Origin of the sequence: Lelliottia nimipressuralis (genome assembly GCF_041464075.1) — a bacterium.
Classification (GTDB): Bacteria; Pseudomonadota; Gammaproteobacteria; order Enterobacterales; family Enterobacteriaceae; genus Enterobacter; species Enterobacter nimipressuralis.
Window position 1 is genome coordinate 1 of sequence record NZ_CP167172.1, and the last position, 113722, is coordinate 113722.

Below are 113722 nucleotides of genomic sequence, written 5' to 3' on the forward strand. Positions count from 1 at the left end.
GTGTCACTTTCGCTTTGGCAGCAGTGTCTTGCCCGATTGCAGGATGAGTTACCAGCCACAGAATTCAGTATGTGGATCCGCCCGTTGCAGGTGGAACTGAGCGATAACACGCTGGCTTTGTATGCGCCAAACCGTTTCGTGCTCGATTGGGTAAGGGATAAATACCTAAATAATATCAATGGATTGCTCAATGATTTCTGCGGCACTGATGCCCCGCAGCTGCGTTTTGAAGTCGGTACTAAACCGGTCACGCAAACCGTCAGAGAGACGGTAAACGTGGCGGCTCCGGCCCAGATTCACGTCCCGACACCGCGCATTATTCAGCCCGCGCGTTCTGGCTGGGACAACGTTCCGGCTCCGGCTGAACCGACCTACCGCTCCAACGTTAACGTGAAGCACACCTTCGATAACTTCGTTGAGGGTAAATCGAACCAGCTGGCCCGTGCGGCGGCTCGTCAGGTTGCGGACAACCCAGGCGGCGCCTACAACCCGCTGTTCCTGTATGGCGGCACGGGTCTCGGTAAAACTCACCTGTTACACGCGGTGGGCAACGGCATTGTGGCGCGTAAGCCCAATGCGAAAGTGGTGTATATGCACTCCGAGCGCTTCGTTCAGGACATGGTAAAAGCCCTGCAAAACAACGCGATCGAAGAGTTTAAACGCTACTACCGTTCTGTTGATGCGCTGCTGATCGATGACATCCAGTTCTTTGCGAATAAAGAACGATCCCAGGAAGAGTTTTTCCACACTTTCAATGCCCTGCTGGAAGGTAACCAACAGATCATTTTGACCTCGGATCGTTACCCGAAAGAGATCAATGGAGTTGAGGATCGTCTGAAATCCCGCTTCGGCTGGGGCCTGACCGTGGCGATCGAGCCACCGGAGCTGGAAACCCGCGTCGCGATCCTGATGAAAAAAGCCGATGAAAACGACATTCGCCTGCCGGGTGAAGTGGCGTTCTTTATTGCGAAGCGTCTGCGCTCAAACGTGCGTGAACTCGAAGGCGCACTGAACCGCGTGATTGCCAACGCCAACTTTACTGGCCGGGCGATTACCATCGATTTTGTGCGTGAAGCGCTGCGCGATCTGCTGGCGTTACAGGAAAAACTCGTCACTATCGACAATATTCAGAAGACCGTGGCTGAGTACTACAAAATCAAAGTGGCAGATTTGTTGTCTAAACGTCGTTCCCGCTCGGTGGCGAGACCGCGTCAGATGGCGATGGCGCTGGCGAAGGAATTAACCAACCACAGTCTGCCGGAAATCGGCGATGCGTTTGGTGGCCGTGACCATACGACCGTGCTGCACGCTTGTCGCAAGATCGAGCAGTTACGCGAAGAAAGCCACGACATAAAAGAAGATTTCTCCAATTTAATCAGAACATTATCATCGTGATGCTATGAAATTTACCGTTGAACGTGAACATTTATTAAAACCGCTGCAACAGGTGAGTGGCCCATTAGGTGGCCGCCCGACGCTGCCTATTCTTGGAAACCTGCTGCTTCAGGTCGCTGACGGTACGCTGTCGCTGACCGGCACAGACCTCGAAATGGAAATGGTCGCGCGCGTGACACTTTCTCAACCGCATGATGCGGGTGCCACCACTGTTCCGGCGCGTAAGTTCTTTGATATCTGCCGTGGGCTGCCGGAAGGCGCTGAAATTGCTGTCCAGCTGGAAGGCGACCGTATTCTGGTTCGCTCTGGCCGCAGCCGTTTCTCGCTCTCTACACTGCCTGCCGCGGACTTCCCGAATCTGGACGACTGGCAGAGTGAAGTCGAATTCACCCTGCCGCAGGCGACGATGAAACGTCTGATTGAAGCGACCCAGTTCTCGATGGCGCATCAGGACGTTCGCTACTACTTAAACGGCATGTTGTTCGAAACCGAAGGTGAAGAACTGCGTACCGTGGCGACAGACGGCCACCGTCTGGCAGTCTGTTCCATGCCGATTGGCGTGACACTGCCCAACCATTCGGTGATCGTCCCGCGTAAAGGCGTGATTGAGCTGATGCGTATGCTCGACGGCGGTGATACTCCGCTGCGCGTGCAGATCGGCAGCAATAATATTCGCGCTCACGTGGGTGATTTTATCTTCACGTCGAAGCTGGTTGATGGTCGTTTCCCGGATTATCGCCGCGTATTGCCGAAAAATCCCGACAAAACGCTGGAAGCGGGCTGCGATATCCTCAAACAGGCCTTTGCCCGTGCGGCGATCCTCTCTAACGAGAAATTCCGCGGCGTGCGCCTGTATGTGAGTGAAAACCAGATCAAAATCACCGCCAACAACCCGGAGCAGGAAGAGGCAGAAGAGATTCTGGACGTCACCTACGCCGGTACTGAAATGGAAATCGGCTTTAACGTCAGCTACGTGCTGGATGTGCTCAATGCGCTCAAATGCGAAAACGTGCGCATTCTGCTGACCGATTCGGTTTCAAGCGTACAGATTGAAGATGCTGCCAGCCAAAGCGCGGCTTATGTTGTCATGCCAATGAGACTTTAGTGAAAAATATCGGGCTATCTTACTTGCCATTTTCAACCTGGGCTGTGCTCGCCCCTGTCACGTACTTCGTGTACGCTCCAGGGTCTGCGCGCAGTCCGCGTTGAAACTGGCTGCGCCGATTACGCCCTGGCCCGAAGAAAATCAGATATGTCACTGACGCGCCTTTTAATTAAAGATTTTCGCAACATCGAAAGCGCGGATCTCGCTTTATCCCCCGGCTTTAATTTCCTGGTTGGCGCGAACGGTAGCGGCAAAACCAGCGTGCTGGAAGCCATCTACACGCTTGGCCACGGTCGTGCGTTTCGCAGCCTGCAGATTGGTCGCGTTATTCGTCACGAGCAGGACGCATTCGTGCTGCACGGACGACTTCAGGGCAGCGAGCGTGAAACCTCGATTGGCTTGACGAAAGACAAGCTGGGCGACAGCAAAGTGCGTATCGACGGCACCGACGGCCACAAAGTGGCTGAACTGGCGCTGCTGATGCCCATGCAGCTGATTACGCCAGAGGGGTTTACATTACTCAATGGCGGCCCCAAATACCGAAGAGCCTTCCTCGACTGGGGATGCTTTCACAACGAAGCGGGTTTCTTTACTGCCTGGAGCAACCTGAAACGGCTGCTTAAGCAGCGCAACGCCGCGCTGCGTCAGGTGACCCGCTATGCCCAGTTGCGCCCGTGGGATATGGAATTGGTTCCGCTTGCGGAACAAATCAGCCGCTGGCGTGCCGAATACAGCGCAGGTATCGCCGAAGATATGGCTGATACCTGTAAACAGTTTTTGCCCGAGTTTTCTCTGACCTTCTCCTTCCAGCGTGGCTGGGAGAAAGAGACGGATTATGCCGAGGTGCTGGAGAAAGGCTTCGAGCGTGACCGTATGCTGACCTACACCGCACACGGCCCGCACAAAGCGGATTTCCGCATTCGCGCCGACGGTGCGCCGGTGGAAGACACGCTGTCGCGCGGGCAACTCAAGCTATTGATGTGCGCACTGCGCCTGGCGCAGGGTGAGTTTTTAACTCGCGAGAGTGGGCGACGTTGCCTGTATCTAATTGATGATTTTGCCTCGGAACTCGACGATGCACGGCGCGGGCTGCTTGCCAGCCGCTTAAAAGCCACGCAGTCGCAGGTTTTCGTCAGCGCCATTAGCGCTGAACACGTTATGGACATGTCGGACAAAAATTCGAAGATGTTCACCGTGGAAAAGGGTAAAATAACGGATTAACCCAAGATTAAATGAGCGAGAAACGTTGATGTCGAATTCTTATGACTCCTCCAGTATCAAAGTCCTGAAAGGACTGGATGCGGTGCGTAAGCGCCCAGGTATGTATATCGGCGATACCGATGACGGCACCGGTCTGCACCATATGGTATTCGAGGTTGTGGATAACGCTATCGACGAAGCGCTCGCGGGTCACTGTAAAGATATTATCGTCACCATCCACGGCGATAACTCCGTTTCCGTACAGGATGATGGCCGTGGTATTCCGACCGGCATTCACCCGGAAGAGGGCGTATCCGCTGCGGAAGTGATCATGACCGTCCTGCACGCAGGCGGTAAATTCGATGACAACTCCTATAAAGTGTCCGGCGGCCTGCACGGCGTGGGCGTTTCCGTTGTTAACGCCCTGTCGCAGAAGCTGGAACTGGTTATCTACCGCGAAGGTAAAATCCATCACCAGGTGTATACCCACGGCGTGCCACAGGCACCGCTGGCGGTCACTGGCGAAACGGAAAAAACCGGGACCACCGTGCGTTTCTGGCCGAGCCACGAAACCTTCTCTAATGTGACTGACTTCGAATACGACATTCTGGCAAAACGTCTGCGCGAGCTGTCGTTCCTGAACTCCGGCGTGTCCATCCGCCTGCGCGACAAGCGCGACGGTAAAGAAGATCATTTCCACTACGAAGGCGGCATTAAGGCGTTTGTTGAGTACCTCAACAAGAACAAAACGCCGATCCACCCAAATATCTTCTACTTCTCCACCGAAAAAGACGGCATCGGCGTGGAAGTGGCACTGCAGTGGAACGATGGTTTCCAGGAAAACATCTATTGCTTCACCAACAACATTCCACAGCGCGACGGTGGTACGCACCTGGTCGGCTTCCGTACCGCCATGACCCGTACCCTGAACGCCTACATGGATAAAGAAGGCTACAGCAAAAAAGCGAAAGTCAGTGCCACCGGTGACGATGCCCGTGAAGGCCTGATTGCTGTGGTTTCCGTGAAAGTGCCAGACCCGAAATTCTCCTCTCAGACCAAAGACAAACTGGTCTCTTCCGAGGTGAAATCTGCGGTTGAACAGCAGATGAACGAACTGCTGAGCGAATACCTGCTGGAAAACCCGTCTGACGCGAAAATCGTTGTCGGCAAAATCATTGATGCGGCGCGTGCCCGTGAAGCGGCGCGTAAAGCCCGTGAAATGACCCGTCGTAAAGGTGCGCTGGATCTGGCCGGTCTGCCGGGCAAACTGGCGGACTGCCAGGAACGCGATCCGGCTCGCTCCGAACTGTACCTGGTGGAAGGGGACTCCGCGGGCGGTTCTGCGAAGCAGGGCCGTAACCGTAAGAACCAGGCGATTCTGCCGCTGAAAGGTAAAATCCTGAACGTTGAGAAGGCGCGCTTTGACAAAATGCTCTCCTCTCAGGAAGTGGCGACGCTGATCACCGCCCTCGGCTGCGGCATCGGTCGCGACGAGTACAACCCGGACAAACTGCGCTATCACAGCATCATCATCATGACCGATGCGGACGTCGATGGTTCACACATCCGTACGCTGCTGCTGACCTTCTTCTACCGTCAGATGCCAGAAATCGTTGAACGCGGCCACATCTACATTGCACAGCCACCGCTGTACAAAGTGAAGAAAGGCAAGCAGGAACAGTACATTAAAGACGACGAAGCGATGGATCAGTATCAGATCTCTATCGCTCTGGATGGCGCTACCCTTCATGCGAATGCCCACGCTCCGGCGCTGGCGGGTGAGCCACTGGAGAAACTGGTCTCTGAGTACAATGCGACGCAGAAAATGATTGGTCGTATGGAGCGTCGCTTCCCGCGCACGCTGCTGAAAGAGCTGGTTTATCAGCCGACGCTGGCTGAAGCCGATCTCAGCGACGAGCAGAAAGTGACGCGCTGGGTGAACGCCCTGGTGACTGAGCTGAACGAAAGCGAGCAGCACGGCAGCATGTGGCAGTTTGACGTTCGCGAGAACGCTGAACAGCACCTGTTCGAGCCAATCATCCGCGTACGTACACACGGCGTAGACACCGACTATCCGCTGGATCACGAGTTTGTGACCGGTGGCGAATACCGTCGTCTCTGCACGCTGGGCGAAAAACTGCGTGGTCTGATCGAAGAAGACGCGTTTATCGAACGTGGCGAACGCCGTCAGCCGGTTGCCAGCTTCGAGCAGGCGCTGGAGTGGCTGGTGAAAGAGTCCCGTCGTGGTCTCTCCATTCAGCGTTATAAAGGTCTGGGCGAAATGAACCCGGATCAGCTGTGGGAAACCACCATGGACCCGGAAAGCCGCCGCATGCTGCGCGTGACCGTGAAAGATGCGATCGCCGCTGACCAGCTGTTCACTACCCTGATGGGCGACGCCGTTGAACCGCGCCGCGCCTTCATCGAAGAGAACGCATTGAAAGCCGCGAATATCGACATTTAATTCAGGCCGTCGATTCTTTAAGCCCGGTAGGCGTAGCCTCACCGGGCTTTTCTTTGCCTGCAAAAGAGGAATCTCCTCTTTAAATCCCATCCCCTTTCTCGACGACTCTTTTACTGTTTTCTGTGCGGAATCGCGTTAGCATGAGGACAGACTCATTTAAATCGGGGATCTCATGGCCATCAAACTCATTGCAATCGATATGGACGGCACGCTGCTGCTGCCAGACCACACTATCTCTCCTGCCGTTAAAAATGCGATTGCCGCCGCTCGTGCGAAAGGCGTGAACGTGGTGCTGACCACGGGGCGTCCGTATGCCGGTGTTCACAGCTATCTGAAAGAGCTGCACATGGAACAACCGGGCGATTACTGCATCACCTACAACGGTGCGCTGGTGCAGAACGCCAGCGATGGCAGCACGGTCGCGCAAACGGCGCTGAGCTATGACGATTACCTGTACCTGGAAAAACTGTCCCGCGAAGTGGGTTCTCACTTCCACGCGCTCGATCGCAACACGCTGTACACCGCGAACCGCGACATCAGCTACTACACCGTACATGAATCCTTCGTGGCGACCATTCCGCTGGTGTTCTGCGAGCCGGAAAATATGGACCCGGCCACGCAGTTCCTGAAGGTGATGATGATTGATGAGCCTGCGATTCTGGATCAGGCTATCGCCCGCATCCCGGCGGAAGTGAAAGAGAAATACACCGTGCTGAAAAGCGCGCCGTACTTCCTCGAAATCCTTGATAAACGCGTCAATAAAGGCACCGGCGTGAAATCGCTGGCCGATACGCTGGGCATCAAGCCGGAAGAGATCATGACCTTGGGCGATCAGGAAAATGACATCGCGATGATTGAATACGCGGGTATGGGCGTGGCAATGGAAAACGCGATCCCGTCGGTGAAAGAAGTGGCCAACTTCGTCACCAAATCTAACCTCGAAGATGGCGTAGCCTACGCGATCGAGAAGTTCGTGCTGAACTAAACCGTCTCAAACGCATCAGCCCCGGCGATTAACCGGGGCTTTTTTTTGCCTGTCGATCGATGGGTTGTTCTTTTTGTGATCTAGATTGTAGTACAACACAATATGATTGTACTACATTACGGCCATGGAATTGACGAACGACCTCACGTTTGTACTGCAAAAGTGAGGTGAAACTTATCGGTCGCGGTAAAGTAGTGATGGACAAAAGAAACAAGGATTCTCCATGACTCTCAACAAAACCGACCGCATCGTCATCGCGCTGGGCAATCAGATTGTCAGCGGTAAGTACGTACCGGGTTCGCCGCTGCCCGCCGAGGCCGAGCTGTGCGAGGAGTTTGAAACCTCGCGCAACATCATTCGCGAAGTGTTTCGCTCGCTAATGGCGAAACGGCTGATCGAAATGAAGCGTTATCGCGGCGCCTTTGTCGCCCCGCGTAAACAGTGGAACTACCTCGACACCGACGTTCTGCAGTGGGTGCTGGCAAACGACGAAGACCCGCAGCTCATCGGTGCGATGAGCGAGGTACGAAACCTGGTGGAGCCGGCAATTGCCCGCTGGGCAGCCGAGCGGGCGACATCAGGGGACCTGGCCCAGATCGAAGCGGCGCTCAACGACATGATCGCCAACAACCAGGACAGGGACGCCTTTAACGAAGCGGATATCCGCTATCACGAGGCGGTGCTGGAATCAGTGCATAACCCGGTTTTACAGCAGCTTAGCGTGGCGATCAGCTCGCTACAGCGCGCAGTTTTTGAACGGACCTGGATGGGGGATGAGGCCAACATGCCCAAGACCCTGCAGGAACATAAAGTGCTGTTCGATGCGATACGACATCAGGACAGCAATGCGGCAGAGCAAGCGGCGCTCGCCATGATCGCCAGCTCGACACGAAGGTTAAAGGAAATCACATGACATCTCGCTACATCGCTATTGACTGGGGATCGACCAATCTGCGCGCCTGGCTTTATGAAGGCGATAAATGCCTGGATAACAGGCAATCAGAATCAGGCGTCACGCGCCTGAACGGTAAATCCCCTCGGGCGGTGTTAGCAGAAGTCACTGAAAACTGGCGCGAAGGCGCGACACCGGTGGTCATGGCAGGGATGGTAGGCAGCAACGTGGGCTGGAAAGTCGCGCCGTACTTGCCTGTTCCTGCCCATTTCTCTGCCATTGGTGAGACGTTAACGTCCGTTGGCGACAATATCTGGATTATTCCCGGACTTTGCGTTTCCCGTGACGATAACCATAACGTGATGCGTGGCGAAGAGACACAGCTGCTCGGCGCGCGCACCCTTTCTCCTTCTTCTGTCTATGTTATGCCCGGCACGCACTGCAAATGGGTGCATGCCGACGCGGAGCAGATCCACGATTTTCGGACCGTACTGACCGGCGAATTGCATCACGTGCTGCTGCGTCATTCGCTGGTGGGCGCGGGCCTGCCGGAACAGCAACCCTCTCCTGAGGCTTTTGCTGCCGGGCTTGCACGCGGTCTCGCTTCGCCTGCCGTTCTGCCACAACTTTTTGAAGTTCGCGCTTCACACGTGCTAGGGACTCTCCCGCGTGAACAGGTCAGCGAATTTCTCTCCGGTCTGCTGATTGGCGCAGAAGTCGCCACCCTGGGCGAGCAGTTCGCCGGGCAGCAGGACATCACCCTTGTCGCGGGTTCATCGTTAACCGCTCGTTACCAGCAGGCGTTTCGCGCCTGTGGTCGCGAAGTTTCAACGCTTGAAGGCGACGTGGCATTCCAGGCAGGTATAAGGAGCATCGCTCATGCAGTGGCAAACTAATCTCCCTCTCATCGCGATTTTGCGCGGCATTACGCCGGACGACGCGCTCGCACACGTGGGCGCAGTCATCGACGCCGGATTTGACGCAGTGGAAATCCCGCTCAATTCACCGCAGTGGGAAAAGAGCATCCCGGCAGTGGTGGACGCGTTTGGCGACAGAGCGCTAATTGGCGCGGGTACGGTCTTAAAACCCGAGCAGGTCGAGCAACTCGCCAGTATGGGCTGCAAGCTTATCGTCACGCCCAACATTCAGCCCGAGGTCATCCGCCGCGCGGTAGGTTACGGCATGACCGTCTGCCCTGGCTGTGCGACTGCCACCGAAGCCTTTACCGCGCTGGATGCGGGCGCGCAGGCGCTGAAAATTTTCCCGTCGTCGGCCTTCGGCCCGGATTACATCAAAGCGCTGAAAGCGGTACTTCCGGCTGATGTTCCGGTCTTTGCCGTGGGGGGCGTGACGCCGGAAAACCTGACGCAGTGGCTGAATGCTGGTTGTGCAGGGGCAGGGCTTGGCAGCGATCTCTATCGCGCCGGGCAGTCCGTTGAGCGTACCGCAGCGCAGGCAGCCGCGTTTGTTAAGGCGTATCGAGAGGCAGTGAAATGAAAATTACCAACATCACCACGTACCGTTTACCCCCGCGCTGGATGTTTCTAAAAATCGAAACCGACGAAGGCGTCGTCGGCTGGGGTGAGCCGGTAATTGAAGGTCGCGCGCGTACCGTCGAAGCGGCGGTGCATGAGCTGAAAGAGTTCCTGATCGGTCAGGACCCGGCGCGTATTAACGATCTGTGGCAAGTAATGTATCGCGGTGGATTTTATCGCGGCGGTCCGATCCTGATGAGCGCCATCGCCGGTATCGATCAGGCGCTGTGGGATATCAAAGGCAAAGTGCTGAACGCTCCGGTCTGGCAGCTGATGGGCGGTCTGGTGCGCGACAAAATTAAAGCCTACAGCTGGGTCGGCGGTGACCGTCCGGCAGAGGTGATCGACGGCATCAAAACGCTGCGCAAAATTGGCTTTGATACCTTCAAGCTTAACGGCTGCGAAGAGATGGGCGTCATTGACAGCTCCCGCGCGGTGGATAACGCCGTGAATACGGTGGCGCAAATCCGCGAAGCCTTTGGCAATGAGATTGAGTTTGGCCTCGATTTCCACGGTCGCGTCAGCGCGCCGATGGCGAAAGTGCTGATCAAAGAGCTGGAGCCGTACCGCCCGCTGTTTATCGAAGAGCCGGTACTGGCGGAGCAGGCCGAGTACTATCCGAAGCTGGCGGCGCAGACCCATATTCCCATCGCGGCGGGCGAACGTATGTTCTCGCGATTCGAATTCAAACGTGTGCTGGAAGCGGGCGGCCTGGCGATTCTGCAGCCGGATCTGTCCCACGCCGGGGGTATCACCGAATGCTACAAAATCGCTGGTATGGCCGAAGCTTACGACGTGGCGCTGGCGCCGCACTGCCCGCTGGGACCGATTGCCCTGGCCGCCTGTCTGCACGTGGACTTCGTCTCGCGTAACGCGGTATTCCAGGAGCAGAGCATGGGCATCCATTACAACAAAGGTGCTGAGCTGCTCGATTTTGTGAAAAACAAAGAAGACTTCAACATGGAAGGCGGGTTCTTCAAACCGTTAACCAAACCGGGTCTGGGCGTGGACATTGACGAAGCCAAAGTGATTGAGCTGAGTAAAAACGCCTCCGACTGGCGTAACCCGCTGTGGCGATATTCGGATGGTAGCGTAGCGGAGTGGTGATCACCATTTCGTAAGCCCGGTCAGCGCCATATTCCCGGGCAAAAATTCTTACCCACAAAAACATAACCCTCTGTAACTTACAGGGCATGGTGACGTGTATCGCTATGCCCAAAATCTGGAGACAGATTAATGGATATTTCTGTGACTACCGCAAAAACAGGCCGTCGTCGTTACCTGACGCTGCTGATGATTTTTATTACCGTGGTGATTTGCTACGTTGACCGCGCCAACCTGGCCGTGGCGTCCGCGCATATTCAGGAAGAGTTTGGCATTTCGAAAACCGAGATGGGCTACATCTTCTCGGCGTTTGCCTGGATGTATACCCTGTGCCAGATCCCAGGTGGACGTGTGCTGGACCGCTTAGGCTCTCGCACCACTTACTGCATCGCGATTTTTGGCTGGTCCGTTGCCACCCTGTTCCAGGGCTTTGCCACCGGACTGTTGTCGCTGATTGGCCTGCGTGCCATCACCGGGATCTTCGAAGCGCCCGCTTTCCCGACCAACAACCGCATGGTGACCAGCTGGTTCCCGGAGCATGAACGTGCCTCGGCGGTGGGGTTCTACACCTCCGGACAGTTTGTAGGCCTGGCGTTCCTCACGCCGCTGCTGATCTGGATTCAGGAGTCGCTGAGCTGGCACTGGGTGTTCATCATTACTGGCGGCGTCGGGATTATCTGGTCGTTTGTCTGGTTTAAGGTCTATCAGTCACCGCGTAAAACCAAAGGCATCACCACAGCTGAACTGAATTACATCGAGCAGGGCGGCGGTCTGGTGGATGGCGATGCGCAGATTGAAAGCAAGGGGCGCACCCGCCTGACCAAAAGTGACTGGAAACTGGTTTTTCACCGCAAGCTGGTGGGCGTTTATCTCGGGCAGTTCGCGATTGCGTCTACCTTGTGGTTCTTCCTGACCTGGTTCCCGAACTACCTGACCCAGGAAAAAGGCATCACCGCGCTGAAAGCCGGTTTCATGACCACGGTTCCGTTCCTCGCAGCGTTCGTGGGGGTGCTGTTGTCGGGCTGGATCGCCGATATGTTAGTGCGCAAAGGCTTCTCGATTGGATTCTCGCGCAAGCTGCCCATCATCTTCGGCCTGCTGCTCTCCACCTGCATTATGGGCGCGAACTACACCAATGACCCGGTGTGGATCACCGTGCTGATGGCGGTGGCGTTCTTCGGCAACGGTTTTGCGTCCATCACCTGGTCGCTGGTCTCCTCGCTGGCACCGATGCGTCTGATTGGCCTCACCGGAGGCGTGTTTAACTTTGCCGGCGGGTTAGGCGGTATCACCGTTCCGCTGGTCATTGGCTATCTGGCGCAGGCGCACGGCTTTGCACCTGCTCTGACCTACATCTCCGTTATCACCCTGATTGGCGCGCTCTCCTACATCCTGCTGGTCGGCGATGTTAAACGAGTAGGCTAAATCTTCGCGATGCTTTACCCTGATGCGATAACCGCGCATCAGGGTCTCTCCATGAAACAAATCACCTTCGCTCCCCGTCATCATCAACTCACGAATACCAATACCTGGACGCCTGACAGCCAATGGCTGGCGTTTGACGTGCGACCGTCCGGCGCGTCCTTTACGGGCGAGACGATCGAGCGAGTCAACGTGAACACGGGCGAAACCGAGGTGATCTACTGCGCTAAAAATGGCGCGCACGTGGGCGTGGTGACCGTTCATCCTCTTGAGGAACAATACGTCTTTATTCACGGCCCGGAAAACCCGGATGCGGGCTGGCACTACGATTTTCACCATCGTCGCGGCGTGATCGCCCGCAACGGCGAAGTCAGTAATCTCGATGCCATGGACATCACTGCGCCCTATACCCCCGGCGCGCTGCGCGGCGGGAGCCACGTTCACGTCTTTAGCCCCAACGGGCAACGGGTCAGTTTTACCTATAACGACCATGTGATGCACGAACGCGACGTGACGCTGGATCTGCGCAATGTCGGGGTCGCTGCGCCGTTCGGCCCGGTGACGCCGCAGGGCAATCATCCGCGCGAATATGCCGGAATGTTCTGGAGCGTACTGATCAGCCGCACGACGCCTACGCCACGGCCCGGCAGCGATGAGATCAACCGCGCCTATGAAGAGGGCTGGGTGGGCAACCATCAGCTGGCCTTTATCGGCGACACACTCTCTGAACGCGGTCAAAAAGTGCCGGAGCTATTTATCGTCGATCTTCCAGACGATGAGGCAGGCTGGAAACGGGCGGGCGACGAACCGCTGGAAGGGACGAAGCAGACCCTGCCCGCGCCGCCTGCTGGCGTGGTGCAGCGGCGTTTAACGTTCACCCATGAAAACCGCTATCCGGGGCTGGTCAACGTGCCGCGCCACTGGGTGCGCAGCCATCCGCAGGGCGATGAAATCGCGTTTTTGATGCGCGATGAGCGCGGCATTGTGCAGCTGTGGCTTATCGCGCCAGAGGGCAGTGAGCCGCGCCAGCTGACGCATAACACCCGCGATATTCAGTCGGCGTTTAACTGGCATCCGTCGGGGGAAGCACTTGGGTTTGTGCTGGACAACCGCATTGCCTGCTGCGATGCGCGAAGCGGTGAAGTGACGTTTTTGACGTCCGATCACGGCAATCCGCCCTCGGGTGATGCGGTGGTGTTCTCGCCGGATGGCCGCTATGTGGCGTGGATGGAAGAGACGGCCGGTTTCCGTCAGCTTTGGGTCACGGAAACCGGGAAGTAATCAGGGCGCTGTCATCTCAGCGGGCGGGATAACGCTGTTGGTGGCCATATTCTGCTTTTCGCTTTTTTCAACGCGTGAACGCACCGAGCTATCGGTGCGGAACAGATCCCACGGGACTAACAGCGTATCCAGCACCGCTGTAAACGGCAGATCCAGAATCGCCAGGGATTTGGTGCCCCAGTTCGTCTCATCATCCGAAATCATATTCGCGCTCGCGCGCGTGCCCGGATATGTTCCTTCTTTACCGCCGGTGTGAGACATCACGCTCGAACACCCGCAAAGTAATACCACTACGCTGCATGTTGTCAGCTTTATCAGAACATTATTCATCATCTGTTAATCAATGTTAATGGCGAGACATAACCGCAATATCGAGTTATAGCGAGCCATGTGCGAAAAGAATAGCTGGAAAGCGCCGCTCTGTGGCAGCCATCGCAATTTCACTCTTTGTGCTGTAGTCCCAGTCTATGCGAGACCCAGCAAAGTGCAAAAAAATCTCGCATTTAACCTCTTGAAATGATCGGAATCAGACTCACTTTATCTGTGTAGCCGAAGAACGAACACGCCTGATGGGTGTTTGGTGGCACAACGGCCTGTCCATGGTGGAAGGCAAACATTACTCGCTGATTTCAGGAGCGTTGATTTATGCGTAATTTCGATTTTTCCCCGCTGTACCGTTCTGCTATTGGTTTTGATCGCCTGTTCAACCATTTAGAAAATAACCAAAGCCAGGGTAACGGTTACCCTCCATACAACGTTGAGCTGGTTGACGAAAACCACTACCGCATTGCCATTGCTGTCGCCGGTTTCGCTGAGAGCGAACTGGAAATCACCGCGCAGGACAACCTGCTGGTGGTGAAAGGCGCACACACGGCAGAGCAGAAAGAACGTACCTATCTCTACCAGGGCATTGCTGAGCGCAACTTTGAACGCAAATTCCAGCTCGCCGAAAACATCCACGTTTACGGTGCAAACCTGGTGAACGGTCTGCTGTTTATCGATCTGGAACGTGTGATTCCGGAAGAGAAAAAACCGCGCCGTATCGAGATCAACTAATTTAAGCGGGTCGCTCGCGCGGCCCATCCAGAGTGGCTTGCCGAAACGGGAGCCTGTGCGAATCCATGCGGATTTGCAGGAACAACTGCGCACTAAAAACAGTGCTTAACTCGCTTCTCAGAAGGAGATTAACCATGCGTAACTACGATTTATCCCCCCTGCTGCGTCAGTGGATTGGTTTTGACAAACTGGCTAACGCCCTGCAAAGCACGGCTGAACAACAGAGTTTTCCGCCGTATAACATCGAAAAAAGCGATGACAACCACTACCGCATCACGCTGGCGCTGGCCGGATTCCGTCAGGAGGATCTCGATATCCAGCTCGAAGGCGCGCGCCTGACGGTGAAAGGGACGCCGGAAAAACCACAAACTGAGACCCAGTGGCTGCATCAGGGCCTGGTGACTCAGCCGTTTAGCCTGAGCTTTACCCTGGCCGACCATATGGAAGTCTCCGGTGCGACCTTTACCAACGGGCTGTTGCACATTGATTTGACGCGCAACGTGCCGGAAGCACTGGCACCGCAGAAAATCGCCATCAGCGAACGTCCGGCGCTGAACAGCTAATTTGTGTCGGGAGGCGCTGCGCTTTCCCGGCCAACAAAACCCGCAGGCCTGCTCAAGGGCAGTGTCTGCGGGCAAAGCAAACGACTAAGCCCCGCTTTCGCGGGGCTTTTTTGTGCGCCATCGCCCATACAAACCCCATAACCTCTGCGAGAATCCCCTTAATCACTAAGGATATGCGCAGGGAAAAGGTCATGAGTGATATCGCGTTAACGGTTAGCGTGTTGGCCCTGGTTGCAGTGGTTGGGCTGTGGATTGGCAATATCAAAATCCGCGGTGTCGGATTTGGCATTGGCGGAGTGCTTTTCGGCGGTATTTTTGTCGGCCATTTCGCCGATCAGCTTGGGTTAACCCTCAGTGCTGAAATGCTGCACTTCATTCAGGAATTCGGCCTGATCCTCTTCGTCTACACCATCGGCATTCAGGTCGGGCCTGGGTTTTTCGCCTCGCTGCGCGTCTCCGGGCTGCGGCTGAATCTCTTTGCTCTCGGCATTGTCGTCATGGGCGGCCTCGTCACCGCCATTCTGCATAAAATCTTTGATATTCCGCTCCCGGTGGTGCTGGGGATTTTCTCCGGCGCGGTCACCAATACTCCTGCGCTGGGGGCCGGACAGCAAATTCTGCGCGATCTGGGCATTGCGCCCGGCGTAGTGGATCAGATGGGGATGAGCTATGCGATGGCTTACCCGTTTGGCATTTGCGGCATTCTGCTGACCATGTGGCTGGTGCGCGTGCTGTTTCGTATCAACGTGGACGACGAAGCCAAAAAGCATGAATCCACGATCACCAACGGCCACATGCTGATCAAAACCATCAACATTCGCGTCGAAAACCCCAATCTGAACCACATGGCGATTCAGGATGTGCCGATTCTGAACAGCGTCAATATCATCTGCTCGCGCCTGAAGCGGGACGAAATGCTGATGGTCCCATCTCCCGGCACTGTGATTCAGCTCGGGGACTTATTGCACCTGGTCGGCCAGCCCGGCGATCTGCACAGCGCGCAACTGGTGATCGGCCAGGAGGTAGACACCTCCCTCTCGACGCGGGGCACCGACATGCGCGTGGAACGCGTTGTGGTCACCAACGAGCAGGTATTGGGCAAAAAAATCCGCGATCTGCAGGTAAAAGAGCGCTACGACGTCGTGATCTCACGCCTGAATCGTGCGGGCGTTGAATTGGTCGCCAGCCCGGATGCCAGCCTGCAGTTTGGCGATATCCTCAATCTGGTTGGGCGCCCGTCATCCATCGACGCCGTCGCCGATATGGTCGGCAATGCGCAGCAAAAATTGCAGCAGGTGCAGATGCTGCCGGTGTTTATCGGTATCGGGCTGGGGGTGCTGCTTGGCTCAATTCCCCTTTACGTGCCCGGATTCCCGGTAGCGCTCAAGCTCGGTCTGGCGGGCGGGCCGCTGATCATGGCGCTGATTTTGGGGCGTATCGGCTGTATCGGGAAGCTGTACTGGTTCATGCCGCCAAGCGCCAACCTGGCCCTGCGCGAGCTGGGCATTGTGCTGTTCCTCTCGGTAGTGGGGCTGAAATCTGGCGGCGACTTTATCCACACTCTGACGCAGGGCGAGGGGATAAGCTGGATTGGCTACGGTATTATCATCACGGCGGTTCCGCTGCTGACGGTCGGGATTCTGGCGCGAATCTTCGCGAAGATGAACTACCTGACCCTGTGCGGCATGCTGGCCGGCTCCATGACCGATCCTCCGGCGCTGGCCTTCGCCAACAATCTGCACGCCACTAGCGGCGCGGCGGCACTCTCCTACGCCACCGTTTATCCGCTGGTGATGTTCCTGCGTATCATCACGCCGCAGCTACTGGCCGTGCTGTTCTGGGGGATAGGCTAACAACGCGTCCGGGTGGATGCGCCGCAGATGGTAGTCCACCTGGTAATCGCTGGTATTGCGGAACATCACGGAGTAATTCAGGAACTCGCCGCTGTCGCTGTAGGACAAGGACGTAATGCGCAGCAGCGGCGTCTGTTCCGGTAAGTTCATCAGATTCGCCAGCTGCCGGTCAGCCAGCACCGGCGTCAGGCTCTCGTAGTTCCCGCTGATGGTAATCCCGCACTCCTTCTCGATGTAATCAAACTTCGACCCTTCAAGGTGCGCCAGCGACAGGTTGCGGAACAGCTTCACGGGCATAAAGCTGTCTTCCAGCATCAGCGGTTTTCCTTCCACGTAACGCACCCGACGCGAAAAGTAGATCCGCTCGTCAATCTGAATACGCAGCTGGCTGGCGATGGCGGGCGGGGCGGGCATCACTTCAAACTGCAATACCTTGCTCTGCACCTCTTTACCCTGCTGGCGCAAGACCTCCACCAGCCCGGTCAGATTGGTGGTTTCATGGTGAACATCCTTGCGCGCGACAAAGGTGCCGCTGCCGTGACGGCGCACCACCAGCCCCCAGCCGACCAGCAAATCGATGGCCTTGCGAATGGTCATCCGCGCCACGCCAAACTCCTGCGCCAGCGCTTTTTCGCCGGGCAGCGGGCTGCCGACATTGTAATCCGACGAATTGAGCCGCAGACGTAATCTGTCGGCAATGGATTTGTAGATCACCTGTAGACCTCTCTGCGCGTATTCAGTCGTGCATCGCGTCTTAACATGTCCATATTTTGAACTGAAAGTAGACCTGAGTGGGCAAATTAAAACCATGAATGCGATCACGGAACGCAGCGGTGCGCGGTGTGAGCCGCAGAGTAAATTTTTATTCTCATTTCAGGCCAGCACAAAACCAATAAGGCCAAACCCCCTACAGGTTGTTACATGAGGATTTAAAGATGCTCAGTCAAATACAACGTTTTGGCGGCGCCATGTTTACCCCGGTGCTGTTGTTCCCTTTCGCAGGCATGGTGGTCGGAATTGCCATCATGCTGCGCAATCCGCTTTTTGTGGGCGAGGCCTTAACGGCACCCGATCATTTATTTGCCCAAATCGTCCACATCATTGAAGAGGGCGGCTGGGCGGTCTTTCGTAATATGCCGCTGATTTTCGCCGTCGGTTTACCGATCGGCCTCGCCAAACAGGCGCAGGGCCGGGCGTGTCTGGCGGTGCTGATTAGCTTCCTGACCTGGAACTACTTTATCAACGCAATGGGCATGACCTGGGGTCAGTTCTTTGGCGTGAACTTTATGGCCGAGCCTACCGCGGGAAGCGGGCTGGCGATGATTGCCGGGATCAAAACCCTCGATACCAGCATTATCGGCGCGATTGTGATTTCCGGGCTGGTGACCGCCATCCACAACCGCTATTTCGATAAACAGCTGCCGGTATTTTTAGGCATCTTCCAGGGCACCTCGTTTGTGGTGATCATCGCCTTCTTCGTGATGATTCCGTGCGCCTGGCTGACGCTGCTCGGCTGGCCAAAAGTGCAGATGGGCATTGAGTCGTTGCAGGCGTTTTTACGCTCAGCCGGGGCGCTGGGCGTGTGGGTTTATACCTTCCTGGAACGCATTTTGATCCCAACAGGCCTGCACCACTTCGTCTACGGTCCATTTATTTTCGGCCCGGCGGCGGTCGAGGGCGGTATTCAGGTGTACTGGGCGCAGCATTTGCAGGCGTTCAGCCAGAGCACGTTGCCGCTGAAAACCCTGTTCCCCGAAGGCGGCTTTGCGCTGCACGGTAACTCGAAAGTGTTTGGCTCCGTTGGGATTGCGCTGGCGCTCTGGTACACCGCCTCGCCGGAAAATCGCGTCAAAGTGGCGGGGCTGCTGATCCCGGCGACGCTGACCGCGATGCTGGTGGGGATCACCGAACCGCTGGAGTTTACCTTCCTGTTTATCTCGCCACTGCTGTTTGCCGTTCACGCGGTCCTCGCCGCGACCATGGCGACCATGATGTATATCTTTGGTGTGGTCGGCAACATGGGCGGCGGGCTGCTAGACCAGTTCCTCCCGCAGAACTGGATACCGATGTTCCACAATCATGCCTCCATGATGTTCACCCAGATTGGCATCGGCTTGTGCTTCACCGCCCTCTATTTCCTGGTCTTTAAGACGCTTATCGAACGCTTCAACCTTAAAACCCCAGGCCGTGAAGAGAGCGAAATCAAACTCTACAGCAAAGCGGATTACCAGGCCGCGCGCGGGCAAACTACCGTTGCGGCGAACACCAGCTCTGGCCAGGCGGCCGCCTATCTGCAGGCGCTGGGCGGCGCAGGCAATATCGAAAGTATCAACAACTGCGCCACCCGGCTGCGTATCGCCCTGTTTGATATGAGCAAAACGCAAAGTGACGACGTTTTCAAAGCCCTTGGCGCCCACGGTGTGGTGCGTCGCGGCAATGGTATTCAGGTGATTGTTGGGCTGCACGTCCCACAGGTGCGCGACCAGCTTGAATCCCTGATGACCCCTTCTTCTACAAACCCATCATCCACCATGACAGAGGCTGTATCATGAAAAAATTCTCAGTTGTTATCGCAGGCGGCGGCAGCACCTTCACTCCTGGTATCGTCCTGATGTTGCTGGCGAATCGCGACCGCTTCCCACTGCGTGCGCTCAAGTTCTATGACAACGACGGCGCACGTCAGGAGACCATCGCCGAGGCGTGCAAAATTATCCTGCAGGAGCAGGCACCGGATATCGAATTCAGCTACACCACCGACCCTAAAGCCGCGTTTACCGACGTGGACTTTGTGATGGCGCATATCCGTGTCGGCAAATACCCGATGCGTGAGAAGGATGAGAAAATCCCGTTACGCCACGGCGTGCTGGGCCAGGAAACCTGCGGTCCGGGCGGGATCTCCTACGGTATGCGCTCCATTGGCGGCGTGCTGGAGCTGGTGGATTATATGGAGCAATACTCCCCGAATGCGTGGATGCTCAACTACTCCAACCCGGCGGCGATCGTTGCTGAAGCCACTCGTCGTCTGCGACCTCACGCCAAAATCCTCAACATCTGCGATATGCCGATTGGCATTGAAGGGCGAATGGCGCAGATCGTCGGTCTGAAAGACCGCAAAGAGATGCGCGTGCGCTACTACGGCCTGAACCATTTCGGCTGGTGGACGTCGATTGAAGATCTGAACGGTAACGATCTGATGCCGAAACTGCGCGAATACGTGGCGAAAAACGGCTATGTGCCTCCGTCTGACGATGCCCATACGGAAGCCAGCTGGAATGACACGTTCGCGAAAGCAAAAGACGTGCAGGCGCTCGATCCGGACACCATGCCGAACACCTACCTGAAATATTACCTCTTCCCGGATTACGTGGTGGCGCACTCAAACCCGGAGCGCACCCGCGCGAACGAAGTGATGGATCACCGCGAGAAGCATGTTTTCAGCTCCTGCCGCGCCATCATCGAAGCGGGGAAATCTTCTGCCGGTGAGCTGGAAATCGATGAACATGCGTCGTACATCGTCGATCTCGCAACGGCTATCGCGTTCAACACTCAGGAGCGGATGCTGCTGATTGTGCCGAACAACGGGGCGATTCATAACTTCGACGCCGATGCGATGGTCGAAATCCCTTGTCTGGTCGGCAAAAACGGCCCTGAGCCGCTGACCGTGGGCGATATTCCGCACTTCCAGAAGGGGCTGATGGGCCAGCAGGTGGCAGTGGAAAAACTGGTGGTCGACGCCTGGGAAGAGCGCTCCTACACCAAACTCTGGCAGGCAATTACCCTGTCTAAAACGGTGCCAAGCGCTTCGGTTGCCAAAGCCATCCTCGATGATCTGATTGAGGCCAACAAAGATTACTGGCCAGAATTGCACTAATCCCGCCGACCGGCATCCCAGATGCCGGTCAATTTACGCTATGCTGAAGCCTGCTTGCGGTACGACAAGGAGCCTTCATGAAAATTTCCCAGCTGGGCGAAGCGCCTGACTATCGGTTTTCCCTCGCCAATGAGCGCACATTTCTCGCATGGATCCGCACCGCGCTGGGGTTTCTCGCCGCAGGCGTCGGGCTGGACCAGCTCGCGCCGGATTTCGCCACGCCGCTGATTCGTGAAGTGCTGGCGCTGCTGCTGTGTCTGTTCGCCGGTGTGCTGGCGATCTACGGTTATCTGCGCTGGCTGCGCAATGAAAAGGCGATGCGCCTGAAACAGGATATGCCCTACACGCGCGGCCTGCTGGCGATCAGCGTGATATTGCTGGCCGTCGCCGCAGCGGTCATGGTGCTGGTGTTCTATGGCGGATAGCCGCAAAGCGCGAAGGGAAGCCGATCCCGGCCTGCAGCCCGAGCGCACATCGCTGGCCTGGCTGCGCACGCTGCTGGGCTACGGCGCGCTGATCGCACTGGCGATTAAACACAACTGGCACCGCACCGGTCTGCCGTTCTGGGTCTCGATTGTGGTGCTGGCGCTGGTAGCGGCTCTTCTCTGGCGCTACACCCGCAGCCGCAACCTGATGGACGTGAATCACAACGATTTCGTGCAGCCCAAAGCAGTGCGTGACAAATTCTTGATCTCTCTCGCAGTACTCTCCCTCGCATTACTGTTTGCTGTAACACACTTACAGCAAATACTGATTTTTCTAGGGTCGTGAATGACAGGATGCCACGGAAGTACCCGCGTGGTTGTAGTCGATAACTGCAACGCGCGCGAGCCCGGGAAGGTTTATCAAGCGTTACGCCTCAGCGGTAACAAAAACGTCCATTTTTTGCCACAGACGGCGGGTGAAAAGCCCGTAACGCCGGAGGTGTGGGGCGAGTTCTTAACGCAGATTTTTGCGATGTGGGTCCGGCAGGATATCGGGGAGATCTCGGTGCGCCTGTTCGACGACACACTGGACGGCTGGTGCGGCACCGCGCTGTGCCAGAAGAAAGGGCTGCTGAAATGCCAGACGTGCGCAGGACGGCGGTTATGCACGTCGGCAAATGACGACGTGCTGTGTCAGGGCTATCTGGCGTTCTATGACTACAGCGCACCCTTTATGAAAGTGATGCGCGATTTGAAAAAGCACAACCGCTCGACGCAAGAGCTGATGACGCTGTTACGGCAGACGTGACGGACGGCCCTTCGCCAGATATTTTGCCATCTCCGCTTCCGGCACCATCCCGCCGCCCGTTGCCCAGACGAGGTGGGTCGCATTGGCTGAAGAAGGGACACGCACCGGCCCGGCCATACCCGCCAGCGCCGATGGCTCCAGACGAATGCCCTCTTCCTGCGCCAGCCAGCCCAGCATGTCGTACATGCTCTGATCGGACAGGGTGTAGAACCCGTCCAGCAGACGCTCCATTGCGCGGCCGACAAACCCGGACGCGCGTCCCACCGCCAGACCGTCTGCGGCCGTTAGGTTGTCGATCCCCAAATCCTGCACCGCAATTTCATCGTGCAAACCGGTATAAACACCCAGCAACATGCACGGCGAATGGGTTGGCTCGGCGAAGAAGCAGTGAACATGGTCGCCAAAGGCCAGCTTAAGGCCAAACGCGACGCCGCCAGGGCCACCGCCCACGCCGCACGGCAGATAGACATACAGGGGATGATCCGCATCCACCACTTGCCCCTGTTCAGCAAACTGAGCTTTCAGACGCTCACCCGCCACGGCATAACCCAAAAACAGGGTGCGAGAGTTTTCGTCGTCGATAAAGAAGCAGTTGGGATCGCTCTCGGCAGCCTTTCGCCCCTGCTCCACGGCCACGCCGTAATCCTGTTCGTACTCCACCACTTCAACGCCGTGGCTGCGCAGTTTGGCCTTTTTCCACTCGCGGGCGTCGGCAGACATATGCACCGTCACCTTAAAGCCAACGCGGGCGCTCATGATGCCAATCGACATCCCCAGATTACCCGTTGAGCCAACGGCAATGCTGTACTGGCTGAAAAACGCTTTAAAGCGTGGTTCCAGCAGGATGCTGTAATCGTCTGTCAGCGTCAGCAGCCCCGCTTCCAGCGCCAGTTTTTCGGCGTGGGTCAGCACTTCATAAATCCCGCCGCGCGCTTTTATAGAGCCGGAAATCGGTAAATGGCTGTCTTTTTTCAGCAGTAAATTTCCGTTGATCGGCGTGGCAAACTCCTTCGCCAGGCGCTGCTGCATGGCGGGAATGGCCACCACGTCTGATTCGATAATGCCGTTTTTGGCCGCGGTTTCCGGGAACGCTTTCGCCAGATAAGGTGCAAAGCGGGCCAGTCGGGCGTGGGCATCCTTCACATCCGCCTGCGTCAGCCCGACATACGGCAGCCCTTCGGCAAGCGTGGTGGTGCGCGGGTTAAACCAGGTGGTCTCTTTCAGCGCCATCAGATCCTCTACCAGAGGATATTGGGCGATTAAGGTGGTGATGTTTGCGTTTTCCATAGTACGTCTCTTCGCGCTTAGATAATGAAAGAAAGCAGGAACGTGCAGCCAAGTGCAAGTACCGAGGCGATAAATGTCGCCGTTGTATAGTATTTAAAGGTCTCGTTCAGGGTCGCGCCGCAGTATTGCTTCACCAGCCAGAAGAGAGAATCCGTGACGATCGTGCAGCCAATGGCGCCAGAACCGATGGCAATGGCGATGATCTCCGGGCTGACGTTGGGATAGAGCGGCAGCATCGGCGCGACAATCGCCGTGGCCCCCATCATCGCAACCGTGGCAGACCCGACGGCCGCATGGAGAATTAATGCCACCAGCCAGGCCAGCAGAATCGGGTGCATATGCATGTTCGATAAAATCAGCGCCAGCGTATCGGCCAGGCCGCTGGTTTTGAGGATCGCGTTAAACGCCCCGCCCGCCCCGATAATCAACAGGATGTTGGCAATCGAACCAAAGCCCGTTTCCGTGTGCTTGAGCAGCGCGCTCATCCCGATATGCTGACGAATGCCGAGCAGGTAATAGGCCACAAACACGGCGATAAACATGGCGGTGATCGGGTTGCCGATAAATTCCAGCAGCGTGTAGAGCGAGCCGGTGTGCTCCATGTTAAGCTCGGCGATGGTTTTTACCAGCATCAGGCCAATCGGTAACAGCACCGTGAACAACGTGGCGCTCAGGGTAGGCAGCGTATGTTCCTCTCGCACTTTGAGGTCAGAAAACTCCGCCGGAACCGGCTTAAACGGCAGGCGATCGCCGAGGATTTTCAAGAACAGCGGGCCGCCCACCAGAGAGGCCATCAGCCCGACCAGCAGACCGTATACAATCACCGTTCCCACATCCGCGCCCAGTTTGTTGGTGACAAACAGCGCCGCCGGATGGGGAGGCACCACGCAGTGAACCGCCATCAGCGCCGTACACAGAGGGATTGCCAGTTTCAGCAGCGAAGTCTGCGTCTTTTTGGCGATTGAGAACGCCAGCGGGATCAGCAACACCACGCCCACTTCAACGAACAGCGTGATACCGCAGATCAGCCCGACCAGGACCATAATCACATCGGCGGAGAGCCAGCGGCAGCGCTGGAGCGTCAGCCCGATGCGTTCCGCCGCGCCAGAAACTTCCATCATCTTGCCGAGAATGGTGCCGAGGCCAATCACCGCCGCCAGGAATCCCAGCGTGCCGCCGATGCCGCTCTCGATGGCATTGACCATATCCAGCGGGCTCATGCCCATCATTGCGCCAACGAAGAAGCTCGCCAGCAGCAGCGCCAGAAACGGGTGAAACTTCAGTTTTACGATGGTTAATACAATCAACACGATGCTTGCCAGCAGCGTCGCCACAACCCACATCTGAGATCCCATATCTCACCCCACCCTTAAGTTATCTGCGGCTATTGGACGAAAAAACGGCACCGGCTGACAAACGATATAAATTGCCGTTCAGGTGAGGCAGATTGGATCAAGTGAGTGACATTGCTCTAAAAAGCGCACTTTATTCGTCGTTGCTTCACATTAATTCATTCATAACGGATATTCTGAGGGCAGAAATACGAGGCTGAGGGGATAAAAAACCGCCATGAACGATGCGAATGAGGTCGGCAATCGCCTGCTGAACGGCTGGCAACTGTCAAAAATGTACACGTTTGAAGTGGCGGCCCGGCATGAGTCCTTCGCGCTGGCGGCGGAAGAGCTGTCGCTCAGCCCGAGCGCCGTCAGCCATCGCATTAACCTGCTGGAAGAGGAGCTGGGGATTCAGCTGTTCGTCCGTTCGCACCGCAAAGTGGAGCTGACGCAGGAGGGGAAACGGGTTTTCTGGACCCTCAAATCGTCGCTGGATACCCTGAACCAGGAGATCCTCGACATCAAGAATCAGGCGCTTTCCGGCACCCTGACCGTCTATTCGCGCCCCAGCATCGCCCAGTGCTGGCTGGTGCCGATGCTCGGGGATTTTTCCCGCCGCTATCCGTCGATCTCCCTGACCATATTGACAGGCAATGATTACCCGAACATGCAGCGAACGGGTATCGATCTGGCGCTCTACTTCGACGATACGCCACCCACTCAGCTTTCCCATCATTTTCTGATGAACGAGGCGATCCTGCCGGTCTGCACGCCGGAATACGCGCGCGAACATGAGTTAATTAAAAACCCAGACAATCTGCGCCATTGCACGCTGCTGCATGACAGACAGGCGTGGAGTAACGACTCGGGAACCGATGAGTGGTTTAGCTGGGCGCAGCACTTTGTAGTGAATTTGCCGCCATCGTCGGGCATTGGCTTCGATCGTTCCGATTTAGCTGTTATCGCCGCGATGAACCACGTGGGTGTCGCTATGGGGCGTCAGCGGCTGGTGCAAAAGCGGCTGGATCGCGGGGAGCTGATTGCGCCCTTCGGCGAGAAAGCCCTGAAATGCCATCAGCACTACTACATATCGACCCTTTCGGGCAGGCAGTGGCCGAAAATTGATGCCTTTATCGACTGGCTGAAAAGTCAGGTGGGTTGAAGAATTATTACGCGTAGCCTCTACACCAAACCGCGAAAAGCGTGCTAAATACAGCATATTGCTTTCGATTTCTCGCAAGGTTAACCGTGTTAAAGCCCCTGATCGCCGCTGCGCTGATTATCTCCTCTGGCTGGGTGTCTGCCGCTGAGCCACCGCTGACGGCTGCGCGCTACGCGCAGCAGCTCGGGGTGGGCATCGACGTGGACTGGGCGCGCACCGAGCGCGGCATTCGCGAATTCGATCCGCTGGAAGTGCGTGATTTTAAGGCCAAAGGTTTTACCCACGTGCGTATCCGCGTGGCCGGCGAGCCGACGGAAGCGCGCCTGATTCATCTGCGCAAGCTGGTGGAAGCCTGTGAGCAATACGGCGTGATCCCGGTGATTGCCTATCAGGCGGATGAATACAAAAACGACCCGAAAGCGGATAACGAAAAAGAGGTGGTGAACTGGTGGATTGCCGTGGCGCACTACTTCGAGAAAAGCTCGCCGCTGCTCGGTTTTGACCTGATCTACGAACCGGCGGACAAGCTCAATCACAATCTCGCATCCCTTAACCGCGTCTACGAAAAAGCGATCAAAGCCATTCATGCCATTGATGCCGAACGCATGATTTTCGTCGCTCCGCGCCTGCGCGCGGCACCGGAAGATCTCGGCAGCCTTAAGCTGCCTGCCCACAGCCAGAATTACGTGCTGGCCGAATGGCACATCTTCCCGTGGGGACCGCTCAAGAACAACGGAAAATACCCGTGGACATCAGGCACGGCGGCGGAGAAATCGATGATTCGCAGCCGGATCACCACCGCGTTGCGCTGGCAGCAAAAAACCGGGCATGTGAGCTGGGTGGGCGGCTGGGGCGTGGGTGAATCCAGCCGCGTTACCCCGACGGCACCGCAGATGGCTTTCGCCAGCTTTATGGCCTGCGAACTGCAAAAAGCCAAAATCCCTTACGCCATTAACGCGGATTTCCAGTTTTATGACGGCGAGGAGGGGGCGTGGCGACCAGGGCCGGAACCGCTGCTGCAGGCGATGCTTGCACCGGTGTGTGAAAAGCCCGACGAGAAGCCGGGCCATCATGCGATTAAATCGTCTGCTCGTGATGCGGCTCGCGCGACGCCAGCGGCAGCCAGCACAGTAAAATCAGCAGCCCCATCAGGGTCATCAACAGGCCAAGGCTAGACTGACCCGTCTGCGGCATCATGGCGGAGAGCCAGGCCAGCGCGCCGGAGCCGATGTTTTGCAGGCCGCCCACCAGCGCACCTGCGGTTCCTGCCAGGAACGGGAACGGCTCCATCGCGCCGCTGGTCGCGAGCGGGAAGAGCATTCCCGCGCCGAAGAAGAACAGGGCGGCCGGGATCAGCAGCGTCCAGACGGTCATCACGCCCAGTAAGCCTGGGACCCACATCATCACCCCTGCCAGCAGGCAGCTCATCACCGACTGCCACATCAGCGTGGAAAAACGCTTGTTAGGGCGACCGGCAAACCATGCGCCGAAGAATGCCGCCGGGATCGGCAGAATGAACAGAATGCTCACCACCATGCTGCTTAACCCCAGTCCTGCGCCCAGCAACACGCCGGAACAGGCCTCAAACACCGCAATCCCCGCCAGGCCGCCAATCAGCATCAGCAGGTAACAGGTGAACGCGCCGTTGCCGAAAAGCGTTTTGTAGTTGGCAATAAGCCTGGTGCGCGGTGCGCCCGTCGGGCGTGTTTCCGGCATCCAGCGCGCCATGCTGAAGGTGACAATAATGCACAGAACCAGCAGGAAAGCGTAGCAGGCGCGCCACGACCAGATGCTGTCCAGCACGCCGCCAATCAGCGGTGCCAGCAGCGGGCTTACCAAAATACCCATATTCAGCAGGCTGTTGGCATGACGCAGCTGTGACCCTTCGTACAGATCGCGCGGCAGCGTACGCGCCATCACCCCGCCGACGCCGGTCCCCATGCCCTGCAGGGCGCTGGCGGCAATCAGGATCGTCAGGCTGTGAGTGGTTATGGCGATCACCGTGGCGATCATGAAAATGGTCATCCCGACCAGGATCACCGGGCGACGCCCGACGCGGTCAGACAGCGGACCGTAGAACAGCTGTGAGACGCCGTAAGTCAGCAGATAGGCGGCCATCACGCTCTGCACCGCACCTTCGCGCACGCTGAGCGCTTTCGCCATGTCTGCAATCGCCGGAATATATATGGTCTGCGCCATCTGACCGACGGCCACCAGTAACACCAGCATCAACAGTAAATTAACGTTCCTTTGCTTTTTCATGTCGCTGAATACTTTTGCAAAAAGAGAGAAATAAAGAATAAGTGACTGCGCATTCCCATAAATGCGCGAGGAATCTACCACAATGAGATGACAATTTAAGCATCTCTGGGGTGAATGATTGAGCAGAAGCAGGCAGGATTTGTAAACGATATCGGCAACTTATGTTGCCAGTGTGCAGATGTTAAAGAGGGGCGGTTGCCCGCCCCTCTTTGGTGCGACTTGACCCTGAATCACCGGAGGTATTTCAGGACAGCGTCAAGCAGTTGCAGTACCGCAACAATGAGTCTCAGGATAAGAATAACCATATCCACGACGCCCATACGCGCCTCCTTCTGGCAGAAGGAGCACGATGCTGGCGTACCTCTCCGCCGCCTGTTGCCAGCACCTTTGTTGACGTAACACAGTGTGCTCATTTGGGGGTTAAGGCACTGACGGCACCACCCGTTTCAGCCAGGACTTCTTTGCGCCGGTGTACTGCTTGCGGCCCCCAATACGCACTGCGAACAAACTCAGTATAGATAAACACTGGATGCATGAACAGTATTTTGTCGACAAATTCGGAAGGCTGATCCATACTCCTATTCGTCAAAAAAGAGAGCTAAAATTGCGCGTTCGTGGCCGATCGCGTATACTTCTTGCGTTGACGTAACACAGTGTGTTCGCGGAAACCAACCGCAAACCCTGAAAAAAACCTCGCTCCGGCGGGGTTTTTTGTTTTTATTTCTCTTACAAACGAAACGTGATCCCTGACGCAAATTTGGGTGGATGAAAATATTTCCATTGTCAGGCACCGAATCCTGTGTTTGTATAAATTCTATCAATGATTCTAAACACAGGTCCTCAATGACAACTTCCATGATGGCGTCGACCCTACTAAAAACTGCGCAACCTGCCGCAGTGGTCGTCGTACGTGTGGTGGTGGTCGTCGGCAATGCGCCGTAGGGACTGGATCAACACACGAATCCAAAACCCCGCCGGCGCAAACCGGCGGGGTTTTTAGTTTAAACCTCCCGGAAAGTCGGCTCAGAACAAAAGGACTGGAGCATGGCAAGTTCGGGCACAACATCAGGCAAGACGCGTTTTACGGGCGCGCAATTAATCGTTCACTTACTGGAACGTCAGGGTATCAGCATCGTTTCGGGGATCCCGGGCGGTACGGTCCTGCCGCTCTATGACGCGTTAAGTCAAAGCACGCAAATCCGCCACGTTCTGGCGCGCCACGAGCAGGGCGCAGGCTTCATTGCTCAGGGCATGGCGCGTACGCAGGGCAAACCTGCGGTCTGTATGGCCTGTAGCGGGCCGGGTGCCACCAACCTGGTCACGGCGATTGCCGACGCGCGCCTCGACTCCATTCCGCTGATCTGTATTACCGGCCAGGTCCCTTCGTCGATGATCGGCACCGATGCGTTTCAGGAAGTCGACACCTACGGTATTTCTATCCCCATCACCAAGCATAACTATTTAGTTCGCGACATCGCCGAGTTACCTCAGGTGATCAGCGATGCGTTCCGCATTGCGCAATCCGGCCGCCCAGGCCCGGTGTGGATAGACATTCCTAAGGACGTACAAACCGCTGAAATCGACATCGAAACCTTCCCGGAGCCGGGTGGCCGTGCTTCCGCACCGGAATTCAGCGCCCAGAGCGTGCAGGACGCCGCCGCGATGATCAACGCTGCGAAACGGCCAGTGCTCTATCTGGGCGGCGGGGCGATCAACGCCGCAGAACAGGTACGTAAATTTGCCGAAAAAGCCAATCTGCCCACCACCATGACCTTAATGGCGCTGGGAATGCTGCCGAAAGCGCACCCGCTGTCGCTGGGCATGCTGGGGATGCACGGCGCGCGCAGCACCAACTTTATTTTGCAAGAGTCTGATTTACTGATCGTTCTCGGCGCACGTTTTGATGACCGGGCGATTGGTAAAACCGAGCAGTTCTGCCCGAACGCGAAAATCATTCACGTGGATATCGACCGCGCTGAGCTTGGCAAAATCAAACAGCCGCATGTGGCGATTCAGGGTGATGTGGGCGAGGTGCTGGCACAGTTAATCCCCCAAACCCACGCCACCGACAACGCCGAGTGGTGCGATTTGGTTGCCCAGCTGCAGCAGGAGTTCCCGAGCGCCATCCCGACCGAAGGCGACCCGCTGAGCCACTACGGCCTGATTAACGCCGTCGCCTCCTGCGTGGACGACAGCGCTATTATCACCACCGACGTCGGCCAGCATCAGATGTGGACCGCCCAGGCTTACCCGCTGAACCGTCCGCGTCAGTGGCTGACGTCTGGCGGTTTAGGCACCATGGGCTTTGGCCTGCCTGCCGCCGTGGGCGCTGCGCTGGCGAATCCGGATCGGAAGGTGATTTGCTTCTCCGGTGACGGCAGCCTGATGATGAACATTCAGGAGATGGCGACGGCGGCTGAAAACCAGCTGGATGTGAAAATCATTCTGATGAACAACGAAGCGCTGGGGCTGGTGCATCAGCAGCAGAGCCTGTTTTACAAGCAAGGCGTGTTTGCGGCGACCTATCCGGGGATGATCAACTTTATGCAGATTGCGGCCGGTTTTGGCCTGCACACCTGCGATCTGAACGCCGCCGAGGACGCGCAATCCGCCCTGCAGGAGGCGATTTCCCGCCCTGGCCCAGCGCTGATTCACGTGCGCATCGATCCAGAACAAAAAGTGTATCCAATGGTCCCGCCGGGTGCGGCGAATACTGAGATGGTGGGAGAATAAGCCATGCAGAAACAATATGATAACGTCATTCTCGAACTCACCGTCCGCAACCACCCTGGCGTCATGACCCACGTCTGCGGCCTGTTCGCGCGCCGCGCATTTAACGTGGAAGGCATTCTTTGTCTGCCGATTCAGGGCAGCGATCATAGCCGCATCTGGCTCCTCGTGAACGACGATCAGCGCCTCGAGCAGATGATTGCCCAAATCGACAAACTGGAAGATGTCACTCAAGTGGTCCGCAACCAGTCCGATCCGACCATGTTTAATAAAATTGCGGTGTTTTTTGAGTAAGGTGTAGGTCTTTATATATTCCTAAAAGTTGCATTTGCCGGTTTTCAGACCCTTTTTTTGATGTTGTTACCTGTATTCTCCGCTCATAGCTAATTTCAAAAGGAATTGATCATGAGCGGAAAACCGGCTGCCCGTCAGGGGGATATGACCGCCACTGGCGGCCCGATTGTGCAGGGCAGTCTCGGGGTGATGATTGGCGCCCCGACCGGTGTCGCCTGCTCGGTCTGTCCCGGCGGCGTGACCTCCGGCAGCCCCGTTAATCCGCTGCTCGGGGCCAAAGTCCTCCCCGGTGAAACGGATGTGGCCCTGCCGGGGCCGCTGCCGTTTGTCCTCTCGCGCACCTACAGCAGTTACCGCACAAAAACCCCGGCCCCGCCCGGCATTTTCGGTCCCGGCTGGCACGCGCCCTCCGATATCCGCCTGCAGCTGCGCGATAACGGGCTCATCCTCAACGACAACGGCGGGCGCAGCATCCACTTTGACCCGCTCCTGCCCGGCGAAGTGGCGTTCAGCCGCACCGAGTCCTTCTGGCTGGCGCGCGGCGGGGTTCTGAACCTGAACGAGGCCCATCCCCTGCACCGTCTCTGGCAGGCCCTGCCGGAAGCGGTCCGCCTGAGTGAGCACCTTTATCTGGCAACCAGCAGCGTGCAGGGGCCGTGGTGGCGGCTCGGCTGGCCGGAACGGGTCCCGGCTGCAGATGAAGTTCTGCCCGCACCGCTGCCGCCTTACCGTATTTTAACCGGACTGACGGACCATTCTGGCCGCACGCTGGCCTTCCACCGCGCTGCATCGGGGGAGTTTACCGGCGCCGTCACCGGGGTGACCGACGGCGCAGGCCGCCGCTTCCGGCTGGTGCTGGTCCCTGCCGGGACCGGGGCCCGCCTGTCTGAAGTCTGGCTCACGCACGACCCGCAGTACCCGGATGACCTCCCGTCCGCCCCCCTGGTGCGTTACGACTATTCCCCGCGCGGTGAACTGACCGCGGTATATGACCGCAGCGGCACCCGGGTGCGCGCTTTCACGTACGATGAACAGTATCCGGGGCGGATGGTGGCCCACCGGTATGCAGGCAGGCCGCAGACGACCTACCGCTACGATGCCACCGGTCGCGTCACGGAGCAGCATAACCCCGGCGGCCTGAGCTACCGCTATCAGTACGAAAAAGGGTACACGGTCATCACCGACAGCCTGAACCGTCGCGAGGTGCTGCACACCGAAGGTGAAGGCGGCCTGAAGCGGGTGGTGAAAAAGGTGCTGCACGACGGCAGCCTCATCCTGAGTGAGTTCGACAATGCCGGCCGCCTGGTGGCGCAGACCGATGCGGCGGGCCGCAGGACGGAATACCGCCTGCACCCCGGCTCCGGTCTGCTGGCCGCCCTGGTCGCGCCGGACGGCAGGCTCACGGAATTTTACTACAACAGCCGGCACCAGCTGACCGCCACCGTCTACCCGGACGGGCTGAAAAGCCGGCAGGAGTACGACGCCGCCGGCAGGCTGACCGCCAGTGTCTCGCGCCAGGGCGACGTCACCCGCCATGAATATGCTGACCCGCACAGCGAATACCCGTCTGCCACCGAAGACCCCACCGGGAGTCGGAAACAGATGACCTGGAGCCGCTACGGCCAGCTTCTGACGTACACCGACTGCTCCGGGTATCAGACCCGCCATGAGTATGACCGCTCTGGCCAGCTGACGGCCGTTCACCGGGAAGAAGGCCTGAGCCAGTACCGGGCGTATGATGCCCGCGGCAGGCTGGCGACGGTGACCGGCGCCGCCGGGCACCCGACCCGCTATGAGTACAACCTGGCGGGCGACCTGACGGCGGTGGTCTCCCCCGACGGTGAGCGCAGTGAAACCGGCTTTGACGCCCGGGGGAATGTCATTCTCACCACCCGGGGCAGCCTGACCCGCCGGATGGCGTATGACGCCGCGGGCCGCCCGACCACGCTGGTTAACGAGAACGGCAGCCAGACCACCTTCACGTACGATGTCCTGGACCGGCTGACGGAAGAAACGGGCTTTGACGGGCGCACAAAACGTTACCGCTATGACCCGGCGGGCCGGCTCATCCACAGCGAGGAGGAGGGTCTGGCCACGCACTGGCAGTACGACGATGCCGGCCGCCTGCTCAGCCGGACCCTCAACGGTGAACCGGCAGAGCAGTGGCACTATGACGCACGCGGCTGGCTGACGGGCATCAGCCATCTGAGCGAAGGCCACCGGGTGGCCGTTTCATATGACTATACCCCCGAAGGTCGTCTCACGGCTGAGTGCCAGACGGTGCGCTGTCCGGCAACGAATACCCTGCTGTGGGAGCACACCACCCGGCACGACTACCGCGCCGGTCTCGAATACCGCCTCACCCCCGACCAGCTCCCGCCGGTGGAGTGGCTGACCTGGGGTTCCGGCTGGCTGGCGGGTATGAAACTCGGCGACACCCCGCTTATTGACTACACCCGCGACCGCCTGCACCGGGAAACACAGCGCCGTTTCGGCGGCTATACGCAGGCCACCGCCTACACGCCTGACGGCCAGGTACAGAGTCATCATCTGAACCACACCGCGCTTGACCGGGACTACACCTGGAATGCGGACGGGCAGCTTATCCGGATGCGCGGACAGCACGGGCAGCGCGATTACGGGTACGAAAACGGACGCCTGCTCAGCACCGCGTACCACGACCGGACACAGTGGACCCCGACCGACCCGGCCGGTAACCGGACGGTCGCGCACGATACCGTTCCGGCGCGGCCGGACGTCTGGCCGGATAACCGCATCACGGAGGATGGCGACGGTTTTTACCATTACGATGCCCACGGCCGGCTGACGGAAAAGGACGAGCGCCGTCTCCAGCGGGACGGCAGCATCACCCGTCACTTTGCGTACGATAATCAGCACCGGCTGACGCAGTACCGCAGGATACAGAACGGCAGGCTGCTGACGGAAAGCCGCTACGCGTATGACCCGCGCGGGCGCCGCATCCGCAAACAGGTCTGGCAGGGTGAGACGTACGACAGCGGGTGGCGGGTCCCGGCAGCGCCTGCTGAATCCGTGTGGTACGGCTGGGACGGTGACCGGCTGACCACAGTGCAGACGGACAGCTCCCGCATCCAGACGGTGTATCAGCCCGGTACCTTCACACCGTTACTGCGCATTGAAACCGCCACCTGCGCGCTGACACCCGCCCGCCGCACGCTGGCGGAAAAACTGCAGCAGGATGCGGGGATGGTGTTTGTACCGGAACTTATCGCCCTGCTGGACACGCTAGAGGAAGAGCTGCAGACCGGCCGGCTCAGTGACCACAGCCGAGAGTGGCTGGCACAGTGCGGCCTGACACCGGCGCAGATGAAGGACCAGATGGAGCCGGACACCACGCCTGCGCGCAAACTGCACCTGTACCACTGCGACCACCGGGGGCTGCCGCTGGCATTAGTTGACGCGGACGGCCGCATTGCCTGGCAGGCAGAGTATGATGAATGGGGAAACCTGCTGCGGGAAGAAGACCCGGATAATCTGCAGCAGCTTATTCGTCTGCCGGGGCAGCAGCACGATAAAGAGACGGGGCTGTACTATAACCGCCATCGTTATTATGACCCGCAGCAGGGCCGGTATATTACCCAGGACCCGATAGGGCTGGCGGGTGGGGTAAACCTGTATGCTTATGTTTCTAATAATCCCCTTGTTTTTATAGACCCTAAGGGGTTAGCTGGGTGGGCAAGCCTAGGATCTTTGGGGTCATCAGGAGGCGCTGATTATGGGGAAGCTGCTGCGTCAGCGGGAACATATTTACCTCCTGATCAAGCATCAGCAGTATTAAATGCTATTTCTGGCCCTCATTATCCAGCAATAGAAGGTACTGCATCAGTGGATGTAAGCATCTCTGCAGATGGAATGGCAGGGGGTGGGTTGGCTGTAGGGGTTGCTATAGGAAAGAATTCTGGAAGTGATTCAGGTGACATTTGTGCATATCTCACAGCATGTCAGCATTTAGGAGCAGGAATTGCAGGCGGTATAGGAGTAAATGGCTCCCTTTCGAATGCAGGGCCATCTTCTGGTGTTACAAAATCTATAGGTGAAATAGCCACAGGTGGAGCCTTGGGAGACTATACAATCGCTAGTACTACTGATTTAAGTAATCCTACGAATAATACAGTTTCTGGCGGTATAGGCATTGGTGGAGGAAGTTTTGGCGGATTAATGACATGCCAGACTTATACTAAATGTCTCATTAACTGATTGAGAAAATATTAAATAAAGAAGGCGTTAATAAGATGGTGTTGTTTATCATGGGGTTAAAATGTTTTAAGTAGGATGCTATGAAAAAAATAAGTGCAGTGATTATGGTTTCTTTTATATTATTGGGTTGTAACGGTGATAATGTGGAGATTGCAAAAAAACAGGTTAGCAACTTTAGAGATATGTATGAACATGATGAATTTAATAGTATTTATAAAAACTCAGCGAACAAAATGAAGGAAAAAGTATCTCCAGATGAGTTTGTAACATTTATATCTTCGGCAAAAAAGGAAATGGGAAAGCTGAATAAAACGCAATTGACACATTCCAATTCAATATCATATGTTATTGGTGAGCCTGCTGTAGTATTAACATATTCATCTAGGTTCTCAAAGAGAAATTATAAAGAAGTATTCAGCTTTGTGAGTGAGTCGGGGGAAATGAAATTATCCGGCTATAGTTACACGCCCAATTGAGTAGAAGGAATACCTTGGTTAGTTTGTGGTGAGATTCATTACATCCGTAACTGTGGCTAAGTTAATTTATATGAAAAATACGGCCGTCCATAACCAAATAGTTAAAGAGGGAAGAGAGCGAGGTGCGGTGCCGGTCACCGCCACAGTGTGGCATGATGATTGAGTATCATCCTAACGAAAAATCGCTCATACCTTGAACGCCCCCGCGCTTATCGTTAAGGTAAGCGCGTTTTTTATCCGCCAGGAATGCCACATGACCACCATTGCCCTTATCGACGATCACCTTATCGTCCGCTCCGGTTTTGCCCAGTTGCTGAGCCTGGAGGCAGATTTTCAGGTCGTGGCTGAATTCGGTTCAGGCCGCGAGGCGCTGGCCGGATTACCGGGGCGTGGTGTGCAGGTCTGCATTTGCGATATCTCGATGCCGGATCTCTCCGGGCTTGAGCTGCTCAGCCAGCTGCCGAAAGGAATGGCGACCATTATGCTCTCTGTTCACGACAGCCCGGCGCTGGTAGAACAGGCGCTCAACGCCGGCGCGCTCGGGTTTCTCTCCAAACGTTGTAGCCCCGACGAACTCATTTCCGCTGTGCGCACCGTCGCGACGGGTGGATGTTACCTCACGCCGGATATCGCCATTAAACTGGCCGCCGGACGCCAGGACCCGCTGACAAAACGCGAGCGTCAGGTGGCGGAAAAGCTCGCTCAGGGGATGGCGGTGAAAGAGATCGCCGTCGAGCTGGGCCTGTCGCCCAAAACCGTTCACGTCCATCGCGCCAATCTGATGGAAAAACTCGGCGTCAGTAACGATGTCGAGCTGGCCCGCCGCATGTTTGACGGCTGGCAATGAGCCCGTACTTCTCGCGGCTGGTCTCCGTTGTCGCCAGCTTTTTTATCTTCTCTGCCGCCTGGTTTTGTCTGTGGAGTATCAGCCTGCATCTGGTCGAGCGCCCGGAGCTGGCGGTGCTGCTGTTCCCGTTTGGCCTGCGTCTGGGGCTGATGTTGCAATGTCCGCGCGGCTACTGGCCGGTTTTGCTGGGGGCCGAGTGGATCATGCTGGTCTGGCTGGCACAGGAAGTGGCACTGGCGCATCTCCCCTTATTGATGATCGGGGGCGTACTGACGCTGCTGCCGGTGGCGCTGATTTCCCGCTACCGCCATCAGCGCGACTGGCGCACGCTACTGCGTCAGGGCGCGGCGCTGATTGCCGCTGCGCTGCTGCAATCCCTGCCGTGGATCGGCAAACCCGACACCCTGACGGCGCTCCTGCTGACGCTGACCGGCGGCCTGACGCTTGCACCCACGTGCCTTGTCATCTGGCACTACCTCACCAGCACTGTCTGGCAGCCGCTCGGCCCGGCGCTGGTCTCCCAGCCGGTGAACTGGCGCGCGCGGCACCTTATCTGGTATCTGCTGCTGTTTGTGGTCAGCCTGTGGCTGCAGCTGGGTCTGCCTGCGGAACTCTCCCGCTTTACGCCGTTTTGTCTGGCGCTGCCGATTATCGCGCTGGCCTGGCATTACGGCTGGCAGGGGGCGCTGATCGCCACCCTGATGAACGCCATCGCGCTGATTGCCAGCCAGACGTGGCACGATCATCCCGTTGATTTACTCCTCTCGCTGCTGGCGCAAAGCCTGACCGGACTGCTGCTGGGCGCGGGTATACAGCGTCTGCGCGAGCTGAACCAGTCGCTGCAAAACGAGCTGGCCCGCAATCGACGCCTGGCCGAGCGGTTACTGGAAACCGAAGAAAATGTGCGGCAGGAAGTGGCGCGCGAACTGCACGATGATATCGGCCAGACCATCACGGCCATCCGCACTCAGGCGGGCATCGTTCAGCGGCTGGCCCCGGAAAATCCCGGCGTCCGGCAGGGCGGCGCGCACATCGAGCAGCTCTCTCTCGGGGTGTACGATTCCGTGCGACGTCTGCTGGGGCGCCTGCGTCCACGCCAGTTAGATGATTTATCCCTTGAGCAGGCGGTGCGTTCCCTGATGCGAGAGATGGAGCTGGAAGATCGCGGGATCGTCAGCCATCTCGGCTGGGCTATCGACGAGACACTGCTGAGCGAAAGCCAGCGCGTCACTCTGTTCCGCGTCTGTCAGGAGGGACTGAACAATATCGTCAAACACGCCAGTGCCAGCGCGGTGACGCTCCAGGGCTGGCAGCAGGACGAGCGCCTGATGCTGGTTCTCGAAGACGACGGCTGCGGTCTGCCGCCTGGCTCCGGGCAGCAGGGGTTTGGCCTGGCCGGAATGCGCGAGCGCGTCACGGCGCTCGGCGGAACGTTGACGATCTCCTGTACCCACGGCACGCGCGTCAGCGTGAATTTGCCGCTGCGTTATACGTAAGGACCGACCATGTTTACCTTTCTGAAAACGCCAGCGAATGCCGCGCCGATCGGCGATAAACGCGAAAGAGATGCGCGTTACCGCTACTGGCGACGTCATATTCTGACCACCATCTGGCTGGGCTATGCGCTGTTCTATTTCACCCGCAAAAGTTTTAACGCCGCTGCGCCCGAAATCCTCGCCAGCGGCGTGATGACGCGCACGGACATCGGCCTGCTGGCGACGCTGTTTTACATCACCTACGGTCTGTCGAAATTCTTCTCCGGCATCGTCAGCGACCGCTCGAACGCCCGTTACTTTATGGGGATGGGGCTTATCGCAACCGGAGTGGTCAATATCCTGTTTGGTTTCTCCACCTCCCTGTGGGCGTTCGCCCTGCTGTGGGCGCTGAACGCCTTTTTCCAGGGCTGGGGCGCGCCCGTCTGCGCGCGTCTGCTCACCGCCTGGTTCTCCCGCAACGAGCGCGGCGGCTGGTGGGCAATCTGGAACACAGCCCATAACGTCGGCGGGGCGCTGATCCCCATCGTGGTGGGTGCGGCGGCGTTGCACTACGGCTGGCGCGCCGGGATGATGATCGCCGGAACCCTGGCGATTTTCGCCGGGCTGTTTCTCTGCTGGCGTCTGCGCGATCGCCCGCAAACCGTCGGCCTGCCGCCGGTGGGCGACTGGCGTCACGACGAGATGGAGATCGCCCAACAGCAGGAAGGGGCGGGGCTGACGCGCAAAGAGATCCTCACCAAATACGTGCTGCTGAACCCCTATATCTGGCTGCTGTCCCTGTGCTATGTGCTGGTGTACGTGGTGCGTGCGGCGATCAACGACTGGGGAAATCTGTATATGTCCGAGACGCTCGGCGTCGATCTGGTGACCGCCAACTCGGCGGTGACCATGTTTGAGCTGGGCGGATTTATCGGCGCGCTGGTGGCGGGCTGGGGCTCGGACAAACTGTTTAACGGCAACCGTGGCCCGATGAACCTGATTTTCGCCGCCGGGATTTTGCTCTCCGTTGGCTCGCTGTGGCTGATGCCTTTTGCCAGCTACGTGATGCAGGCGGCGTGCTTCTTCACCACCGGATTCTTCGTTTTTGGCCCGCAAATGCTGATCGGCATGGCGGCAGCGGAGTGCTCGCACAAAGAGGCGGCGGGGGCGGCGACCGGTTTTGTCGGCCTGTTTGCCTATCTTGGCGCGTCCCTTTCCGGCTGGCCATTGGCGCGGGTCATCGACATCTGGCACTGGAGCGGTTTTTTCGCGGTGATCGCTATCGCGGCGGGGATTTCCGCCCTGCTGCTGTTGCCGTTTTTGAACGCTCAGGCCCCGCGTGAGGTCAACGAAGCGTGATGCGCCTCACCTTTTTGCCCCGAGTGGGGCAAAACTAGGAAATTTTCCCGGTTTCGCCTGGACGCTGTCTCAGGCCAATGCGACTGCTGATTTTTACAATGCCTGCCATTCGCAGGTATTCATATCAGGAGTTTTTGATGCTGGCCTTTCTAAACCAGGTGCGCAAGCCGACCCTGGATCTGCCGCTCGAGATGCGGCGCAAAATGTGGTTCAAGCCGTTCATGCAGTCCTATCTGGTGGTATTCATCGGCTACCTGACCATGTACCTGATCCGCAAAAACTTCAACATCGCCCAGAACGACATGATCTCCACCTACGGGCTGAGCATGACGCAGCTGGGGATGATCGGCCTCGGTTTCTCCATCACCTACGGGGTGGGGAAAACCCTGGTTTCGTACTACGCTGACGGTAAAAACACCAAGCAGTTCCTGCCGTTTATGCTGATCCTCTCCGCCATCTGTATGCTCGGCTTTAGCGCCAGCATGGGCGCAGGCTCCGTCAGCCTGTTTATGATGATCGCCTTCTATGCCCTGAGCGGTTTCTTCCAGAGCACCGGCGGGTCGTGCAGCTATTCCACCATCACCAAATGGACGCCACGTCGTAAGCGCGGCACTTATCTTGGTATGTGGAACATCTCCCATAACCTCGGCGGGGCAGGTGCAGCAGGCGTGGCATTGTTCGGGGCAAATGTCCTGTTCGACGGCCATGTGATCGGCATGTTCATCTTCCCGTCCATTATCGCGCTGATTGTTGGCTTTATCGGCCTGCGCTACGGCAGCGACTCCCCGGAATCCTACGGTCTGGGCAAAGCGGAGGAGCTGTTTGGCGAAGAGCTGAGTGAAGAAGACAAAGACGCTGAAGACGAGTCGATGACCAAATGGCAGATCTTCGTTGAGTATGTGCTGAAAAACAAAGTCATCTGGCTGCTCTGTTTCTCCAACATCTTCCTGTACGTGGTGCGCATCGGCATCGACCAGTGGTCTACCGTGTACGCCTTCCAGGAGCTGAAACTCTCCAAAGAGGTGGCGATTCAGGGCTTTACCCTGTTTGAAGTGGGCGCGCTGGTGGGAACGCTGCTGTGGGGTTGGCTGTCGGATCTGGCAAACGGTCGTCGGGCGCTGGTGGCCTGCGTTGCGCTGGCATTGATTATCGCTACGCTGGGTGTGTATCAGCACGCCAGCAACCAGTACGTCTATCTCGCCTCCCTGTTTGCGCTCGGTTTCCTGGTGTTTGGCCCGCAGCTGCTGATTGGCGTCGCGGCCGTCGGATTTGTGCCGAAAAAAGCGATCGGCGCTGCCGATGGGATCAAAGGCACCTTCGCCTATCTGATCGGTGACAGCTTCGCCAAACTGGGTCTCGGGATGATCGCCGACGGCACGCCGATCTTCGGCCTGACCGGCTGGGCGGGCACCTTCGCCGCGCTGGACGCCGCAGCTATCGCCTGTATCTGCCTGATGGCGATGGTCGCCGTGATGGAAGAACGCAAAATTCGCCGCGAAAAACGCATTCAACGACTGAAATCGGCCTAATGGCTTGAGTGATTGTGCAGGTAACTTTTTTGCCCGGCTACGTGCCGGGCTTTTTTCATTCCCGCCCCTGTTTTTTCCGATCCCTTTCAGCATGTTTTACGCTGTCGACAACGGCGCGTTTCCCGATATCATGAGCGGCTATTATTAAGGAGAACGCATGGTCTGGATAATGCTGGCCACCCTGGTTGTGGTGTTTGTTGTCGGGTTTCGCATTCTGACGTCTGATTCGCGTCGGGCGATCAAACGACTGAGCGAACGCTTAGGGATTACGCCCGTTCCGCTGGAGTCGATGATTGACCAGTGCGGTAAAACCGCAGGCACTGAGTTTATCCGCTACCTGGAGCGCCCGGACGAAGCCCATCTGCAAAATGCTGCACAGGTGCTGCTGATCTGGCAGGTCTGCATCGTCGACGGCAGCGAAGAGAATCTGCATACCTGGCATCGACTACTGCGTAAAGCGCGTCTTGCCGCGCCGATTACCGACGCGCAGATCCGCCTGGCGCTGGGATTTATGCGCGAAATAGACCCCGATCCGCAGGAGTTCAACGCTTTTCAGCTGCGCTACAACCGCCTGTTCCTGCCTGAAGAGGGCGTTTTTTTCCTGCACTGAGCCCCATGCTGGCTGTCTGTCGGTGAAGGTCAGATTTCAACAAAAGTTGTCAAAACGTTAAATTCGTCACAGTTTTGATGATAAACTGCGCGACTTTACCGCAGTTTTATCCTCAGGTGACGCCATGACAGAACAGATCCACTCCACGCCCACAGCCCATACCGGTGAGGTCCTGCGACCAAACTGGTCGGCGGTTTTCTCCGTGGCGTTTTGCGTCGCCTGCCTGATTACCGTGGAGTTTCTGCCGGTCAGCCTGCTGACGCCGATGGCGCAGGATCTGGGGATTTCCGAAGGGGTGGCGGGCCAGTCCGTCACCGTCACGGCGTTTGTCGCCATGTTCTCCAGCCTGTTTATCACCCAGATAATCGGCACCATCGACCGCCGCAAAGTGGTGATCCTGTTTGCGGTTCTGCTCACGCTCTCCTGCGTGCTGGTCTCCTTTGCCGATAACTTTACCCTGCTGCTGCTGGGCCGCGCCTGTCTGGGGCTGGGGCTGGGTGGATTCTGGGCAATGTCGGCCTCGCTGACCATGCGTCTGGTGCCCGCGCGCAAAGTGCCGAAAGCGCTCTCGGTGATCTTCGGCGCCGTCTCGATTGCGCTGGTGATCGCTGCACCGCTGGGCAGTTTTTTGGGCGGCATTATCGGCTGGCGTAACGTCTTTAACGGCGCGGCGATCATGGGCATTCTGTGCATTTTCTGGGTGTGGAAGGCGCTGCCGTCCCTGCCGGGCGAAGCGGCGCATCACAAGCAGAATATGTTCAGCCTGCTGAAACGCCCCGGTGTGCTGGCGGGGATGACCGCCATCTTTATGGCGTTTGCCGGGCAGTTCGCCTTTTTCACCTATATCCGCCCGGTATTTATGACCATGGCCGGTTTTGATGTGGATGGCCTGACACTGGTGCTGCTGAGTTTTGGTATTGCGAGTTTTGTCGGCACATCCCTGTCGGCGCAGTTCCTGAAGCGCTCCCTTAAATTCGCCCTGGCAGGTGCGCCGCTGGTGCTGGCAGTCAGCGCCGTGGTGCTGATTTTGTGGGGAAGTGACAAGTGGGTGGCGTCGGCCATTGCGATTATCTGGGGCTTTGCTTTTGCGCTGGTGCCGGTGGGCTGGTCAACGTGGATCACCCGTTCCCTTGCCGATCAGGCGGAAAAAGCCGGGTCGATTCAGGTGGCGGTGATTCAGCTGGCAAACACCTGCGGCGCGGCGATTGGCGGCTATGCGCTGGATAATCTGGGGCTGCTGTCGCCGCTGGTGTTGTCTGGCATGCTGATGCTGCTGACCGCACTGCTGGTGGCGGGGAAGGTCAAGGCGCAGTAAGTCTGGCATATCCTCACCCTTTCGGGTGAGGATATCGGGTTACACCGAAGCCTGAACGCGTCTGCGTGAATCCATCGAAATCAGTACCACCGACGACACAATCAACAACGTCCCCAGCCAGTCCGGCAGCGTAAACGCCACCCCTAACAGCAGCACCGACAGCAACGCGCTGCTCAGCGGTTCGGCGCAGCTCAGAATGCTCGCTTTCGGCCCGCCAATCATCTGCGCGCCTTTCAGATACAAGCTGAAGGTCAGCGCGGTGCCGATCACCACCAGATAGAAAAAGGCCAGCAGCAGGCTCCCGTCAATCACGAAGGTGGTGCCGCGCCCGGCGTAGAACGGCGTCAGCATCAGCCCTGCCAGCAACATACTCCAGCCGACAATCGGCAGCGTGCCGTAGCGGGCGATAAGCGTCGAGGGATAGGTGGTGTAAAACGCGGCGGCGAAGGCCGAGGCGATGCCAAAGAACAGCGCCGCAGGGGAGATCGACAGCGAGGTCGGATCGCCGTGCGTCACCAGTAAAAACGTGCCAATCAGGGAGGTCAAAATTGCCGAGAGGACAAATATCCCAGGCCGTTTTTTCCGCGCCAGCGCGAACCATGCCACGATAATGGTCGGGGAGAGAAATTGCAGGACAGTCGCGGTAGCGGCGTTCGATTTTTCAATCGTTAGCAGGAACGTGAGCTGGACCGTGAGCGCGCCAACCAGTGAGAAAATCAGCAGGCTGATGGCGTCTTTGCGATGTTTGATGACTGAAAAAATCTTGTCGCCGTGGACGAAAGAGAGCGTCAGTAAAATCACGCCGGTGAACAGCAGACGAATCATGGTCAGATAAGGCGAGGAAATCTGACTCTTCTCCATAATGAACTGCGCGCAAACCCCTGAACTGCCCCATAACACGGCGGCGATCAGGACATTCAGCATCCCTCTTTTTGTGGAACCCATGTTCTCCCCTGCATGCTCGTTTTTTTCTAGCATATCATGGGAGCAATGCCGGGTGGTGTGGTCTGGTGCCCTCGCTCCGCCCTCTCCCAAACAGGGAGAGGGGAAAACACGAAAAACGGCAACGCCCGTTGCCGTTTTGCTTTTACCTTAGAACCAGGCTTCCCACATTGCGCCGACGTTGAAATCGTCGAGCGTCTGGTCATCGGTGCCGTTCACGCGAGCGGTACGTTCATTATCCACCTTGCCACCGGTCACGTAGAAGCGCAGCATTGGGCGGAACTCGGGGCCCATGGCGATAGACATGTTCTGCGACAGGGTCAGCTTCCAGCCTTTGTTATCACCGCCGTTATCGTAGTCAACGTGCTGCCAGCCCGCTTCCAGCCAGGTGGAGTGAACGTCGTTCCACCAGTGCATTGGGCGCACAATCGCGTTGTAGTTTTTGCGATTGTCGGTGCTGTCACGGCTGTTGTCGTAATCGTGGAAGGCGAGGATGTACTCCACCTGCGTCTGCTGGGTGAATTTATGCAGCCCTTCGAAGCTGGCGTAAACCGTGGTCAGGTCTTCGGTTTTATTGAACACGCTGTTGTCTGAGTTATCCGAGTAACGGGCGATCACTTTGTTCACGCCGCTGTCGTTGGTGTGGCTCAGCACCACGCCGCCCTGCCAGGCGTTCAGACGATCGTCGCTCTCGATGGCTTTCGAGTCGAAACCGTAGTTGGCGTACAGTTCCAGATCCAGTGGCCCGATTTTCATGCCGTGGATTTTGGAGGTGGCCGCGTAGTTGCCTTTATCGCCGGTGCCGGAGCCGCCGGTACAGGAGATGCGCGATGGGTTAGAGCCGTCGTTTTCCACTTCCGGATTACAGGACTCCACCGCCGCAACGGTTGCCACGTCAAACTGCACGCCGCCGATGTCGAAGTTTTTCACCCCGGCGCCCTGGCCATCGTGGTTCATCCAGAAGTAGTCGTTGATGCCTTGCTGTGGACGCTGGTGGAAGTCTCGACCGGCCCAGAAATAGGCGTTCGGGTTAGATGACATAATGTTGGTCACCCCCGCGTAGGCTTTTTTCAGGTTAACTTCGTCGCCCCAGTGGTCGATCATCACGTTGATGTCCCAGATCGCGCCGTTATCGCCTTTGAACGCTTTAGAGAGCTGGAATTCGCCGCCGTTGCCTTCGTTACCCAGACGACCAATCGCCGAGCCGCCGTTATACGAGCCATCGACCGCCACATATTTCTGATCGGCGGCCTGGAAGTGTGCGCCGTAGCGGGCGTAGCCGGTAAATTTAATGCCAAAGGGAATCGCCAGATCCGGGGACTGCGCGGCGCTTTGCGGTTCCGTCACCACGTCCGCTTTTTTCGCGACTGCCGCATCCATTTTTGCCTGACGTTCTGTCAGGGCTTTATCTACCGCTTTGGCGACAATGGCGTCAATTTGCTCCTGCGTGAATTCTTGTGCGAGCACAGAAATTGGGCAAAGCGCGGCGATAACCGCCATTGTTAATGGAAGTTTTTTTATGATATTCATTGTCATCTCTATTAATTTAAATTTTATTCAGACAATAACCATCCCATTCCGATCTGACAGAATATGTCGCTATCATCAGAAAAAGTTGATTTATATTTTTATAGGTACAGAGGGTTTAATTTAGCGTAATGATATCTCCCTTTATTATCTCTGGTAGAGATGGATAATCTCTTCGGACAATTCACGGGCCAACAGTGAATTCATTAAATGATCCTGGGCATGCACCATAATTAAAGTCATCGGCTGGCGGGCTTCGCCCGCGTCCTGTTCGATGAGTTTGGTCTGCATATGGTGCGCCTGGCGCGCGTAGCCATCGGCTTCGCGCAGCAGGCTTTTGGCTTCGTCAAGGTTGCCCTGCCGGGCCGCGTGCAGGGCTTCAAAGCACAGGCTACGCGACTGACCGGCGTTGACGATAATTTCCATTACGGCATCTTCTAATGCGATCATCATTCATTACTCTTTATCAAAACTATTATTTAACGAGGTGGCGGCGAACCACTCCCCGCTTTTCTTAATGGTGCGTTTCTGCGTGGCTAAATCCAGCTGAATAAATCCGTAGCGGTTTTTATACGCATTACACCATGACCAGTTATCAATAAATGTCCACATATGGTAACCAAGACAATTTGCGCCTTCGCTAATCCCTTTGTGAACCCATTTAAGGTGCTCGGAAATAAAGTCGATACGGTATTGATCGTTAATCTGACCGTTTTCAATAAAACGCTGCTCGTTTTCAACGCCCATGCCGTTTTCAGAGATAAAACAGCGCGGGTTGCCGTAATTCTCACGCAGATTAACGAGAATATCGTAAATACCCGGCTCGTAGATTTCCCAGCCGCGGTACGGGTTCATTTTGCGCCCTGGCATCTCGTAATTATCAAAGAACCACTCTGGCATAAACGGCGCCTGAGGGTTCACCGCGCTGTCGCGACACTTCACGCGGCGCGGCTGATAATAGTTAATGCCCAGCAGGTCGATGGTTCCTTCGGCAATCAGCGCGCTGTCTTCGGGCCGACAGGCAGGCAGCTGATCGTAGGCTTTCAGCAGCGCCACCAGATCCGCCGGATATTCCCCGCGCAGAACCGGATCGAGGAAGCTGCGGTTAAACATCAGATCCGCATAATGCGCGGCTTTCAGATCCTGCGGATTCTGCGAGCGCGGATAGGACGGCGTAAGGTTCAGCACGATGCCGATCTCCCCTGCATGATGCCCGGCGCGGAAGGCGCGCACCGCCTGCGCATGGGCCAGCACCGTGTGGTACGCCACGGTCGCCGCGCGACGGAAATCCACCACGTTGGGATAGTGGAAATCGTACAGATAACCGCCTTCCACCGGGACAATCGGCTCGTTAAAGGTAAACCAGTGCAGCACGCGATCGCCGAACAGCTCGAAGCAGATCTGCGCGTAGCGGGCGTACGCCGCCACGACGTCACGGTTTTCCCAGCCGCCGATCTCCTGCATCGCCATCGGCATGTCGAAGTGGAACAGGGTGATGAACGGCGTAATGCCCTGCTCAAGCAGCTCATCAAACACCTGATTGTAGAATTCCACCGCCTGCGGATTCACTTCACCGACACCGTCGGGGATCAGGCGCGCCCAGCTAATCGAGGTGCGAAAGCTGTTATGGTTCAGCTGTTTCAGCAGCTGAATGTCCGATTTCCAGTTCTGGTAAAAGGCTGAGGTATCCTGCGGCCCCACGCCCTGATGGAAACGGTTTGGCTCATTGGCGAACCAGTGATCCCAGGTGGTCACTCCTTTGCCGCCGCCCAGGCTTTCCCCTTCGGTTTGCAGCGCGGAGCTTGCGCTGCCCCACCAAAAGTTATCGGGAAATGAATATTTCATAATGCTTCCTCTTTGACGTTATTAACGTGCAGCTTCAGCAGTACCGACGGTTGCCTGGGCTTTTTGCTCTTCGGTTTTCATCAAAGAGCGCTCATAGGCGCGCAGGAACGGCAGATACATCAGGGCTGACATCACCATACAAATTACGCACATCACTACCGGACTGAACGCCCAGTTTGCTGCCCACGACGCACCGATGGGGGCCGGGGTAGTCCACGGCGTCAGGGATACCACCTGCGCCAGCCAGCCGAGTTTGGTCGCGGCGTAGGCCAGACAGGCGTTCACCAGCGGCACGAACACAAACGGGATAAACAGCATCGGGTTCATGATGATCGGCGCACCGAACAGAATCGGTTCGTTGATGTTAAAGAAGCTCGGCACCACGCCCATTTTGCCGATGGTGCGCAGATGCGTCACGCGGCTGCGCAGCAGCAGGAAGGCCAGCGGTAAGGTCGAGCCAACGCCGCCGATCAGCAGATAGTGATCCCAGAAGCCCTGCAGATAGACGTGCGGAAGCGCTGCGCCCGCCGCCAGTGCTGCCTGGTTTGCCGACAGGTTCGCCATCCAGAACGGGTTCATGATGCCGGTGACAATCAGCGAGCCGTGGATGCCCGCGAACCAGAAGATCTGGCACAGCAGCACGGAGAGCAGAATGGCCGGCAGGGAGTCAGAGGCGGACACCAGCGGCTCCAGCAGATGCATAATCGCCTGCGGGATAATCATCCCGGTTTGCGCTTCGATGAACAGGTTCAGCGGGTGCAGCGTGCCGATCACCACCATCACCGGAATCAGGATCTCAAAGGAGCGCGCCACGCCGGTCGGGACTTCTTTCGGCAGGCGAATGGTGACTTTGTTCTCCTTCAGCCACGCGTAAACGCGGGTGGAGTAGATGGCGGTAATCAGCGCGGTGAAGATCCCCTGGCCGGACAAATACTGCGTGGAGATTTTGCCGTCGGCATAGGGGGCCGCCACCAGCAGAAACGCCATAAACGCCAGCAGGCCGGACATCACCGGATCGAGATTAAACTGGCGACCCAGGCTCGCGCCGATCCCCACCGAGATAAAGAAGGTCATCACGCCCATGCTGAGGTTAAACGGCAACATCAGCTGTTCGCGGTAGGTCTGGGAGAAATCGAGCCAGCCGCGGGCAAAACTGTTGGTGGTATCCGCCGAGAACGGCGGGAAGATGAACACCAGCATAAACGAGCCGATGATCATAAACGGCAGGGCGGCGGTAAACCCGTCACGGATCGCAATCACGTACTTTTGCTGTCCGAGCTTTGCCGCCAGCGGGGTAATGGACTGCTCAATAACGGCAACCATTGATTGATATAACGAACTCATGAGAACACCTTCTTAGTGTGCCGCTTCGATGAGCGACAGAGCATAGTCCAGTACCTTATCACCACGCTGCATACCGTAGTCCATCATGTCGATGGCTTGTACCGGAATACCCTGCGTAGCGGCCTTGTCTGCCAGTGTCTTTAACATGTATTTCACTTGCGGTCCGAGAAGAACGACCTGGTATTGCGGAAACTGCGTGTCAAATTCGGACACGCCGTACGCATCAATCGTGACCGGGACTCCGCGTTCTTCTGCCACTTCAACCATTTTCCTCACCAGCAGGCTGGTGGACATCCCGGCAGAGCAGCACAGCATAATCTTGAACATCGACAACCATCCTCAAAGTGTAAAAAGTTATTGCGGGGATGATTGGATATCATATGGAAACCGGTTTCCATTCATAAACCCCAGAAGTGTGATAACCATCAAGATCCGCCGCTTATGGGGCGTGTTATCACGATGTGGGTCACAGAATTTGGCGTTTTTGACATCAAATTGAGTGGAAACGGAAAATCGGTTTCCATGGAAAACGGAAACGGATATACTCCGGATTGGCTATAATGTGAGCCGAAGCGGTAACAGGAATTACAGGGCTACGTGGGTCCTGACAGGGGAATATGATGTCTACAATCAACGATGTATCACGTCTGGCCGGGGTGTCCAAAGCCACGGTGTCACGGGTGTTGAGCGGGTCGCGCGGCGTGAAGGAAGCCAGCCGTGAGGCCGTACTGAAAGCGGTGGATGAGCTGAACTATCGGCCCAACGTTATAGCGCAATCGCTGTTGAGCCAGTCTACCGGCTGTATCGGCGTGATCTGTGCGCAGGATAATATCAACCAGACCACCGGGTATCTTTACGCGCTGGAAAAACAGCTCAGTCAGCACCAAAAACATCTGCTGCTGCGCTTCGCGAACACCAAAAGCGAGGTGCTCAACGCGCTCGATGAACTCTCCTGCGGCCTTTGCGACGACATCCTGATAATCGGGGCGCGTTTCCCGCTGCATATCGATCAGGATAACGTCATCCTGGTGGACTGCATGGAGTCCGATAACGCCAACAGCATCCAGTTTGACCACGCCTTTGCCGCCGAAACCGCCTGTAACTACCTCACCAGTCAGGGCCGTCGGCAGATTGCCTTAATTCAGCCACAGGGCAGCGGTTTTGCCGATCAGGTGCTGCTCGGATACAAACACGCGCTGGAGAAAAATTTCCTGCCGTTTAACCGCAATCTGGTGTTTATGGACGCCACTTCATCGTCCGTGGCGTTGCAGGAACTACTGAATAACGCGACCACGTTGAATTTCAACGCGTTGCTGGTGGCGGATGAGCAGGAAGCGCAGCGCGTGATCCCGCAATTGCAGGCGTTTAATAAGTCGGTTCCGGAAGACATCATGGTCTTTAGTCTCGCCGGATCGCTGCATCTTCCGGGAATTCCGACCATTCCGGCCATCGAATACTCCATGGATGCGATGGCGGCGCGGATTGTGGCGTGGCTGAATGAGAAAACGCAAATGCTCGGCTCTTACGTCTTACGCGGGGATCTGATTATCCCGGATATGCGTAAACGCTAATCAAAAAAAAGCGTGAAGCACGCTTCACGCTTAGTAATCCTCCATGCAGTCCACTTTGCCGACGGCTTCCCAGTAGTTATCCAGGTTGTCGCGCTCCATCGCCAGCACGGCGTTTTTCACCAGCAGCTTGTTAGCCTCGGATGACATGATCATCGCCTGCCACTCTTTGTCCGTCTGCTTGCCCTGAGGCGAGCAGACTTTCTTGATATCTTTCATCACGGCCTGGCGGATTTTCTCCGTTTTTACCGGGTCTTGCGTCTCTCTGGCGTGGACGAAGGCGGCGAAAAGCAAACAGATAACCAGACAAAACAGGTGAGCAGCTTTCATTGAAACCCCCGGAGTAAAACGCGCGTTGTTCTCTGAAATATATCGTTACATTCATCAAAGCGATTCAAGCCGAAAGTATGATTCTGGACAGACACAGGTATGAGACGTTTTAAGCGTAGCTGGAGTTTTTGCCGGGCATCAGCGCCCGGCAAAAGATTTATTGGATGCCACCGCCGAGCGATTGCCAGAGGGTCACGCGGTTGGTGAAGTCCGTCTGTTGCAGGGCGATCAGCGACGTCTGCGCCGACCACAGAGACCGCTGCGCGGTCAGTACCGTCAGATAATCCCCCGCACCCGCCTGATAGCTGCGCGTCGCCACATCCAGCGTTTTCTGCTCCGCCGCGACGTATTCCCGCTGGGCGTCCAGCTGCTCGCTGAGCGTTTCCCGCCGCGCAAGCGCGTCGGCAACGTCTTTGAACGCGCTCTGAATGGTCTTTTCGTAGGTGGCGATCAGCCCCTTTTTCTCCGCTTCGGCATACCGCAGCTGCGCCAGATTGCTCCCGCCGCTGAACAGCGGCAGGGTGATCGACGGTGCGAACGACCACACTTTGAGGCCGTGGCTGAACAGAGATGACAATGAATCGCTGCCAACCCCGGCGCTGGCGGTCAGGGAAATGGTCGGGAAGAAATTCGCACGCGCCGCGCCAATACTGGCGTTGGCGCTCAGCAGATTGTGCTCAGCTTCCTGAATATCCGGGCGGCGCAGCAGCGCGCTGGAGCTGACACCCGCCGGGATCAAGGTGATGGCGTTGTCGCTCAGACTCTCCAGCGTGCCCGGCAGCAGCGCGTCTGGCACCGTATCGCCCGCCAGCAGATTAAGGGCGTTTTTATCCTGCGCGACCAGCGTCTGGTAACTCGCCACGCTGGCGCGCGCCTGCTGATACACCGCCATCGCTTCGCTGGTATCCGTCGCCGCCGCTACGCCCACTTCCTGCTGGCGTTTCACGATTTTCAGCGAATTGGCTGCGCTTTCCATGGTGGATTTCGCCAGCGCCAGATTGCTGTTATCCGCCGCCAGCGTCAGCCATGCGGTGGTCAGCTCGCTAATCATCGTCAGGCGCGTATTTTGCGCCGTGAATTCGCTGGCGAGCCAGGTTTCCCGCGCGGCGCGGGAGAGGCTCTGGTTGCGGCCAAACAGGTCCAGCTCAAAGCTCGACACCGCGCCGTTGGCTTCGTCGCTGGTGGTGACGCCACCGGCCAGCGTCCGGCTGCGGGTATGGCTCAGCTCAGCATCGACCGTCGGGAACAGGGACGAACGCGTTTCGCCATACTGGGCGCGGGCGGCGTCGATATCGGCAATCGCTTTTTGCACGTCGCGGTTGCTGTTAAGCGCCATCGTCACCACGCTTTTTAACCGCGCATCGTTCACCACCTGCTGCCACTGGCTGACGACCGCGCTGGCCTCGCCGTGGCTGCCCGGCAGCGTTGCCGGGACGGGCGCATCCGGGCGCTGATAGGTCGGGTCCAGCGAGACACAGCCCGCGCTCATCAGCGCCAACACTAAAACAGAAACACGAAACATGATTACCTCCGGTTTACGTGCTTACCGGAGAACAGACGCTTCACCAGTACAAAGAATAACGGGACAAAGAAAATCGCCAGCAGCGTTGCCGCAAGCGTTCCGCCGATGATGCCGGTGCCGATTGCCACACGGCTGTTGGCGCCCGCGCCGGTCGCGACCGCCAGCGGCGTGACCCCTGCGATAAACGCCAGCGAGGTCATGATGATTGGGCGCAGACGGGTCTGGGCGGCGCGCAGGGCGGCGCGCGTCAGGGAGTACCCTTCCGCCACTTTGGCTTCGGCAAACTCGACAATCAGAATGGCGTTTTTCGACGACAGGCCGATGGTGGTCAGCAGCGCCACCTGGAAGTAAACGTCGTTGTTCAGACCGCGCATCGTCGCGGCCAGCGCCGCACCGAGCACGCCGAGCGGAATGACCATGATCACCGAGATCGGCACCGACCAGCTCTCGTACAGCGCCGCCAGGCAAAGGAACACCACCAGAATCGACAGGGCGTAAAGGCTCATCGCCTGGCCGCTGGCCAGTTTTTCCTGCAACGACAGGCCGCTCCACGCCCAGGTGGTGCCAGCGGGCAGTTTGTTTGCCAGTTGTTCCATGGTGGTCATCGCGCTGCCAGAGCTGGAGCCGCTGGCGTTCTCACCCTGAATTTCATACGCCGCAGAGCCGTTGTAGCGCACCAGGCTTTCCGGGCCGTATTCCCAGCGGGTGGTGGCGAAGGCGGAGAACGGCGTCATGCTGTCATCGCTGCCGCGCACGTACCATTTGTTGAGATCCGACGGCGCGGCGCGGTAATCGCTATCGCCCTGGATGTAGACCTTTTTGACGCGGCCACGGTCGATAAAATCGTTCACGTAAGTTCCGCCCCAGGCGCTGGAGAGGGTGCTGGTGACATCGCTCAACGCGAGGCCAAGGGAAACGGCTTTGTTGTTGTCGATATCGACCTGCAGCTGCGGCATCTGTGGCAGATCGTTGGCGCGCACCGCCTGCAGCGAGGCGTTTTTATTCGCCTCACCAATCAGCTGATTACGAAACGCCAGCAAGGTATCGCGATCCGTATTGCCCGTCGCCATCAGCTCAAAGGTAAAGCCGTTACTCTGGCCGAGACCGTCCACGGACGGCGGCGTCATGGCGAACACGGTGGCATCACGAATGCCGCCCAGCTCTTTGCTGGCGCGCAGGGCAATCGCCTGTGCGGTGTTTTCGCTGCCCTTACGTTCGGACCAGTTTTTCAGCGACACAAACGCCATCCCGGCGTTCTGACCGCTGCCGCTAAAGCTAAAGCCCTCAACGGTGAAAATCACATTGGTGTTGTCTTTCTCTTTGCTGAGGAACCAGTCGGTGACCTTGCGGCTCACTTCGGCGGTGCGCACGGCGGTCGCGCCTGCGGGGAGGGTGTACTGCACCATGATTTCGCCCTGATCTTCCGTCGGCAGGAAGCTGCCTGGCAGTTTCCACATGGTCAGGGCCATCGCCCCGCACAGGACGGCGAAAATCGCCATCATGCTGCCGGAGCGGCGTAACACGCGCAGGACACGGTGCTGATAGCCACTTTCTGTTCTGCTGTAAAAGCGGTTAAAGGCACCAAAAAAGCCTTTCTTGTGCGGCGGTGTGTGGCTGAGAACCGTGCCGCACAGGGCTGGGGTGAGCGTAAGCGCCACCACCACCGAGAGGATCATCGCCGAGATAATGGTCACGGAGAACTGACGGTAAATCACCCCCGTTGAGCCGCCAAAGAACGCCATCGGCAGGAACACCGCCGAGAGCACGAGGGCAATCGCCACCAGTGCGCCTGAGATTTCACCCATCGATTTTTCGGTCGCTTCGCGGGCGGGCAGGCCCTCGTCACGCATAATGCGCTCGACGTTTTCCACCACCACGATGGCGTCATCCACCAGCAGGCCAATCGCCAGTACCATCGCGAACAGGGTCAATGTGTTGATGGAGTAGCCGAACAGCGCCAGCACGCCAAAGGTGCCGAGTAGCACCACCGGTACCGCCAGCGCCGGGATCAGCGTGGCACGGACGTTTTGCAGGAACAGATACATCACCACCACCACCAGCACGATGGCTTCGAACAGCGTCTGAATCACATCCTCAACGGAGATTTTGATGAACTCGGTGCTGTCTTTCGGGTAGGCGACGTCATAGCCTTCCGGCATCGCGCGTTTGAACTCGGCGATTTTTTCTTTCACTGCGGTCGCGGTACTCAGGGCGTTAGCCCCAGGCGAGAGCATCACCGCCACGCCAGCCGCCGGGTGGCCGTTCAGCTTCGCAGTAGCGGTGTAATCTTCGCTGCCCATCTCAACGCGGGCGACGTCGCCGATGCGCACCACCGAGCCGTTGGACTGGCTCTTGATGATGATATTTTTGAACTGATCGACGGTTTGCAGGCGCGACTGGGCGCGCACGGTGGCCGTCAGCTGCTGTGCATTCGACGACGGCAGCGCGCCAATTTTCCCGGCAGAGACCTGCACGTTCTGCGCTTCAATCGCCGTTTGCACGTCGGACGGCATCAGCGCGTACGAGGCCAGCTTCGCCGGATCGAGCCAGATGCGCATCGCGTACTCCGCGCCAAACACCTGCAAACTGCCCACGCCTTCCACGCGCGCCAGCGGGTCCTGCACGTTACTCACCAGCCAGTCGGCAATATCTGAACTGCTGGCTTTGTCGGTTTTGTCGTACACGCCCATGATCAGCAGGAAGTTGCTCTGGGATTTCACTACCGTGATGCCCGACTGCTGCACTTCGCTCGGCAGGCGCGATTCGGCCTGCTGAACTTTGTTTTGCACCTGCACCTGCGCGGTATCCGGGTCGGTACCCTGTTCAAAGGTCACGTTGATGCTTACGGAGCCGTCGGAGCTGCTGGTGGAGGTGAAATAGAGCAGGTTATCCAGGCCCGTCAGCTGCTGCTCAATCACCTGGGTGACGCTGTTTTCCAGGGTCTGGGCGGAGGCCCCCGTGTAGGTGGCGGAGATTTTCACCGACGGCGGCGCAACGTCCGGGTACTGCGCGACCGGCAGGGTGCGGATCGCCAGCATCCCGGCGAGCATAATCAGAATGGCGATCACCCACGCAAACACCGGGCGACGCACGAAGAAACGGGAGAACATCAGGCGTCTCCTCCGGCGGTTTTGATCTCTTCGGCTTTCACTTCCTGCCCGGAGGCCACTTTTCCGGTGCCTTCTACGATCAGCTTATCGCCCGCCTTCAGCCCGCTCAGCACCAGCCATTTGTCGCCGTAGGTTTCCCCTGTTTGCAGCGTGCGCTGTTCGACTTTGTTGCTGCCGTTCACAACCAGCGCGGTGGCGTTGCCTTTGGCGTCGCGGGTAATGCCCTGCTGCGGTGCCAGAATCGCGTCATCCATGATGCCCTCGTCCACGTTGGCGCGAACGAACATGCCCGGCAGAAGCTGATGCTTCGGATTGGGGAAAATCGCCCGCAGGGTGACGGAGCCGGTGGATTCATCAACGGCCACTTCCGTCAGGGCCAGACGGCCCTTTTCGCTGTAAGTGCTGCCGTCTTCGAGGATCAGCGAAACGCTCAGGGTATCGCTGTTGGTGGACAGCGTTTGCTTGCGTAATCGCAGCAGATCGGCGCTGGAGCGGGTGAGATCGACGTACATGCTGTCCAGCCCGCGAATGGTCGCCAGAGCCGTTTCCTGCTGGGCGGTCACCAGTGCGCCCGGCGTGACGGACGAAATACCGATGCGCCCGCTAATCGGCGCGGTGACGGTGGTCCAGTTCAGGCTGATGCGCGCGCTCTCCAGCGCGGCTTTTTTAGATTCGACGCTGGCCTTGTCCTGCGCACAGGTGGCCTGTGCATCTTCTGCATCCTGGCGCGAAACGCCATCGTCCTTCACCAGCTGCGCATAGCGCCTGGCTTTCTGGCAGTCGGCCTGCACCAGCGACTGGGCCTGTTTCAGCGCGGCGGCGGCTTCGTCGTAGCTCGCCCTGAAACTGGCCGGGTCGATCTGATACAGGGCCTGCCCGGCTTTCACCGTATCGCCTTCATTAAACAGCCGCTTCTGGATGATGCCGCCCACCTGCGGGCGCACCTCCGCGCTAAGGGCGGCGCTGGTCCGCCCGGTAAGCTCACTGACCACCGGGACGGGCTGGCTCATGAGGGTGACAATCCCCACTTGCGGGAGTGCGCCTTCTGGCGCGGATATTTGTGCATTATCGCAACCGGTCAGGAGAAATAATGCCGCGATGGCGGTTGTTAGGGTTTTCATACTTTTTTCCAGGGTGAACGACGCCTGTCCCGTTAATGGCTTAACGAGATTAGGAGGTTTTAAGGCAAAGCGATGCCGCATCTCCGCGATTCGCGGAAATGAAAAAACGGGAAATAGCTATTTCCCGGTGATGAGTTCAGGTTTAATTAATTCACAATGAGAAGCATATTGAGTATTTCCCGATAAATTTTTTCTAATTCTTCTGCTGATACTTTTTGTGGGGTTAATCGACGATAGATGGAGCCTTCCATCATCACAGCGATAATTTCCACGCAGCAGCGAATGCGCTCGTCGCTCAGGTGCGGGCACTGTTTTTTCAGGTGCTCGCAGGCGTTGGCAAACATGCGCGCATCGGCTTCCACCAGCATCGCCGCAACCAGCGGATTGCGGGTCGCTTCGGCAGACATTTCCAGCATCAGCGCATCGTCGTCTTCGCTCAGAGTCTGGCGCCAGGCAAGGATCTGCGGCATGCGGTCGGTCTGGGTTTTGCCTTCCATCTCGGCGATGCGGTAGTCGATAATGCGGCGGATCATCTCTTCGATAATGGCATCTTTATTGCTGAAATAACGGTAGATCTGCCCGACGCTCAGCTTCGCCTCGCTGGCGATTTGCGACATGCTGGCACCGTGAAAGCCGCTCGCGCGAAAGCAGCGCCGCGCCGCGGTGATGATCTCGTCTTGCCGTAGTTTCTGCCGTTCTTCAAGCGTTGTGCTCATCGTTTCCCCGCCGCGCTGAGAGTGAGAATGATCGTTCTCATTTTTGGTTATTATACGTTTCAGGAGGGTACAGGAAAGCGATTTTTTTATTTTCATATTGAAAGAATATTTCTACTGCGAAATAAAGGAGAGAATAAGGAGTTTTTATGAAGATAAAGGTGTGCGATATTCAGATTGCGCTGAAAATAAGGAGAACCACATGCACTTGAGCCTTACGGATACCATTACTGAAGCCGATAAAGAAGAACTCCTGAATGGATTACGATCGTATAACCGGCAGTATATCGATTTTTCTGCGGTCGGTGGCGATATCGCCGTTTATGCGCGCGACGACAGTGGCGTGATGACGGGCGGATTGATCGGCAATCGCAAAGGCGAATGGCTGAATATTCAGTACCTGTGGGTGAGCAATGATGCGCGCGGTAGCGGGCTGGGGAGTCAGCTGATGAATGCCGCCGAAGAAGAAGCCCGCCGCCAGGGCTGCCGCCATGCGCTGGTGGATACGTTCAGCTTTCAGGCGCGTCCGTTTTATGAAAAGCAGGGGTACACACTGCAGATGACGCTGAAGGATTTCCCTTATCAGGGCATGCAGCGGCACTATCTGGCGAAAGATCTGTAACGGCGGATGCCCGGTGGCGCGGTGTGACCGGGCCTGACTTTCAGAGAGTACCGATATATAACTTTTCCTTCTGTTTGATTCTTTTTCGGTTTTTAGCGTACCGCTTCGTTGTCGATATAGTCGTTTAAACGTTTATCAAAAGGATCTGTCTCGTGAAACTCTCTTTACCTCGATGTGGTGCATTACTTCTGGCGGGCGTTCTGCTTGCGGGCTGTGATCAAAGCGGCAGCGATGCCAAACATATTAAAGTCGGCGTGATTAACGGCGCAGAGCAGGATGTGGCGGAAGTCGCCAAAAAAGTGGCGAAAGAGAAGTACGGGCTGGATGTGGAGCTGGTCGGTTTCAGCGGCTCGCTGCTGCCCAACGATGCGACGAACCACGGCGAACTGGATGCGAACGTCTTCCAGCATCGCCCATTCCTGGCGGAAGATAACAAAGCTCACAACTATAAGCTGGTCGCGGTGGCAAATACGTTTGTCTTCCCGATGGCAGGCTACTCGCGCAAAATCAAATCGGTTTCGGAACTGAAGGATGGCGCGACCGTTGCGATTCCAAACGATCCCACCAACCTTGGCCGCGCGCTGTTGCTGCTGCAAAAAGAGAAGCTGATTACGCTTAAACCCGACGTCGGCCTGCTGCCAACGGCTCTTGATATTACCGCTAACCCGAAAAAGCTGAACATCATGGAGCTGGAAGGCGCGCAGCTGCCGCGCGTGCTTGACGACCCAAAAGTGGATGTGGCGATCATCAGCACCACTTACCTCCAGCAAACCGGGCTGTCGCCGGTACATGACGGCGTGTTTATCGAAGATAAAAACTCGCCTTACGTGAATATTGTGGTAACCCGCGAAGAGAATAAAGACGCGGAAAACGTGAAGGAATTTATTCAGTCGTACCAGTCGCCAGAAGTGGCGAAAGCGGCAGAAAAAATCTTTAACGGCGGCGCGGTTCCAGGCTGGTGATCTCAAGAAGGCCATTAAAGCGATTAATGGCCGTCTTGCATGCTCTAAGCCTTAGTGAGGTTTGGCGTCTAAAGCGGGGGCGTGTAAGGACCCTTAAGGCTAAAGGTCTCGCATTGTTAAATTAAGTCATCGCCAGCCGCTCCATCCTTGTCTCCCCGTCGACCATCGACAGTTGATACAGCGAAAACGAGCGGTGTTTTTCGATTAAATTGGCCAGTTCCGGTGAGTGGCTGGTCAGCCAGATTTGCGAGTAGTGGCTCGCTTCGGCGATCAGGCTGGCAAGGGCGGGCAGCATCTGCGGGTGCAGGCTGTTTTCCGGTTCGTTGAGGGCAATAAACGCGGGTGGTCGCGGGCTGAGCAGTGCGACGGCCAGGCACAGGAATCGCAGCGTGCCGTCCGAGAATTCTGCCGGTTCCAGCGGGCGGCTTAACCCTTCGCGCTGCATCATCATGCGAAAACGTCCCCCGCTGTTATCGCTGTAAAATACGCAGCCGGGGAAGGCCTGGTCGAGGATCCGCATCAATAGCAGCTCGTCGCCAATCTCCACAATCGTCTGGAACGCTGCCGCGAGGTTTGCCCCGTCGCTGGCTAAGACCGGCGACCGAAAACCCACCTGCGGGGCGCGCATCGCCGAGCCAGACGAGACGGAAAATTCGTGGTAAAAGCGCCAGTTGCGCAGGGATTCGCGCATCTGCGACACCTCAGGATATAGATGCGGTTCGCCCAGCTGGCCGAACACCGATTCGTTCTCATACAGCGTGCCGCTGTGGGTCACTTTCTCGTGGTGAATGTTGTTCAGAAATACGGTCTGGTTTTTACGCTGCATCAGCCGCGACGATGGGCGGCGATGGTGATCGCTCAGCCAGAGGGTCTCTTCTTTGATCACCGGGTCGAGCTGGAACTGTGAAGGATAGGGCAGCTTCTCGACAAACCCCACCTGTAGCTCGTACTCGTAGATTTCGGTTTCCACCGCCAGATTGACGCGGCGCAGCTGATCGCTTCGCGTTTTCCCGGCCCAGAACACCTTTAAAATCCCGCCTTCGTTCGCCAGAGCCTGCGAAAACTGGCCCTGTGCCGCGCTGTGCATCAGATGGATCGCCTTGTAAATATTCGATTTACCGGTGCCGTTCGGCCCAAAAACGATATTGAGCTGTTCCAGCCCGAGCGAGAGCTGGCGAATCGAGCGGTAGTTTTCAATGTGCAGGGCGCGGATCATCGTGGTTACCTGAGTGATGCAAAACGGGGTCAACCCACTCATTCTACCAGCCAATAACCCATGCCGCGGGCCAAAAAAAAGACGACAGTGAGGTTTGTCGTCTAAAACGGGGTGCGTGTAAGGACCCTTTGGGCTAAAGGTCTCTCGTTGTTAAATCAAGCGATCGCCAGCCGCAGGCCTAAGTCTTGCGGGTACGGGTCGAAGTAGTTTTGCGTCAGGAGATAGCGGTCCGGGTGCTCAGCCAGATAATGTTTCAACAGCGTGAGCGGGGCGAGGATCGGCAGCTGTCCGGCGCGGTAGTTGAGGATAACTTCACGCAACTCCACGCGCTGGCGGGTGTTGAGCTGTTTACGGAAATAGCCCTGAATGTGCATCAGCACGTTGGTGTGGTTTTTGCGCGACGCGGGCTGTTTCAAAATCGCCATCAGTTTCTCGCGATAGACCGCAAAAAAGGCCTCCAAATCGTCCCATTCGTGAAGCGACGCCACAAAAGGCCCGATCTCGCGATAACCGGCCTGATTATGCGCCAGCAGTTGCAGCTTGTAGCGGCTGTGAAAGGCCAGCAGTGCGCCGCGCGTCAGACCGCTGGCGCGGAGCATGTTCAGCTCGTGCAGGGCAAATACCCGCGCGATAAAGTTCTCCCGCAGTACCGGATCGTGCAACCGCCCGTCTTCCTCCACCGGCAGCCACGGATATTTTTCCTGCATCGCGGCGGTGAAGAGGCCGTTTCCCTCTTTCTGGCCAGGATTACCCGCTTCGTCGTAGATGCGCACGCGCTCCATGCCGCAGCTTGGCGATTTGGCGCAGACGATGAAGCCGGCGTAATCGGCAATACCCGGCAAATAGTGCCCGGCAAACTCGGCCATTTTGTGCGTGATATCTTCATTGGGGGCCTGGGTAAAGCGCATGTGCATCTCACCGTCGGGCGTTTTGACCAGTCGCAGCGCCGGGCGAGGGACGGGCAAGCCCACCGCCATTTCCGGGCATACGGGTTTAAACGTCACCCATTGCGCCAGCGCGTCCATTAAAAAACTCATGCGTTTATGTCCGCCATCGAACCGTACGGCTGAGCCGGTCAGACATCCGCTGATACCGAGAATGGGTTTATTGTTCATGGTGTTGTCCCCTTACTGCTCGTTGCGGGTGAAGAAAATCGTCACCGTTCCGACGTTAAAGCCAAACTTCGTCATCGCGGTTTTATTGAAGAGGTGTTTGCCGTCCTGCAAATACATCCAGTCGTCGAAGTGCAGCAGCCAGGTTTTGCCGTCGGCTTTGACGTTCATGCTATAGCGCCAGTTGAAGGCGTTTCCCGCCGCCTGGCCGGTCGCCACGCCCTCAATATCCCCCGCACGGCCTTCAAAGCGATCGGCGCTGACGCGCCGGATATGCCATACGCGCTGCTGTTTTTCGCCATCGTCATACACAAACTGCTCGCTGAGCGTCAGCGTATCGCCGCTGACCTCGCCCTTGAGATTGACGTGGAAGCGGCGAATTTGCTTCCCGCTGCGATCCTGCACCATCCCCCAGGCTTCGGTCTGGCCCTGAAAATAGTGGAAGATATCGAGCCGCGGCTGCTGATCGCGGTAATCGTTAATGTCGGCGCTACAGCCGGCCAGCAGCGTCATCAGCACCAGGCCGAGAGTCAGAAAACGTTTCATGGTTTACCTCCGAGCAACTGCAGTCGTAGTTCGGGATATTGCGTACGAGGACCGAGCCAGATTGCCAGAAAGCGCTCGCTGAAGGTCGCCGATTGCGGTGGGCCGAGCGGTGTGAACGCCGAACGGTCGGTCGGGGCGCGATACCAGAATTGCCCCTGCCCGTTATTCACGACAAACGCCAGCTGGCTTCCCTGATTCACATCAGGCCACAGCGCCTGCAGCCTGCGCAGCCATTCGGCGCTGTTGGGTTCACTGTCCAGAATGCCCTGCGCCTGCCACTGCTCGCGGGTAGCGTCGACCAGTTCGTCACGGCTGATACTGCGCTGATAGGTAATCAGCAGCGCCTGATCCTGTTGCAGGCCGGTGTAACGCCCATCCGGGGTGCTCAACTGGGAGCGATAAACGTCAAACGGGCCCCAGGTGAGGGTCGCCTCGCCCACTTTGCGCCAGGTGAGCCAGTCGGCGGCGTGCGCCGCAGGCAGCGCGGCAGCCAGCCAGAGCAGAAGCAGCAAAGCGGATCTCATCGTTGCCTCCCCACCAGCAGATGGAAAAAGAGAATCAGTACCAGCCAGCCCATCGCCATCCAGCTCAGGACGATGAATGCCGGTGCCTGAAAGGTGATCGCGCCCAGCCGCTCGCCGAGAAAATAGGCCACCGGACCGCCAGCGGTGCCCATCAGAACCAGCAGCCAGCGCGGCAGCGCGGTGGTCGTCGTGAGCTGGGTCCAGACGCAGGCGAACATCAGCCAAAGTGCCATCATCCAGAGAGGCAAAATCCCTTCGCCGTTGAAGCGCAGCAGACCGGTCAGCGACCAGAGGGTGTCCAGGGAACTCCCGGCGACCGCCAGCATAAGGGCGAAGAGTCGCTGGATCGGTTTCAGCATCAGGCAGGCCAGCAGCGCCAGCGCGAGCCACACCATCACTCCCCGCTCACGAAACATCACCACCAGCGTCCAGTAGAGATCGAACGCGATGGCGAGCACGAAGACCTGCACATGGCGGTTCATACGCGCTCTGCCGTCAGTTGCACCACGCTGATGGTGCGGGCGTTGAACCCGGCTTCGCAGTAGCCCAGGTAGTAGAGCCACATGCGGCGAAAACGCTCGTCAAAGCCGAGTTTTTCAATATCCTGCCAGGCATGGATAAAGCGTGTGCGCCAGTGAGCCAGCGTGCGCGCATAGTCCGGTCCCATATCAAACAGATTGCGCACCACGAAATCGGTATGGCGGGTCATCAGATCGCTCATCGCCGTAATGCTTGGCAAAAAGCCGCCGGGGAAGATATAGCGCTGAATAAAATCGACGCTTTTGCTGTAGGCGCGGTAGCGCTGGTCCTGAATGGTGATCGCCTGAATCGCCATTTTGCCACCGGGGCGCAGGCGCGCCTGACAGGTGCGGAAAAATTCCGGTAAGAAGCGTTTGCCGACCGCCTCGATCATCTCTACCGACACCAGTTTGTCGAACTCCCCGGTGAGATCGCGATAATCGCACAGCAGAACCTGAACCCGATCCTGCAGCCCGGCGCGGGCAATTCTGGCCTGTGCCCAGCTAAACTGCTCAAACGACAGTGTGGTGGTGGTCACCCGGCAGCCATAGTGACGGGCAGCAAATTCCGCCATCGCGCCCCAGCCGGTGCCGATTTCCAGCAGATGATCGGCAGGCGTCAGCGCCAGCTGGTCACACAGTCGCGCCATTTTTGCCTTCTGCGCGGCCGTGAGATCCTGATCCGGCGAGGTAAACAGGGCGCTGGAATAGAGCAGCTCTTCGTCGAGAAACTGGGCATAAAAGGTGTTCCCCAGATCGTAATGGGCGGCAATATTTTCCCGCGCCTGCTGGCGATGGTTGCGGCGCATCCAGTGGCGTAGCCGTTCGACGGGCTTGCCCAGCAGTCGGAAACCGCTCTCCAGCCGCCCGAGCGTTTTACCGTTAAGGGCGAGGATGTGCAGCAGCGTGGTGAGCTGATGCGTCTCCCACTCGCCGTCCATCCAGGCTTCGGCGGCGGCCAGACTTCCGCCCGTCAGCAGTCGCCGGTAAACGGAGGAGGAGAGAACCTCCACGTCGGCATGCAGGGCCGCACTGGCGTCGCCAAAATGGAACGTCTGGTTGCCTTCGCGTACGGTCAGCGAACCCTGTTGTAAGTCCCCCAGCAGGCGGAACAGCAGCCAGCGCGCCATGCGCGCGTTGCGCGGATAGTCTGGCTCAAGCGCATAAACGGGATCGGTCATGAGCGTTCACTCCTGCTGGTGGGATGGGGATGGATGGGTACGCGTTTGAGCCACAGCCGCAGCGCCTGCCAGTAAATGGCGAGGACGGTTTTGAGCGTCATGAGCGGAATGCGCCACAGCAGCGAACTCAGCGCCGCGCGTGTCAGAGGCTGACGAGTGAGCATCAGCGTGGCATCAAACACTTTGGCTTCCTGATGGTTCTCAATGTGCATAAATAAGGTTTTCGCCGGGCGATTGAAGCGCCAGTGGTACACCATATCCATTGGATTAAACGGCGAAACGTGGAAGGCTTTCGCCATTGGGCGCGTTTCCTGCCCGTTCACCGCGTAGTAATGCCGCTCGTTCCACGGCGTGTTACGCACTTCCGCGAGCACCCAGCGCAGGACGTCCTGCTGGTCAAAGCAGTAATAAAAATTGACCGGATTAAAATGAATACCGAAATAGCGCAGCTGGGTGAGCAGCATCACCCGGCCATCGGTGCGCTCACCGGTCAGCGTCTCCAGCCTGGTGAGCACCTGCTCTTTGAGTGGCTCACCCAGCGGATAATCGCGATCGTAAAACGACGCGGCGGCAAAGCGGTTACGGCGAATGCCCAGCGATGGCAGGCGCGCCAGTTCGTCGAGATCGAGCCATGCCAAAAAAATGCTGTAGCGGAAATGGTGCGTTCGCGGCAGCAGACGGCGGTGACGAAGCACGCCCTGATAGAGGCAACTGTTCATGTTCCCGCCCCTCCCACTCCTGCGATCCCCGTTACCACGTCGAGCGCGCTGCGCACGCCATCCTCGTGAAATCCGTTGTACCAGTAGGCACCGCAGAACCAGCTTCGCTGCTGGCCGTTGATCTCGGCGCGGCGCGTCTGGGCACGCCAGCTTTTTGGGTTGAACTGCGGATGTTCATACACAAAGCGTTGCCAGACGTAACGCTCGTCAATGGGGGCATCCGGATTCAGGGTCACGCAGAACAGCGGCGCGCCCTCTGGCAGCCCCTGTAAAATGTTCATGTTGTAGGTCACGCAGGCGCTGTTTTGTTCCCGATCGTTCAGACGATAGTTCCAGCTTGCCCAGGCTCGTTCACGCACCGGCAGCCAGCGTTTGTCGCTGTGCAGCACTACCTCATTACGCTGCCAGCCGATGTCGCCGAGGATCTGTTTTTCCGCAAGCGAGGGGTTAGCCAGCAGTGCAAGCGCCTGGCGGGAGTGGCAGGCGAAAATGACCTGATCGAAGGTGTGAGTTCCGTCGGCAAGTTCAATGTCAACCTGGTGGGGGTGGCGGATCACCTTCTGCACCGGTGCATCCGTGCGCAGCGTCAGGCGAGTGCCCAGCTGCGTAACGAGTGCGCGGACATATTCGCGCGATCCGCCGGGCACCACGTACCACTGGGGACGATGGGTGATGTCCAGCAGCCCGTGATTCTCAAAAAAGCGTAAAAACAGGGAGAGCGGAAAACGGCGCATCTCCTGCAACGACGAGGACCAGATCGCCGCGCCCATCGGCAGAATGTAGTGCCGGGAGAAGAAAGGGCTGAAGTGGTGCTGTTCCAGGAACGTTTGCAGCGTGTCGTTATTACTGGTGCCCTTAATCAGCGTCTGTTTCGCCAGTTTGTTAAACCGCACGATGGATTTCAGCAGCCGCCAGAAGGTCGGGTTCAGCAGATTGCGCCGCTGGGCAAACAGGCTGGAGAGCGTGTGGCCGTTATATTCCAGCCCGCTGGCCGGGTTATGCACAGAAAAGCTCATCTGCGTTTTTTGCCCGCTAATACCCAGCTCGCCCAGCAGGCCCATAAAGCGGGGATAGGTGCGGTCGTTGTAAACGATGAAACCGGTGTCGATGGAAAAATCTCCCGACGGCGTGGTGACATCGACCGTGGCGGTATGGCCGCCGACGGTGGGGGCCGCTTCGAACAGCGTCACCTGATGGTGCCCGGCCAGCCGCCAGGCGCAGGTCAGCCCGGCGATCCCGCTGCCGATAATGGCGATGTTCATGAGCGCACCATCCTGCGCAGCAGCGCGTTCTGCACAAACGGCGGCAGGGACGCCAGCAGCCGCAGGAACACACCAAACCCGGCAGGAAACGCGATGTGCGTTTTGCCTTTCGCCACGCCACGGCGGATGGCGGCAACGGCCTGCTCTACGCTGACTTTGCCGGGCATCGGGAAATCATTTTTACGGGTGAGGGGCGTGTCGACAAAGCCTGGGGAGACGACCGTAACGGCCACGCCTTTAGGCTCCCAGTCCAGACGCAGGCTGTTGGCAAACCACGTCAGCGCTGCTTTGGATGCGCCGTACGCCTCGGCGCGCGGGAAGTGCAGCCAGTGCGCCATGGAGCTGACCAGCACCACGCGACTACCGGGCGCGAGTTGATCCTGAAGCGCGGCCAGGCAGTTCACCGGGCCGAGAAAATTGGTGCGCATGACCCGCGAGACGCGATCGATGTCGATCGACCCTTGATCGAGATATTCGCAGGTTCCGGCGCACAAAACGGCGAGATCCACGGGGCAATCGGCCAACGCGTCGCGACAGGCCTGTGCGTCGGTCATGTCAAACTGACGCAGGGAGATTAGCGGGCTGTACTGGCGCAGGGCCTCAAGGCGGGCAGCATCCCTGCCGCAGGCGATGACGCGGCAGCCGTCATCCGCCCAGGACTTCGCCAGCCCCTCGCCAATCCCTGAGCTTGCGCCGGTGATGAGGACAGTCATCATGGGCGCACCCTCCTTTTCACACCGCGAACCGCCCAGCCCAGCACCGGCAGGTGTTCGTAAATCATCTCTCCGGCATCGTAATAGTCCCGCTGGCGTTTCACTGTGCCGTCCTGCACGTCCACCACGGAACAGCCTGGCAGAGCCAGCGTGTTGCCCTCCGTTAAACGGGGATGCGACCAGTGCATGGTCCAGGTGAGCGCGAAACGGTCACCGTCGGTAAATGGCTTATCGATGGAGAAATGACACTGGTCCACATTGGCCAGCAGATGGGTGAAGTAACGCTGGATCGCGAACAAGCCCTGATGCTCACCGAAAGGATCAATCAGCACGGCTTCAGGATGATAGAGCGCAGGCAGCGCCGAGGGCGGCTGGTTGTCCAGCTCGGCGTAGTAACTCACGAACCGATCGATGACGGTATGCACGGCGCTCATTGACTCACCTTTGCGGTTGACGATCCTGAAAAAACCCAATAATTAAAACTTACACAAACAATGATATTTGTCCAAGTTTGATTTGGATTATTTTTAATTAGTGATTTATTTCAATTGGATAGGAAAGGTGATTTTTGCGGAAATTAATGCGCTCCCGATAGCGGGGCAGGAGCGCAGGACGAATCAGCTGCCCTTGTAGGTGGAGTAGCCGTACTGGCTCAGCAGCAGTGGAATATGCAGTTTTTCGTTGGTGGTGGTGACAGTAAAGAGCACCGGGATCTCAGGGAAAAACGAGGATAATTTCTGGCTCTGGAAGTATTCACCGGTTTTAAAGGTCACTTTATACACGCCGGGCTGCATATCCTGATCCTGCGGATACAGGGATTTAATACGCCCGTCGTGATCGGTTTTGCCGCTCGCCAGCGTGGTCCATTTTCCCTGCTGCTGTTTTTCCAGCGTGACCGTGACATCCGGCGGCGGTGTGCCCGTTTGCTGGTTAAGAATATGGACGCTCAACGTACCCATCGGGGCGCTAAAAGCGACTGGGGCAAAGGCGAGGGAGGATAAAAGCAGCAGGCCGGAGACTTTATTCATGTTGTTTTCCTGTTGAGTGATGAATACAGGAAAACGTTAGCATTATGGCGGCAGGAAAATATTCAATCTTTTGTGATAACTGGCGCGGGAAATAGCCTTTACAGGGTGATAATTTCCAGAGAAATACCCTGTTCCTGCCACTGCGCAATCTGTTTTTTACGCGCGACGGTTAATTTGCCGGTGGTCACCAGCAGCCATTTGCGGTCCGGGAAAATTTCCGGTGCCAGGGTTGCGGGCGGTATCGGGAGAACGTCGATGCGGTGGCCTTGCCCCGTGCGTTTGAGCGCTTCGAGCCAGATTTCACACGGGTCGTTAAGATGCCAGCCGGTGATCAGACAGTTATCGCCCGGCGCGCGTTTATCCCCTTCGAGGCAAAACGACGTGTAGGCAATGATGATGCCGTCGAGGATTTCCCGCAGGGTCATGATCGCCGGGATATTCGCGGAGACCTGGCTGCGCAGCGGGCGCAGCACTTCGGTCACCAGTTCTGGCCGTGGCGATTCGCGGCCTGAGTCGTAAATCAGCTGGCGCAGGGATTCGATTTTCCCCTCTTTCAGGCGCTGCAGCATGCTCTCCTGCAGGGTGAGCCAGTTATTGGTGCGCCGTGCGCCAGGCCGCGCCAGCAGCGGTTTCACCTGGCTAACCGGTACGCCTTTTTTCACCCAGTCGAGAATTTTCAGTGCCTGTTGTACGTCGTCATCGCTGTAAAGACGGTGTCCGCCATCGGTGCGAAGCGGTTTCAGCAAACCATAGCGACGCTGCCACGCGCGCAGCGTGGTCGCGGTGATGCCGCAAAGTCGGGCGAATTCGCCGATGGAGTAAGACATGGAGTGCGCCTGATGACCAAGTTAACTCTCAATATACTACGAATTCCGCTCGTTACGAGCACATGTGATTGAACGGCCCCGGCGGGCAGGGGCGCAATATGGCGTTTACGTGGTCCTCTTTGAGCGTGTACATGCCGCCCGAGAACGGGTCTACAACAAGCCAGCCCGGCACGCCGAAGAAGAGGATATTCCCGAAGGTGTACCAGTGGCTGAAGCGGTACTCGAGCGGCATCATCGTCGAGTAATAGCCCTCCTGTTTCAGCGTCAGGGTGTATTCCCGTTTGCCGAAATAACTGCCGTCGGATTTTTTCAGCACCACGGACTGCGGCGTTTTACCGGTGGCGATCAGTTCGCCGTTGCGATCGATGACCGCGTAATATGCCTCCGTCGGGGTGCTGTCGATATACAGCGTCTCTTCGTTGCTGCCGACAATGCTGGCGCAGCCCGTTAGCATCAACGGCAGCAGCAGCCGCCAAACCTGTTTTCTCATCCCGATCGCTCCTTCATGTATAGCGATTCAAAGCGGCACAGGTGAGCTGAAAATTAAGGCATATCGTGCATTTTTCGTAGGGCAATGCCGTACCGTTTGCATAGACTTCCGTTTAGGGTCGAACGGGGGGTTACGAGATGAACTGGCACTCTTTTCGCGGTGATGCACCGGCAAATATGACAATTTACAGCGCATCGTTTCCTGATATCAGCGATCAATGGCCGATGAAAGACGATGTCACGCGGGAGATTAACGCGCTCAATCTGGCCATGAAAGCCGACCCTGAGCTGCTGCCCCCGCTACTGGAAGAGGGTGAAAACGGCCTGCCGAGGCTAATCCCGCAGCATGTTCATTCTGAGCGAGCGTTCCGTACACGCCCGGCGATGGCGGCCTGGCGCGCGCGGCTGGTGCCCTCTGCGCTGGCGCTGTTTGTGGTGCAAAACCCGCTGGAGGAACGCCTGCCTGAAGGCACGCGGATGGACAGCGAAAGCCGCCAGTGGTTTATCCACGCCAACGACGCCATCGGTGTGCGCTCCCGCGCGCAGGTGCTGGGCGCGCTGGTGGAGAAATACATTCACAATGAGCTGGAATGCGACTGGATAAGCCTGGCGAGTGGCGCGGCGATCCCGGTGCTGGAGGCGCTTCGCACGGCAAAACTGGACGGGCAAAAGGTGCATCTCTCGCTGGTGGACGATGACCCCGTCGCCCTGCGCTGGGCAGAAACCATGGCGGCGCAGGAGGGGCTGGTGGTGGGGGAACAATTGACGTTGCTCAAGCGCCATCTGATTCATCATTTCATCCGCAGTGACGATTTACTGCTCGAGCTGGGTGAACATCAGGCCGAACTGGTCGACGCGCTGGGGATTTTCGAATATTTCAACGACACCGATGCGGTGATTTTCCTGCAACGCGCCGTGCGACTGGTGAAGCCCGGCGGGGCAGTGATTGTGTCGAATATGCTCACCACCAGCCCGCAAATCGACTTTATTTTGCGCTGCATCGGCTGGGCGCACATCTACCCGCGCACCTTGCAGCAGTTGCAGGATATCCATCTTGCGGCGGGGATACCTGCGGAGAACGTGACGGTGATTGTGCCGAAAGATGGGGTTTATGCGGTGATGGAGGTTAGGGTTTGAGGGGTTTCTGCAATGCCGGGTGGCGCTTCGCTTACCCGGCCGACAAACCCGGCGATGATACCGCGTTGAATTTGCTCGATCCGCCCCTCAACCTGAGGGGAGAGGGCTTGAGACACAGATGCCGAGAAAATCTAAATATGAAATGCCACGCGTTTCCCATTCGGCAGTTCAACATCCAGGCTCAGTTTTCCACCCATCGCTTCGATGTAGCGTTTTAGCGTGGCAATTTTCAGTTCATTACCGCGCTGTTCAAGCTGGGTAACTGCGGGTTGGCTGATTCCCATTATTGTCGCCACCGCCTGTTGAGACAGTTTCAGTTCTTCGCGCATCATCTGTAGCCCGGTTTCGAGAATCATCTCGTCAGCCATCTCTTTGATACGCTGCTGGCTTTCAGGCGAACGGGAAGCAATCACGTCATTTAAGGTTTTCAATTTGCTGTCTCCAGGGCTGTCAGATGAAACGAAAATTCTTTATCTGCAATACGGATTAACCGCTTATAAAACATTTTGTCGTTACTCTTGTCACCCGCACAAGGCACGATCGCCTGGCGGACGGGATCGAAAGCAAAGAACGCACGAATAGGACGGCCAGCATAGTGAATTCTTAGCTCTTTCATATTGTTATACCGCGATCCTTTTACGGTATCGGCCCAGGGTCTTGTAAGATGCGGTCCGTAGTTTTGCAGAGTTAATAATTCTGCTAATACCCTTTCCTGTAGCCCTTCTTCTTGCTCATGCAGCCATTGTTCAAATACCTTCCCTAAAAGTACCGTCCACATGCAATCGTCCATGATAAGCTGTAGCTTATACCCAGAAGGATATAAGCTGTAATTTATATTTGCAATGGCTGCCTGTAACGGCCATTGCATCTCCGATGAATGATTATGACAGAGAAGGGCAACCCACCTGAGAAGGCAAGGGTGATATTGCGAGCCGTCTTCAGGGATATTTCACGGGTGAGATTAATGTTTTTGTAATAACGCCCCTTCAATCCCTTTCAGCTTCGCCTGCGCCTGTTTTAATTCGTCCAGCAACCGCTGTTCCTGCTCGGTGTACGCCATCAGAACAATGCACCCGTCCATGACTTTAACCGTCACCTGATGCCCGGTATCAAACCCGGCGGCGCGAAGCCACTTGCCCGAAAGAATGATGTTCGGCGTGGTTTTATCGTGAACGTTCGGGCGATATCCCACAATTATCGAGCGCTCAGTTCCGGTGGCGGTAGTGTCTGGGGTAGAATGCGAATCAGCCATAATCAACTCCTTGATAGTTGGTGAGGTTAGACGCTCCTATTGTGTTCCTGCACAGCGGGGCGTTGCTTAAAGGAGGTTAGGTGGCCTCCTAATATGATTCAGATTAAATGGATAGGTGGCCCCATGTCAATCATAGCGCGCGAAAAAAAACCAAAAGGCGGCGGACAATCTCCGCAGTTTAAAATGCGTATTGATCCGGCATTGAAGGAGCAGTTAGATGCTGTCGCAGCTGAGGAAGGGGTGAGTCTCGCCAGCTGGTTGAAGGAACTGGCGAGAGAGGCCCTAAAAAATAAAGGCATCAGCCCTAAAGGATAAAGTCAATAGGTGAAAATATGGATCAGCCAAAGAATGGTCAGTTAATTAGGAACTTAAAGAATTTTTTTATTTGTCTAAATTATGATCTATTTGAGATATCAAAGAAGATGAATAACATCGATAATTTCTCTGAGTTCAACGATTTTGAATTTTTAGTAATGTCATTAGAAGATCGACGTTATTTGAAACATTGTGGGTATGATTTCAAAGCCTGCTTAAGAGAGGTTTTCAAAATGATATCTATGAGAAAACATGGTGGAGCAAGTACTATTGATATGCAGATGGTAAGAACAATTACTGATTTTAGGGATTTAACGCTTTATAGAAAATTATACGAAATTATTCTTTCTGTGTTAGTTAATTACAAGTTTTCAAAAAAACAAATAATAAGATGTTATTTGAAAAATGCTTTTTTTGGTACCAGATTATATGGTTACGAAGTCGCCGCAAGTGAAACATTCAATAAAAATTTTGAATGCCTTGATTATTATGAAAAAGCATTCTTGGCTGCAATGCTCTTAAGGCCTAAGCCATTGAGATGTAATGAGAGATGGAGGCAGTCAGTCATTTCTCGGGCGATGTACGCGCAAAGAATGAGGGCTTTTGTGAAACAAAGCAAAAATTAGCGTAACAAAGCTTGCTTTGTCTAAGTTGTATTGATTTAGTTGCTCTGAGTTTCCATGTTTAATACTGGACCATTTTTCATCACTAATGTCCATTAACTTTCTTGATATTTTTCTTAGACCGTCAAATGCAAGAGAATAACATATTTTCAAATCATCAAGATCTGCTTTTTTATTTTTCCTAACACAATTATCAATTATTTTATGGGCTTTGAATAAATTGTTGTGCACGTCTCTTTCAAACTCATAAGCTAAGGGGGTTAAACCAAGAGTTCGTAATTCTAAAAAATATGATGACAAATTTTCGTTCCATTTTATAACTGCTTTTCTATAATCTGACCGTGATTTCTCAATTTCTTCTATATTATTGCTTATATAATTCTCCATTAAATTTCTTCCATAAAATATACGCATCCCAGCATCTTTTTCGATATTATTAGCGATTTCTTTAATTCGTTCTATTTCTTTTTGTATTTGAGTTATTTTAATTTGATGTAAAAAACTCTTCTTCTGTATTTTCTGAGATAAAAGTGCTCCAATTACACCTGTTAATATAAATGTTATAAATATTTTAAAAATATCAAACATAAATTATCACCTCTAGAAAACTTAGAGTACAGTCTAAATGATGAGAGAATATTACACTATCGATCGTATTTATTAAAATAATGCTTGAGATTAAAAAAAACAGAAATGAAATTTTGGCGGAAGATCACAGGAGTCGAACCTGCCCGGGAACGCTGGCGTCCCCAACTGGATTTGAAATCCAGCCACCTCACCGGAGATGACGATCTTCCGCGCCTCGATTGCTACATGGAGGCGGTGCGCATTATAGCTACTTTCAGGCATTTACCACATCATTTCGCAGAGTTTTTTCACCCCTGCTTTGACCTGCATTAACCCCTCTTACTTAAATCTTAAGAAAATCCTGAGGTTAGGTTTTTTCTCCAACTTCTACGGCGATCACAAAAGAGAAGAATCGTAACCAGCTAACCAGAAAACAGAATATCCGCTCTCCCGGCGATGGTTTACAACATCTGAAACCGGTCTCAGCGCCCCTACAGCGTCAAGGATAAAGATAATGAGCGAAATATTGTCTGTGAAGGAAAAGATTGGCTATGGCATGGGAGATGCCGCCAGCCACATCATTTTTGATAACGTCATGTTGTATATGATGTTTTTCTATACCGATATTTTCGGTATCCCCGCCGGATTTGTCGGCACCATGTTCTTGTTGGCGCGTGCGCTGGATGCGATTTCCGACCCGTGCATGGGGCTGCTCGCCGACCGCACCCGCAGCCGCTGGGGGAAATTCCGTCCGTGGATTTTGTTCGGTGCAATCCCGTTTGGCATCGTCTGCGTGCTGGCGTACACCACGCCGGATCTTAGCCTGAACGGTAAAATGGTTTATGCCGCCATCACGTACACGCTGCTGACCCTGCTCTATACCGTGGTGAATATCCCTTACTGCGCCCTCGGCGGCGTCATTACTAATGACCCGACGCAGCGCATCTCCCTGCAGTCCTGGCGCTTTGTGCTGGCGACGGCGGGCGGCATGCTCTCCACGGTGCTGATGATGCCGTTGGTGAATCTGATTGGCGGCGAAGACAAAGCCTTTGGCTTCCAGGGCGGGATCGCCGTGCTGTCGGTGGTCGCGTTCCTGATGCTGGCGTTCTGCTTCTTCACCACCAAAGAGCGCATCCAGGTGCCGCCAAGCACCACCTCCATGCGTGAAGATCTGCGCGATATCTGGCAAAACGACCAGTGGCGCATCGTCGGCGTACTCACCATTCTCAACATCCTCGCCGTCTGCGTGCGCGGCGGCGCGATGATGTACTACTGCACCTGGATCATGGGCACGCCGGAAGTGTTCGTCGCGTTCCTCACCACCTACTGCGTCGGTAACCTGATTGGCTCCGCGCTCGCCAAACCCCTCACCGACTGGAAATGCAAAGTCAGTATCTTCTGGTGGACCAACGCCCTGCTGGCTGTGGCGAGCGTAGCGATGTTCTTCGTGCCGATGCATGCCACGCTAATGATGTTCAGCTTTATCTTCGTGATTGGCGTGCTGCACCAGCTGGTGACGCCAATCCAGTGGGTGATGATGTCCGATACCGTCGATTACGGCGAATGGACCAACGGCAAACGCCTGACGGGGATCAGCTTTGCGGGCACGCTGTTTGTGCTGAAGCTGGGCCTGGCGCTGGGTGGCGCGCTGATCGGCTGGATGCTGGCCGGCGGTGGCTACGATGCCGCAGCCAAAACTCAGAACGGCACCACCATCAACATCATTATTGGCCTGTTCACGCTGGCCCCGGCGGCGTGCTATGTGCTGAGTGCCATCGTCGCCAAACGCTATTACACGCTGAAAACCCCGTTCCTGACCAAAATTATGGGCGAGCTGGCGCAAGGCGCGCGCCGCAACCAGCAGGAGTTTGAAACCCTGCCGGTCAGCAAAGAAATGCAGAACTAAGAGGATAAAAGTATGAAAATCAGTGACGGAAACTGGCTAATTCAACCGGGCCTGAACGTGACGTACCCGGTGCAGGTGTTCGACGTGGAGCAGCAGGGCAACGACCTAGTGGTGTACGTTGCGCCGCGCGACGTGCGTGAACGCACCTGGCAGCTCGACACATTGATGTTTACGGTTCGCCTGTTCTCGCCGCAGGAAGGCATTGTCGGTGTACGCATCGAGCATTTCCAGGGCGCGCTGGACAACGGCCCGCACTATCCGCTGAACGTTCTGAAAGACGTGAAAGTACAGATTGAAAACACGGCGGAATTTGCCGAGCTGAAAAGCGGCAATCTGAGCGTGCGCGTTACCAAAGGGGAGTTCTGGGCGCTGGATTTCCTGCGTGACGGCCAGCGTATCACCGGCAGTCAGCTGAAAAATAACGGCTACGTGCAGGATGGCAATACCGACAGCAACTACATGTTCGAGCGCCTGGATTTAGGCGTCGGCGAAGCGGTGTATGGCCTCGGCGAGCGCTTTACCGCGCTGGTGCGTAACGGCCAGACGGTCGAAACCTGGAACCGTGACGGTGGCACCAGCACCGAGCAGTCTTACAAAAATATTCCGTTCTACCTGACAAACCGTGGTTACGGCGTGCTGGTGAATCATCCGGAAAATGTGTCGTTTGAAGTTGGCTCGGAGAAAGTCTCCAAAGTGCAGTTCAGCGTGGCGGGCGAGTATCTGGAATATTTCGTAATCGACGGCCCGACGCCGAAAGAGGTGCTCAACCGCTATACCCAGTTCACCGGTCGCCCGGCGCTGCCGCCTGCATGGTCGTTCGGCCTATGGCTCACCACCTCATTCACCACTAACTACGACGAAGCGACGGTGAACAGCTTTATCGACGGTATGGCCGAGCGCGATCTGCCGCTGCACGTCTTCCACTTCGACTGCTTCTGGATGAAAGCCTTCCAGTGGTGTGATTTTGAATGGGACCCGGTGACTTTCCCGGACCCGGAAGGGATGATCCGTCGCCTCAAGGACAAAGGGCTGAAAGTCTGCGTGTGGATCAACCCGTATATCGGCCAGAAATCGCCGGTGTTCAAGGAGCTGAAAGAGAAAGGCTATCTGCTCAAGCGCGCGGATGGCTCCGTATGGCAGTGGGATAAGTGGCAGCCGGGGCTGGCAATTTATGACTTTACCAATCCGGAAGCCTGCCAGTGGTACGCCGATAAGCTGAAAGGGCTGGTTGATATCGGCGTGGACTGCTTCAAGACCGACTTCGGCGAGCGTATCCCGACCGACGTGGTGTGGCATGACGGGTCCGATCCGCAGAAGATGCACAACCACTACGCCTATATCTATAACGAGCTGGTGTGGGACGTGCTGAAAGAGACCGTTGGTGAAGAGGAGGCGGTGCTGTTTGCGCGCTCCGCGTCCGTCGGTGCGCAGAAGTTCCCGGTTCACTGGGGCGGCGACTGTTACGCCAATTACGAATCCATGGCGGAAAGCCTGCGCGGTGGGCTGTCGATTGGTCTGTCGGGCTTTGGATTCTGGAGCCACGATATCGGCGGGTTCGAGAATACCGCGCCTGCCCATGTGTACAAACGCTGGTGCGCGTTCGGGCTGTTCTCCAGCCATAGCCGCCTGCACGGCAGCAAATCCTACCGTGTGCCGTGGGCGTACGATGATGAGTCCTGCGATGTGGTGCGCCACTTCACCCAGCTGAAATGCCGGATGATGCCGTATCTGTATCGCCAGGCGGCGCTGGCCCGCGAGGTCGGCACACCGATGTTGCGCGCGATGATGCTCGAATTCCCGGATGATCCGGCGTGTGATTATCTGGACCGTCAGTACATGCTCGGCGACGCGATGATGGTGGCACCGGTGTTTAGTGAAGCGGGTGACGTGCAATTCTATCTGCCGGAAGGTCGCTGGACACACCTGTGGCATAACGACGAAGTGCAGGGCAGTCGCTGGCATAAACAGCAGCACGACTTCCAGAGTCTGCCGGTGTATGTACGCGAGAACACCCTGCTGGCGCTTGGCAACAATAGCCAGAAACCGGATTATGCGTGGAACGCGGGCACGGCATTTCAGCTGTTTAGCCTGGCAGACGGTTGCTCGGCGGTGAGCGAAGTCCCGGCGGCGGACGGATCGGTCGTGTTTACGCTGACGGCTTCTCGCCAGGGCGATACGGTGACGTTAAAAGGTGAAGGAAACGCCCAGGACTGGTCAGTCTGTTTGCGCAATGTGCAGCAGATCGCGGGTGTCAAAGGCGGTTCACATGCCGGTAGCGAATGGGGTGTTGTGGTGAAAGCGCAGGGGAGTGAAGTGGTGATTCACCTGAAGTGATGTGCCTGAAATGGCCCGGCGGCGCTACGCTTACCGGGCCTACGGTGTCAGCTTTGGTTTGCAGGCCGGGTTAAGCGTAGCCGCCGCCCGGCTTTTTTATGCCATTAACATTTCAGGGCTGGGGTGTTACAGATGGCGCGACCGCAGGGCTTGTCGATACCTGGCCACCCGCCATCGTCTGCTGTACTTGTTGTTTATCCATATTCACCGCGTTCAACTTCCCATTTACCGACGGTTTCAGCGGCGCTTTGTCCTGCACGCTGCCGCTGGCGGTCAGCTGGATATTGCCGTCGCCGTTAATTGGCAGTGCAGGCCAGCCCCACTGTTGCAACACATTCACCGGCACGCCGCGCCCCTTCAGGCTAACCGTGGTCTGGCGCGGCGGTAACTGTGATACGGTCGCCGTGGCTTCAAGAATGCCCTTCTCGGTGAAGGCGCTCAGTTCCGTGATATTCACCGTCGACGCGTTGGCCGCCAGCGCCAGTGACGGACGGCGCACGTCTACACGATTAAAGGTGGCGGCGGCACCGTTCAGAGTCGCATTGCCGCCCCACACGCCCCACTGACGATCTTTCGCCAGCTGGAGGTTGGCACCATATCCGTCGAGAGAGGTGATCTGCCACGGGAAGGCGGGATCGATATCGATCACCAGGTTGCGACTCAGGCCGAATTTTTTCAGGGTCACGTCGTGGAGCCATTCGGGGAGCTGCTCCATCCACAGGGTTTTCCAGTTCGGTGGCAGGGTGTATTCCAGCCCGGCCACCGCGACATCGTCCAGTACCAGCGCTTTACCGTTGCGTAGCCAGTTGCCGGAGGTGCGCACCATACCGCCTTCCCAGCGGGAGGTGAACTGGCGCAGCGCCACGCCCTGCGGTGCAAACTCTGCATTCAGAATCGGATCAAAAAGATGCAGCGAGCCGTAGATAAACTCGCTGGCATTCATCGATAAACGTCCGTCCTGGCTTTGCCAGTCGCCCTGGCTGAGGGTCAGATTGCGCAGGCTTAAATCGAGATCGGTTACGGCCCAGTCCGGCCCTTGCAGGCGGGCATCGGTGACCTCCAGGCGGCCAATCTGCAGCGACGGCAGGGTGGTGATCGGCGCAAAGAAATCCATCAATGATTTGTCGCTTTGCAGGCGAATGTCGTTCAGGCGCAGATTGTCGATCACCCAGCCGCCGTCGGCGTTACGCCGCGCGGTACCCGTCAGCGAGCCGCGCGCCATATCTGCGCCGATGGTGCTCAGCACCACTTCTTTACCGTTCAGCTCACCCTGAATTAGCACATTGCTGGTGGGCACGCCGTTGAGCGTCAGCGATCCGGCGCTCATCTGAATTTGCGCTTTTTTGCCCAGCACGCTGCCCGCTTCCGGCTGCCAGGGGCTGACGCCGCCTGTCACTTTTTGCGCGCTCAGATCCCATTCCATATTCGGGCTGTTGAACGCCATGTTGTTCAGCTGCAGGCGGTCGGCCTGGAATGGAAGCGGCGCGGTTTGGGGGGAGAGGTTAAGTGTCCCGTCGTGAAGGGTGATGGTATCCATGTGCAGCGGATCGGTGAGCTGTCGGCTGCTCAGACCAATATCCACTTTTTTCGCGACCAGGGTGGCGGGTTTGCCATCGCGGCCAAAGGTAACGTTTTCCAGAATGATGTGCGACGGGGAAGAAAAACGGTGATCCATCAGGTCGAAATTGAGTTCGTAGTCGGTGTTAACCGTAATCCAACTGCTCACCTGAGCCGCGCCCCAGCGGGTCTGCACGAGGATATAAAGTGCCAGGATTGCGAGCAGCACCGCAATCAAAATCCAGATCAGCAGCTTTCCAATAAATTTCATGGTCTTCCATCCCATCAAACGCACATAAGGGAGTTATGCACGATTTATGCGCAATCCTCAAGGCAGGAATGGTGTAATTCGGTTTCACGGCAGGCGTGATGCCTGCCGTGACGGGGGATCAGTTCTTTTCTGGCGGGAAGACGAGGTTCAGCACAATCGCCGTGATACCCCCTGCGGCGATGCCGGAGGAGAGCAGGTTTTTCACCCAGTCAGGGGCGAACTGCAGGATTAGCGGCTGCTGGGAAACGCCCAGACCGACGGCCAAGGACAGCGCGATAATCATGATGGCACGGCGGTTCAGCGGCTCACGCGACACGATGCGCACGCCAGAGGCCGCAATCGTACCGAACATCACAAGCGTTGCGCCGCCCAGTACCGGTTCCGGAATGTGTTGCACAAAGCCACTCACCGCCGGGAACAGGCCGAGCACGATCAGCATCAGCGCCACGACAAAGCCCACGTAGCGGCTGGCGACGCCGGTCAGCTGGATCACGCCATTGTTCTGGCCAAAGCAGGAGTTCGGGAAGGTATTGAATACGGCAGAGACAAACGAGTTCAGACCGTTCGCCAGCACGCCGCCTTTCAGGCGTTTCATGTACAGCGGGCCAGAGACCGGCTGTTCGGAGACGTCAGACGTTGCGGTGATGTCGCCGATGGTTTCCAGCGAGGTGATCATGAACACCAGCATCAGCGGCAGGAGCAGGCTCCAGTCAATGCCAAGGCCATAATAGAGCGGTGTCGGCACCATAATCAGCGCGCTGTTGGTCGGCGCGGTGTTTTCCGGCAGCATGCCCATCGCCCACGCCACCAGATAACCGGTCGCCATGGCAATCACCAGCGAGGCGACGCGCAGGTACGGGTTACGCTGACGGTTGAGCAAAATAATAATCGCCAGCACTACGCCCGCCAGCAGCAGGTTTTTCGGTGCGCCGAAAGTGTGGTCACTCATCGCCGCATACCCGCCGCCGATAGAGGTCAGGCCCACCTGAATCAGCGACAGACCGATAATCATCACCACCACGCCGGAAACCAGCGGGGTAATGACGCGGCGCGCCAGGTGCAGTACGCGGGAGATGACCATTTCCGTACAACTGGCCAGCATCAGAGTGCCGAAAAGCGCAGCCATCATCGTCGGGACATCGGCCCCGCCGGTTTTCAGCGCTGTGCCACCCATGATCAGCGGGGCAACAAAGTTAAAGCTGGTACCCTGAATCGACAGCAACCCTGAACCGACCGGACCCCAGGCTTTAATCTGGATAATAGACGCCACGCCGGATGCAAACAGCGACATGCTGATGATGTGCTGCGTGTCCTGGGCCGGTAAGCCGAGCGCCTGGCAAATCAGCAGGGCAGGCGTGATAACGGCCACAAACATCGCCAACAGGTGCTGACACGCGGCGAACAGCGTTTGCGCCAGCGGCGGACGATCTTCAAGACGGTAGATGAGTTCACTATTATGTTGAGCGTGCGCAATCGGTTGCGCATCTTGAGACTCTACGGCGTTAACGGACATCGGCGGCAATCCCACGGGTGAAAAGCGGGCATTTTAGCTGACCGGATGGTAAAAGCAAACGATTGCATTTATAAATTTATTAAAACAGGGCTGAGCACAGCGATCAGGCGTTGGAATAGCGCTCGGTTTCTGGCATCCACCGTTGAATAAGCCCGGCGGCCTGGACGGGATAACGCTCATGAATGTGGCGGGCAAGGCGCTGGACTTCCGGAATCATCGACTGGTCACGAAGCAGATCGGCCACTTTGAATTCGGCGTTACCGGTCTGGCGTGTGCCCAGCAGTTCGCCGGGGCCGCGGATCTCGAGATCCTTTTGCGCAATCACGAAGCCGTCATTGCTGTCGCGCAGCACCTGGAGTCGCATTTGCGCTGTTTTAGAAAGCGGGGATTTGAAGAGCAGGACGCAGTGGGAAGCCACCGCACCACGGCCAACGCGGCCCCGCAGCTGGTGAAGTTGCGCAAGGCCCAGCCGCTCCGGGTTTTCGATAATCATCAGGCTGGCATTCGGTACATCCACGCCCACTTCGATAACCGTTGTGGCAATCAGCAAATGCAACTCGCCCTGCTTGAATGAGTGCATTACGGCCTGTTTTTCAGCGGGTTTCATGCGGCCATGCACCAGCCCGATATTCAGCTCGGGCAGCGCCAGTTTTAGCTCTTCCCACGTCGCTTCTGCGGCCTGCGCTTCCAGCAGGTCGGATTCTTCAATCAATGTACAAACCCAGTACGCCTGACGGCCTTCGTGAGTGCAGGCGTTGCGCACGCGATCGATGATCTCGCTGCGGCGCGTATCCGGAATGGCCACGGTGGTGACCGGCGTTCGGCCGGGTGGCAGTTCATCGATCGTCGAGGTATCCAGATCGGCATAGGCGGTCATCGCCAGGGTGCGCGGGATAGGCGTGGCGGTCATGATCAACTGATGCGGGTGGAAGCCCTGCTGCAGCCCTTTTTCCCACAAGGCCAGCCGCTGATGTACGCCAAAGCGATGTTGCTCATCGATGATCACCAGGGCAAGGCCGTTAAACTGCACCTGCTCCTGAAAAATGGCGTGGGTACCGACAATCATCTGTACCTGACCGCTGGCGATGGCTTCCTGTTGCGCGAGACGTGCTTTGCCTTTTTGCTTGCCAGCAAGCCAGCCCACTTCCACGCCCAGCGGCGCAAACCAGCTGCGGAAGTTATTGGCGTGCTGCTCGGCGAGCAGTTCGGTGGGGGCCATCAGCGCCACCTGTCTGCCGTGCGCGATAGCGCGCAGGGCCGCGAGGGCGGCGACCAGCGTTTTACCGGAGCCTACGTCACCCTGTACCAGACGCATCATCGGAATATCGAGCGCCATATCGCGTTCGATCTCGGCAGTCACGCGTGCCTGGGCATTCGTCGGTTTAAAGGGCAGTGAGGCCAGCAGCTTATCTTTTAAATCATCACGGGCAGGCAGAGGTTGTGCGTGAAAACGCTGTGCACCCGCGCGAAGCGCCAGCATGCTCAGGTTATGTGCCAGTAATTCTTCAAGGATAAGCCGCCGCTGCGCCGGATGTTGCCCGTTTTCTAACTCGCTCAGCTGTAAAGACGGCGGTGGACGGTGAAGGGTACGAATGGCTTCCGGCAGGCTCATCATGCCCTGTGCCAGCTCAGGCGGCAGCAGTTCGGCGATGGCGCAGGTATCAAGCAACTCCAGCGCCTGATCCGTCAGTTTTCGCAGCGTTGCCTGCTTGATACCTTCGGTAGTAGGGTACACCGGGGTCAGCGTCTCCTGGAGTTCAGGCGTACTCAGATCGCCTTGTACACGGTACTCCGGGTGGATCATCTCCGCGCCATATTTCCCGCGCTTGGCCTCGCCATAGGCCAGAACCCGTCGTCCGGTGGCCAGGCTGTTTTTCATCGCAGCACTGAAATTGAAAAAACGCATGGTGAGAATGCCGGAGCCGTCGCTGATCTGACAGGTCATCATGCGACGGCCGCCGAAGGTAATAGTGCTGTTCAGGACTTCGCCTTCCACGGTGGCGTAGATGCCGGGCAGCAGATCGCCAATCGCGTAAAGCTGGGTGCGATCTTCGTAACGCAGAGGAAGGTGCAGGAGCAAATCTTGTACAGTGTGCAGGCCAATTTTTGCCAGCTTGTTGCTTTGCGCCGCACCTACGCCCGTTAATGAGCTGAGCGGAACGGCATCAAGCAGGTGGCCGTTCATGGTTTAGCCTGCAAACTGCATGGTGGACCACCATGCGGCATCGGCTTCGATTTCGCCCTGCGCATTGACGTGGGGATAAGGTAATTGCTTCTGTTTTGCCACGCGAGCCAGCACCGGATAGCCGCCTTCAAACAGCAGACGCTGCTGTTCAACTTCAGGAAGCATGCTGTTTTCGCGCTCGTACATACCGGCGTTCTGACGCTGGCGCTGGGCTTCATACAGAATCAGCGCAGAGGCGACAGAGACATTCAGCGACTGCACCATGCCAATCATCGGGATAATGATGTCCTGATCCGCCAGATCTAATGCTTCTTGCGTGATCCCGGTTTTCTCCTGACCCATCAGAATGCAGGTCGGGCGGGTGTAATCAATGTCGCGAAAATCGACGGCTTTATCGGAAAGGTGGGTCGCCAGGATTTGCATCCCGCTGCTTTTCAGCTGCGCGACAGCATCCGCAATCGTGGGGTGAGTTTTTACCGTCACCCAGCTGTTGCTGCCTGCCGCGCTGGAGGCCATGGTGCGCATATTTTTACCCGGCCAGACTGCGTGAACTTCATGCACGCCAACGGCGTCCGCGGTGCGGACGATGGCGGAGACGTTATGAGGTTTATGGACCTGCTCCATGCAGACCGTCAGATCGGGCTGGCGTCTGGCGAGCATCTCACAGATACGTGCATAACGTTCTGAATTCATTAGCCTAGTTTCGGTTTCGGGTGACTTTAATGACGTCCGGCATCACGCGGATTTTGCGCATGATATTCGCCAGATGCACACGATCGCGCGCGGTCAGACGAATAAAGGCGCTGTAAACGCGGCCATCTTTTTCTTCCGTATTCAGGCTCTGAATGTTGGAAGAAGCCGTGTTGATCGCCGCCGTCAGGTTTGCCAGCGCGCCCTGGTGGTTGAACATATCGACCTTAATTTCGGTGATAAATTCTTGCTCGGTCTCTTTATCCCACTCAACGGCCATGAACTTCTCTGGCTCTTTTTGATAGCCACGGATGTTACGGCAGGACTCGTGATGGATAACCAGACCTTTACCTGGGCTGACGTGGGCGATGATTGGGTCGCCAGGAATCGGTCGGCAGCATTTAGCGAAGGTGATAAGCACCCCATCCGCACCTTTGATCGGCAGATGACCGTGCCCCTGCGTGGTGGGCTGCACAGCCGAGGCTTCGCCCTGCTGGAGGTTCTTCGCCACGACGACGCTCATTGCATTACCCAGGCCGATTTCTGCCAGCAGATCGTCAAGCGAGGCGAGCTTCATGCGCTCCAGCTCTCGCTGAATGTTCTCTGGCGGAATTTCGGCCAGCTTGCGGCTGCCACCCAACGCATGGTTGAGCAGGCGACGGCCCAGGCTAACGGAGTCGTCACGTTTGAGGTTTTTCAGCAGCTGACGGATCTTCGCGCGTGCTTTCGAACTGACGACGAAGTTAAGCCATGCGGCATTTGGGCGAGCGCCCGGTGCAGTAATAATTTCGACCGTCTGGCCGCTGGTGAGCGGTTGAGACAGCGGATACGGCTGTCTGTCGACACGTGCGCCCACGCAGGCATGACCAATATCGGTATGTACCGCATAAGCGAAGTCGACCGGCGTTGCGCCAGCAGGCAGCTCGACAATGCGCCCTTCTGGCGTGAAAACGTAAATCTCATCCGGGAAGAGATCGGATTTAACGCTCTCGATAAATTCAAACGAACTACCGGCGCTCTGCTGAAGTTCAAGCAGGCTTTGCATCCAGCGCTGGGCGCGGATTTGCGCGGTGGTACTGGTTTCACCGTGCTCTTTATAAGCCCAGTGCGCAGCAACACCCATTTCCGCCATCTGGTCCATGTCTTCGGTACGGATTTGTACCTCAACAGGTACGCCGTGCGGCCCGATCATCGAGGTGTGCAAAGATTGATAGCCGTTCGCTTTTGGAATGGCAATATAGTCTTTAACGCGCCCCGGACGCGGTTTGTAGAGGCTGTGCATCTGACCGAGTACGCGGTAGCAGGTGTCAGAATCATGAACGATGACGCGGAACGCGTAGATGTCCATGATCGAGTGAAAACGCTGCTCTTTCAGCACCATTTTGCAGTAGATGGAGTACAAGTGCTTTTCGCGGCCGCTAACGCGACACGGAATTCCCGCTTCTTGCAAACGCCCTTCGATTTCAGAGAGGATCTTCTGAATCATCTCTTTACGGTTGCCGCGCGCGGCTTTAACCACCTCTTTAATCACGCGATAGCGGTTCGGGTACAGCGCTTCAAAACCCAGCTCTTCAAGCTCAGTTTTAATGTGATGGATACCTAAACGGTGTGCCAGCGGGCTATAAATTTCGAGGGTTTCACGGGCGATGCGGCGACGTTTATCGGGGCGTAATGAGCCCAGCGTGCGCATATTGTGAGTACGGTCAGCAAGTTTGATGAGAATGACGCGGATATCCTGCACCATCGCCATAATCATCTTGCGAAAGTTTTCGGCTTGCGCCTCTTTCTTATCGCGGAATTTCAGCTTATCAAGCTTAGAGACCCCTTCCACCAGTTCGGCAACGCTTTTACCAAACAGCTGTTCCATATCCTGGTAGGTGGCGGGGGTATCTTCGATCACGTCATGCAGCAGCGCGGCCATCAGCGTTTCATAGTCGAGTTTCATCTCGGCCAGAATACAGGCCACCGCTACCGGGTGCGTGATATAGGGTTCACCGCTTGAACGTGTTTGGCCCTCGTGAGCGTCACGTGCAACGAGATACGCCTGCTGAAGACGCTTAATCTGGTCTTCAGGCAGGTAGGTTTGAATCAGTTGATTCAGGCTTTCAAACAGATACAAGGGCGACCCGCAGGTTTAATTAACGACGGCCTTCAGCAATGGCGGTTACGGCCTGCAGTTCTGCGGCTTCCTGCTCTTGCTGCTCCTGGCGCTCACGTACGTCGAGGATCTGGTTGTTGATCAGACCTTCTTCGATTTCGCGCAGTGCGATCACGGTGGTTTTATCGTTTTCTTCTGGTACCAGTGGATCTTTGCCGCCGGACTGCATCTGACGAGCGCGACGCGCGGCGACCAGTACCAGGTCAAAACGGTTACCAATTTTCTCTACAGCGTCCTGAACAGTTACGCGTGCCATACTTAAAATGCTCCACAGATGAAGAAATGACTGGGCATGATACTGAATGTGGGTTCAGTCTGCCAACAGTTTGGTGATTAATGCGTCATGTCGCTGCTTCTGGCGGCTCATACGCAGACGTTCTGCGCGAATAATGGTTTTCAGATCGCCCAGGGCAGTATCAAAATCATCATTCACAATAAGGTAATCATATTCGGCGTAATGGCTCATTTCTGCAACTGCCTGCGCCATACGTTTTGCGATAACTTCTTCGCTGTCCTGGCCGCGGCCACGCAGGCGACGGTCAAGCTCATCCTTCGACGGCGGCAGAATAAAGATGCTCCGCGCTTGCGGCATCTTCGCACGAATCTGCTGTGCGCCCTGCCAGTCGATATCCAGGAACACATTGACGCCGGTTGCCAGGACCTGCTCGATGGTTTCACGGGATGTCCCGTAGAAATTTCCGAATACTTCAGCGTGTTCAAGGAACGCGTCTCTGCCAATCATCGTTCTGAATTCATCGTGATTCACAAAGAAATAGTGTTCACCGTGTACTTCACCCGGACGCGGTGCCCGCGTGGTGTGAGAAACCGAAACTTGCGTATCGTACAACGGTTGGGTTTTTAACAGCGCCTGAATCAGGCTGGATTTACCCGCGCCACTAGGGGCAGAAACAATATAAAGCGTGCCTTGAGCCATGAGAGTCTTTTGTATGTGTTAGCGAAGAAGTTTCTACATACGGGCTTATTATACACGTCACTGCTCTGTGACGTAGTCTTTGTCACACTTTTTCCTCGGGATTGTTGATTTTTGCGTACCGTTTTCCGGTTTTACCCGCCGTTTGCTGCAATCAGAACATAACGCGGAAGCAGGCTCGTAAATCGTGGTTTTGCCGCTAGCCAGGTTAAAACAGCAGGGTTATACCTTTCGCAAAACAGGGAGGTAACGCGATGTGGAAATGGGCTGGATTGGTGTTGATGCTGTGGAATGGCTGCGTGATGGCGGTTTGTCCCGCCTGGTCGCATGCTAAAGCAGATCAGGAAATGGCAAAACTGAGTGCGCAGATCGCCCGCTGGAGTGAGGCGTACTGGCAGGAGGGGAAAAGCGAGGTCAGCGATGAGGTTTACGATCAGCTTAGTGCGCGGCTCGCGCAATGGCGCTTTTGCTTCAACAACGAACCCACTTCCGATGACATCCCACCTGCCAGTGGGACGGTGAAGCACCCTATTGCGCATACGGGTGTGCATAAGGTTGTGGGGATAAATGAGTTACGCCAGAGGATGAAAGCGCACCACGATCTGTGGGTGCAGCCGAAAGTAGATGGTGTGGCGGTGACGCTGGTCTATCGCAAGGGCAAGTTAGTGCAGGCCATTAGTCGTGGCGACGGAATGAAAGGAGAGGACTGGACGGCGCAGGTGCAAAAAATACCGTCGATTCCGTTAACTCTGCAGGGAGCACTGGCGGACAGTATTTTGCAGGGCGAACTGTTTTTACGCAGCGAAGGGCATATCCAGCAGCAAAAAGGGGGAATGAATGCGCGCGCTAAAGTCGCTGGCATGATGATGCGCCAGAGTGGCAAGCCGGCGCTGGATAAAATCGGCGTTTTTATCTGGGCCTGGCCCGATGGCCCCTCTTCAATGCCGCAGCGTGTCGCTGAACTGGCGAAAGCGGGTTTTCCCCTGACCGGGCGTTATACGCGCGCAGTCCGAACCGCAGAAGAGGTGGAGCAAAACAAAACCGAATGGCTGACATCCGTTTTGCCCTTTGCAACTGACGGCATTGTGGTGCGTTCCGCAATCGAACCTGCGGGTGAGCACTGGCAGCCTGGAGCAGGAGACTGGGTCGTTGCGTGGAAGTATTCGCCGGTCTCTCAGCTTGCAGAGGTTAAAGCCATTCAGTTTACCGTTGGGCGAACGGGCAAGATCTCTGTTGTCGCCTCTCTTGAACCTGTGCAGTTGGATGACAAACGGGTACAGCGAGTGAGTCTCGGTTCCGTAGGGCGCTGGCGGACGCTGGATATCGCGCCTGGCGATCAGGTACTGGTGAGTCTGGCGGGGCAGGGCATACCCCGGCTGGATAAGGTTGTGTGGCGGGGTGTTGACCGTGTAAAACCGACGCCACCGTCCTCACATTTTAGCCCGCTGACCTGCTTTTATGCGTCGCCAGAATGTCTGGAACAGTTTTTTGCCCGGTTAGTCTGGCTGAGTTCGAAGCAAATGCTCGATATCGAAGGACTGGGTGAGTCAGGCTGGCGGCTATTACATCAGGCTCATCATTTCGAACATATTTTCTCCTGGCTGTCGCTGACTCAGCAGCAGCTCCAGAATACGCCAGGCTTAAATGCTTCGCGAGGATTGCAGCTATGGCATCGTTTTGAGCGGGTACGTCATCAGCCTTTTATGCGATGGATTGGTGCGCTAAGTGTGCCGCTGCCGCAAGCTGCAGCAAAAGCGCTGACAGATCATTCATGGCAGCAATTACGCGACAAAGAGGCGGTGAGCTGGCGCCTGCTTCCCGGTATCGGCCCGGAGAAAGCACGAAAGCTGGTCGAGTTTTTTCACGATCCAGCTATCGCGGCTATGGCAGCCTGGGTGCGAACGCAAGGCATCCAAGGGTTTTAGAGCGAACCTGTTATAGAGATATGCAGCGTTTTTACTATTCGTTGCCCATTGCAAAGAACTCAATGCGCATCGTGCTTGTAATGAAAAACAGGAAGCCCCAATTTTAAGCGCAGCGCCAGCATACGTGCGGTAAAACCGAATAGGAGGGTGGCGATAACGACGACATCATGGCTCGACACGTAATGCTGCAGGGCGATATACAAGACGGCGGAAGCGAATGAAATACCCGCGTAAAGCTCTTTCTGGAACACCAGGGGAATGCGTTTACAGAACATATCGCGCAAAACACCGCCAAACACACCCGTCACAACGGCAGCGATGGTAGCGATAATTGGCCCCTCGCCCATATCCAGCGCAATTTGCGCACCGATAATGGAAAACACAATCAGCCCTAAAGCATCCAGGACCAAAAACAGACGTCGAAGATGTGGCATCACGGGAGCGACAATTGTGGTCAGCACCGCGGCGACGGCAACGATAACGACATATTCAGGATGTTTAACCCAGCCGAGCGGATAGTGTCCTAGCAGGATATCGCGGACAGAACCTCCGCCCAGAGCCGTTGCGGTGGCAATAATGATTACCCCAAAGGTATCCATACGTCGGCGCCCTGCTGCGAGAGCGCCGGTCATGGCTTCAGCGGTGATGCCGATCAGGTAAAGAATGTGTAGCAGCATGAGTCCCCCAGAATTGAGGGACTCAGGGTAGCGTTTTGTGGCGCTGCTCACGATTTAGTTTTTCTTGTCTGAATGGTGCAGCGATACTTTTTCTAATTAATGAATCCTTATAATGAAAGTTCTCTGGCGAAAATCTCGATTTTTATCATTAGTTTTATTCATGGATATTACGGCTAAACATCGACTCAAACATAGGGACCAGGTTTTTATTGCCCGTTTCGCTGAGGTGGTTGTCATCGAAGTACCATGGCACCAGATTTTTACTTCCCATGCATCGTCCCTCGGTGCACATATAGGGGCTAGGATCCAGTAATTTGACACCGCACTGTGCCGCTGCCTGATTTTGAGCCTGAATCATAATTTGGCTGTGGTGCTGGTATGATGAAAGCGATACTGAAATATCATTCGCATCACCACGGGTCATCAGATTATGTGAAAGTGTTCGTGGAACATTCGTATCCATATCAGGGATTGGTTTCACAAGATAGACGGGATGCTGACGATTAAGGGAGCACGCCATATCGATAATCGACTTAGTGTACTGACGAATAAAAGCATCATCAGTGTCAGTTTTCACTGTAAATTTCACGAGTCGACTTTCAGCATAATGGGTCAAACGGTTGACGATGACCACTGGGACATTTGCAGGATATGTCTGTAGTCGTTTTTCAAGATCCCGGTTAAATTTACCGCATCCGTCATATTCCACCCGTTCAGCATTTGCGAGCGTCGGGCATCCTGAGTAGGTGATCCCAATAACCGAGCCTCGGTTTTGGGCTGCTGCGGCAAGGGCCGTTGCAGTAGCCTCTGCATGGCTGTCACCCACGATGATGGCAGCCAGATTCCCGGAACCATACACACTTAGGTGTGTTTTTCGATCAGGAGCAAAGTTTTTGTTATTTGCTTCGAGTGCAATGCGATTCACCAGTGGATCGGGCTGGCTCACCACGATATCGTTTTTAACCAGATAACTGAACAGCCATACTGCGCCAATACATGCGAACAGCGTTAACCAAAATGCTTTCGGAGATTGCTTGCTCAGTGCATTTTTGCTGGGTTTTTCAATTAATATCCAGGATAACCATCCTGCGACAAAGGAAAGTGCAATGGCACTTATTATCCATACACTATTATGTTGCTGACCCGCATAAACCAAATAAACTGCAATTGGCCAATGCCATAAATAGATGGAATAGGAACTTAACCCAAGCCAGCGAAAGTTTTGATCAATTGGGCGGACCAATTGCGAGTGGTTACTATAAATTACTAGCATTGTCCCTACGACTGGGAACAATGTAGCTCCACTTGGCCATGCATGTTCAGCACCGATAATCCAAATGGACAGGAGAATTGTGACATAGCCTGTTATCGCAGTAGCAGAACGCAGAGACTGCGGTAGCGTATAACGTTTTGCAGCATACCAAACTAGGCCGCCGCAAAGCATCTCCCAGGCACGATAGGGCATGAGGTAAAAGCGGGTAGCGGAATTGACTGAAGGGCTGAATATTCCAACAAAGAACGAGCATAACGCGAGCAGTAAAAGGCATATCCCGGGATCGACCTTCTTTCTGAGCGGGTATAAAGCCATCATAATAAATGGAAGTACCAGATAAAACTGCCACTCGACCGACAATGACCAGGTATGTAAGAACCAATTTTCGTGTGAGTCCGTAGCGAAGTAATCACCAGACTCTTTTTTTAATTTTAAATTTGAAATTAATAATGCCGTATAGCCGACATAATTACCCAGCTTTTGATATTCATTTGTGGGTAGCCAGAAAAATGTTGCTAAAGATAATATAACGCACAAAACTAATAGTGCGGGAATGATTCTTTTGAAGCGTGCAGCATAAAATCGAATAATATTAAAGGATTGTCGCTCCAGACCTGTGGCGATAATCTTTGTCATCAGAAAACCAGATATTACAAAAAAGATATCTACACCAGCAAAGCCGCCTGGAAGCAGGTCTGGCGCAAAGTGATAAAACACGACAGAGAGTATGGCAATTCCGCGGAGCAGGTTGATATCCTGGCGGAAATCGAGGTCAACTGTGAGGGGTCTTGTTTCCTCAATTGATAAGTTGATGTTTGCCATGCTCTTTCCTTGATTTCACGATAGGTGCTATTGAATGCGGCGACGAGTGTATCAAAAGAAGTAAAGAAATTCTTGTATTCTGCTGCTCAGGAAGATATCCGATTTCAACCAGAATGGTATCCAAAAAGAAGTGATCCCTTTGGGGACCACTAATTAGTAAATATACTTTATAAACATTTATTCAATGTTCTGAATCTGCTCGCGCATTTGCTCAATCAGCACTTTCAGCTCAATCGCAGATGTGGTCACTTCGGCGTTGATTGATTTGGACGCCAACGTGTTCGACTCGCGGTTGAATTCCTGCATCATGAAATCGAGACGACGACCCACGGCTTCTTTTTTCTTCAGAATGTTGTAGGTCTCTTTAACGTGCGCTTCCAGACGATCCAGCTCTTCGGCCACGTCAACACGCTGGGCCATCAGGACCAGTTCCTGCTCCAGACGGGTATTTTCCAGCTGAACTTCTGCATCTTCGAGTCGGGCAAGCAGGCGCTCGCGCTGCCACTGGAGGACTTCTGGCATATGCGCGCGTACTTTCAGGACTTCTGCGCTGACACCTTCCAGACGCTGCTCAATCATCGCTTTCAGCGCCTGACCTTCGGTTTCACGGGCGACGATAAAATCATCTAATGCGCCATCAAGCGCACCCAGAATTTCAGTGGTAATTGCATCCAGATCCTGCTCTCCTGCGGCCATCACGCCTGGCCAGCGGAGAATATCAACAGGATTGATTTCGCCTTCGTCGCTCTGCATCTTGACCCAGTTCGCGGCATTCACCAGCTGTTTGGCCAGTTTTTCATTGAGGATCAGCTCCCCTTGCGCGCTCGCGTCGGGTTCAAAACGCAGGTTGCATTCCACTTTACCGCGCGTCAAGCGAGCACGAATGCGTTCGCGAACAACCGGCTCGAGGCTGCGAAACTGCTCCGGCATACGGAAATACGTTTCCAGATAGCGCTGGTTTACCGAGCGCATTTCCCAGGTAGCGCTACCCCAGCTACCCTTGATTTCACGCCGGGCGTAGGCGGTCATACTGCGAATCATAAACATGTCCGTTTTTAGAGGAGAGATGGGGGGATTATAGCTTTCGGGGCTTTCTCAGGATAGGAATAAGCGCGTTTAATCCGTATAATGCGCAGCCACATTCGTTTCAAGCCGGAGATATCATCATGCGTCCAGCAGGCCGTAGCGCCAATCAGGTGCGCCCCGTCACCCTGACCCGTAACTATACAATACACGCTGAAGGCTCCGTGCTTGTTGAATTCGGTAACACCAAGGTGCTGTGCACCGCCTCTATCGATGAAGGCGTTCCGCGTTTTCTGAAAGGTCAGGGCCAAGGCTGGATCACTGCCGAATATGGCATGCTTCCTCGTGCGACCCACACCCGTAACGCTCGCGAAGCGGCAAAAGGGAAGCAGGGTGGCCGCACGATGGAAATTCAGCGTCTGATTGCTCGCGCATTGCGTGCGGCGGTGGATCTGAAAACATTGGGCGAATTCACCATCACGCTGGACTGCGACGTGATTCAGGCTGATGGCGGCACGCGTACCGCGTCCATCACCGGCGCTTGTGTGGCGCTTGCCGATGCGCTGAACAAACTGGTTGCCGCCGGTAAACTGAAAACCAACCCAATGAAAGGGATGGTGGCCGCTGTCTCCGTTGGGATTGTAAAAGGTGAAGCCCTTTGCGACCTTGAGTACGTTGAAGACTCCGCCGCAGAAACCGACATGAACGTCGTAATGACCGAAGACGGTCGCATTATTGAGGTGCAGGGCACGGCAGAAGGCGAGCCGTTCACCCACGAAGAGCTTCTTACCTTGCTGGCGTTAGCCCGAGGGGGAATCGAATCCATTGTCGCGGCGCAGAAAGCGGCGTTAGAAAATTGATGTAAGGGCGACGATGTCGCCCTTTTTTTTATGCTTCATCCTGAGCGCCGTCTCTTTGTCGGCTGCCGATAGGGCGTGAATGATGTAGCGTAAAACAAAATGATGATAAGTCAGATGAGGAGCAAATCCATGAAACCCTATCAGCGCCAGTTTATTGAGTTTGCGCTTAACAAGCAGGTTCTTAAGTTCGGCGAATTTACGCTGAAATCCGGGCGCAAAAGCCCCTATTTCTTCAATGCCGGCCTGTTTAATACCGGGCGCGATCTGGCTTTGTTAGGCCGTTTCTACGCCGAAGCGCTGGTGGATTCCGGGATTGATTTTGATCTGCTGTTTGGTCCGGCTTACAAAGGGATTCCGATTGCGACCACGACGGCCGTGGCGTTAGCGGAACACCACGATCGTGACCTGCCGTACTGCTTCAACCGTAAAGAAGCCAAAACGCACGGTGAAGGCGGCAACCTGGTCGGCAGCGCGTTGCAGGGCCGGGTGATGCTGGTGGACGACGTGATCACCGCAGGAACCGCGATCCGTGAATCCATGGAGATCATTCAGGCTAACGGCGCAACGCTTGCTGGCGTGCTGATCTCTCTGGATCGTCAGGAGCGTGGCCGTGGCGAGATCTCGGCGATTCAGGAAGTGGAGCGCGACTACCACTGCAAAGTGACGTCGATCATCACGCTGAAAGACCTGATTGCCTATCTGGAAGAGAAGCCTGAAATGGCGGATCACCTGGCGTCAGTGCAGGCGTATCGGGAAGCGTTTGGCGTTTGAGTGAATTGCCCGGTGGCACTGTGCTTACCGGGCCTACGCATCACGTAGGCCGGATAAGATTTACTGCAGTTGAGCAGCCACTAACGGCCAGCGAGTGTCGAAATCGTCCGTCGGGCGATATTTGAACTCGCTGCGCACAAACCGGGAAAGCATCCCCTCGCAGAAAGCCAGAAGTTGCCCGGCCAGCAAGGTTTCGTCAGTAACGTAACCTTCGCCTTCACGCATTTTCTTTTCACGCAAAACCTGCCGCAGCTGCGCTTCAATGCGCTCGAACAGCTGGTTGATGCGCCCCTGAAGTTTGTCCTGCTCAAACATGAGTGCATGACCGGTCAGAATGCGGGTTAAACCCGGATTGCGCTCACCAAAACCCAAAATCAGCAGCACAATCAGACGCAGGCGCGCGGTCGTGTCTTTTTCGTCTTTTAAAATCAGATTGATGCGGGTGATCAGGCTGTCTTCGATAAATTCGATCAGACTGTCAAACATCCGCGTTTTGCTGGGGAAATGACGATAGAGCGCCGCTTCTGATACGCCAACAGAGGCGGCCAGTTTCGCGGTGGTGATGCGTTGGCTGCCATCGCTGGATTCAAGCATCAGAGCCAGAGATTGAAGTATTTCTTCGCGACGATTCCTTTTCGCGGTTTGTTTTTCTGCCATGTTACAAAATACCCCTGAAAATACGCGCTTTTACGGCTGGCATCCACACAGCGACCGCAAACTGTTGTTTGCGGTGTGTTATCGCGTTATTACGCTGTGAGATGCGTACTGTTAGGCTTATTTGCGCCCTGAGTGGCCGAAGCCGCCTTCGCCGCGATCGGTGGCATCATAATCTTCCACCAGGTTAAATTCTGCCTGAACCACTGGCACAAAGACCATCTGTGCGATACGTTCGCCCGGCTCAATGGTGAAGCTATCCTGGCCACGGTTCCAGACAGAGACCATCAGCTGACCCTGGTAGTCAGAATCGATAAGCCCAACCAGATTGCCCAGCACGATACCATGCTTATGACCAAGACCTGAGCGAGGGAGGATCACCGCCGCCAGTGACGAGTCGGCAATGTGAATCGCCAGACCAGTTGGGATAAGCGTAGTGGCACCCGGTGCCAGCTCTACGGCGTCATCGAGACAGGCACGCAGGTCAAGACCAGCAGAGCCGGTGGTGGCGTAAGTTGGCAGCGGAAATTGCTGGCCAACACGCGGGTCCAGAATCTTAACGTCGATTTTTTTCATCATAACGGGTAACGATCTCGTCCAGTAATTGTTGGCCCAGGAGTTCCTTGCGCTCAAGCGGTAAGACTTTCTCTCCATCCTGCCAGAAAAGGTGCAGTGCATTGCTGTCGCTATTAAATCCTTGTGTCGCCAGCGATACATCATTCGCACAAATCAAATCGAGATTTTTGCGGGTACGTTTTTGCCGGGCGTATTCTTCCACATTATTCGTTTCTGCGGCAAATCCAACGACGTAAGGTCGATGGGTTTTTAATGCAGCAACGCCCGCGACGATGTCTGGGTTTTTCACCATTTTTATCGTTAATTCATCGCCTTGCTTTTTAATTTTTGCGTCAGCAATGGTTTCTGCACGGTAATCCGCAACGGCGGCGCAGCCGATAAATATGTGCTGTTTCTGTGCGTGCGCCTGGACAGCGGCTTCCATTTCCAGCGCTGTGGTTACGTCGATTCGTTGTACAGACGATGGCGTAGGCAACGAGACCGGCCCGCTCACCAGCGTGACCGTCGCCCCGCGTTTTGCCGCCGCTGCGGCGATAGCGAAGCCCATCTTACCGGAGCTGTGATTGGTGATATAACGCACCGGGTCCAGGGGTTCACGCGTGGGGCCCGCGGTAATCATGATGTTGAGATGTTGCAGGTCGTTGACAGGGGCAAAATGGGCCGCCGCCATATCGACAATAACAAGAGGGTCCAGCATACGGCCTGGGCCGATATCACCGCAGGCCTGACTGCCGCTGTCCGGGCCCCAAATCAACAGGCCGCGAGAGGCCAACACGTCAAGATTATGCTGGGTAGCGGCGTTGCGATACATCTGCTGGTTCATGGCAGGCACCACGGCGACCGGAGCGGGTGTGGCCAGGCAAATGGTAGAGACCAGATCGTTTGCCATACCGGCGGCGACGCGGGCGATTAAATCAGCCGTCGCGGGGGCGAGGATCACCAGGTCTGCCCACTTGCCAAGCTCAATATGGCCCATGGCGGCTTCTGCCGCAGGGTCCAGCAGACTGTCAGAGACCGGGTATCCAGAAACTGCCTGCAAACTCAGGGGCGTGATAAAGGCTTTGCCGCCTTCGGTTATCGCGACCCGCACATCGGCCCCGCGCTCGCGCAAACGGCGCACCAGTTCTGGCGCTTTATAGGCGGCAATGCCGCCGCTCACGCCAAGAACGATTTTTTTACCGGCCAGGCTCATCATGATTCTTTCCTGTTGGGTTTCACCAGAGAGCGGGCATTTTATCACAATCCCAAAAGTGGCGTGATTTTGTGCGCGCCTCGCTTTGCGAGGCGCTACGCAAGAACGAAAAGAGCCTGTCGAGCGGCCACGAATCCTGTGTCAGGATGAAAGAAAAAAGGAGAAAGGATATGGATTTCACATTGCCGCTCTTGCCGCGAGAAAAAATGCTGCACTCCGGCATTACGTCTCTGACGGATACCGAACTGCTGGCACTCTTTTTGCGCACCGGCACGTCCGGGAAGAGTGTTTTTGTACTGGCGCAGCAGCTGCTTGAGCATTTTGGCTCGCTCTACGGCCTGCTCAACGCCGAGCTTGCAGAATTTAAGCATGTCGAAGGGATAGGCGTGGCTAAATTTGCTCAGCTAAAAGGGATTGCCGAGCTGTCGAGGCGCTATCACAGCGTGCGGATGCTTGAAGATAATCCCTTGATAAGCCCTGAAATGACGCGGGATTTTTTGCAAAGCCAGCTTTCTGATGTTGAGCGCGAGATCTTTATGGTGATCTTCCTCGATAACCAAAACCGGGTGCTAAAACATTGCCGTTTATTCTCGGGTACCTTGAGTCATGTGGAGGTGCATCCGCGAGAAATTGTGCGTGAAGCGATAAAAGTGAATGCAGCCGCCGTGATCCTCGCGCATAATCACCCCTCGGGTTGCGCTAAACCAAGTCAAGCCGACAAAGAGATCACTGAGCGTATCATCAAATGCTGTCAATTCATGGACATTCGTGTGCTTGACCATTTAGTTATCGGTCGGGGAGAGTATGTTTCTTTTGCCGAATATGGTTGGATTTAGACCATTTCGCGCGATCCATCGGGATCTTTGTCTGTTCGGGACTTGAGCACATCGTCGAGTCAGCGTATACTACGCCACCTTTGAGAATCTCGGGTTTGGCATTTGGGCCTGGCAATCGAGAGTTCGCTTAGAACCGCGATGACCGGGCTGTAAAGCCTGACGAGGCGCCGATACCCCATACGAAGCTCGAGCTAATTTGATTTTTGGAGAATAGACATGTCCCGAGTCTGCCAAGTTACTGGCAAGCGTCCGGTGACCGGTAACAACCGTTCCCACGCACTGAACGCGACTAAACGCCGTTTCCTGCCGAACCTGCACTCTCACCGTTTTTGGGTTGAGAGCGAGAAGCGTTTTGTCACCCTGCGTGTATCTGCTAAAGGTATGCGTGTTATTGATAAGAAAGGCATCGATACAGTTCTGTCCGAACTGCGTGCCCGTGGCGAAAAGTACTAAGTACTTAACGAGGAAATAAATCATGGCTAAAGGTATTCGTGAGAAAATCAAGCTGGTTTCTTCTGCTGGTACAGGTCACTTCTACACCACCACGAAGAACAAGCGTACTAAGCCGGAAAAACTGGAACTGAAAAAGTTCGATCCAGTTGTCCGTCAGCACGTGCTGTACAAAGAAGCTAAAATCAAATAATTTTAGTTTTCTTTGAAGAAAAACCCCGCAATCGCGGGGTTTTTTGCATTCTGTGTATCTCAATGGAGGAAACATGCCTGAATTACCTGAGGTAGAGACCAGCCGCCGTGGAATTGAGCCTCATCTGGTGGGTGCAACCATTCTTCACGCTGTCGTCCGTAATGGCCGCCTGCGCTGGCCCGTTTCCGAGGAGATCCACGCTCTCAGTGATAAGCCTGTGCTCAGCGTGCAGCGTCGCGCCAAGTATCTGCTGCTGGAATTACCCGATGGCTGGATCATCATCCACCTGGGGATGTCCGGGAGCCTGCGAATTCTCACTGAAGAGTTACCCGCCGAAAAACACGACCACGTCGATCTGGTGATGAGCAACGGCAAAGTGTTGCGTTACACCGATCCTCGCCGCTTTGGCGCATGGCTATGGACCAAAGAGCTGGAAGGGCACAACGTGCTGGCCCATCTTGGCCCTGAGCCACTCAGTTCGGATTTCAACGCCGACTACCTGAAGGCGAAGTGCGCGAAGAAGAAAACCCCGATTAAACCCTGGCTGATGGATAACAAGCTGGTGGTGGGTGTCGGTAACATTTATGCCAGTGAATCCCTGTTTGCTGCCGGGATCCACCCCGATCGGCTCGCCTCTTCGCTTTCCGATCAAGAGTGCACATTGCTGGTGAAGGTGATTAAAGCCGTCCTGCTGCGCTCGATCGAGCAAGGAGGAACCACGCTGAAGGATTTCTTGCAAAGCGACGGGAAACCGGGCTATTTTGCGCAGGAGCTGCAGGTGTATGGTCGAAAAGGGGAGCCGTGCAGAGTGTGTGGCACGCCGATAGTGGCGTCGAAACATGCGCAGCGGGCGACGTTTTACTGCCGCCAGTGCCAGAAGTGAATTATTTGAGCTTATCCATCAACGCCTGATGGACGTTCGCTGGCAGGAAGTGCGTCACATCGCCCCCGTGGCGCGCCACCTCTTTTACCAGAGACGATGAGATAAACGACCACTCTTTTGACGGCATCAGGAACACGCTTTCAAGTTCCGGCATCAGATGACGGTTCATGTGCGCCAGCTGCATTTCATATTCAAAATCGGCCACGGCGCGAAGCCCGCGAATCAGGATAGTAGCCTGCTGTGCGCGGGCGAAATTCGCCATCAGATCGCTAAAACCCACCACTTCCACATTTGGCAGATGCGCAATCGCAGCGGTCGCCAGCGCGACGCGTTCATCCAGATCGAACATCGGCTTTTTACTTGGGCTGGCGGCAATGGCCAGAATCACCCGATCGAACATGCTCGCTGCGCGGGTGATGATATCAAGATGACCGTTAGTGATCGGATCGAAGGTACCCGGATAAATCGCTTTTGTGCTCATGGCTCACGCTTTCTCTGAGTAGCCGCGGTTTAAAGCCCACAGCTCGGTGTATTTGTTGAAAGTATACTGTGCATTCACCACTGCCAGTAGCCAGCCCTGTTTACCATCCAGCACGCCTGCACGCAGTATCAGCGTTTTGAGAAACGCCCCCAGCGTGTGGGCGAAGATTCCGGCAATCGAGGCTTTCTTGCCGCGCTGATGACGCTCCTGCGCCCATGCGGTTGCGTAGCTGAGCTGTTTGCGCTGGAAGCTGGCAAAGTCACGGCAGGTGAGATGGCGTAAATCGCCTGCCAGCGGGATGACCTTCGCGCTCGCGCACTCCAGCGACTCGTGCACCAGATTGCTGTTGTACTGGTAGCGCTCGCGCTCATACAGGCGCATCACGCGGTCTGGATACCACCCGCTGTGGCGCATGAAACGACCAAGGAAATAGTTTTGGCGGGCGATACTGTAAACGGCGCCAGGCTGGGGCGCAGCCAGAACAGACAATAGGGATTGCTGAAGTTCCGGTGTGACGCGCTCGTCGGTATCGATCATCAGCACGTAGTCACCGGTGGCAAAAGATTGCGCGCGCTGGCGCTGAATGCCGTAACCCTGCCAGTCCGTATCGACAAAGACTTTCGCTCCCGCAGCGCGGGCGATTTCCGTGGTGTTGTCCTCGCTGCCTGAATCGAGGAGGACAATCTCGTCAGCCCAGGCGACAGACGCCAGGCAGTCCGGAAGCAGGTCAGCGGCGTTTTTGGCGATCATTACGACCGACAGACGCGTCGACATTAGTGGCTCCGCTGAGGCAGATAAGGTTGCAGAAGTTGCAGCAGACGGGTCAAGGCACCCTGGTTCTGATGCAGAACTTCGACGGCATGGCGGCCATACCACAGGCGGTAATCTTCGTCGGTGAGCAGAGTAGAAACCTCTTTCACGACAGAATCCACATCCGTTACGGTAATTAAGCCGTCGGCTTGCTGCAATTTAGCGCAGATATCTTTGAAGTTAAAAATATGCGGACCCATGAGCACCGGAATCGCGTGTGCGGCCGGTTCCAGCGGGTTGTGACCGCCGCGCTCAACCAGGCTTCCGCCGACGAAGGCCAGATCGGCAATTCCGTACAGCAGCATCAGTTCGCCCATCGTATCGCCAATCACCACCTGAGTGCTGCCAGACGGGATCTCACCGCTGCTGCGCAGGGTGAAGCTAAATCCGGCTTTCTGCACCATTTCACGGGCATCTTTGAAGCGCTCCGGATGGCGAGGGACCAGTATCAACAGGAGGTCCGGGAATTTCGCCAGCAGCTGGCGATGGGCCTGCAGGATAATCTCTTCTTCGCCGTCGTGAGTACTGGTGGCAATCCACACCTGACGACGCGGCGCCCACTGGCGACGTAACGTGACTGCGCGGGCGGCGAGTTCCGGCGTGACGGAAATATCAAATTTCAGGCTACCGGTGACGGCGAGCTGATTACGCTTCAGTCCAAGGGAGATAAAGCGTGCGCCATCTTCTTCGTTTTGCGCGGCGATCAGCGTGATTTTTGACAGCAGGCGGCGCATAAAGCTGCCCAGCTTTCCGTACCCTTTCGCCGAACGCTCCGACAGACGGGCGTTCGCCACGACCAGCGGAATTTTACGGGCATGCAGGGCGGAAATCATATTTGGCCACAGTTCGGTTTCCATCACGATCACCAGCTTTGGGCGCACGGTGTTGAGGAAGCGGTTCATGGCGCAGGGTAAATCATACGGCAGGTAGACGTGATGCACGTCTTTGCCGAAGGCCGACATGGCGCGTTCGGAGCCGGTCGGAGTCATCGTTGTGACGGTGATAGGCAATGACGGATAGCGGTGGCGCAGAGCGCGTACCAGCGGGATTGCCGCCAGCGTCTCACCGACGGATACGGAGTGCAGTAAAATACCGTCCGGGGCGACTTTATTGCGGCAATAGCCATAACGTTCAGCCCAGCGTTTTCGATACGCAGGCGCCTTACGGCTACGAAGCAGCAGTCGCAGCCACACCAGTGGCTGAATGAGGTAAAGCAGGGCGGTATACAACAATTCCAAGCGATTATCCGTTTTTTAGTTTCGGCGGGCAAATTCTAAGCATTTAGTTCATGTAAAGCTATCTCTTATGCCAGATACCTTTTCAATCGGAAGTATCGACGGCCTAATCGCCAGCGCTGGCGCAGCCCACGGGCGTTTTTCCAGATCAGTGACCAAATTCCGCGATCAAACAGCTCCCTGATAATTTCACGTTTTTTCGTCAGATCCGTAATGTTATTAATGGCGTGAAGAATACCTAGCCCTTCTTTTGCGATTTGCCACTGACAGGCTGGTACTTTTCGCACCAATTCTGGATAGCGTTGGTTGATCGCATCCAGCATTTCGAGAATTTTCATATAATGATGCGCGTTACGTATCCGGGTGTCATCCGTACCCGGTGTATGTGATACGGAAGCTGAGTGGATGAGGTAATCGTAAAATACTTCGTCCGTATATTGAACGCGTTCCGCGGTCAGTAGCACTTCGGTAGTCCAGGGAATATCTTGATGCCGTAGGCCATGTTCGAATGTAAAACCCTGTTTTTTAATAAATTCATGGCGGTAAATATTTAACCATGTAACGTGCAAAAATTTTCGCGAAGAGAGCGCGCGTTGAAGCCAGGTTGGTCCGTCCAGCACCTCAGTTGATTGAAGTTTATCCGACGGAAATATTTTTTTATTGGGTCTGCCGTCATCATAGACATATGTGCCATTGCAGGTAGCAACATCTAGGTTGTTAAGCGTAGCCATCTCAAGGAGGCGCGAATACATGCCAGGGTAGATGACATCGTCAATATCTGGAAACGCGATATACTCACCCGTTGCGGCAGCAAGTCCTGTATTTCGGGCCGCCGATACACCCTGATTAGCCTGATCGATCACCCGGTAACGGTCAAATTCGCTGCTATATTGCGCAAGTATCTCTGCCGATTTATCGCCAGAGCCATCATTCACAACGATGAGTTCCAGACTGTCCAGTTTTTGAGCTTTGATACTGTCGAAAAATGTACTCAGAAATTTTTCACCATTATAAACGGCGACTACAAGGCTCAATAAAGGTTTGTCGAACATACTGTCTCCGATGGGCTCAAAGCAGGCCACCTGTGTTGGTGAAGCCATTCGTGCTGTATTATATCGGGTAGAGACTAAAAACATATGCCTACAGGACAAAGATCCTCCCGGGCTATCAATTAGAGTTATTCAGGTGAGATTCTTAACAGGAAATGTATGCATATTGTTCACACTGAAGCAGATGGTGGCAAAGGCGGGCAGCCGCTGCGCATTATCAACGAATCATTAGGGCTTATTCATCGCGGCCATCAGGTGACCATTCTCTGCCCGGAAACGGCGCCGCTGCACGCCCTGGCCCGTGAAGCGGGGCTGACGGTAGTGACGATGCCGCTAAAGCGCAAAAATATCAAAAATCTGCAGTTGTTGCGCCGCTGGTTAAAAGATAACCGAAAATCTATAGATGTCATCAATAGTCACAATTCTGCGGATACCTGGCTGGTGGCGCTCGCCAACCTGACTCTCTCGAATCCCGTCCCGCTGGTACGTACTCGCCATGCATCGGGCGTTCCACGTAACAACTGGACGACTCGCTGGCTGTTTCGCAAAGCCTGCGCCCATATTGTGACCACGGGCGAGGCGCTTCGCCATCAGGTGGCTGATATTGGTGTGCCGATGGCACAGAGCACCTCGGTGCCCAGTGGGGTAGATACCCAGCGTTTTCATCCTGCTGATAAACAGCAGGCCCGTGAGCACTGCGGTTTGACGCAGGATGATTTCTGGCTCGGCGTGGTCTCGCATCTGCGCCCGAACAAAGGCCACAGCGTGTTGCTGCGTGCTCTGGCGAAGATTGATAATCCGCGTATTAAACTGGCGATCGTCGGTGAGGGGCCACACAAGGCGACGCTGGAGCAGGAAATCACCGCGTTGGGGTTGCAGCAGCGCGTGCTCATGGCCGGGCATCGCAGCGACCCGGAGCGCTGGTTCCCGGCATTTGATATTGCCCTTAGCCCATCGCACGATATGGAAGGGGTACCGCAGGGGGTATTGCAGTCGCTGGCCTCACGTATCGCGACCATAGCCACCGATGCGGGTGGTACAGCGGATGCGGTGATCGACGGCAAAACGGGATTATTGATTGCTCAGCGTGATGAGTCTGCGCTGCAAGGGGCGATTGAGAAACTGTATAACGACGCGCATCTTCGCGAGACGCTGGCGCAGCAGGGATATGACTACCTGTGCGCCCATTTTACGCGCGAATGCATGCTGGATGCGATGGAGAAGGTTTTCTCTGATGCCGCTCAGCGCAGCAGATCGTGATAGAGCGACTGTAGCTCTTTCGCCATTCTCTCAAGAGTGTAGGGTTCAGCAGTGGCGCGCGCCGCTGCTGAATAGTCCCGCCCGAGTTCTCGCCCTTTAAGCCATTCGCCGACGACCTGCTGATAGCCGTTACTGTCGAGGGCATCACGTACCCAGCCGTTAACCCCCTCTTCGATCCACTCCGCCGCACCGCAGCCGTGGCTGGTCATTAGCGGCAGACCGCAGGCCAGCGCTTCGACGCAGACATTCGGGAACGGATCGTAAAGGGTCGGTAGGATCAGCGCATCGGCGGTGCCGTATACCTGGCGAACATCGGCCACCGGTCCCAGAAAACGTACGCGGGATGCCACACCGAGGGTCTGAGCCAGCTTTTCGAATTTACGGGCATGTTTATCGCGTCCGGCGATCACCAGCCAGATGTCAGGATGCGGCGCAATGGCCCGCAGGGCAGTAGCCACCCCTTTGCGACTGAAGCCGGACCCGACATACGCCAGCACCGGCGCATGACGTGGAATGCCCCACGCATCACGCTGGGACAGCGCGCGCACGTCGGGCGAGAAATGTTGGGTATCGACGCCGTTATAAATCACCGTCAATTTATCGTCCGGCAACGCAAAGCGGCGGGCAATATCGTCGCGCACCATCTTCGAGTTGCAAATTACTTTGTGCAGCTGCGGATGGGTAAACATCTGCGTTTCTGCCTGCAAAATATAGCGATGATAGCGGCTCAGGGACTGCGCCCAGCGCGCCAGCGGCGACAAAATGCGACTGTATTGCTCAAGCCAGGTGGCGTGAACACCATCGCCCGCGCGGAAAATTGTCGCGCCCGGAATGCGCTCATGGCTTTGCACGATATCGAACTTCGCAAACTGCGCGGCGGCAGCGTCAGCAAAGCCGGATTCGCGGGTCAGACGGTTACGAAACGGCGGATTCACCGTCAGCGTGTTCCAGCCGGCAGCGTCTTCCCACTGGCGGGCAATCAGCGTCACATCCAGCGCTGTATCCTGCGCCAGTACGTTCAGCGCGCGGGAGACAAAACGCTCCGCGCCGCCGTTGGGGTTATAGGTTTGTCGGACGATCGCCAGTTTCATGCCGGAGAGTCCAGCAGCAGCGTATCGATGGCGCTCAGAACCTGCTGAGGCGTAATCGCCGTAATACAGTCCGACACGCCGCCATCGCCACAGCCTGCTTTGCCACACGGCTGGCAAGTCATTCCGGCGGTGATGACGCGATAGTTCACGCCCCACGGCGCCCATTTGATCGCCCCTGTCGGGCCGAAAATTGCCACGGTTGGCGTGCCGACGGCGCTCGCGAGGTGCATCGGCATTGAGTCGACGCCGAAGTAGATCCGCGCGTGTTTCATCAAGGCGCCCAACTCTTTCAGATTCAGCTGCCCGCTTAAATCAAACACCGGTTGTCTGAGCGCAGCCCGCAGCTCATCCATATAGGCCGACTCCTCTTTCGACGGTGCAGCCGAGAGGATAATCGGCAGCCCGCGCGAGGCGAGGTTGTCGATGGTGGCCGCCAGCTTTTTGATATCCCAGGCTTTGAACATCCAGCGGGAGGTCGGGTGCACCAGAATATAGGATTTGCTGGCAAGGCCAAAACCGGCCAGTTTTTCCGCGATTGAGGCTTCCGCCGCGTCGCCTGGCACAAACAGCGTATGTTTATCGTCATCGTTTTGCGGGTGAATCCCGATCCGACGCAGGGCGTCGAGGTTCACCTCCACCATGTGACGGCTGTTGTCCTGAATCGCCGGATACAGCGTGGTGAAGGATTTCACCCAGCGACGACGCGCCAGCCCGCTGCGTTTCTCCGGCTTAAAGCCCACGGAGACGCGCGGTTTCAGACGACGCGCCAGACGCGCGCCGTGCCAGTGTTCGGTGAGGTTAATCAGCACGTCGTAGTGGCGCGCCTTCAGCGTTTTGAGCAGCGCACGGTACAGACGGAGCTGGGCAAACCACCCCTGCTTGCGCCAGTTGCGGCCAATGGTATGCACCTGGTCGATGTACGGATGGCTGGTGAGCATCGCCTGGGTATCGTCATACACTAGGGCATCGACTTCCACGTCCGGCCAGTTTTTTTTCAATACGGTAAAGACCGGTGAGGTCAGCAGGACGTCACCGTGGTGACGCAGCTTAATGATCAGCACGCGTTTTGGCGGACGCTCCGCTGAGAAAAAATCAGACATAGGCTCTCTCTGCTGCCAGCAAAGGCTCTAATTGCGCAAAAACCGCAGCGGCGCTGAGGTCGCTCAGCTGCAATGAATGTTCCGGGCGGCAGATAGTTTGATTTTTTCCGTAGCCGCCGATAAGGCCCGGATCGGTTGGGCCGTAAAGCGTAATATTAGGTCGATCGAGGGCCGCCGTCAGGTGACTTAGCCCTGTATCCACGGAAACCACCGCGGTCGCCCCCGCCAGCTGTTGTGCGACGCCATCGAGTTTCATGCGTGGCAGAACCTCGACGTAATCAAACCCTTCCGCCAGCCGTTTGGCCCGCGCCTCTTCGTGTGGCGCGCCCCACGGGAGTTTTATCCGCAAGCCTGTGTGGCCGAGCAGCCCGATCAGTTCCCGCCAGTGAGATTCTGGCCAGTGCTTGTCGTCGCGCGTTGTGGCGTGGAGGAAAATCAGGTAGGGCTGAGCGTCATGCGGCGATCCCGTTAAGAAGTGCTGCGAGATAGCGTAATCGCCCTGGATTTCAGGCTTGGCGTAGCCGAGGCTTTTAGCGAACAGCTCTCGCGTGCGCTCAACGGCGTGCTGCTGCTTAGCGATGGCGTGGCGGCGGTTGTAGAACAGGCTCGCCAGCGGTTCGCGGGCGCTGTGCCAGTCCATACCGTGTTTGATGCCATGCGCCAGGCGCGTCACCAGTGCGGCGCTTTTAACCAGGCCCTGGGCGTCGATGATTGCATCGTAGCGCTGAGCCTGTACCGCCTCGCGAAAGGTTTTGCGTTCAGCTTTAATCGGTGCGGAGAACCAGGCTTTACGCCAGCGGCGAATCGCCACCGGGATAACGCGGTCTACCGCCTCGTGCCAGGTGGGGATTTGCGCGAAGCCCTCTTCCACCACCCAGTCAAAACGAATACCAGGGATGGCGCGCATCGCGTCCGTCAGAGACGGCAGCGTGTGCAGGACATCGCCCATAGAAGAGGTTTTCACGATCAAGACCCGCATTCGTTATCCTTCATCGTTCAACAGCAGATCGTTGAGTTCATCGAGGACACGCTGGGGCGTAATATCGATCAGACTCTGGTGATAGCCTTCTGCCGCATCGCCTTTGCGGACCTTGTGATAGCCGGTGATCAGGCGAATCACACGCGCTTTATGGGACAGAGGCGGTGTGAAATCCGGGCTGCTTGGGCCGTACAGCGCGACCAGCGGGCGGTTTAGCGCGGCGGCGACGTGCATCAGCCCCGAATCGTTGGTGACGACCGCTTTACAGGCCGCCAACAGGATAACCGCCTGCTCCAGCTGAGTTTCCCCTGCCAGATTGCGGCACCAGGCCTGTTGTTCGTTACTCAGGGTGGCGAGGATTTCGTTGCCCGCTTCGTGGTCTTTCGCCGAACCGAACAGCACGATCTGATAGCCTTCGTCGATCAGCTGTTTTGCCAGCTCAGCGTAGTGATAGTGCGGCCAACGCTTTGCCGGGCCGAATTCTGCGCCAGGGCAGAAGCCGATCATCGGGCGTTCCGCCGAAAGGTCAAACGCATTACACGTTTGCGATTTTTCGCCGTCGTGCACCTGCAGCTGCGGCCACAGGAGCGGCTGCGGCAGATCCTTCGCTGTGCGCATTACGCCTTTGTCATACGCCAGCGCCACGTAACGCTCGACCATTAACGGCCAGGCCTCTTTATCCAGCACACGGGCATCGTTGAGCAGACCGTAGCGCATCTCGCCGCGCCAGCCGGTGCGGTGTGGGACGCCCGCAAAGAAAGGCACGAGGGCAGATTTGAAAGAGTTCGGCAGAACAAACGCGCGGTCGTAGCGTTTCTCGCGCAGGCTATGCCCGATCTTGCGACGCTCGCCAATTTCCAGCGCCCCGTGGCCGAGCGGCATGGGGATCGCTTCGTTCACTTCCGGCATCCGCGACAATAACGGACGGCACCACGCGGGTGCCATCACGTCGATTATCGCCTGGGGATAGCGCGCCTTGAGCGTGCGATAGAGACTTTGCGACATCATCATGTCGCCCACCCATGACGGGCCAATCACCAGTATTTTCATTCACTTCATCCTTCAAACGGTCTCAGCGTTGGCTGCTTTCATTCACCTCAGTCACATAGTTATCCTATGTTCCTGGGGATGCACTCAGATGCAGCCTTGTTACCGCTTAATGTGTTTGTGAATCGCGGTTTAACCAGGCCATATATTCCGTTACGCCTTCGGCAACGGTCTTGAACGGCTTATCGTAGCCCGCAGCACGCAGATTGGTCAGATCGGCCTGAGTGAACGCCTGGTAACGGCCTTTCAGTTTTTCCGGGAACGGAATGTACTCGAGGCTGCCTTTTTTATGGTAGGCCAGCGCCGCGTCAGCTACCGCCTGGAAGGATTCCGCCCGGCCGGTACCCAGGTTGAAGATGCCGGAGACACCGTTTTCCCAGAACCACAGATTGACTGCCGCCACGTCGCCCACATAGACGAAATCGCGTTTGAAGCCGTCGCTGCCTTCGAACAGTTTCGGGCTTTCGCCGTTGTTCAGTTGCGTGTTCAGGTGGAACGCCACGCTCGCCATGCTGCCTTTATGGCCTTCACGCGGTCCGTAGACGTTGAAATAGCGGAAGCCCACGATCTGGGAGTTGGCTTCCGGCAGAACCTGACGCACGTATTCGTCGAACAGGAATTTGGAGTAGCCGTATACGTTCAGCGGCTGTTCGTATTCGCGTGATTCAATAAAGTCGGAGGTACGGCCGCCGTAGGTCGCCGCAGAAGAGGCGTACACGAACGGAATTTCACGCTCCAGGCAGTAGTGCAGAACCTCTTTGGAGTACTGATAGTTGTTATCCATCATATACTTGCCGTCCCACTCGGTGGTGGAAGAGCAGGCACCTTCGTGGAAGATGGCTTCGATCTCGCCGAACTCTTCCCCTGCCATAATCTGGATCAGGAAATCTTCTTTATCCATGTAGTCGGCGATGTTCAGATCGACCAGGTTCACGAACTTGGTGCCGTCTTTCAGGTTGTCCACGACCAGAATGTCGGTGATGCCTTTGTCATTGAGGGCCTTGATAATATTGCTGCCAATAAAGCCCGCGCCGCCGGTAACGATGATCATAACGGTAACCTTTGTAGTGTGGAGTTCGGGGCCAGTCCCGAACACTAATATTCATATCATATCATTAGTATGGCGCCCCTTCAGCCATTCACCGATATGCAGCAGGGGTACACGTGATTTATGCTGCAAAAACGATAACTGATGATGCGTCATCTCGTATCGACGTATAGGTTTGGGTAATATGTGCCGAAATTTGCCGAGTCTGGAGAATTGCAATGCGTGGTGATTTTTACAAACAGTTAAACAACGACCTGGAGACCGCTCGCGCGGAAGGGTTGTTCAAAGAAGAACGTATTATCACTTCTGCGCAGCAGGCGGATATCACCGTCGCTGATGGCAGCAAGGTGATCAACTTTTGCGCGAACAACTACTTAGGTCTTGCGAATCACCCTGAGCTGATTGCCGCTGCCAAAAACGGCATGGACACCCACGGTTTTGGTATGGCCTCCGTGCGCTTTATCTGTGGCACGCAGGACAGCCACAAACAGCTTGAGAGCAAGCTGGCGGCGTTCCTCGGGATGGAAGATGCAATTCTCTACTCTTCCTGCTTCGACGCCAACGGCGGTCTGTTTGAGACCCTGCTGGGTGCGGAAGACGCGATTATCTCTGATGCCCTGAACCATGCTTCGATTATCGACGGCGTGCGTCTGTGTAAAGCGAAGCGTTTCCGCTATGCCAACAACGACATGCAGGAGCTGGAAGCGCGTCTGAAAGAGGCGCGTGAAGCCGGTGCGCGTCACGTGCTGATCGCCACCGACGGCGTGTTCTCCATGGACGGCGTGATTGCCAACCTGAAAGGCGTGTGCGACCTGGCAGACAAATACGATGCGCTGGTGATGGTCGATGACTCTCACGCGGTCGGTTTTGTCGGTGAAAACGGTCGCGGTTCCCACGAATATTGTGACGTGATGGGTCGCGTGGACATCATCACCGGTACGCTGGGCAAAGCGCTCGGCGGCGCGTCCGGCGGCTATACCGCAGCGCGCAAGGAAGTGGTCGAATGGTTGCGCCAGCGCTCCCGTCCGTATCTGTTCTCTAACTCTCTGGCACCGGCGATTGTCTCTGCCTCCATTAAAGTGCTGGAGATGGTGGAATCGGGCGCTGAGCTGCGCGATCGCCTGTGGTCTAACGCGCGTCTGTTCCGCGAAAAAATGACCGCTGCAGGCTTTACGCTGGCAGGTGCCGACCACGCGATTATCCCGGTGATGTTAGGCGACGCGGTTGTGGCGCAAAACTTTGCCCGCGAGCTGCAAAAAGAGGGGATTTACGTCACTGGGTTCTTCTTCCCGGTGGTGCCAAAAGGTCAGGCGCGTATCCGCACCCAGATGTCTGCGGCGCACTCACCTGAGCAAATCGAGCGTGCGGTAGCAGCCTTTACCCGCATCGGCAAACAACTGGGCGTGATTGCCTGAGGACGTGTGATGAAAGCGTTATCCAAACTGAAAGCGGAAGAAGGGATTTGGATGACCGACGTGCCGGAGCCGGAAGTCGGTCATAACGATCTGCTGATCAAAATTCGTAAAACCGCCATTTGCGGTACCGACGTTCACATCTACAACTGGGATCAGTGGTCGCAAAAAACCATTCCGGTTCCGATGGTGGTTGGTCATGAATACGTCGGCGAAGTAGTGGGTATCGGCCAGGAAGTGAAGGGGTTCAAAATCGGCGATCGCGTCTCCGGTGAAGGCCATATCACCTGCGGTCACTGCCGTAACTGTCGCGGTGGACGCACCCATCTGTGTCGTAACACCGTGGGCGTAGGCGTTAACCGTCCGGGCTGTTTCGCTGAATATCTGGTGATCCCGGCGTTTAATGCTTTCAAAATTCCGGACAACATCTCTGACGACCTGGCTTCGATCTTCGACCCGTTCGGCAACGCGGTTCACACAGCGCTGTCGTTTGATTTAGTGGGCGAGGATGTGCTGGTCTCAGGCGCAGGCCCAATCGGCATTATGGCCGCAGCGGTGGCGAAACATGTGGGTGCGCGGAATGTCGTGATCACCGATGTGAACGAATACCGCCTGTCTCTGGCGCGCAAAATGGGCGTGACTCGCGCAGTGGATGTCTCGAAAGAGAACCTGAGCGACGTGATGGCAGAGCTTGGCATGACCGAAGGCTTCGATGTGGGGCTGGAGATGTCCGGCGCACCGCCTGCGTTTCGCACTATGCTCGATACCATGAACCACGGTGGCCGTATCGCGATGCTGGGTATTCCGCCGTCAGATATGTCTATCGACTGGAACAAAGTCATCTTTAAAGGTCTGTTCATCAAAGGCATTTATGGCCGTGAGATGTTTGAAACCTGGTACAAAATGGCCGCGCTGATCCAGTCCGGTCTGGACCTGACGCCAATCATTACGCACCATTTCGGCATCGATGATTTCCAGAAAGGCTTCGACGCGATGCGCTCGGGCCAGTCCGGGAAAGTGATCCTGAGCTGGGATTAACAGGCTCAATGGCACCCGATAGTATGGGTGCCATTGCTATTTGTGATGGTTTGACTTTGTGGCTTTTACTTGTTAGTTTTTGGCGAATTTTTCTTCATTCCCTCTTCTCGACACAGTTACATACAGAAACTTATTCCTGTTTTTGCATGGAGTAAATTTTCGGTGTGCAGATCATTTGAATGATAATGTCATGAAGATTAGGGATCTTCGAATCAGGTTAATATGTCAATTTTGTTTTCACAGAAGTCGGTTGGAACCTGTTCAAAATTAACAAGTTATATCTTGTTGATTATTTCTATGCTAATAGTTGCAGGCGTTAATATTTTGACCGCAAAATATAATGCGGTGATTAACAGAACGTTAATTTTTTTATTAATTATGCTGACGTTAAAATGCATTAATAATAAAGTAATCAGGAATGTATTTGCAGTCATTTTGTTAATCCCCATTGCGGCAGATATCAGCCTCCAGTTATATGCGTGGAATAATTTCAATTCAGCATTTAGCTATGGCTTTGCCATGAGTGTGTTAAATACAACACCGGGAGAGGCAAGCTCAATGCTTGGGCTTTATTGGCGAGATTGTCTTATTCTTGTAGGGCTTAGTGCATTATTTATTTACACAATTAATACCGGCCAATATCCAATTAAATCGAAATTCCGTCGCTGGCCTGTTGTCATCCTTTGTCTCACATTGTTTGCTTTTTTCGCACAAGCCTATTTGCATCAGATCAGGAAAAGTAATGTTGAAAGCCTGACTCAACGTTTTGTGCAAGCAACTCCTGTCAGTACCGCAAAAGTGTTTATGCAAGCCGTAGATGATATTTCGGTAGTAGCTAATATTGGTGCAAATATACCTGATTATAAACTGACTTTATCTGAAACTGGTATTGATAACTATGTGCTAATTATTGGTGAATCTGAACGCACGGCCAATATGAGCATTTATGGATATAAAAGAGACACAACACCTGAGCTCATAGAACAGCAACAAAAGAAACAGTTGCTACTTTTCAACAACGCCGTTTCCCCTGCGCCAGTCACTATCATGGCCGTTCCTTTAGCTATAACGGCGGATACGGTAAATGCCAGAGACCCACGTAAGTACGGTGATAATATTATAAATATCGCAAATAAAGCCGGATACGAAACGTATTGGTTTAGCCGTCAGGGAAAAGGTGGCGCGCATAACAATGTTATAACCGGCATTGCCATGAATGCACATAAGTCGGAGTGGGTTGACGAGGGCTATGATGAGGCATTGCTCCCACTTCTCAATGACGCCTTAAAAAAACCGGGCAAGAAGGTTATCGTGCTGCATCTGTACGGTAGTCATGAACCCGCCTGTCGACGCTTCCCCGAAAATAAGGCTCTGTTATCCGGTGGTAGTGTTGCGGATGATTGCTACGATAATTCCGTGCGTTATACGGATACTTTAATGGGTAATATATTCCGTTCTCTGGAAAACACGCGTTCTTCGGTCATGTATTTTTCTGATCATGGCCTGGTGCGCGACGTTAATCGAGCAGTAGTCTATTCCCATGGTGGGGTTAATCCGCCAAAAGATGCTTTGCAAGTACCGATGTTCATCTGGTACAGCCATCCAGATGATGCAATGGATAAAATCATAGGTACTTATGATACTACGTGGTCTACAGACGATGTAAATACGCTTGCCGAACTATGGCTGGGAATACATCGACAAGGCGAGTCGATTAAAACAGTTGAGTCATGGTTATCCAGCTATGAAAAAGACGTGTCCATCATGGATACTACGGGAAAGACTTATGGCTGGCGAAATGTCCGCTAACGTAGATGGGCCCGATTTATTATTAGTGGGATTTTCACCTTGCTATCTTTTTGAAAAATGGAACGATAATGGTCACTTATAAATGTGAAAAAATCCAGTCAGCTTTGATGCACCTATTGTTTGGGTTGTGTGCCATCGCTTTTGGCTGTGTGATTGTCTCGCCAAACTTTTCCGTTAAAGTACTTAGTGTTGCAGGCGTCACTGCATTGCTAGTTTTTATACTTGATCTTAAGAATTTTAGAAAGAATGATGTGTTTTGGATATGCCTTTTACTTTTTATTATTGGAGTATCTGACCTTATCTGGTTTAGGATGTATAAAACAGATAATAGCTCTGCAATAAATTCGTATCGTGCCTATCTTGAGGTCGGGAAAATATGTTTGTATGGGGCGTTTAGTATTTTTGTTTTGGTGAACAAAAATCATCTTAAGTTAGGCAATAATAAAATTCATATTGTGTTGGCTATAGCGCTTCAATTAATGATTATAGTTTACGGTGGATATCAGCATCTCTATCTCGAAACAAAAAGGGTAACATTTTCACTGGCTCAAGGGGCTGACGCGACAGGGGCGGCTTACACGATTGCGTTCATTTCTTTCTATACAATTTTAGTCATTCAGCATACTTCTAGTAAATGGAAAGAACTCATAATTCTGGGGCATTTCTTCATTACATTTTTGATGCTGATTGCAACTGAAACACGTGCTGCAATTCTAACCTATCCGATAATATTTTTCGGTTTGCTGGTTTTTAAATGTTATAAGGAAAAACATATTCCATGGAAAGGGATAGTGGTTTTTATAATAACATTGCTGGCAGGTGCTTTTATGATGAAAGATAATCTTATCCAGAGATATAACGATCTTAACCGCGATATCGTAGCATATGACAAAAATAATAGTGCTACTTCAGTGGGTGCGCGTTTTGCTATGTGGGAGACAGGACTTATAGCGGCAAAAGGAAATTATTTGTGGCAATCAACAGACGAGCGAAATAAAAAAATATTAGCTGAAGTTGAGAAAGATAACAGTTTACGAGGCGTTTTACCGCATATCGCCGGTCATTTGCATAATGAAGTTGTTGAAACACTTTCCGTCAAAGGACCAACAGGTCTAATTCTCTATATTCTGTTTATTATTTCTCTTGCCTGGTATGCATTGCGAAAAGTAAACA

At 55.8% G+C, this 113722-nt stretch carries 107 protein-coding genes, 1 tRNA gene, 1 pseudogene and 1 other annotated feature (1 of these 110 cut by a window edge); of the genes and pseudogenes, 52 read left to right on the forward strand and 57 right to left on the reverse strand.

The genetic code is table 11. The features are described from left to right. The 11 genes and pseudogenes from dnaA (at position 1) to ACB496_RS00055 (ending at position 13383) form a co-directional block, all read left to right on the forward strand. Positions 1-1395, forward strand: a complete 1395-nt coding sequence (dnaA, locus tag ACB496_RS00005) for a chromosomal replication initiator protein DnaA (RefSeq protein WP_371973873.1) — start codon at positions 1-3, stop codon at positions 1393-1395. A 4-nt stretch (positions 1396-1399) separates the two neighbouring features. Continuing rightward, entirely contained in the window at positions 1400-2500 is a 1101-nt protein-coding gene (gene dnaN / locus ACB496_RS00010) for a DNA polymerase III subunit beta (RefSeq protein WP_100778279.1), read from the forward strand. Positions 2501-2647: 147 nt separating this feature from the next. After that, entirely contained in the window at positions 2648-3721 is a 1074-nt protein-coding gene (recF, locus tag ACB496_RS00015) for a DNA replication/repair protein RecF (protein ID WP_107702579.1), read from the forward strand. 28 nt (positions 3722-3749) lie between these two features. Then, complete coding sequence (gene gyrB, locus ACB496_RS00020) at positions 3750-6164, forward strand: DNA topoisomerase (ATP-hydrolyzing) subunit B (RefSeq protein ID WP_100778277.1); 2415 nt, start codon at positions 3750-3752, stop codon at positions 6162-6164. 172 nt (positions 6165-6336) lie between these two features. After that, positions 6337-7149, forward strand: a complete 813-nt coding sequence (yidA, locus tag ACB496_RS00025; protein WP_100778276.1) for a sugar-phosphatase — start codon at positions 6337-6339, stop codon at positions 7147-7149. Between the two features lie 223 nt (positions 7150-7372). After that, the gene (gene dgoR, locus ACB496_RS00030; protein ID WP_371973876.1) at positions 7373-8062 is read left to right on the forward strand and encodes a D-galactonate utilization transcriptional regulator DgoR; all 690 of its coding nucleotides are present in this window, start codon (positions 7373-7375) and stop codon (positions 8060-8062) included. Next, complete coding sequence (locus ACB496_RS00035; protein ID WP_312069741.1) at positions 8059-8937, forward strand: 2-dehydro-3-deoxygalactonokinase; 879 nt, start codon at positions 8059-8061, stop codon at positions 8935-8937. The genes dgoR and ACB496_RS00035 overlap by 4 nt, the downstream gene beginning before the upstream one ends. Continuing rightward, positions 8921-9538 (forward strand): 2-dehydro-3-deoxy-6-phosphogalactonate aldolase, encoded by a 618-nt coding sequence (locus ACB496_RS00040; RefSeq protein WP_100778273.1) that lies wholly within the window; start codon positions 8921-8923, stop codon positions 9536-9538. Before ACB496_RS00035 ends, ACB496_RS00040 begins: the two co-directional genes overlap by 17 nt. Then, positions 9535-10683, forward strand: coding sequence for a galactonate dehydratase (dgoD, locus tag ACB496_RS00045; RefSeq protein WP_102105116.1), 1149 nt, complete (start codon positions 9535-9537; stop codon positions 10681-10683). The genes ACB496_RS00040 and dgoD overlap by 4 nt, the downstream gene beginning before the upstream one ends. A gap of 86 nt (positions 10684-10769) precedes the next feature. After that, positions 10770-12105 (forward strand): annotated as a pseudogene (locus tag ACB496_RS00050) (MFS transporter). A 51-nt stretch (positions 12106-12156) separates the two neighbouring features. Next, on the forward strand, positions 12157-13383 hold the full coding sequence (locus ACB496_RS00055; RefSeq protein ID WP_371973879.1) for a DUF3748 domain-containing protein: 1227 nt from the start codon (positions 12157-12159) through the stop codon (positions 13381-13383). Here the strand turns inward: ACB496_RS00055 and ACB496_RS00060 are convergent, their stop codons facing one another. Then, positions 13384-13716 (reverse strand): YceK/YidQ family lipoprotein, encoded by a 333-nt coding sequence (locus tag ACB496_RS00060; protein ID WP_100778269.1) that lies wholly within the window; start codon positions 13714-13716, stop codon positions 13384-13386. Between the two features lie 246 nt (positions 13717-13962). After that, positions 13963-14035 (forward strand) — a sequence feature (ROSE (Repression Of Heat Shock gene Expression) occurs in the 5'-region of heat shock genes and acts as an RNA thermometer to modulate expression.). Between ACB496_RS00060 and ibpA the strand changes: the two genes are divergently transcribed. The 3 genes from ibpA (at position 14029) to ACB496_RS00075 (ending at position 16855) form a co-directional block, all read left to right on the forward strand. Then, positions 14029-14439, forward strand: coding sequence for a small heat shock chaperone IbpA (ibpA, locus tag ACB496_RS00065; protein WP_100778268.1), 411 nt, complete (start codon positions 14029-14031; stop codon positions 14437-14439). (Overlaps the previous feature by 7 nt.) A gap of 134 nt (positions 14440-14573) precedes the next feature. Continuing rightward, a complete protein-coding gene (gene ibpB, locus ACB496_RS00070) occupies positions 14574-15002 on the forward strand; it encodes a small heat shock chaperone IbpB (protein WP_100778267.1) in 429 nt (142 codons plus the stop codon). 191 nt (positions 15003-15193) lie between these two features. Continuing rightward, a complete protein-coding gene (locus ACB496_RS00075) occupies positions 15194-16855 on the forward strand; it encodes a putative transporter (protein WP_102105113.1) in 1662 nt (553 codons plus the stop codon). Here ACB496_RS00075 and ACB496_RS00080 read toward each other — a convergent pair. Then, complete coding sequence (locus ACB496_RS00080) at positions 16823-17569, reverse strand: GntR family transcriptional regulator (protein ID WP_102105112.1); 747 nt, start codon at positions 17567-17569, stop codon at positions 16823-16825. The genes ACB496_RS00075 and ACB496_RS00080 overlap by 33 nt on opposite strands. Before the next feature lie 221 nt (positions 17570-17790). Between ACB496_RS00080 and ACB496_RS00085 the strand changes: the two genes are divergently transcribed. The 5 genes from ACB496_RS00085 to ACB496_RS00105 all read left to right on the forward strand — a co-directional run bounded on the left by ACB496_RS00085 (position 17791) and on the right by ACB496_RS00105 (position 21959). Then, positions 17791-19407 (forward strand): alpha-glucoside-specific PTS transporter subunit IIBC, encoded by a 1617-nt coding sequence (locus tag ACB496_RS00085; RefSeq protein WP_371973882.1) that lies wholly within the window; start codon positions 17791-17793, stop codon positions 19405-19407. Further along, complete coding sequence (locus ACB496_RS00090; protein ID WP_100778264.1) at positions 19404-20726, forward strand: 6-phospho-alpha-glucosidase; 1323 nt, start codon at positions 19404-19406, stop codon at positions 20724-20726. Before ACB496_RS00085 ends, ACB496_RS00090 begins: the two co-directional genes overlap by 4 nt. Before the next feature lie 77 nt (positions 20727-20803). After that, positions 20804-21151, forward strand: coding sequence for a YidH family protein (locus tag ACB496_RS00095; protein ID WP_100778263.1), 348 nt, complete (start codon positions 20804-20806; stop codon positions 21149-21151). Next, positions 21141-21497 carry a DUF202 domain-containing protein gene (locus tag ACB496_RS00100; protein WP_100778262.1) on the forward strand — a complete coding sequence of 119 codons (357 nt, stop codon included), beginning with the start codon at positions 21141-21143 and terminating at the stop codon, positions 21495-21497. The genes ACB496_RS00095 and ACB496_RS00100 overlap by 11 nt, the downstream gene beginning before the upstream one ends. Next, the gene (locus ACB496_RS00105; protein ID WP_129035795.1) at positions 21498-21959 is read left to right on the forward strand and encodes a regulator; all 462 of its coding nucleotides are present in this window, start codon (positions 21498-21500) and stop codon (positions 21957-21959) included. It begins immediately after the preceding gene. Here the strand turns inward: ACB496_RS00105 and dsdA are convergent. Together dsdA and dsdX are read right to left on the reverse strand one after the other, a co-directional pair. Next, a complete protein-coding gene (gene dsdA / locus ACB496_RS00110; RefSeq protein WP_371973885.1) occupies positions 21945-23246 on the reverse strand; it encodes a D-serine ammonia-lyase in 1302 nt (433 codons plus the stop codon). The two genes, ACB496_RS00105 and dsdA, sit on opposite strands and share 15 nt — an antisense overlap. A gap of 17 nt (positions 23247-23263) precedes the next feature. Continuing rightward, positions 23264-24601, reverse strand: coding sequence for a D-serine transporter DsdX (gene dsdX / locus ACB496_RS00115; RefSeq protein WP_312069749.1), 1338 nt, complete (start codon positions 24599-24601; stop codon positions 23264-23266). Between the two features lie 214 nt (positions 24602-24815). Here dsdX and dsdC point away from each other — a divergent pair, with 214 nt between their 5' ends. Further along, a complete protein-coding gene (gene dsdC, locus ACB496_RS00120; RefSeq protein ID WP_371973888.1) occupies positions 24816-25742 on the forward strand; it encodes a DNA-binding transcriptional regulator DsdC in 927 nt (308 codons plus the stop codon). 86 nt (positions 25743-25828) lie between these two features. After that, entirely contained in the window at positions 25829-26917 is a 1089-nt protein-coding gene (locus ACB496_RS00125) for a glycoside hydrolase family 5 protein (RefSeq protein ID WP_129035797.1), read from the forward strand. Here the strand turns inward: ACB496_RS00125 and emrD are convergent. Together emrD and tisB are read right to left on the reverse strand one after the other, a co-directional pair. Continuing rightward, entirely contained in the window at positions 26820-28004 is a 1185-nt protein-coding gene (gene emrD / locus ACB496_RS00130; RefSeq protein ID WP_371973890.1) for a multidrug efflux MFS transporter EmrD, read from the reverse strand. The genes ACB496_RS00125 and emrD overlap by 98 nt on opposite strands. 230 nt (positions 28005-28234) lie before the next feature. Beyond that, positions 28235-28324, reverse strand: a complete 90-nt coding sequence (gene tisB, locus ACB496_RS00135) for a type I toxin-antitoxin system toxin TisB (RefSeq protein WP_100778256.1) — start codon at positions 28322-28324, stop codon at positions 28235-28237. A 523-nt stretch (positions 28325-28847) separates the two neighbouring features. Here tisB and ivbL point away from each other — a divergent pair. The 11 genes from ivbL (at position 28848) to nepI (ending at position 42875) form a co-directional block, all read left to right on the forward strand. Next, positions 28848-28946, forward strand: a complete 99-nt coding sequence (ivbL, locus tag ACB496_RS00140; protein WP_100778255.1) for an ilvB operon leader peptide IvbL — start codon at positions 28848-28850, stop codon at positions 28944-28946. Between the two features lie 102 nt (positions 28947-29048). Beyond that, the gene (gene ilvB, locus ACB496_RS00145) at positions 29049-30737 is read left to right on the forward strand and encodes an acetolactate synthase large subunit (protein ID WP_371973893.1); all 1689 of its coding nucleotides are present in this window, start codon (positions 29049-29051) and stop codon (positions 30735-30737) included. A gap of 3 nt (positions 30738-30740) precedes the next feature. Next, on the forward strand, positions 30741-31028 hold the full coding sequence (gene ilvN / locus ACB496_RS00150; RefSeq protein WP_100778253.1) for an acetolactate synthase small subunit: 288 nt from the start codon (positions 30741-30743) through the stop codon (positions 31026-31028). A 111-nt stretch (positions 31029-31139) separates the two neighbouring features. Further along, positions 31140-35264, forward strand: a complete 4125-nt coding sequence (locus tag ACB496_RS00155; RefSeq protein ID WP_371973895.1) for an RHS repeat-associated core domain-containing protein — start codon at positions 31140-31142, stop codon at positions 35262-35264. An 80-nt stretch (positions 35265-35344) separates the two neighbouring features. Continuing rightward, complete coding sequence (locus ACB496_RS00160) at positions 35345-35740, forward strand: DUF4019 domain-containing protein (protein WP_371973897.1); 396 nt, start codon at positions 35345-35347, stop codon at positions 35738-35740. 253 nt (positions 35741-35993) lie between these two features. After that, positions 35994-36587, forward strand: a complete 594-nt coding sequence (uhpA, locus tag ACB496_RS00165; protein ID WP_371973899.1) for a transcriptional regulator UhpA — start codon at positions 35994-35996, stop codon at positions 36585-36587. Next, entirely contained in the window at positions 36584-38083 is a 1500-nt protein-coding gene (gene uhpB, locus ACB496_RS00170; protein WP_371973901.1) for a signal transduction histidine-protein kinase/phosphatase UhpB, read from the forward strand. The genes uhpA and uhpB overlap by 4 nt, the downstream gene beginning before the upstream one ends. Positions 38084-38092: 9 nt before the next feature. Then, the gene (locus ACB496_RS00175; protein ID WP_102105108.1) at positions 38093-39421 is read left to right on the forward strand and encodes an MFS transporter; all 1329 of its coding nucleotides are present in this window, start codon (positions 38093-38095) and stop codon (positions 39419-39421) included. A gap of 137 nt (positions 39422-39558) precedes the next feature. Beyond that, on the forward strand, positions 39559-40950 hold the full coding sequence (gene uhpT / locus ACB496_RS00180) for a hexose-6-phosphate:phosphate antiporter (RefSeq protein ID WP_371973903.1): 1392 nt from the start codon (positions 39559-39561) through the stop codon (positions 40948-40950). A gap of 157 nt (positions 40951-41107) precedes the next feature. Then, positions 41108-41560, forward strand: coding sequence for a DUF1198 domain-containing protein (locus ACB496_RS00185; protein ID WP_102105107.1), 453 nt, complete (start codon positions 41108-41110; stop codon positions 41558-41560). A gap of 124 nt (positions 41561-41684) precedes the next feature. Further along, positions 41685-42875 carry a purine ribonucleoside efflux pump NepI gene (gene nepI, locus ACB496_RS00190; RefSeq protein WP_371973905.1) on the forward strand — a complete coding sequence of 397 codons (1191 nt, stop codon included), beginning with the start codon at positions 41685-41687 and terminating at the stop codon, positions 42873-42875. A gap of 39 nt (positions 42876-42914) precedes the next feature. Here nepI and ACB496_RS00195 read toward each other — a convergent pair whose 3' ends face one another. The 6 genes from ACB496_RS00195 to ACB496_RS00220 all read right to left on the reverse strand — a co-directional run bounded on the left by ACB496_RS00195 (position 42915) and on the right by ACB496_RS00220 (position 48860). Next, complete coding sequence (locus ACB496_RS00195) at positions 42915-43820, reverse strand: EamA family transporter (RefSeq protein WP_194513099.1); 906 nt, start codon at positions 43818-43820, stop codon at positions 42915-42917. A gap of 147 nt (positions 43821-43967) precedes the next feature. Beyond that, a complete protein-coding gene (locus tag ACB496_RS00200) occupies positions 43968-45347 on the reverse strand; it encodes a carbohydrate porin (protein WP_100778246.1) in 1380 nt (459 codons plus the stop codon). 144 nt (positions 45348-45491) lie between these two features. Further along, on the reverse strand, positions 45492-45794 hold the full coding sequence (locus ACB496_RS00205; protein WP_142503674.1) for a PTS lactose/cellobiose transporter subunit IIA: 303 nt from the start codon (positions 45792-45794) through the stop codon (positions 45492-45494). Positions 45795-45800: 6 nt separating this feature from the next. After that, positions 45801-47189, reverse strand: a complete 1389-nt coding sequence (locus ACB496_RS00210) for a glycoside hydrolase family 1 protein (RefSeq protein WP_371973908.1) — start codon at positions 47187-47189, stop codon at positions 45801-45803. A gap of 21 nt (positions 47190-47210) precedes the next feature. Next, complete coding sequence (locus ACB496_RS00215) at positions 47211-48533, reverse strand: PTS sugar transporter subunit IIC (protein ID WP_100778244.1); 1323 nt, start codon at positions 48531-48533, stop codon at positions 47211-47213. A 12-nt stretch (positions 48534-48545) separates the two neighbouring features. Further along, a complete protein-coding gene (locus ACB496_RS00220) occupies positions 48546-48860 on the reverse strand; it encodes a PTS sugar transporter subunit IIB (protein WP_102105105.1) in 315 nt (104 codons plus the stop codon). Positions 48861-49153: 293 nt separating this feature from the next. Here ACB496_RS00220 and ACB496_RS00225 point away from each other — a divergent pair, with 293 nt between their 5' ends. After that, positions 49154-50104 (forward strand): LacI family DNA-binding transcriptional regulator, encoded by a 951-nt coding sequence (locus tag ACB496_RS00225; RefSeq protein ID WP_100778242.1) that lies wholly within the window; start codon positions 49154-49156, stop codon positions 50102-50104. A 30-nt stretch (positions 50105-50134) separates the two neighbouring features. Here ACB496_RS00225 and ACB496_RS00230 read toward each other — a convergent pair whose 3' ends face one another. The 5 genes from ACB496_RS00230 to ACB496_RS00250 all read right to left on the reverse strand — a co-directional run bounded on the left by ACB496_RS00230 (position 50135) and on the right by ACB496_RS00250 (position 56900). Beyond that, on the reverse strand, positions 50135-50431 hold the full coding sequence (locus ACB496_RS00230; protein WP_100778241.1) for a YicS family protein: 297 nt from the start codon (positions 50429-50431) through the stop codon (positions 50135-50137). 157 nt (positions 50432-50588) lie between these two features. Then, complete coding sequence (locus ACB496_RS00235; RefSeq protein WP_102105104.1) at positions 50589-51953, reverse strand: efflux transporter outer membrane subunit; 1365 nt, start codon at positions 51951-51953, stop codon at positions 50589-50591. Between the two features lie 2 nt (positions 51954-51955). Further along, positions 51956-55063 (reverse strand): efflux RND transporter permease subunit, encoded by a 3108-nt coding sequence (locus tag ACB496_RS00240; RefSeq protein WP_371973911.1) that lies wholly within the window; start codon positions 55061-55063, stop codon positions 51956-51958. Further along, the gene (locus ACB496_RS00245) at positions 55063-56184 is read right to left on the reverse strand and encodes an efflux RND transporter periplasmic adaptor subunit (protein ID WP_181827081.1); all 1122 of its coding nucleotides are present in this window, start codon (positions 56182-56184) and stop codon (positions 55063-55065) included. The genes ACB496_RS00240 and ACB496_RS00245 overlap by 1 nt, the downstream gene beginning before the upstream one ends. 146 nt (positions 56185-56330) lie before the next feature. Continuing rightward, the gene (locus tag ACB496_RS00250) at positions 56331-56900 is read right to left on the reverse strand and encodes a TetR/AcrR family transcriptional regulator (protein WP_102105101.1); all 570 of its coding nucleotides are present in this window, start codon (positions 56898-56900) and stop codon (positions 56331-56333) included. A gap of 199 nt (positions 56901-57099) precedes the next feature. On the opposite strand from ACB496_RS00250, the gene ACB496_RS00255 reads away from it, so the two are divergent. Both ACB496_RS00255 and nlpA read left to right on the forward strand, forming a co-directional pair. Next, positions 57100-57519 carry a GNAT family N-acetyltransferase gene (locus ACB496_RS00255; protein ID WP_312069758.1) on the forward strand — a complete coding sequence of 140 codons (420 nt, stop codon included), beginning with the start codon at positions 57100-57102 and terminating at the stop codon, positions 57517-57519. Between the two features lie 152 nt (positions 57520-57671). Continuing rightward, positions 57672-58481: a lipoprotein NlpA gene (gene nlpA / locus ACB496_RS00260; protein WP_100778235.1), complete on the forward strand. Its 810-nt coding sequence runs from the start codon at positions 57672-57674 to the stop codon at positions 58479-58481. Between the two features lie 121 nt (positions 58482-58602). On the opposite strand, the gene ACB496_RS00265 is transcribed toward nlpA, so the two are convergent. The 13 genes from ACB496_RS00265 to ACB496_RS00325 all read right to left on the reverse strand — a co-directional run bounded on the left by ACB496_RS00265 (position 58603) and on the right by ACB496_RS00325 (position 68617). Continuing rightward, positions 58603-59697 (reverse strand): AAA family ATPase, encoded by a 1095-nt coding sequence (locus ACB496_RS00265; RefSeq protein ID WP_371975268.1) that lies wholly within the window; start codon positions 59695-59697, stop codon positions 58603-58605. A 155-nt stretch (positions 59698-59852) separates the two neighbouring features. Next, positions 59853-60812, reverse strand: coding sequence for a YbgA family protein (locus tag ACB496_RS00270; protein WP_371973914.1), 960 nt, complete (start codon positions 60810-60812; stop codon positions 59853-59855). Between the two features lie 12 nt (positions 60813-60824). Beyond that, positions 60825-61355 (reverse strand): DUF3833 domain-containing protein, encoded by a 531-nt coding sequence (locus tag ACB496_RS00275; RefSeq protein ID WP_371973916.1) that lies wholly within the window; start codon positions 61353-61355, stop codon positions 60825-60827. Beyond that, positions 61352-61879, reverse strand: a complete 528-nt coding sequence (locus tag ACB496_RS00280) for a hypothetical protein (protein ID WP_371973918.1) — start codon at positions 61877-61879, stop codon at positions 61352-61354. The genes ACB496_RS00275 and ACB496_RS00280 overlap by 4 nt, the downstream gene beginning before the upstream one ends. Further along, a complete protein-coding gene (locus tag ACB496_RS00285) occupies positions 61876-62361 on the reverse strand; it encodes a DUF2878 domain-containing protein (RefSeq protein WP_107702554.1) in 486 nt (161 codons plus the stop codon). Before ACB496_RS00285 ends, ACB496_RS00280 begins: the two co-directional genes overlap by 4 nt. Continuing rightward, positions 62358-63578: a class I SAM-dependent methyltransferase gene (locus ACB496_RS00290; protein WP_371973920.1), complete on the reverse strand. Its 1221-nt coding sequence runs from the start codon at positions 63576-63578 to the stop codon at positions 62358-62360. Before ACB496_RS00290 ends, ACB496_RS00285 begins: the two co-directional genes overlap by 4 nt. Continuing rightward, positions 63575-64297 (reverse strand): DUF1365 domain-containing protein, encoded by a 723-nt coding sequence (locus tag ACB496_RS00295; RefSeq protein WP_371973922.1) that lies wholly within the window; start codon positions 64295-64297, stop codon positions 63575-63577. The genes ACB496_RS00290 and ACB496_RS00295 overlap by 4 nt, the downstream gene beginning before the upstream one ends. Then, positions 64294-65559: an NAD(P)/FAD-dependent oxidoreductase gene (locus ACB496_RS00300; protein WP_371973924.1), complete on the reverse strand. Its 1266-nt coding sequence runs from the start codon at positions 65557-65559 to the stop codon at positions 64294-64296. The genes ACB496_RS00295 and ACB496_RS00300 overlap by 4 nt, the downstream gene beginning before the upstream one ends. Next, entirely contained in the window at positions 65556-66275 is a 720-nt protein-coding gene (locus tag ACB496_RS00305; protein ID WP_371973926.1) for an SDR family NAD(P)-dependent oxidoreductase, read from the reverse strand. The genes ACB496_RS00300 and ACB496_RS00305 overlap by 4 nt, the downstream gene beginning before the upstream one ends. Next, positions 66272-66706, reverse strand: a complete 435-nt coding sequence (locus ACB496_RS00310) for a nuclear transport factor 2 family protein (RefSeq protein WP_100778225.1) — start codon at positions 66704-66706, stop codon at positions 66272-66274. The genes ACB496_RS00305 and ACB496_RS00310 overlap by 4 nt, the downstream gene beginning before the upstream one ends. 183 nt (positions 66707-66889) lie before the next feature. After that, positions 66890-67300, reverse strand: coding sequence for a hydroxyisourate hydrolase (gene uraH, locus ACB496_RS00315; protein ID WP_194513116.1), 411 nt, complete (start codon positions 67298-67300; stop codon positions 66890-66892). A gap of 98 nt (positions 67301-67398) precedes the next feature. After that, positions 67399-68127, reverse strand: coding sequence for a MerR family transcriptional regulator (locus ACB496_RS00320; RefSeq protein WP_100778223.1), 729 nt, complete (start codon positions 68125-68127; stop codon positions 67399-67401). A gap of 52 nt (positions 68128-68179) precedes the next feature. After that, entirely contained in the window at positions 68180-68617 is a 438-nt protein-coding gene (locus ACB496_RS00325) for a hypothetical protein (RefSeq protein ID WP_371973929.1), read from the reverse strand. A 137-nt stretch (positions 68618-68754) separates the two neighbouring features. On the opposite strand from ACB496_RS00325, the gene ACB496_RS00330 reads away from it, so the two are divergent. After that, positions 68755-69753, forward strand: a complete 999-nt coding sequence (locus ACB496_RS00330; protein ID WP_371973931.1) for a class I SAM-dependent methyltransferase — start codon at positions 68755-68757, stop codon at positions 69751-69753. 131 nt (positions 69754-69884) lie between these two features. Here the strand turns inward: ACB496_RS00330 and ACB496_RS00335 are convergent, their stop codons facing one another. The 3 genes from ACB496_RS00335 to ACB496_RS00345 form a co-directional block, all read right to left on the reverse strand. Next, positions 69885-70184: a helix-turn-helix domain-containing protein gene (locus tag ACB496_RS00335; protein ID WP_100778220.1), complete on the reverse strand. Its 300-nt coding sequence runs from the start codon at positions 70182-70184 to the stop codon at positions 69885-69887. Beyond that, on the reverse strand, positions 70181-70531 hold the full coding sequence (locus tag ACB496_RS00340; RefSeq protein WP_371973933.1) for a type II toxin-antitoxin system RelE/ParE family toxin: 351 nt from the start codon (positions 70529-70531) through the stop codon (positions 70181-70183). The genes ACB496_RS00335 and ACB496_RS00340 overlap by 4 nt, the downstream gene beginning before the upstream one ends. 183 nt (positions 70532-70714) lie before the next feature. Then, positions 70715-71005, reverse strand: coding sequence for a SymE family type I addiction module toxin (locus tag ACB496_RS00345; RefSeq protein ID WP_371973935.1), 291 nt, complete (start codon positions 71003-71005; stop codon positions 70715-70717). 123 nt (positions 71006-71128) lie between these two features. On the opposite strand from ACB496_RS00345, the gene ACB496_RS00350 reads away from it, so the two are divergent. After that, positions 71129-71320, forward strand: coding sequence for a toxin-antitoxin system HicB family antitoxin (locus ACB496_RS00350; protein ID WP_149044998.1), 192 nt, complete (start codon positions 71129-71131; stop codon positions 71318-71320). A gap of 107 nt (positions 71321-71427) precedes the next feature. After that, the gene (locus ACB496_RS00355; RefSeq protein WP_228483410.1) at positions 71428-71946 is read left to right on the forward strand and encodes a biosynthetic peptidoglycan transglycosylase; all 519 of its coding nucleotides are present in this window, start codon (positions 71428-71430) and stop codon (positions 71944-71946) included. Here ACB496_RS00355 and ACB496_RS00360 read toward each other — a convergent pair. Both ACB496_RS00360 and ACB496_RS00365 read right to left on the reverse strand, forming a co-directional pair. Further along, the gene (locus ACB496_RS00360; RefSeq protein WP_312069768.1) at positions 71881-72531 is read right to left on the reverse strand and encodes a hypothetical protein; all 651 of its coding nucleotides are present in this window, start codon (positions 72529-72531) and stop codon (positions 71881-71883) included. The genes ACB496_RS00355 and ACB496_RS00360 overlap by 66 nt on opposite strands. Positions 72532-72645: 114 nt before the next feature. Next, positions 72646-72740: transfer RNA gene (locus ACB496_RS00365), tRNA-Sec, on the reverse strand. A 281-nt stretch (positions 72741-73021) separates the two neighbouring features. On the opposite strand from ACB496_RS00365, the gene ACB496_RS00370 reads away from it, so the two are divergent. Together ACB496_RS00370 and yicI are read left to right on the forward strand one after the other, a co-directional pair. Then, positions 73022-74416, forward strand: coding sequence for a glycoside-pentoside-hexuronide family transporter (locus ACB496_RS00370; RefSeq protein WP_164971811.1), 1395 nt, complete (start codon positions 73022-73024; stop codon positions 74414-74416). A gap of 12 nt (positions 74417-74428) precedes the next feature. Then, positions 74429-76750: an alpha-xylosidase gene (yicI, locus tag ACB496_RS00375; RefSeq protein WP_371973937.1), complete on the forward strand. Its 2322-nt coding sequence runs from the start codon at positions 74429-74431 to the stop codon at positions 76748-76750. A gap of 112 nt (positions 76751-76862) precedes the next feature. Here the strand turns inward: yicI and ACB496_RS00380 are convergent, their stop codons facing one another. From ACB496_RS00380 to gmk, 7 genes are all read right to left on the reverse strand, one after another. Next, positions 76863-78578: an AsmA family protein gene (locus tag ACB496_RS00380; RefSeq protein WP_371973939.1), complete on the reverse strand. Its 1716-nt coding sequence runs from the start codon at positions 78576-78578 to the stop codon at positions 76863-76865. A gap of 118 nt (positions 78579-78696) precedes the next feature. Next, positions 78697-80091 (reverse strand): nucleobase:cation symporter-2 family protein, encoded by a 1395-nt coding sequence (locus ACB496_RS00385; protein ID WP_100778213.1) that lies wholly within the window; start codon positions 80089-80091, stop codon positions 78697-78699. A gap of 103 nt (positions 80092-80194) precedes the next feature. Next, positions 80195-82276, reverse strand: coding sequence for an ATP-dependent DNA helicase RecG (gene recG, locus ACB496_RS00390; protein ID WP_371973941.1), 2082 nt, complete (start codon positions 82274-82276; stop codon positions 80195-80197). Between the two features lie 3 nt (positions 82277-82279). Beyond that, positions 82280-82969, reverse strand: coding sequence for a tRNA (guanosine(18)-2'-O)-methyltransferase TrmH (gene trmH, locus ACB496_RS00395; RefSeq protein WP_100778211.1), 690 nt, complete (start codon positions 82967-82969; stop codon positions 82280-82282). Between the two features lie 4 nt (positions 82970-82973). Further along, positions 82974-85085: a bifunctional GTP diphosphokinase/guanosine-3',5'-bis pyrophosphate 3'-pyrophosphohydrolase gene (spoT, locus tag ACB496_RS00400; protein ID WP_107702540.1), complete on the reverse strand. Its 2112-nt coding sequence runs from the start codon at positions 85083-85085 to the stop codon at positions 82974-82976. A 19-nt stretch (positions 85086-85104) separates the two neighbouring features. Beyond that, complete coding sequence (gene rpoZ, locus ACB496_RS00405) at positions 85105-85380, reverse strand: DNA-directed RNA polymerase subunit omega (RefSeq protein WP_032615688.1); 276 nt, start codon at positions 85378-85380, stop codon at positions 85105-85107. Positions 85381-85434: 54 nt separating this feature from the next. After that, entirely contained in the window at positions 85435-86058 is a 624-nt protein-coding gene (gene gmk, locus ACB496_RS00410) for a guanylate kinase (protein WP_100778209.1), read from the reverse strand. Between the two features lie 251 nt (positions 86059-86309). On the opposite strand from gmk, the gene ligB reads away from it, so the two are divergent. Beyond that, positions 86310-87980, forward strand: coding sequence for an NAD-dependent DNA ligase LigB (ligB, locus tag ACB496_RS00415; RefSeq protein WP_371973945.1), 1671 nt, complete (start codon positions 86310-86312; stop codon positions 87978-87980). Between the two features lie 59 nt (positions 87981-88039). Here ligB and ACB496_RS00420 read toward each other — a convergent pair whose 3' ends face one another. From ACB496_RS00420 to ACB496_RS00430, 3 genes are all read right to left on the reverse strand, one after another. Then, positions 88040-88657: a trimeric intracellular cation channel family protein gene (locus ACB496_RS00420; protein WP_100778207.1), complete on the reverse strand. Its 618-nt coding sequence runs from the start codon at positions 88655-88657 to the stop codon at positions 88040-88042. 154 nt (positions 88658-88811) lie between these two features. Continuing rightward, the gene (locus tag ACB496_RS00425; RefSeq protein ID WP_371973947.1) at positions 88812-90752 is read right to left on the reverse strand and encodes an acyltransferase family protein; all 1941 of its coding nucleotides are present in this window, start codon (positions 90750-90752) and stop codon (positions 88812-88814) included. A gap of 177 nt (positions 90753-90929) precedes the next feature. Then, positions 90930-91793, reverse strand: a complete 864-nt coding sequence (locus ACB496_RS00430) for a YicC/YloC family endoribonuclease (RefSeq protein ID WP_102105075.1) — start codon at positions 91791-91793, stop codon at positions 90930-90932. Between the two features lie 125 nt (positions 91794-91918). Between ACB496_RS00430 and rph the strand changes: the two genes are divergently transcribed. After that, complete coding sequence (gene rph / locus ACB496_RS00435) at positions 91919-92635, forward strand: ribonuclease PH (RefSeq protein ID WP_100778203.1); 717 nt, start codon at positions 91919-91921, stop codon at positions 92633-92635. 129 nt (positions 92636-92764) lie between these two features. Beyond that, entirely contained in the window at positions 92765-93406 is a 642-nt protein-coding gene (gene pyrE / locus ACB496_RS00440; RefSeq protein ID WP_129035847.1) for an orotate phosphoribosyltransferase, read from the forward strand. A 60-nt stretch (positions 93407-93466) separates the two neighbouring features. Here pyrE and slmA read toward each other — a convergent pair whose 3' ends face one another. From slmA to coaBC, 3 genes are all read right to left on the reverse strand, one after another. Further along, on the reverse strand, positions 93467-94063 hold the full coding sequence (gene slmA / locus ACB496_RS00445) for a nucleoid occlusion factor SlmA (protein WP_100778201.1): 597 nt from the start codon (positions 94061-94063) through the stop codon (positions 93467-93469). Positions 94064-94180: 117 nt separating this feature from the next. Next, positions 94181-94639, reverse strand: coding sequence for a dUTP diphosphatase (dut, locus tag ACB496_RS00450; protein WP_371973950.1), 459 nt, complete (start codon positions 94637-94639; stop codon positions 94181-94183). Next, positions 94617-95828 (reverse strand): bifunctional phosphopantothenoylcysteine decarboxylase/phosphopantothenate--cysteine ligase CoaBC, encoded by a 1212-nt coding sequence (gene coaBC, locus ACB496_RS00455; RefSeq protein WP_371975269.1) that lies wholly within the window; start codon positions 95826-95828, stop codon positions 94617-94619. The genes dut and coaBC overlap by 23 nt, the downstream gene beginning before the upstream one ends. 170 nt (positions 95829-95998) lie before the next feature. On the opposite strand from coaBC, the gene radC reads away from it, so the two are divergent. The 4 genes from radC to mutM all read left to right on the forward strand — a co-directional run bounded on the left by radC (position 95999) and on the right by mutM (position 98190). Next, positions 95999-96664 (forward strand): RadC family protein, encoded by a 666-nt coding sequence (gene radC, locus ACB496_RS00460; protein ID WP_102105072.1) that lies wholly within the window; start codon positions 95999-96001, stop codon positions 96662-96664. 216 nt (positions 96665-96880) lie between these two features. Next, a complete protein-coding gene (gene rpmB, locus ACB496_RS00465) occupies positions 96881-97117 on the forward strand; it encodes a 50S ribosomal protein L28 (RefSeq protein WP_002436699.1) in 237 nt (78 codons plus the stop codon). Between the two features lie 22 nt (positions 97118-97139). Further along, positions 97140-97307, forward strand: a complete 168-nt coding sequence (rpmG, locus tag ACB496_RS00470; protein ID WP_003024094.1) for a 50S ribosomal protein L33 — start codon at positions 97140-97142, stop codon at positions 97305-97307. 73 nt (positions 97308-97380) lie between these two features. Beyond that, positions 97381-98190 (forward strand): bifunctional DNA-formamidopyrimidine glycosylase/DNA-(apurinic or apyrimidinic site) lyase, encoded by an 810-nt coding sequence (gene mutM / locus ACB496_RS00475; protein ID WP_371973965.1) that lies wholly within the window; start codon positions 97381-97383, stop codon positions 98188-98190. 1 nt (position 98191) lies between these two features. Here mutM and coaD read toward each other — a convergent pair whose 3' ends face one another. From coaD to ACB496_RS00495, 4 genes are all read right to left on the reverse strand, one after another. Next, the gene (gene coaD / locus ACB496_RS00480) at positions 98192-98671 is read right to left on the reverse strand and encodes a pantetheine-phosphate adenylyltransferase (RefSeq protein ID WP_123429704.1); all 480 of its coding nucleotides are present in this window, start codon (positions 98669-98671) and stop codon (positions 98192-98194) included. 3 nt (positions 98672-98674) lie between these two features. Further along, entirely contained in the window at positions 98675-99445 is a 771-nt protein-coding gene (locus ACB496_RS00485; RefSeq protein ID WP_371973968.1) for a glycosyltransferase family 2 protein, read from the reverse strand. Next, on the reverse strand, positions 99445-100719 hold the full coding sequence (gene waaA, locus ACB496_RS00490) for a lipid IV(A) 3-deoxy-D-manno-octulosonic acid transferase (protein WP_100778195.1): 1275 nt from the start codon (positions 100717-100719) through the stop codon (positions 99445-99447). The genes ACB496_RS00485 and waaA overlap by 1 nt, the downstream gene beginning before the upstream one ends. A gap of 65 nt (positions 100720-100784) precedes the next feature. Next, entirely contained in the window at positions 100785-101768 is a 984-nt protein-coding gene (locus ACB496_RS00495) for a glycosyltransferase (RefSeq protein WP_371973970.1), read from the reverse strand. Positions 101769-101924: 156 nt separating this feature from the next. Here ACB496_RS00495 and ACB496_RS00500 point away from each other — a divergent pair, with 156 nt between their 5' ends. Further along, the gene (locus ACB496_RS00500) at positions 101925-103025 is read left to right on the forward strand and encodes a glycosyltransferase family 4 protein (protein ID WP_371973972.1); all 1101 of its coding nucleotides are present in this window, start codon (positions 101925-101927) and stop codon (positions 103023-103025) included. Here the strand turns inward: ACB496_RS00500 and ACB496_RS00505 are convergent. The 5 genes from ACB496_RS00505 to rfaD form a co-directional block, all read right to left on the reverse strand. Next, positions 103007-104116 (reverse strand): glycosyltransferase family 4 protein, encoded by a 1110-nt coding sequence (locus ACB496_RS00505; RefSeq protein WP_371973974.1) that lies wholly within the window; start codon positions 104114-104116, stop codon positions 103007-103009. The genes ACB496_RS00500 and ACB496_RS00505 overlap by 19 nt on opposite strands. Next, positions 104113-105216 (reverse strand): putative lipopolysaccharide heptosyltransferase III, encoded by a 1104-nt coding sequence (gene rfaQ / locus ACB496_RS00510; RefSeq protein ID WP_100778189.1) that lies wholly within the window; start codon positions 105214-105216, stop codon positions 104113-104115. The genes ACB496_RS00505 and rfaQ overlap by 4 nt, the downstream gene beginning before the upstream one ends. Further along, positions 105209-106195, reverse strand: coding sequence for a lipopolysaccharide heptosyltransferase RfaC (rfaC, locus tag ACB496_RS00515; protein ID WP_371973976.1), 987 nt, complete (start codon positions 106193-106195; stop codon positions 105209-105211). Before rfaC ends, rfaQ begins: the two co-directional genes overlap by 8 nt. A 3-nt stretch (positions 106196-106198) precedes the next feature. Then, entirely contained in the window at positions 106199-107245 is a 1047-nt protein-coding gene (gene rfaF / locus ACB496_RS00520) for an ADP-heptose--LPS heptosyltransferase RfaF (protein ID WP_107702527.1), read from the reverse strand. Positions 107246-107351: 106 nt separating this feature from the next. After that, positions 107352-108293: an ADP-glyceromanno-heptose 6-epimerase gene (gene rfaD / locus ACB496_RS00525; protein ID WP_371973978.1), complete on the reverse strand. Its 942-nt coding sequence runs from the start codon at positions 108291-108293 to the stop codon at positions 107352-107354. A gap of 215 nt (positions 108294-108508) precedes the next feature. Between rfaD and kbl the strand changes: the two genes are divergently transcribed. The 4 genes from kbl to ACB496_RS00545 all read left to right on the forward strand — a co-directional run. Continuing rightward, positions 108509-109705 carry a glycine C-acetyltransferase gene (gene kbl, locus ACB496_RS00530; protein WP_107702526.1) on the forward strand — a complete coding sequence of 399 codons (1197 nt, stop codon included), beginning with the start codon at positions 108509-108511 and terminating at the stop codon, positions 109703-109705. Between the two features lie 9 nt (positions 109706-109714). Then, positions 109715-110740 (forward strand): L-threonine 3-dehydrogenase, encoded by a 1026-nt coding sequence (gene tdh / locus ACB496_RS00535; RefSeq protein ID WP_100778184.1) that lies wholly within the window; start codon positions 109715-109717, stop codon positions 110738-110740. Positions 110741-110962: 222 nt separating this feature from the next. Then, on the forward strand, positions 110963-112549 hold the full coding sequence (locus ACB496_RS00540) for a sulfatase-like hydrolase/transferase (protein ID WP_371973981.1): 1587 nt from the start codon (positions 110963-110965) through the stop codon (positions 112547-112549). A gap of 68 nt (positions 112550-112617) precedes the next feature. Further along, positions 112618-113722: the 5' portion of an O-antigen ligase family protein gene (locus ACB496_RS00545; RefSeq protein WP_107702523.1), read on the forward strand. It continues 155 nt past the right edge of the window; 1105 of the gene's 1260 nt are visible here — the first part of the coding sequence; it begins with the start codon at positions 112618-112620; the stop codon falls past the right edge of the window.

What these genes read in the sequence shown, in the direction of transcription:
- ACB496_RS00305 (WP_371973926.1), bottom strand. Translation starts at nt 66,275, where the DNA reads ATGATGACTGTCCTCATCACCGGCGCAAGCTCAGGGATTGGCGAGGGG.
- dgoR (WP_371973876.1), top strand. Translation starts at nt 7,373, where the DNA reads ATGACTCTCAACAAAACCGACCGCATCGTCATCGCGCTGGGCAATCAG.
- tdh (WP_100778184.1), top strand. Translation starts at nt 109,715, where the DNA reads ATGAAAGCGTTATCCAAACTGAAAGCGGAAGAAGGGATTTGGATGACC.
- ligB (WP_371973945.1), top strand. Translation starts at nt 86,310, where the DNA reads ATGTGGAAATGGGCTGGATTGGTGTTGATGCTGTGGAATGGCTGCGTG.
- ACB496_RS00160 (WP_371973897.1), top strand. Translation starts at nt 35,345, where the DNA reads ATGAAAAAAATAAGTGCAGTGATTATGGTTTCTTTTATATTATTGGGT.
- ACB496_RS00185 (WP_102105107.1), top strand. Translation starts at nt 41,108, where the DNA reads ATGGTCTGGATAATGCTGGCCACCCTGGTTGTGGTGTTTGTTGTCGGG.
- ACB496_RS00540 (WP_371973981.1), top strand. Translation starts at nt 110,963, where the DNA reads ATGTCAATTTTGTTTTCACAGAAGTCGGTTGGAACCTGTTCAAAATTA.
- ACB496_RS00035 (WP_312069741.1), top strand. Translation starts at nt 8,059, where the DNA reads ATGACATCTCGCTACATCGCTATTGACTGGGGATCGACCAATCTGCGC.
- ibpA (WP_100778268.1), top strand. Translation starts at nt 14,029, where the DNA reads ATGCGTAATTTCGATTTTTCCCCGCTGTACCGTTCTGCTATTGGTTTT.
- ilvN (WP_100778253.1), top strand. Translation starts at nt 30,741, where the DNA reads ATGCAGAAACAATATGATAACGTCATTCTCGAACTCACCGTCCGCAAC.
- ACB496_RS00040 (WP_100778273.1), top strand. Translation starts at nt 8,921, where the DNA reads ATGCAGTGGCAAACTAATCTCCCTCTCATCGCGATTTTGCGCGGCATT.
- uhpA (WP_371973899.1), top strand. Translation starts at nt 35,994, where the DNA reads ATGACCACCATTGCCCTTATCGACGATCACCTTATCGTCCGCTCCGGT.
- ACB496_RS00205 (WP_142503674.1), bottom strand. Translation starts at nt 45,794, where the DNA reads ATGATCGCATTAGAAGATGCCGTAATGGAAATTATCGTCAACGCCGGT.
- ACB496_RS00280 (WP_371973918.1), bottom strand. Translation starts at nt 61,879, where the DNA reads ATGAGATCCGCTTTGCTGCTTCTGCTCTGGCTGGCTGCCGCGCTGCCT.
- ACB496_RS00290 (WP_371973920.1), bottom strand. Translation starts at nt 63,578, where the DNA reads ATGACCGATCCCGTTTATGCGCTTGAGCCAGACTATCCGCGCAACGCG.
- ACB496_RS00495 (WP_371973970.1), bottom strand. Translation starts at nt 101,768, where the DNA reads ATGTTCGACAAACCTTTATTGAGCCTTGTAGTCGCCGTTTATAATGGT.
- ACB496_RS00225 (WP_100778242.1), top strand. Translation starts at nt 49,154, where the DNA reads ATGTCTACAATCAACGATGTATCACGTCTGGCCGGGGTGTCCAAAGCC.
- ACB496_RS00235 (WP_102105104.1), bottom strand. Translation starts at nt 51,953, where the DNA reads ATGTTTCGTGTTTCTGTTTTAGTGTTGGCGCTGATGAGCGCGGGCTGT.
- ACB496_RS00505 (WP_371973974.1), bottom strand. Translation starts at nt 104,116, where the DNA reads ATGAAACTGGCGATCGTCCGACAAACCTATAACCCCAACGGCGGCGCG.
- slmA (WP_100778201.1), bottom strand. Translation starts at nt 94,063, where the DNA reads ATGGCAGAAAAACAAACCGCGAAAAGGAATCGTCGCGAAGAAATACTT.
- ACB496_RS00355 (WP_228483410.1), top strand. Translation starts at nt 71,428, where the DNA reads ATGAATAACATCGATAATTTCTCTGAGTTCAACGATTTTGAATTTTTA.
- tisB (WP_100778256.1), bottom strand. Translation starts at nt 28,324, where the DNA reads ATGGGCGTCGTGGATATGGTTATTCTTATCCTGAGACTCATTGTTGCG.
- ACB496_RS00430 (WP_102105075.1), bottom strand. Translation starts at nt 91,793, where the DNA reads ATGATTCGCAGTATGACCGCCTACGCCCGGCGTGAAATCAAGGGTAGC.
- ACB496_RS00175 (WP_102105108.1), top strand. Translation starts at nt 38,093, where the DNA reads ATGTTTACCTTTCTGAAAACGCCAGCGAATGCCGCGCCGATCGGCGAT.
- ACB496_RS00330 (WP_371973931.1), top strand. Translation starts at nt 68,755, where the DNA reads ATGAACTGGCACTCTTTTCGCGGTGATGCACCGGCAAATATGACAATT.
- rfaC (WP_371973976.1), bottom strand. Translation starts at nt 106,195, where the DNA reads ATGCGGGTCTTGATCGTGAAAACCTCTTCTATGGGCGATGTCCTGCAC.
- ACB496_RS00100 (WP_100778262.1), top strand. Translation starts at nt 21,141, where the DNA reads ATGGCGGATAGCCGCAAAGCGCGAAGGGAAGCCGATCCCGGCCTGCAG.
- ACB496_RS00350 (WP_149044998.1), top strand. Translation starts at nt 71,129, where the DNA reads ATGTCAATCATAGCGCGCGAAAAAAAACCAAAAGGCGGCGGACAATCT.
- ACB496_RS00500 (WP_371973972.1), top strand. Translation starts at nt 101,925, where the DNA reads ATGCATATTGTTCACACTGAAGCAGATGGTGGCAAAGGCGGGCAGCCG.
- nepI (WP_371973905.1), top strand. Translation starts at nt 41,685, where the DNA reads ATGACAGAACAGATCCACTCCACGCCCACAGCCCATACCGGTGAGGTC.
- ACB496_RS00060 (WP_100778269.1), bottom strand. Translation starts at nt 13,716, where the DNA reads ATGATGAATAATGTTCTGATAAAGCTGACAACATGCAGCGTAGTGGTA.
- ACB496_RS00055 (WP_371973879.1), top strand. Translation starts at nt 12,157, where the DNA reads ATGAAACAAATCACCTTCGCTCCCCGTCATCATCAACTCACGAATACC.
- ACB496_RS00200 (WP_100778246.1), bottom strand. Translation starts at nt 45,347, where the DNA reads ATGAATATCATAAAAAAACTTCCATTAACAATGGCGGTTATCGCCGCG.
- coaBC (WP_371975269.1), bottom strand. Translation starts at nt 95,828, where the DNA reads ATGAGCCTGGCCGGTAAAAAAATCGTTCTTGGCGTGAGCGGCGGCATT.
- gyrB (WP_100778277.1), top strand. Translation starts at nt 3,750, where the DNA reads ATGTCGAATTCTTATGACTCCTCCAGTATCAAAGTCCTGAAAGGACTG.
- mutM (WP_371973965.1), top strand. Translation starts at nt 97,381, where the DNA reads ATGCCTGAATTACCTGAGGTAGAGACCAGCCGCCGTGGAATTGAGCCT.
- ACB496_RS00425 (WP_371973947.1), bottom strand. Translation starts at nt 90,752, where the DNA reads ATGGCAAACATCAACTTATCAATTGAGGAAACAAGACCCCTCACAGTT.
- ACB496_RS00245 (WP_181827081.1), bottom strand. Translation starts at nt 56,184, where the DNA reads ATGAAAACCCTAACAACCGCCATCGCGGCATTATTTCTCCTGACCGGT.
- ACB496_RS00210 (WP_371973908.1), bottom strand. Translation starts at nt 47,189, where the DNA reads ATGAAATATTCATTTCCCGATAACTTTTGGTGGGGCAGCGCAAGCTCC.
- recF (WP_107702579.1), top strand. Translation starts at nt 2,648, where the DNA reads ATGTCACTGACGCGCCTTTTAATTAAAGATTTTCGCAACATCGAAAGC.
- ACB496_RS00420 (WP_100778207.1), bottom strand. Translation starts at nt 88,657, where the DNA reads ATGCTGCTACACATTCTTTACCTGATCGGCATCACCGCTGAAGCCATG.
- ACB496_RS00340 (WP_371973933.1), bottom strand. Translation starts at nt 70,531, where the DNA reads ATGTGGACGGTACTTTTAGGGAAGGTATTTGAACAATGGCTGCATGAG.
- ACB496_RS00360 (WP_312069768.1), bottom strand. Translation starts at nt 72,531, where the DNA reads ATGTTTGATATTTTTAAAATATTTATAACATTTATATTAACAGGTGTA.
- dsdA (WP_371973885.1), bottom strand. Translation starts at nt 23,246, where the DNA reads ATGGAAAACGCAAACATCACCACCTTAATCGCCCAATATCCTCTGGTA.
- uhpB (WP_371973901.1), top strand. Translation starts at nt 36,584, where the DNA reads ATGAGCCCGTACTTCTCGCGGCTGGTCTCCGTTGTCGCCAGCTTTTTT.
- emrD (WP_371973890.1), bottom strand. Translation starts at nt 28,004, where the DNA reads ATGAAAAAGCAAAGGAACGTTAATTTACTGTTGATGCTGGTGTTACTG.
- ACB496_RS00155 (WP_371973895.1), top strand. Translation starts at nt 31,140, where the DNA reads ATGAGCGGAAAACCGGCTGCCCGTCAGGGGGATATGACCGCCACTGGC.
- coaD (WP_123429704.1), bottom strand. Translation starts at nt 98,671, where the DNA reads ATGAGCACAAAAGCGATTTATCCGGGTACCTTCGATCCGATCACTAAC.
- ACB496_RS00345 (WP_371973935.1), bottom strand. Translation starts at nt 71,005, where the DNA reads ATGGCTGATTCGCATTCTACCCCAGACACTACCGCCACCGGAACTGAG.
- dut (WP_371973950.1), bottom strand. Translation starts at nt 94,639, where the DNA reads ATGATGAAAAAAATCGACGTTAAGATTCTGGACCCGCGTGTTGGCCAG.
- ACB496_RS00385 (WP_100778213.1), bottom strand. Translation starts at nt 80,091, where the DNA reads ATGTCCGTTAACGCCGTAGAGTCTCAAGATGCGCAACCGATTGCGCAC.
- ACB496_RS00275 (WP_371973916.1), bottom strand. Translation starts at nt 61,355, where the DNA reads ATGAAACGTTTTCTGACTCTCGGCCTGGTGCTGATGACGCTGCTGGCC.
- ACB496_RS00195 (WP_194513099.1), bottom strand. Translation starts at nt 43,820, where the DNA reads ATGGGTTCCACAAAAAGAGGGATGCTGAATGTCCTGATCGCCGCCGTG.
- ivbL (WP_100778255.1), top strand. Translation starts at nt 28,848, where the DNA reads ATGACAACTTCCATGATGGCGTCGACCCTACTAAAAACTGCGCAACCT.
- trmH (WP_100778211.1), bottom strand. Translation starts at nt 82,969, where the DNA reads ATGAATTCAGAACGTTATGCACGTATCTGTGAGATGCTCGCCAGACGC.
- ACB496_RS00325 (WP_371973929.1), bottom strand. Translation starts at nt 68,617, where the DNA reads ATGAGAAAACAGGTTTGGCGGCTGCTGCTGCCGTTGATGCTAACGGGC.
- ACB496_RS00250 (WP_102105101.1), bottom strand. Translation starts at nt 56,900, where the DNA reads ATGAGCACAACGCTTGAAGAACGGCAGAAACTACGGCAAGACGAGATC.
- dsdC (WP_371973888.1), top strand. Translation starts at nt 24,816, where the DNA reads ATGAACGATGCGAATGAGGTCGGCAATCGCCTGCTGAACGGCTGGCAA.
- rfaQ (WP_100778189.1), bottom strand. Translation starts at nt 105,216, where the DNA reads ATGTCTGATTTTTTCTCAGCGGAGCGTCCGCCAAAACGCGTGCTGATC.
- dsdX (WP_312069749.1), bottom strand. Translation starts at nt 24,601, where the DNA reads ATGGGATCTCAGATGTGGGTTGTGGCGACGCTGCTGGCAAGCATCGTG.
- ACB496_RS00270 (WP_371973914.1), bottom strand. Translation starts at nt 60,812, where the DNA reads ATGAACAATAAACCCATTCTCGGTATCAGCGGATGTCTGACCGGCTCA.
- ACB496_RS00090 (WP_100778264.1), top strand. Translation starts at nt 19,404, where the DNA reads ATGAAAAAATTCTCAGTTGTTATCGCAGGCGGCGGCAGCACCTTCACT.
- ACB496_RS00285 (WP_107702554.1), bottom strand. Translation starts at nt 62,361, where the DNA reads ATGAACCGCCATGTGCAGGTCTTCGTGCTCGCCATCGCGTTCGATCTC.
- ACB496_RS00075 (WP_102105113.1), top strand. Translation starts at nt 15,194, where the DNA reads ATGAGTGATATCGCGTTAACGGTTAGCGTGTTGGCCCTGGTTGCAGTG.
- ACB496_RS00105 (WP_129035795.1), top strand. Translation starts at nt 21,498, where the DNA reads ATGACAGGATGCCACGGAAGTACCCGCGTGGTTGTAGTCGATAACTGC.
- rpmG (WP_003024094.1), top strand. Translation starts at nt 97,140, where the DNA reads ATGGCTAAAGGTATTCGTGAGAAAATCAAGCTGGTTTCTTCTGCTGGT.
- kbl (WP_107702526.1), top strand. Translation starts at nt 108,509, where the DNA reads ATGCGTGGTGATTTTTACAAACAGTTAAACAACGACCTGGAGACCGCT.
- dgoD (WP_102105116.1), top strand. Translation starts at nt 9,535, where the DNA reads ATGAAAATTACCAACATCACCACGTACCGTTTACCCCCGCGCTGGATG.
- uhpT (WP_371973903.1), top strand. Translation starts at nt 39,559, where the DNA reads ATGCTGGCCTTTCTAAACCAGGTGCGCAAGCCGACCCTGGATCTGCCG.
- ACB496_RS00095 (WP_100778263.1), top strand. Translation starts at nt 20,804, where the DNA reads ATGAAAATTTCCCAGCTGGGCGAAGCGCCTGACTATCGGTTTTCCCTC.
- dnaN (WP_100778279.1), top strand. Translation starts at nt 1,400, where the DNA reads ATGAAATTTACCGTTGAACGTGAACATTTATTAAAACCGCTGCAACAG.
- rfaD (WP_371973978.1), bottom strand. Translation starts at nt 108,293, where the DNA reads ATGATCATCGTTACCGGCGGCGCGGGCTTTATTGGCAGCAATATTATC.
- ACB496_RS00230 (WP_100778241.1), bottom strand. Translation starts at nt 50,431, where the DNA reads ATGAAAGCTGCTCACCTGTTTTGTCTGGTTATCTGTTTGCTTTTCGCC.
- ACB496_RS00240 (WP_371973911.1), bottom strand. Translation starts at nt 55,063, where the DNA reads ATGTTCTCCCGTTTCTTCGTGCGTCGCCCGGTGTTTGCGTGGGTGATC.
- ACB496_RS00085 (WP_371973882.1), top strand. Translation starts at nt 17,791, where the DNA reads ATGCTCAGTCAAATACAACGTTTTGGCGGCGCCATGTTTACCCCGGTG.
- ACB496_RS00295 (WP_371973922.1), bottom strand. Translation starts at nt 64,297, where the DNA reads ATGAACAGTTGCCTCTATCAGGGCGTGCTTCGTCACCGCCGTCTGCTG.
- rpoZ (WP_032615688.1), bottom strand. Translation starts at nt 85,380, where the DNA reads ATGGCACGCGTAACTGTTCAGGACGCTGTAGAGAAAATTGGTAACCGT.
- yicI (WP_371973937.1), top strand. Translation starts at nt 74,429, where the DNA reads ATGAAAATCAGTGACGGAAACTGGCTAATTCAACCGGGCCTGAACGTG.
- ACB496_RS00255 (WP_312069758.1), top strand. Translation starts at nt 57,100, where the DNA reads ATGCACTTGAGCCTTACGGATACCATTACTGAAGCCGATAAAGAAGAA.
- ACB496_RS00220 (WP_102105105.1), bottom strand. Translation starts at nt 48,860, where the DNA reads ATGTTCAAGATTATGCTGTGCTGCTCTGCCGGGATGTCCACCAGCCTG.
- gmk (WP_100778209.1), bottom strand. Translation starts at nt 86,058, where the DNA reads ATGGCTCAAGGCACGCTTTATATTGTTTCTGCCCCTAGTGGCGCGGGT.
- yidA (WP_100778276.1), top strand. Translation starts at nt 6,337, where the DNA reads ATGGCCATCAAACTCATTGCAATCGATATGGACGGCACGCTGCTGCTG.
- pyrE (WP_129035847.1), top strand. Translation starts at nt 92,765, where the DNA reads ATGAAACCCTATCAGCGCCAGTTTATTGAGTTTGCGCTTAACAAGCAG.
- ACB496_RS00485 (WP_371973968.1), bottom strand. Translation starts at nt 99,445, where the DNA reads ATGTCGACGCGTCTGTCGGTCGTAATGATCGCCAAAAACGCCGCTGAC.
- rph (WP_100778203.1), top strand. Translation starts at nt 91,919, where the DNA reads ATGCGTCCAGCAGGCCGTAGCGCCAATCAGGTGCGCCCCGTCACCCTG.
- ilvB (WP_371973893.1), top strand. Translation starts at nt 29,049, where the DNA reads ATGGCAAGTTCGGGCACAACATCAGGCAAGACGCGTTTTACGGGCGCG.
- ACB496_RS00215 (WP_100778244.1), bottom strand. Translation starts at nt 48,533, where the DNA reads ATGAGTTCGTTATATCAATCAATGGTTGCCGTTATTGAGCAGTCCATT.
- rpmB (WP_002436699.1), top strand. Translation starts at nt 96,881, where the DNA reads ATGTCCCGAGTCTGCCAAGTTACTGGCAAGCGTCCGGTGACCGGTAAC.
- ACB496_RS00320 (WP_100778223.1), bottom strand. Translation starts at nt 68,127, where the DNA reads ATGTCTTACTCCATCGGCGAATTCGCCCGACTTTGCGGCATCACCGCG.
- rfaF (WP_107702527.1), bottom strand. Translation starts at nt 107,245, where the DNA reads ATGAAAATACTGGTGATTGGCCCGTCATGGGTGGGCGACATGATGATG.
- radC (WP_102105072.1), top strand. Translation starts at nt 95,999, where the DNA reads ATGGATTTCACATTGCCGCTCTTGCCGCGAGAAAAAATGCTGCACTCC.
- ACB496_RS00265 (WP_371975268.1), bottom strand. Translation starts at nt 59,697, where the DNA reads ATGATCCGCGCCCTGCACATTGAAAACTACCGCTCGATTCGCCAGCTC.
- ACB496_RS00300 (WP_371973924.1), bottom strand. Translation starts at nt 65,559, where the DNA reads ATGAACATCGCCATTATCGGCAGCGGGATCGCCGGGCTGACCTGCGCC.
- uraH (WP_194513116.1), bottom strand. Translation starts at nt 67,300, where the DNA reads ATGAATAAAGTCTCCGGCCTGCTGCTTTTATCCTCCCTCGCCTTTGCC.
- ACB496_RS00380 (WP_371973939.1), bottom strand. Translation starts at nt 78,578, where the DNA reads ATGAAATTTATTGGAAAGCTGCTGATCTGGATTTTGATTGCGGTGCTG.
- ACB496_RS00310 (WP_100778225.1), bottom strand. Translation starts at nt 66,706, where the DNA reads ATGAGCGCCGTGCATACCGTCATCGATCGGTTCGTGAGTTACTACGCC.
- recG (WP_371973941.1), bottom strand. Translation starts at nt 82,276, where the DNA reads ATGAACGGCCACCTGCTTGATGCCGTTCCGCTCAGCTCATTAACGGGC.
- ibpB (WP_100778267.1), top strand. Translation starts at nt 14,574, where the DNA reads ATGCGTAACTACGATTTATCCCCCCTGCTGCGTCAGTGGATTGGTTTT.